General features: G+C 44.7%; 108 protein-coding genes, 1 rRNA gene and 1 riboswitch (1 of these 110 running past the window's edge). Of the genes, 50 read left to right on the forward strand and 59 right to left on the reverse strand.

From position 1 onward, the window contains the following. Positions 1 to 483: ribosomal RNA gene (locus MSG38_RS07520) — 16S ribosomal RNA — on the reverse strand; the annotation flags it as partial. A 579-nt stretch (positions 484 to 1,062) separates the two neighbouring features. Continuing rightward, the gene (locus tag MSG38_RS07525; RefSeq protein ID WP_060981114.1) at positions 1,063 to 1,587 is read right to left on the reverse strand and encodes a DUF3087 family protein; all 525 of its coding nucleotides are present in this window, start codon (positions 1,585 to 1,587) and stop codon (positions 1,063 to 1,065) included. Between the two features lie 255 nt (positions 1,588 to 1,842). Here MSG38_RS07525 and trmY point away from each other — a divergent pair, with 255 nt between their 5' ends. Beyond that, positions 1,843 to 2,442 (forward strand): tRNA (pseudouridine(54)-N(1))-methyltransferase TrmY, encoded by a 600-nt coding sequence (gene trmY, locus MSG38_RS07530; RefSeq protein ID WP_248401493.1) that lies wholly within the window; start codon positions 1,843 to 1,845, stop codon positions 2,440 to 2,442. 105 nt (positions 2,443 to 2,547) lie between these two features. Here trmY and MSG38_RS07535 read toward each other — a convergent pair whose 3' ends face one another. Continuing rightward, complete coding sequence (locus MSG38_RS07535; RefSeq protein WP_048613875.1) at positions 2,548 to 2,850, reverse strand: hypothetical protein; 303 nt, start codon at positions 2,848 to 2,850, stop codon at positions 2,548 to 2,550. A gap of 382 nt (positions 2,851 to 3,232) precedes the next feature. Between MSG38_RS07535 and MSG38_RS07540 the strand changes: the two genes are divergently transcribed. After that, the gene (locus MSG38_RS07540; protein ID WP_248401494.1) at positions 3,233 to 4,435 is read left to right on the forward strand and encodes a hypothetical protein; all 1,203 of its coding nucleotides are present in this window, start codon (positions 3,233 to 3,235) and stop codon (positions 4,433 to 4,435) included. A gap of 106 nt (positions 4,436 to 4,541) precedes the next feature. On the opposite strand, the gene MSG38_RS07545 is transcribed toward MSG38_RS07540, so the two are convergent. Beyond that, complete coding sequence (locus MSG38_RS07545) at positions 4,542 to 5,642, reverse strand: permease (protein WP_048613118.1); 1,101 nt, start codon at positions 5,640 to 5,642, stop codon at positions 4,542 to 4,544. A gap of 233 nt (positions 5,643 to 5,875) precedes the next feature. Between MSG38_RS07545 and MSG38_RS07550 the strand changes: the two genes are divergently transcribed. Together MSG38_RS07550 and sigZ are read left to right on the forward strand one after the other, a co-directional pair. Continuing rightward, on the forward strand, positions 5,876 to 6,172 hold the full coding sequence (locus tag MSG38_RS07550) for a metalloregulator ArsR/SmtB family transcription factor (RefSeq protein WP_004733042.1): 297 nt from the start codon (positions 5,876 to 5,878) through the stop codon (positions 6,170 to 6,172). Continuing rightward, positions 6,156 to 6,755: an RNA polymerase sigma factor SigZ gene (sigZ, locus tag MSG38_RS07555; protein WP_248401495.1), complete on the forward strand. Its 600-nt coding sequence runs from the start codon at positions 6,156 to 6,158 to the stop codon at positions 6,753 to 6,755. Before MSG38_RS07550 ends, sigZ begins: the two co-directional genes overlap by 17 nt. Before the next feature lie 100 nt (positions 6,756 to 6,855). On the opposite strand, the gene MSG38_RS07560 is transcribed toward sigZ, so the two are convergent. Beyond that, positions 6,856 to 7,470 carry a YitT family protein gene (locus MSG38_RS07560; protein WP_017065874.1) on the reverse strand — a complete coding sequence of 205 codons (615 nt, stop codon included), beginning with the start codon at positions 7,468 to 7,470 and terminating at the stop codon, positions 6,856 to 6,858. Between the two features lie 460 nt (positions 7,471 to 7,930). After that, positions 7,931 to 8,080, reverse strand: coding sequence for a hypothetical protein (locus tag MSG38_RS24030; protein WP_193841067.1), 150 nt, complete (start codon positions 8,078 to 8,080; stop codon positions 7,931 to 7,933). Positions 8,081 to 8,109: 29 nt separating this feature from the next. Between MSG38_RS24030 and MSG38_RS07570 the strand changes: the two genes are divergently transcribed. From MSG38_RS07570 to MSG38_RS07580, 3 genes are all read left to right on the forward strand, one after another. Continuing rightward, positions 8,110 to 9,321 (forward strand): MFS transporter, encoded by a 1,212-nt coding sequence (locus tag MSG38_RS07570; RefSeq protein ID WP_048611602.1) that lies wholly within the window; start codon positions 8,110 to 8,112, stop codon positions 9,319 to 9,321. A 224-nt stretch (positions 9,322 to 9,545) separates the two neighbouring features. Continuing rightward, positions 9,546 to 10,271, forward strand: a complete 726-nt coding sequence (locus MSG38_RS07575; RefSeq protein WP_193841066.1) for a sulfite exporter TauE/SafE family protein — start codon at positions 9,546 to 9,548, stop codon at positions 10,269 to 10,271. 79 nt (positions 10,272 to 10,350) lie between these two features. After that, positions 10,351 to 10,713 (forward strand): MmcQ/YjbR family DNA-binding protein, encoded by a 363-nt coding sequence (locus tag MSG38_RS07580; protein WP_017631586.1) that lies wholly within the window; start codon positions 10,351 to 10,353, stop codon positions 10,711 to 10,713. Between the two features lie 28 nt (positions 10,714 to 10,741). Here MSG38_RS07580 and MSG38_RS07585 read toward each other — a convergent pair whose 3' ends face one another. Then, on the reverse strand, positions 10,742 to 11,485 hold the full coding sequence (locus tag MSG38_RS07585; protein ID WP_248401496.1) for a phosphatase PAP2 family protein: 744 nt from the start codon (positions 11,483 to 11,485) through the stop codon (positions 10,742 to 10,744). A gap of 373 nt (positions 11,486 to 11,858) precedes the next feature. After that, positions 11,859 to 12,009: riboswitch (FMN riboswitch) on the forward strand. 348 nt (positions 12,010 to 12,357) lie between these two features. Between MSG38_RS07585 and ribB the strand changes: the two genes are divergently transcribed. Both ribB and MSG38_RS07595 read left to right on the forward strand, forming a co-directional pair. Continuing rightward, positions 12,358 to 13,014: a 3,4-dihydroxy-2-butanone-4-phosphate synthase gene (gene ribB / locus MSG38_RS07590; RefSeq protein ID WP_017054827.1), complete on the forward strand. Its 657-nt coding sequence runs from the start codon at positions 12,358 to 12,360 to the stop codon at positions 13,012 to 13,014. Between the two features lie 350 nt (positions 13,015 to 13,364). Then, entirely contained in the window at positions 13,365 to 14,213 is an 849-nt protein-coding gene (locus tag MSG38_RS07595; protein ID WP_048611609.1) for a hypothetical protein, read from the forward strand. A gap of 124 nt (positions 14,214 to 14,337) precedes the next feature. Here MSG38_RS07595 and MSG38_RS07600 read toward each other — a convergent pair whose 3' ends face one another. Next, a complete protein-coding gene (locus MSG38_RS07600) occupies positions 14,338 to 15,234 on the reverse strand; it encodes a LysR family transcriptional regulator (protein WP_248401498.1) in 897 nt (298 codons plus the stop codon). Positions 15,235 to 15,396: 162 nt separating this feature from the next. Between MSG38_RS07600 and MSG38_RS07605 the strand changes: the two genes are divergently transcribed. After that, complete coding sequence (locus tag MSG38_RS07605) at positions 15,397 to 16,035, forward strand: NAD(P)-dependent oxidoreductase (RefSeq protein WP_248401500.1); 639 nt, start codon at positions 15,397 to 15,399, stop codon at positions 16,033 to 16,035. A 73-nt stretch (positions 16,036 to 16,108) separates the two neighbouring features. Here the strand turns inward: MSG38_RS07605 and MSG38_RS07610 are convergent, their stop codons facing one another. Both MSG38_RS07610 and MSG38_RS07615 read right to left on the reverse strand, forming a co-directional pair. Beyond that, positions 16,109 to 16,762 carry a cupin domain-containing protein gene (locus MSG38_RS07610; protein ID WP_248401502.1) on the reverse strand — a complete coding sequence of 218 codons (654 nt, stop codon included), beginning with the start codon at positions 16,760 to 16,762 and terminating at the stop codon, positions 16,109 to 16,111. Between the two features lie 131 nt (positions 16,763 to 16,893). After that, positions 16,894 to 17,661: an SDR family oxidoreductase gene (locus MSG38_RS07615; RefSeq protein WP_248401504.1), complete on the reverse strand. Its 768-nt coding sequence runs from the start codon at positions 17,659 to 17,661 to the stop codon at positions 16,894 to 16,896. A 105-nt stretch (positions 17,662 to 17,766) separates the two neighbouring features. Between MSG38_RS07615 and MSG38_RS07620 the strand changes: the two genes are divergently transcribed. Then, positions 17,767 to 18,105, forward strand: a complete 339-nt coding sequence (locus tag MSG38_RS07620; RefSeq protein ID WP_248401505.1) for a helix-turn-helix domain-containing protein — start codon at positions 17,767 to 17,769, stop codon at positions 18,103 to 18,105. A gap of 41 nt (positions 18,106 to 18,146) precedes the next feature. On the opposite strand, the gene MSG38_RS07625 is transcribed toward MSG38_RS07620, so the two are convergent. Then, positions 18,147 to 19,052: a LysR family transcriptional regulator gene (locus MSG38_RS07625; protein ID WP_102398150.1), complete on the reverse strand. Its 906-nt coding sequence runs from the start codon at positions 19,050 to 19,052 to the stop codon at positions 18,147 to 18,149. Between the two features lie 209 nt (positions 19,053 to 19,261). Between MSG38_RS07625 and MSG38_RS07630 the strand changes: the two genes are divergently transcribed. Next, positions 19,262 to 19,981, forward strand: coding sequence for an SDR family oxidoreductase (locus tag MSG38_RS07630; protein ID WP_008216572.1), 720 nt, complete (start codon positions 19,262 to 19,264; stop codon positions 19,979 to 19,981). 106 nt (positions 19,982 to 20,087) lie between these two features. Here the strand turns inward: MSG38_RS07630 and MSG38_RS07635 are convergent, their stop codons facing one another. Next, complete coding sequence (locus MSG38_RS07635) at positions 20,088 to 21,899, reverse strand: choice-of-anchor I family protein (RefSeq protein WP_248401507.1); 1,812 nt, start codon at positions 21,897 to 21,899, stop codon at positions 20,088 to 20,090. A gap of 202 nt (positions 21,900 to 22,101) precedes the next feature. Further along, entirely contained in the window at positions 22,102 to 22,755 is a 654-nt protein-coding gene (gene ompW, locus MSG38_RS07640) for an outer membrane protein OmpW (RefSeq protein ID WP_248401509.1), read from the reverse strand. 399 nt (positions 22,756 to 23,154) lie between these two features. Here ompW and glgC point away from each other — a divergent pair, with 399 nt between their 5' ends. Then, positions 23,155 to 24,375 (forward strand): glucose-1-phosphate adenylyltransferase, encoded by a 1,221-nt coding sequence (glgC, locus tag MSG38_RS07645; RefSeq protein WP_050620051.1) that lies wholly within the window; start codon positions 23,155 to 23,157, stop codon positions 24,373 to 24,375. Positions 24,376 to 24,493: 118 nt separating this feature from the next. On the opposite strand, the gene MSG38_RS07650 is transcribed toward glgC, so the two are convergent. Continuing rightward, on the reverse strand, positions 24,494 to 25,924 hold the full coding sequence (locus MSG38_RS07650) for a Na+/H+ antiporter NhaC family protein (protein ID WP_248401511.1): 1,431 nt from the start codon (positions 25,922 to 25,924) through the stop codon (positions 24,494 to 24,496). Between the two features lie 414 nt (positions 25,925 to 26,338). Beyond that, the gene (locus MSG38_RS07655; protein WP_248401512.1) at positions 26,339 to 26,923 is read right to left on the reverse strand and encodes a hypothetical protein; all 585 of its coding nucleotides are present in this window, start codon (positions 26,921 to 26,923) and stop codon (positions 26,339 to 26,341) included. A gap of 293 nt (positions 26,924 to 27,216) precedes the next feature. Here MSG38_RS07655 and MSG38_RS07660 point away from each other — a divergent pair, with 293 nt between their 5' ends. From MSG38_RS07660 to MSG38_RS07690, 7 genes are all read left to right on the forward strand, one after another. After that, positions 27,217 to 27,564 (forward strand): hypothetical protein, encoded by a 348-nt coding sequence (locus MSG38_RS07660; protein ID WP_248401514.1) that lies wholly within the window; start codon positions 27,217 to 27,219, stop codon positions 27,562 to 27,564. 42 nt (positions 27,565 to 27,606) lie between these two features. After that, positions 27,607 to 28,077, forward strand: a complete 471-nt coding sequence (locus tag MSG38_RS07665; protein ID WP_048611633.1) for a hypothetical protein — start codon at positions 27,607 to 27,609, stop codon at positions 28,075 to 28,077. Between the two features lie 2 nt (positions 28,078 to 28,079). Continuing rightward, positions 28,080 to 28,574, forward strand: a complete 495-nt coding sequence (locus MSG38_RS07670; protein ID WP_048613835.1) for a hypothetical protein — start codon at positions 28,080 to 28,082, stop codon at positions 28,572 to 28,574. A gap of 60 nt (positions 28,575 to 28,634) precedes the next feature. Continuing rightward, positions 28,635 to 29,042: a hypothetical protein gene (locus MSG38_RS07675; RefSeq protein ID WP_048611636.1), complete on the forward strand. Its 408-nt coding sequence runs from the start codon at positions 28,635 to 28,637 to the stop codon at positions 29,040 to 29,042. Between the two features lies 1 nt (position 29,043). Then, positions 29,044 to 29,511 carry a hypothetical protein gene (locus MSG38_RS07680; RefSeq protein ID WP_248401516.1) on the forward strand — a complete coding sequence of 156 codons (468 nt, stop codon included), beginning with the start codon at positions 29,044 to 29,046 and terminating at the stop codon, positions 29,509 to 29,511. Positions 29,512 to 29,849: 338 nt separating this feature from the next. Continuing rightward, positions 29,850 to 30,206: a ribosome-associated translation inhibitor RaiA gene (raiA, locus tag MSG38_RS07685; RefSeq protein ID WP_052880378.1), complete on the forward strand. Its 357-nt coding sequence runs from the start codon at positions 29,850 to 29,852 to the stop codon at positions 30,204 to 30,206. Positions 30,207 to 30,445: 239 nt separating this feature from the next. Next, the gene (locus tag MSG38_RS07690) at positions 30,446 to 30,601 is read left to right on the forward strand and encodes a DUF3012 domain-containing protein (protein ID WP_017061679.1); all 156 of its coding nucleotides are present in this window, start codon (positions 30,446 to 30,448) and stop codon (positions 30,599 to 30,601) included. A 161-nt stretch (positions 30,602 to 30,762) separates the two neighbouring features. On the opposite strand, the gene dgcA is transcribed toward MSG38_RS07690, so the two are convergent. The 5 genes from dgcA to MSG38_RS07715 form a co-directional block, all read right to left on the reverse strand. Next, a complete protein-coding gene (gene dgcA / locus MSG38_RS07695; protein ID WP_248401518.1) occupies positions 30,763 to 31,749 on the reverse strand; it encodes an N-acetyl-D-Glu racemase DgcA in 987 nt (328 codons plus the stop codon). Between the two features lie 57 nt (positions 31,750 to 31,806). Next, positions 31,807 to 32,814, reverse strand: coding sequence for an N-acetyltransferase DgcN (gene dgcN / locus MSG38_RS07700; protein ID WP_248401520.1), 1,008 nt, complete (start codon positions 32,812 to 32,814; stop codon positions 31,807 to 31,809). Between the two features lie 91 nt (positions 32,815 to 32,905). Further along, positions 32,906 to 33,796 (reverse strand): LysR family transcriptional regulator, encoded by an 891-nt coding sequence (locus MSG38_RS07705; protein ID WP_248401522.1) that lies wholly within the window; start codon positions 33,794 to 33,796, stop codon positions 32,906 to 32,908. A 95-nt stretch (positions 33,797 to 33,891) separates the two neighbouring features. After that, positions 33,892 to 34,728 (reverse strand): SGNH/GDSL hydrolase family protein, encoded by an 837-nt coding sequence (locus MSG38_RS07710; RefSeq protein ID WP_248401524.1) that lies wholly within the window; start codon positions 34,726 to 34,728, stop codon positions 33,892 to 33,894. Positions 34,729 to 34,844: 116 nt separating this feature from the next. After that, positions 34,845 to 35,351, reverse strand: coding sequence for an RNA methyltransferase (locus MSG38_RS07715; RefSeq protein ID WP_248401525.1), 507 nt, complete (start codon positions 35,349 to 35,351; stop codon positions 34,845 to 34,847). Positions 35,352 to 35,626: 275 nt separating this feature from the next. Here MSG38_RS07715 and MSG38_RS07720 point away from each other — a divergent pair, with 275 nt between their 5' ends. Together MSG38_RS07720 and MSG38_RS07725 are read left to right on the forward strand one after the other, a co-directional pair. After that, entirely contained in the window at positions 35,627 to 37,288 is a 1,662-nt protein-coding gene (locus MSG38_RS07720; protein ID WP_248401526.1) for a methyl-accepting chemotaxis protein, read from the forward strand. A 229-nt stretch (positions 37,289 to 37,517) separates the two neighbouring features. Continuing rightward, positions 37,518 to 37,736, forward strand: coding sequence for a hypothetical protein (locus MSG38_RS07725; protein WP_086969339.1), 219 nt, complete (start codon positions 37,518 to 37,520; stop codon positions 37,734 to 37,736). A gap of 5 nt (positions 37,737 to 37,741) precedes the next feature. Here the strand turns inward: MSG38_RS07725 and MSG38_RS07730 are convergent, their stop codons facing one another. Both MSG38_RS07730 and MSG38_RS07735 read right to left on the reverse strand, forming a co-directional pair. Then, the gene (locus tag MSG38_RS07730; protein WP_248401527.1) at positions 37,742 to 38,419 is read right to left on the reverse strand and encodes an endonuclease; all 678 of its coding nucleotides are present in this window, start codon (positions 38,417 to 38,419) and stop codon (positions 37,742 to 37,744) included. Between the two features lie 3 nt (positions 38,420 to 38,422). Then, the gene (locus tag MSG38_RS07735; protein ID WP_048611669.1) at positions 38,423 to 39,292 is read right to left on the reverse strand and encodes a LysR family transcriptional regulator; all 870 of its coding nucleotides are present in this window, start codon (positions 39,290 to 39,292) and stop codon (positions 38,423 to 38,425) included. A 209-nt stretch (positions 39,293 to 39,501) separates the two neighbouring features. Between MSG38_RS07735 and MSG38_RS07740 the strand changes: the two genes are divergently transcribed. Next, entirely contained in the window at positions 39,502 to 39,849 is a 348-nt protein-coding gene (locus MSG38_RS07740) for a DUF3316 domain-containing protein (RefSeq protein ID WP_048613063.1), read from the forward strand. A 175-nt stretch (positions 39,850 to 40,024) separates the two neighbouring features. On the opposite strand, the gene MSG38_RS07745 is transcribed toward MSG38_RS07740, so the two are convergent. Continuing rightward, entirely contained in the window at positions 40,025 to 41,662 is a 1,638-nt protein-coding gene (locus MSG38_RS07745) for a methyl-accepting chemotaxis protein (protein ID WP_050643733.1), read from the reverse strand. A gap of 259 nt (positions 41,663 to 41,921) precedes the next feature. Here MSG38_RS07745 and MSG38_RS07750 point away from each other — a divergent pair, with 259 nt between their 5' ends. Beyond that, the gene (locus tag MSG38_RS07750; protein WP_248401528.1) at positions 41,922 to 42,347 is read left to right on the forward strand and encodes a DUF3010 family protein; all 426 of its coding nucleotides are present in this window, start codon (positions 41,922 to 41,924) and stop codon (positions 42,345 to 42,347) included. A gap of 104 nt (positions 42,348 to 42,451) precedes the next feature. Here MSG38_RS07750 and MSG38_RS07755 read toward each other — a convergent pair whose 3' ends face one another. Continuing rightward, positions 42,452 to 43,351 carry a DMT family transporter gene (locus MSG38_RS07755; protein WP_248401530.1) on the reverse strand — a complete coding sequence of 300 codons (900 nt, stop codon included), beginning with the start codon at positions 43,349 to 43,351 and terminating at the stop codon, positions 42,452 to 42,454. 124 nt (positions 43,352 to 43,475) lie between these two features. On the opposite strand from MSG38_RS07755, the gene MSG38_RS07760 reads away from it, so the two are divergent. The 4 genes from MSG38_RS07760 to MSG38_RS07775 all read left to right on the forward strand — a co-directional run bounded on the left by MSG38_RS07760 (position 43,476) and on the right by MSG38_RS07775 (position 48,824). Further along, entirely contained in the window at positions 43,476 to 44,903 is a 1,428-nt protein-coding gene (locus MSG38_RS07760) for a PLP-dependent aminotransferase family protein (protein ID WP_248401531.1), read from the forward strand. 119 nt (positions 44,904 to 45,022) lie between these two features. Beyond that, the gene (locus MSG38_RS07765; RefSeq protein ID WP_248401532.1) at positions 45,023 to 46,027 is read left to right on the forward strand and encodes a LacI family DNA-binding transcriptional regulator; all 1,005 of its coding nucleotides are present in this window, start codon (positions 45,023 to 45,025) and stop codon (positions 46,025 to 46,027) included. Positions 46,028 to 46,172: 145 nt separating this feature from the next. Continuing rightward, on the forward strand, positions 46,173 to 47,636 hold the full coding sequence (gene nhaC / locus MSG38_RS07770; RefSeq protein ID WP_248401533.1) for a Na+/H+ antiporter NhaC: 1,464 nt from the start codon (positions 46,173 to 46,175) through the stop codon (positions 47,634 to 47,636). 12 nt (positions 47,637 to 47,648) lie between these two features. Continuing rightward, positions 47,649 to 48,824, forward strand: a complete 1,176-nt coding sequence (locus MSG38_RS07775; protein WP_248401535.1) for a MalY/PatB family protein — start codon at positions 47,649 to 47,651, stop codon at positions 48,822 to 48,824. 111 nt (positions 48,825 to 48,935) lie between these two features. On the opposite strand, the gene MSG38_RS07780 is transcribed toward MSG38_RS07775, so the two are convergent. The 3 genes from MSG38_RS07780 to MSG38_RS07790 all read right to left on the reverse strand — a co-directional run bounded on the left by MSG38_RS07780 (position 48,936) and on the right by MSG38_RS07790 (position 51,526). After that, positions 48,936 to 49,484: a carboxymuconolactone decarboxylase family protein gene (locus MSG38_RS07780; protein WP_050651355.1), complete on the reverse strand. Its 549-nt coding sequence runs from the start codon at positions 49,482 to 49,484 to the stop codon at positions 48,936 to 48,938. A 236-nt stretch (positions 49,485 to 49,720) separates the two neighbouring features. After that, positions 49,721 to 50,290, reverse strand: a complete 570-nt coding sequence (locus tag MSG38_RS07785) for an N-acetyltransferase (protein ID WP_248401537.1) — start codon at positions 50,288 to 50,290, stop codon at positions 49,721 to 49,723. Then, positions 50,291 to 51,526, reverse strand: coding sequence for a MerR family transcriptional regulator (locus tag MSG38_RS07790; protein ID WP_248366317.1), 1,236 nt, complete (start codon positions 51,524 to 51,526; stop codon positions 50,291 to 50,293). Between the two features lie 680 nt (positions 51,527 to 52,206). Here MSG38_RS07790 and MSG38_RS07795 point away from each other — a divergent pair. Both MSG38_RS07795 and MSG38_RS07800 read left to right on the forward strand, forming a co-directional pair. Next, positions 52,207 to 52,980, forward strand: a complete 774-nt coding sequence (locus MSG38_RS07795) for an EAL domain-containing protein (RefSeq protein WP_248401539.1) — start codon at positions 52,207 to 52,209, stop codon at positions 52,978 to 52,980. A gap of 253 nt (positions 52,981 to 53,233) precedes the next feature. Further along, entirely contained in the window at positions 53,234 to 53,653 is a 420-nt protein-coding gene (locus MSG38_RS07800; protein WP_240326200.1) for an AraC family transcriptional regulator, read from the forward strand. Positions 53,654 to 53,724: 71 nt separating this feature from the next. Here MSG38_RS07800 and yidZ read toward each other — a convergent pair whose 3' ends face one another. Together yidZ and MSG38_RS07810 are read right to left on the reverse strand one after the other, a co-directional pair. Beyond that, positions 53,725 to 54,711: an HTH-type transcriptional regulator YidZ gene (yidZ, locus tag MSG38_RS07805; protein ID WP_248401541.1), complete on the reverse strand. Its 987-nt coding sequence runs from the start codon at positions 54,709 to 54,711 to the stop codon at positions 53,725 to 53,727. Continuing rightward, positions 54,686 to 55,888: an MFS transporter gene (locus MSG38_RS07810; protein WP_248401545.1), complete on the reverse strand. Its 1,203-nt coding sequence runs from the start codon at positions 55,886 to 55,888 to the stop codon at positions 54,686 to 54,688. Before MSG38_RS07810 ends, yidZ begins: the two co-directional genes overlap by 26 nt. 436 nt (positions 55,889 to 56,324) lie before the next feature. Here MSG38_RS07810 and MSG38_RS07815 point away from each other — a divergent pair, with 436 nt between their 5' ends. Then, positions 56,325 to 57,488, forward strand: a complete 1,164-nt coding sequence (locus tag MSG38_RS07815) for an aromatic amino acid transport family protein (RefSeq protein WP_248401724.1) — start codon at positions 56,325 to 56,327, stop codon at positions 57,486 to 57,488. Positions 57,489 to 57,640: 152 nt separating this feature from the next. On the opposite strand, the gene MSG38_RS07820 is transcribed toward MSG38_RS07815, so the two are convergent. After that, on the reverse strand, positions 57,641 to 58,078 hold the full coding sequence (locus MSG38_RS07820; RefSeq protein WP_017092224.1) for a MarR family transcriptional regulator: 438 nt from the start codon (positions 58,076 to 58,078) through the stop codon (positions 57,641 to 57,643). A 128-nt stretch (positions 58,079 to 58,206) separates the two neighbouring features. Between MSG38_RS07820 and MSG38_RS07825 the strand changes: the two genes are divergently transcribed. Beyond that, entirely contained in the window at positions 58,207 to 58,629 is a 423-nt protein-coding gene (locus tag MSG38_RS07825; RefSeq protein WP_050651346.1) for an organic hydroperoxide resistance protein, read from the forward strand. 110 nt (positions 58,630 to 58,739) lie between these two features. On the opposite strand, the gene MSG38_RS07830 is transcribed toward MSG38_RS07825, so the two are convergent. Continuing rightward, positions 58,740 to 60,719: a methyl-accepting chemotaxis protein gene (locus MSG38_RS07830; RefSeq protein WP_248401546.1), complete on the reverse strand. Its 1,980-nt coding sequence runs from the start codon at positions 60,717 to 60,719 to the stop codon at positions 58,740 to 58,742. Positions 60,720 to 61,213: 494 nt separating this feature from the next. Here MSG38_RS07830 and MSG38_RS07835 point away from each other — a divergent pair, with 494 nt between their 5' ends. Together MSG38_RS07835 and MSG38_RS07840 are read left to right on the forward strand one after the other, a co-directional pair. Continuing rightward, positions 61,214 to 61,387 (forward strand): hypothetical protein, encoded by a 174-nt coding sequence (locus MSG38_RS07835; protein ID WP_017061661.1) that lies wholly within the window; start codon positions 61,214 to 61,216, stop codon positions 61,385 to 61,387. Between the two features lie 138 nt (positions 61,388 to 61,525). Continuing rightward, the gene (locus MSG38_RS07840) at positions 61,526 to 62,110 is read left to right on the forward strand and encodes a TetR/AcrR family transcriptional regulator (RefSeq protein ID WP_017087226.1); all 585 of its coding nucleotides are present in this window, start codon (positions 61,526 to 61,528) and stop codon (positions 62,108 to 62,110) included. Positions 62,111 to 62,235: 125 nt separating this feature from the next. Here MSG38_RS07840 and MSG38_RS07845 read toward each other — a convergent pair whose 3' ends face one another. After that, entirely contained in the window at positions 62,236 to 64,101 is a 1,866-nt protein-coding gene (locus MSG38_RS07845; RefSeq protein WP_248401547.1) for a fructose-specific PTS transporter subunit EIIC, read from the reverse strand. A 345-nt stretch (positions 64,102 to 64,446) separates the two neighbouring features. On the opposite strand from MSG38_RS07845, the gene MSG38_RS07850 reads away from it, so the two are divergent. Both MSG38_RS07850 and MSG38_RS07855 read left to right on the forward strand, forming a co-directional pair. Continuing rightward, the gene (locus MSG38_RS07850) at positions 64,447 to 64,749 is read left to right on the forward strand and encodes a fructose PTS transporter subunit IIB (RefSeq protein WP_055319098.1); all 303 of its coding nucleotides are present in this window, start codon (positions 64,447 to 64,449) and stop codon (positions 64,747 to 64,749) included. Positions 64,750 to 64,756: 7 nt separating this feature from the next. Beyond that, positions 64,757 to 65,530: a PTS sugar transporter subunit IIA gene (locus MSG38_RS07855; RefSeq protein ID WP_123300056.1), complete on the forward strand. Its 774-nt coding sequence runs from the start codon at positions 64,757 to 64,759 to the stop codon at positions 65,528 to 65,530. A gap of 155 nt (positions 65,531 to 65,685) precedes the next feature. Here the strand turns inward: MSG38_RS07855 and MSG38_RS07860 are convergent, their stop codons facing one another. Together MSG38_RS07860 and MSG38_RS07865 are read right to left on the reverse strand one after the other, a co-directional pair. Then, on the reverse strand, positions 65,686 to 67,464 hold the full coding sequence (locus MSG38_RS07860) for a transporter (RefSeq protein ID WP_086969299.1): 1,779 nt from the start codon (positions 67,462 to 67,464) through the stop codon (positions 65,686 to 65,688). Positions 67,465 to 68,027: 563 nt separating this feature from the next. Continuing rightward, the gene (locus MSG38_RS07865) at positions 68,028 to 68,867 is read right to left on the reverse strand and encodes an AraC family transcriptional regulator (RefSeq protein ID WP_050712571.1); all 840 of its coding nucleotides are present in this window, start codon (positions 68,865 to 68,867) and stop codon (positions 68,028 to 68,030) included. A 378-nt stretch (positions 68,868 to 69,245) separates the two neighbouring features. Between MSG38_RS07865 and MSG38_RS07870 the strand changes: the two genes are divergently transcribed. The 4 genes from MSG38_RS07870 to MSG38_RS07885 all read left to right on the forward strand — a co-directional run bounded on the left by MSG38_RS07870 (position 69,246) and on the right by MSG38_RS07885 (position 74,614). After that, positions 69,246 to 71,150: a fructose-specific PTS transporter subunit EIIC gene (locus tag MSG38_RS07870; protein ID WP_248401549.1), complete on the forward strand. Its 1,905-nt coding sequence runs from the start codon at positions 69,246 to 69,248 to the stop codon at positions 71,148 to 71,150. 110 nt (positions 71,151 to 71,260) lie between these two features. Then, entirely contained in the window at positions 71,261 to 72,478 is a 1,218-nt protein-coding gene (gene manA / locus MSG38_RS07875) for a mannose-6-phosphate isomerase, class I (protein WP_059018338.1), read from the forward strand. A 266-nt stretch (positions 72,479 to 72,744) separates the two neighbouring features. After that, on the forward strand, positions 72,745 to 73,185 hold the full coding sequence (locus MSG38_RS07880) for a PTS sugar transporter subunit IIA (RefSeq protein ID WP_248401551.1): 441 nt from the start codon (positions 72,745 to 72,747) through the stop codon (positions 73,183 to 73,185). 13 nt (positions 73,186 to 73,198) lie between these two features. Continuing rightward, positions 73,199 to 74,614: a fructose-specific PTS transporter subunit EIIC gene (locus MSG38_RS07885; RefSeq protein WP_248401553.1), complete on the forward strand. Its 1,416-nt coding sequence runs from the start codon at positions 73,199 to 73,201 to the stop codon at positions 74,612 to 74,614. Positions 74,615 to 75,093: 479 nt separating this feature from the next. Here MSG38_RS07885 and MSG38_RS07890 read toward each other — a convergent pair whose 3' ends face one another. Further along, on the reverse strand, positions 75,094 to 75,870 hold the full coding sequence (locus MSG38_RS07890) for a transporter substrate-binding domain-containing protein (RefSeq protein WP_050632469.1): 777 nt from the start codon (positions 75,868 to 75,870) through the stop codon (positions 75,094 to 75,096). Positions 75,871 to 75,994: 124 nt separating this feature from the next. Between MSG38_RS07890 and MSG38_RS07895 the strand changes: the two genes are divergently transcribed. Beyond that, a complete protein-coding gene (locus tag MSG38_RS07895) occupies positions 75,995 to 76,735 on the forward strand; it encodes an amino acid ABC transporter permease (RefSeq protein ID WP_248401555.1) in 741 nt (246 codons plus the stop codon). A 147-nt stretch (positions 76,736 to 76,882) separates the two neighbouring features. Here MSG38_RS07895 and ugpC read toward each other — a convergent pair whose 3' ends face one another. From ugpC to MSG38_RS07935, 8 genes are all read right to left on the reverse strand, one after another. Continuing rightward, a complete protein-coding gene (gene ugpC, locus MSG38_RS07900) occupies positions 76,883 to 78,013 on the reverse strand; it encodes a sn-glycerol-3-phosphate ABC transporter ATP-binding protein UgpC (RefSeq protein WP_050651338.1) in 1,131 nt (376 codons plus the stop codon). A gap of 56 nt (positions 78,014 to 78,069) precedes the next feature. Beyond that, entirely contained in the window at positions 78,070 to 78,804 is a 735-nt protein-coding gene (locus MSG38_RS07905; protein ID WP_065605892.1) for an HAD family hydrolase, read from the reverse strand. Continuing rightward, positions 78,794 to 80,263: a CehA/McbA family metallohydrolase gene (locus tag MSG38_RS07910; protein WP_248401557.1), complete on the reverse strand. Its 1,470-nt coding sequence runs from the start codon at positions 80,261 to 80,263 to the stop codon at positions 78,794 to 78,796. The genes MSG38_RS07905 and MSG38_RS07910 overlap by 11 nt, the downstream gene beginning before the upstream one ends. A 121-nt stretch (positions 80,264 to 80,384) precedes the next feature. After that, positions 80,385 to 81,665 (reverse strand): extracellular solute-binding protein, encoded by a 1,281-nt coding sequence (locus MSG38_RS07915; protein WP_048613018.1) that lies wholly within the window; start codon positions 81,663 to 81,665, stop codon positions 80,385 to 80,387. A gap of 6 nt (positions 81,666 to 81,671) precedes the next feature. Further along, on the reverse strand, positions 81,672 to 82,619 hold the full coding sequence (locus MSG38_RS07920; protein WP_248401558.1) for a carbohydrate ABC transporter permease: 948 nt from the start codon (positions 82,617 to 82,619) through the stop codon (positions 81,672 to 81,674). Between the two features lie 23 nt (positions 82,620 to 82,642). Then, positions 82,643 to 83,527 (reverse strand): sugar ABC transporter permease, encoded by an 885-nt coding sequence (locus tag MSG38_RS07925; RefSeq protein WP_248401559.1) that lies wholly within the window; start codon positions 83,525 to 83,527, stop codon positions 82,643 to 82,645. Between the two features lie 102 nt (positions 83,528 to 83,629). After that, positions 83,630 to 84,514 (reverse strand): LysR substrate-binding domain-containing protein, encoded by an 885-nt coding sequence (locus MSG38_RS07930; protein ID WP_248401560.1) that lies wholly within the window; start codon positions 84,512 to 84,514, stop codon positions 83,630 to 83,632. A gap of 172 nt (positions 84,515 to 84,686) precedes the next feature. Then, a complete protein-coding gene (locus tag MSG38_RS07935) occupies positions 84,687 to 86,312 on the reverse strand; it encodes an ABC transporter substrate-binding protein (RefSeq protein WP_248401561.1) in 1,626 nt (541 codons plus the stop codon). Positions 86,313 to 86,485: 173 nt separating this feature from the next. Here MSG38_RS07935 and mpaA point away from each other — a divergent pair, with 173 nt between their 5' ends. Continuing rightward, positions 86,486 to 87,193, forward strand: a complete 708-nt coding sequence (mpaA, locus tag MSG38_RS07940; RefSeq protein ID WP_248401562.1) for a murein tripeptide amidase MpaA — start codon at positions 86,486 to 86,488, stop codon at positions 87,191 to 87,193. Positions 87,194 to 87,284: 91 nt separating this feature from the next. Further along, positions 87,285 to 88,163 (forward strand): DMT family transporter, encoded by an 879-nt coding sequence (locus tag MSG38_RS07945; protein WP_248401563.1) that lies wholly within the window; start codon positions 87,285 to 87,287, stop codon positions 88,161 to 88,163. Between the two features lie 173 nt (positions 88,164 to 88,336). Here MSG38_RS07945 and eat read toward each other — a convergent pair whose 3' ends face one another. Genes eat through MSG38_RS07960 form a run of 3 tightly spaced genes read right to left on the reverse strand, consistent with a single transcriptional unit; the run spans position 88,337 to position 92,033 of the window. Next, entirely contained in the window at positions 88,337 to 89,734 is a 1,398-nt protein-coding gene (eat, locus tag MSG38_RS07950; protein ID WP_048613005.1) for an ethanolamine permease, read from the reverse strand. Between the two features lie 24 nt (positions 89,735 to 89,758). Next, positions 89,759 to 90,628 (reverse strand): ethanolamine ammonia-lyase subunit EutC, encoded by an 870-nt coding sequence (gene eutC, locus MSG38_RS07955; RefSeq protein WP_248401564.1) that lies wholly within the window; start codon positions 90,626 to 90,628, stop codon positions 89,759 to 89,761. After that, complete coding sequence (locus MSG38_RS07960; RefSeq protein ID WP_248401725.1) at positions 90,621 to 92,033, reverse strand: ethanolamine ammonia-lyase subunit EutB; 1,413 nt, start codon at positions 92,031 to 92,033, stop codon at positions 90,621 to 90,623. The genes eutC and MSG38_RS07960 overlap by 8 nt, the downstream gene beginning before the upstream one ends. Before the next feature lie 200 nt (positions 92,034 to 92,233). On the opposite strand from MSG38_RS07960, the gene MSG38_RS07965 reads away from it, so the two are divergent. Further along, positions 92,234 to 93,154 carry a helix-turn-helix domain-containing protein gene (locus tag MSG38_RS07965; protein ID WP_248401726.1) on the forward strand — a complete coding sequence of 307 codons (921 nt, stop codon included), beginning with the start codon at positions 92,234 to 92,236 and terminating at the stop codon, positions 93,152 to 93,154. A gap of 102 nt (positions 93,155 to 93,256) precedes the next feature. Here MSG38_RS07965 and folM read toward each other — a convergent pair whose 3' ends face one another. The 8 genes from folM to MSG38_RS08005 all read right to left on the reverse strand — a co-directional run bounded on the left by folM (position 93,257) and on the right by MSG38_RS08005 (position 102,420). Further along, entirely contained in the window at positions 93,257 to 93,973 is a 717-nt protein-coding gene (gene folM / locus MSG38_RS07970; protein WP_248401565.1) for a dihydromonapterin reductase, read from the reverse strand. Beyond that, positions 93,970 to 94,608: a GTP cyclohydrolase I FolE gene (gene folE / locus MSG38_RS07975; protein WP_248366275.1), complete on the reverse strand. Its 639-nt coding sequence runs from the start codon at positions 94,606 to 94,608 to the stop codon at positions 93,970 to 93,972. The genes folM and folE overlap by 4 nt, the downstream gene beginning before the upstream one ends. Positions 94,609 to 94,626: 18 nt before the next feature. After that, positions 94,627 to 94,998: a dihydroneopterin triphosphate 2'-epimerase gene (folX, locus tag MSG38_RS07980; protein WP_017067658.1), complete on the reverse strand. Its 372-nt coding sequence runs from the start codon at positions 94,996 to 94,998 to the stop codon at positions 94,627 to 94,629. Positions 94,999 to 95,095: 97 nt separating this feature from the next. Continuing rightward, on the reverse strand, positions 95,096 to 95,593 hold the full coding sequence (gene folK, locus MSG38_RS07985) for a 2-amino-4-hydroxy-6-hydroxymethyldihydropteridine diphosphokinase (RefSeq protein ID WP_248366274.1): 498 nt from the start codon (positions 95,591 to 95,593) through the stop codon (positions 95,096 to 95,098). A gap of 295 nt (positions 95,594 to 95,888) precedes the next feature. Further along, the gene (locus tag MSG38_RS07990; protein ID WP_248366273.1) at positions 95,889 to 96,770 is read right to left on the reverse strand and encodes a DUF4238 domain-containing protein; all 882 of its coding nucleotides are present in this window, start codon (positions 96,768 to 96,770) and stop codon (positions 95,889 to 95,891) included. A gap of 383 nt (positions 96,771 to 97,153) precedes the next feature. Then, on the reverse strand, positions 97,154 to 99,451 hold the full coding sequence (pflB, locus tag MSG38_RS07995; protein ID WP_248401566.1) for a formate C-acetyltransferase: 2,298 nt from the start codon (positions 99,449 to 99,451) through the stop codon (positions 97,154 to 97,156). A gap of 232 nt (positions 99,452 to 99,683) precedes the next feature. After that, positions 99,684 to 100,028, reverse strand: a complete 345-nt coding sequence (locus tag MSG38_RS08000; RefSeq protein ID WP_017069768.1) for a multidrug efflux SMR transporter — start codon at positions 100,026 to 100,028, stop codon at positions 99,684 to 99,686. A 220-nt stretch (positions 100,029 to 100,248) separates the two neighbouring features. Beyond that, positions 100,249 to 102,420 carry a metallophosphoesterase gene (locus tag MSG38_RS08005; RefSeq protein ID WP_248401567.1) on the reverse strand — a complete coding sequence of 724 codons (2,172 nt, stop codon included), beginning with the start codon at positions 102,418 to 102,420 and terminating at the stop codon, positions 100,249 to 100,251. A 509-nt stretch (positions 102,421 to 102,929) separates the two neighbouring features. Here MSG38_RS08005 and MSG38_RS08010 point away from each other — a divergent pair. Then, entirely contained in the window at positions 102,930 to 104,078 is a 1,149-nt protein-coding gene (locus tag MSG38_RS08010; RefSeq protein WP_017076927.1) for an S-(hydroxymethyl)glutathione dehydrogenase/class III alcohol dehydrogenase, read from the forward strand. Positions 104,079 to 104,397: 319 nt separating this feature from the next. After that, positions 104,398 to 105,237: an S-formylglutathione hydrolase gene (gene fghA, locus MSG38_RS08015; protein ID WP_012601125.1), complete on the forward strand. Its 840-nt coding sequence runs from the start codon at positions 104,398 to 104,400 to the stop codon at positions 105,235 to 105,237. A gap of 77 nt (positions 105,238 to 105,314) precedes the next feature. Here fghA and MSG38_RS08020 read toward each other — a convergent pair whose 3' ends face one another. Beyond that, the gene (locus MSG38_RS08020; protein WP_052880422.1) at positions 105,315 to 106,397 is read right to left on the reverse strand and encodes a pyridoxal phosphate-dependent aminotransferase; all 1,083 of its coding nucleotides are present in this window, start codon (positions 106,395 to 106,397) and stop codon (positions 105,315 to 105,317) included. A gap of 306 nt (positions 106,398 to 106,703) precedes the next feature. Between MSG38_RS08020 and MSG38_RS08025 the strand changes: the two genes are divergently transcribed. Together MSG38_RS08025 and MSG38_RS08030 are read left to right on the forward strand one after the other, a co-directional pair. After that, entirely contained in the window at positions 106,704 to 107,105 is a 402-nt protein-coding gene (locus MSG38_RS08025; RefSeq protein ID WP_017061631.1) for a hypothetical protein, read from the forward strand. Positions 107,106 to 107,330: 225 nt separating this feature from the next. After that, the gene (locus MSG38_RS08030; RefSeq protein WP_052880423.1) at positions 107,331 to 108,068 is read left to right on the forward strand and encodes an NUDIX domain-containing protein; all 738 of its coding nucleotides are present in this window, start codon (positions 107,331 to 107,333) and stop codon (positions 108,066 to 108,068) included. Positions 108,069 to 108,194: 126 nt separating this feature from the next. Here MSG38_RS08030 and MSG38_RS08035 read toward each other — a convergent pair whose 3' ends face one another. Continuing rightward, positions 108,195 to 109,715 carry an aldehyde dehydrogenase family protein gene (locus tag MSG38_RS08035; protein ID WP_248366268.1) on the reverse strand — a complete coding sequence of 507 codons (1,521 nt, stop codon included), beginning with the start codon at positions 109,713 to 109,715 and terminating at the stop codon, positions 108,195 to 108,197. A 327-nt stretch (positions 109,716 to 110,042) separates the two neighbouring features. On the opposite strand from MSG38_RS08035, the gene MSG38_RS08040 reads away from it, so the two are divergent. Next, positions 110,043 to 111,830 carry a sigma-54-dependent Fis family transcriptional regulator gene (locus tag MSG38_RS08040; RefSeq protein WP_248366266.1) on the forward strand — a complete coding sequence of 596 codons (1,788 nt, stop codon included), beginning with the start codon at positions 110,043 to 110,045 and terminating at the stop codon, positions 111,828 to 111,830. Positions 111,831 to 111,848: 18 nt separating this feature from the next. Here MSG38_RS08040 and MSG38_RS08045 read toward each other — a convergent pair whose 3' ends face one another. Continuing rightward, complete coding sequence (locus tag MSG38_RS08045) at positions 111,849 to 112,700, reverse strand: LysR family transcriptional regulator (protein ID WP_248366263.1); 852 nt, start codon at positions 112,698 to 112,700, stop codon at positions 111,849 to 111,851. Between the two features lie 117 nt (positions 112,701 to 112,817). Between MSG38_RS08045 and MSG38_RS08050 the strand changes: the two genes are divergently transcribed. Further along, on the forward strand, positions 112,818 to 113,465 hold the full coding sequence (locus MSG38_RS08050; protein WP_248366260.1) for a glutathione S-transferase family protein: 648 nt from the start codon (positions 112,818 to 112,820) through the stop codon (positions 113,463 to 113,465). Between the two features lie 82 nt (positions 113,466 to 113,547). Here MSG38_RS08050 and MSG38_RS08055 read toward each other — a convergent pair whose 3' ends face one another. Both MSG38_RS08055 and MSG38_RS08060 read right to left on the reverse strand, forming a co-directional pair. After that, the gene (locus MSG38_RS08055) at positions 113,548 to 114,486 is read right to left on the reverse strand and encodes a LysR family transcriptional regulator (RefSeq protein WP_248401568.1); all 939 of its coding nucleotides are present in this window, start codon (positions 114,484 to 114,486) and stop codon (positions 113,548 to 113,550) included. Positions 114,487 to 114,590: 104 nt separating this feature from the next. Then, positions 114,591 to 115,343, reverse strand: partial view of a DUF1214 domain-containing protein gene (locus MSG38_RS08060; RefSeq protein WP_248401569.1) — the 3' portion only. 738 nt of this gene lie beyond the right edge of the window; 753 of the gene's 1,491 nt are visible here — the last part of the coding sequence; its start codon lies beyond the right edge, outside the window; the stop codon is at positions 114,591 to 114,593.

Here is a 115,343-nt window from a genome sequence, read left to right on the forward strand (position 1 = left end):
AGCGCTATTAACGCTACCCCCTTCCTCACAACTGAAAGTACTTTACAACCCGAAGGCCTTCTTCATACACGCGGCATGGCTGCATCAGGCTTTCGCCCATTGTGCAATATTCCCCACTGCTGCCTCCCGTAGGAGTCTGGACCGTGTCTCAGTTCCAGTGTGGCTGATCATCCTCTCAGACCAGCTAGGGATCGTCGCCTTGGTGAGCCATTACCTCACCAACTAGCTAATCCCACCTAGGCATATCTTGACGCGAGAGGCCCGAAGGTCCCCCTCTTTGGCCCGTAGGCATTATGCGGTATTAGCCATCGTTTCCAATGGTTATCCCCCACATCAAGGCAATTTCCTAGGCATTACTCACCCGTCCGCCGCTCGACGCCCATTAACGCACCCGAAGGATTGTTAGTGTCGTTTCCGCTCGACTTGCATGTGTTAGGCCTGCCGCCAGCGTTCAATCTGAGCCATGATCAAACTCTTCAATTTAAAGTTTTGATTACCTAAATTAATAGGTGTGACTCAACGAATACTGACTTCAAAACTAATATTCATGTAAACATGAACATGTAATTTTAAAGCTATTACCATTCCAACAGAATGGTAATGAATTGACTGTGCCGAATAACTACAAGTAGTTAAACGTATTGGTCACTCAGTTCATTGAAATCAATTTTGATTCCGAAGAATCTGTTTTATCTAACGATAAAACGTTTTGATATTCATCAACGAGTGCCCACACAGATTGATAGGTTTAAATTGTTAAAGAGCTTTGCTTATCGAAACTTTCTTTTTACAAAGAAACCCTTGAAAGCGGACGTGAATTCTAGCGATTTAATCTTAAGTGTCAAACACTTTTTAAAATTAATTTGTTTCGAACTTTCCGTCTTACTGATTACCGCTGAAGCCTTGTGGCGTCTGCCGTGTCAGTGAGGCGGCATTATAGAGATCATCGAAAACATGGCAACCCCTTTTTTGATAAAAATTCAAAAAAGTTGCTTAAGTGTCTACTTTTACGTCAAAAGCTTCTTTTACCGGTCAAAGCTCATACAATTACAAGCATATCACTTAAAATTTCGCGACTAGGTCTTTCGAAAATTCCTCTATATCTAGATCAATACTCCATTTATCACTCAGTTCTACGATGTTATCTAGCGACTGTTGAACCGTTTTTATCGTCAATGTGTTGTTGTCTAGGTCGTATACCTGTTTTTGCGTGGTGTAGTAGAAGTAAAGGATGGTCAGCGCGTCTCGGTCGCCTTGCTCAGCTTTGGGTTGAATACGCTTTAGCTTACGATAGATTTGATTATGGATTTGCTTAAGGTTCCATACATAAAGTGCTTCTTTGAAGTAATCATGCCCTTTTACACGGCTCGCGATAAATACATTCAATGCGACTGATAAGATCACACCTAATACGTTCAAGTGGAAATTACCTGTCGATTCGCCTGCGATTGATTGTCCTGAACCGAATAGGTCAATCAGTATGGTTCCGAATACAATGGCGAACACAGCGAGTGACCCAACTAACGACACCAGCAACAGGTTCATCTTCTTTCTATATTCTTCTTTATTAATCTTCTGTAACTTCATCGACTACTTCCTTCTGCAAGCCACCTAATAATTTGCGCATACTATCTATGTAAACATTGGTTCGCTTCAACCCTTACCGTCTTGTAATGTGGTCATTCTCTATTTAATACTCAAAGTTCGCGGGTTGGTGCTAAGCGCAACTCCATTTGACTTCATTAATAGAAAAGAGTTACATACCGCCACAATTTTGGTTATTCATCAATTCATGTTGATAAAGTCCGTTTCGCTTTATCACATACTGACAAGGTACATTCCATGCGTTCATTTGTATTACGCGCTCGCGCAGCCCCTACAGAGAGCAAACTTATCTTAGAAGGTGTTGGGCAAGACGCTCATACTGAGATTCTGGCTCATACTCTTATGAACACGATCTTCGTTGCTCAATCTCATCGTGAGAATGTCACCGTGCACCTTGTATTAGAAAGTACTAAAGACTTCTCACGTACGATCACTTTCAATTCAAATGAAATCACCAACATTGGCGGCTTTCATGAATCGGCATTGTTATCAGCGGTAGTAAGAGCAGTTGACGCTTCTCAAGGTATGACCAAAGAGCAGATTCGTCAGGTTGAACCGGGGATCGTCGTTCGCACTATGAGCTTTGAAAAATTAGTGAAAGAACTGGCTGAAGACCACCAGCTATACATGATGGATAAGAAGGGTGACTTTATCCGTGATGCAGAGATTGCTGAAAACCCATGTTTCCTTCTGACTGACCACATCCCAATGCCGAAGAAAAGCTACAACAGTTTAAAGCGCTTAGGAACAGAAAAGATCAGCTTAGGCCCGAACATGCTGTTTGCTTCTCAGTGTGTTGTGTTGATCAATAATGAGCTGGATATTCGCGGTTTCTAGCCCGATGAGACACACCCATAATTAGCAAAGCCCGGTTATTCGCCGGGCTTTTGATTTTTGGGTTACCGATATTTGCTTTGCTCAACTTATTGCAAACTTGCCTCGTCACATCAGGTCTCGCATTAACGTCTCATACTGCTCAGACACCAACACAACCAAATGATTAAGTTCTTTTGCATCTTCCTCTGCCAGTAAAAGTTGCCAATCCGTCTGTTGACCACTTTCATCTCGCCCAAGCACTTTGATATTCCCTTGTTCGAGCTCAAACGATAAATGACTAAAATCCGTATCGTGATGTTCATGAGACTCTAAAATTTCAAACTCTAGATTCCCTGTTGGCTTTACCTGAATGTGTGCATGAAAATGCTGCTGATTCTGTAACTCATACTCCCTGTGTATTGCAAACATACTCCCTCCTATCAACCTTAATCTAAGCTCGAAAGCGATCTGTTATAAATTACCGGCTCCTTAGGTCGTAACCCTTAGACAGCAAGTATCTATACAAAGTGTAGGCATTAGATTTTAGCGCTAGGGCAAAATCAGCCTGCTGTTTGATACTAGACAAAATAACGACGAGTATTGTGACACTTAGATTGATATTTCTTGACGGTCGTAACCTATCTCAACATCTCCAAAAAACCACAAAGCATGCAATTTATAAAACTTGCGCCTCGTTCCATTTCTGCCCGTTGTTGGTCTGACCTTTACCAATTAATGGAGATTCCGCTCCAAGCTTATGATTCTACAGTTATACTTCCGATAATTTCGGTGAATTATTTTAAGGGAATATATGTCAATTTTTACCGTATTCTTCTGTGGTACAGGATCAAACTCAGAAGACAACAATCATAAAAACTACGTTTCAGGTGAGTTGATTTCTACGTTAGCGAAGAATACGACTGGCAGAGACATGATTGACTACATCCAAGTGGATGGCGTTGGCAGTGGGAATCAAAACGAATGGTTGAAGCAAGGCAAAGATGACACGTACTCCGGAGTTAAAGGAACGTTGCTAGGCAAAGGTATCGACAGCAACATGCGCCATGTGCTGAATATCTTGCGGGGAAGCCAACAAGATAAGAATGACTACATGAAGCGAGCCAAAGGGCTGCTTAGTGAATCTCGCCCAGAAAAGTCCGCTTGGCCTTTCGCAACCAACCAAAAATATCAGGATTGGTTGAAAGACTCACAAGCACTGGCAGCCGATCTCAAACAAGGTATCGCGGCTCGCCAGCAGAACATAGCGATTGAACGCCAAACTAAGCCCATTAGCCAAGTTAACATCGTAGGCTGGAGTCGTGGTGGTGTGAGTTGCTTTGAATTGGCGAACCGAATGCTCAAAGATCCCAAGCTTAGCCATATTCCCGTCAACATCTTTGCGTGTGACCCTGTGCCCGGCGGGATGAACGCATTCAAGGATTACAAATTACTGGGCAAAAACGTCAAACAAATCGTATGTGTTTTTGCTGAAGACGAACGTTCATTGGCTTTCAAAGCGAGAATGCCTCGCTTATCCCCTTCTACTCAATATTACACCACCTACATGCCCGGCCGACACGGCACTTTGGTAGGGAATGCGAATACTTCCGGCGGAAGCAAAGGCGCGGGATTACTTACCGGCCCAGGACTGGTGACAAGAGATTTCATGGAAAAGGTATTAACCGGTTGGGGCACGCAGCTTAAACCAAGTACGACATTGAACTTCTCTCGACAACGCATTATCGAACTGTACGAGCAAATGCGCAGTCATGAAGCGTATTTCAATAAAATGCACGGTATGACTTACACGGCTAAGAACCGACTACTATGGACGAGCAAAGATAGAATCGGCCAGCAGAGAGAACGTCGTTATGGTATTCCGATGTATCGTTTTCAGTTTCCCGGCATAACCAACAACTACGGCGATGCAATTAATCGGCACCACTGCGATGTGTTAGCTACCAACGCTTTCGCTGCACACGGTACTTCTGCCACGCTACCAAACCCAGTCTGATATTCCTATTTGATAAGCAGTTAAACAAAAAAAGAGCTCAACTAAGTGAGCTCTTTTTATTAACTATCTCTTGGTATCTGGGGAGTTATCCTAGAATCAAGCCTGATTAACCAAAGATGAAGCTGTATAGGAAGCCTGCACCCATCGCCATGCTTAGGATAACGAATAGGAATGCTGCAATCATTTGGTTCTTGAAGATTGATTTAAGCAGGATAACTTCCGTCAAACTTGCACCTGCACTACCAATGATCAATGCCATAACTGAACCCAACGCCATGCCTTTCTGTACTAGAGCTGCACTTAGTGGGATTACCGCTTCAGCACGAATGTACAGTGGAATACCAATCACGGCAGCTACTGGAATCGCATACCACATACCTTCACCAGCGTACTGTGCAATAAGGTCTGTAGGAATGAAGCCGTAGATGAATGAACCAATCGCGATACCCATCATTAGGTAAGGGAAAACTTGTTTAAAGTCTTTCCAAGTTGAGAACCAAATTCTCATCCAACGGCTAGGTTCTTTCTTCTCTACGATTTCAGCTGTTGCGCTTCCATCCGCTGAACAACATGAAACCGTGACTTGTGGCTCTTCTTTTTTAGAATCGCAGCAAGATGTCTCTTTCGCCATTACGGGTGCAGGTTCGCCGCATGCACTTGTACCACATGAAGACTCCGCTTTAGCCGGTGCTGCTTTCTTAGGAGCAGAGTCACCACAGCTAGTGCCACAGCTTGAAGCTGAACCTGTTGATTCATACGCTTCAGGTTTTACGTAACGCTCAAAGCCAAGCTTCTCAAGTGCATAACCAGCCACTACAGACACCGTCATTGCTACAAGGAAGTAGAACACCGCGACTTGCCAGCCGAACGTAATCACGAACAAACCAATGATCACCGGGTTCAATAGTGGGCTACCAAATAGGAACACCATCATTGGACCGAAACCCGCTCTTGCACGCAGCAATCCTTTTAGGAAAGGAATGGTCGAACATGAACAGAAAGGTGTAATTGCGCCCAATAGTGCTGCAACCACATAGCCCTTACCATTACGTGAGCTCAGGATAGATTGAATCTTTTCTGGTGTAAGGAACTCTTGAAGAATCCCAACAATGTAGCTGATCGCTAAGAAAAGGATAATTAGCTCTACTGCTAAGAAAGCGAACATATCAAGTGCGTCTTTTAGCATTGTTAACATTTCATTGCTCATAATTAACTCCAAACTGGATTGAAGGTCGGGCTCTATGAGAAAAGTAACCAACCCTTAATTTCGAATATTCTCGAATTATAGAAATAAACAGCTCCAGATCAAGCTTTATTTCGACAAAAATCGAAATGATTTTCGAAAACACAATTTTTCAATGACTTACACAGACACCGTTTTTAAATTTGAATTCGATATACATTTCGACTAACATCGAAATTAAATCTTGAGGAGTTAATATGAACTTAGAAGTCGTTGCGAAAGCACTTAAAGAGTTGGGGCACCCTATTCGCCTAACCATTTATAAGAGTGTCGTTAAAGCTGGCTACCAAGGCATTGCAGTTGGCGGCCTACAAGAAGAGCTAGGCATTCCCGGTTCTACCTTGTCTCACCACATATCAAGCTTGGCGTCTGCGGGCCTAATCAGCCAAAGACGAGAAGGAAGAACTCTATTCTGCGTGGCGGAGTATGAATGCCTAGAAGGTGTGATTGATTTCTTACAAGACGAGTGTTGCGTAAATGAACAGTGCAACTGATGCACATTTGAACGGGGCACCTTTGAAGCTCGAACAAGTCTGGGCCGAGTATCAGCAAGCATTAAAGTCATTCCTGCATTCAAAGGTCAACAACTCTGCGGATGTAGACGACTTGCTCCAAGATATCTTGATTAAGACCTATCAGAACTTAGACAAGGTACAAGATGCGAGCAGTGTTAAGGCTTGGCTGTTCCAGTTAGCCAACAACACCATTATCGACTTCTACCGTAAGCATGCACGCCAACAACGCGATAGCCAAATTGATGCTGAAGATCTGTGGTTTACCGATTTAGACCACGACTCTGAATTTAAGCAGATGCTTTCATTGTGTATTGAACCTTTTATTCAGGCATTGCCAGAACAAAGTTCATCGCTACTGCTTGCGGTCGACATCAAAGGTCAAAGCCAGAAAGAGATCGCAGAAGCGCAGAATGTCAGTTACTCAACGGTTAAATCCCGCGTGCAAAAAAGCCGTGCTGATCTTAAGAACCTGTTTGAAGAGTGTTGTAACTTGTCCCTGGATCAACAAGGCAATGTGATTGATTGCGAGCTAAAGCCGAACGCCAACTGCGGCAAGTGTTAATCGTTACATCGAATCCGTTATTTCAATAGAACAAAGCCAGCAATTGATGCTGGCTTTGTTGTTTTCATAATCTGCGAATCGAGTGCTTGGGCGAACCGAACTATGCTGCTTCCGCTTTTACCACAGGTTGATAGCGCCCCGGTTTATGATTCATTGCTAGAATCAAGTTGGTGACTATCGCACCAAGCACAGACAGAAGAACCAATGACACATCAACAATGAACAGAGAAAGCACAACAATCGTGCAGTCTAATGCCATCTGAACCTTACCTGCTCGAATTCCAAAACGTTCTTGTAAGAACAATGCCAGAATGTTGAAGCCACCTAAGCTCATCTTGTGACGGAAAATCACCAACATGCCGGTACCAATCAAGCCACCACCAAGTAAAGCTGCATACAATGCATGAATTTCGGCAATTTGAATCACGTGATACAAGTGATCCACAGCGAACGAAACAATCGAAACAGCGATAAACGTATTGATGGTGAAGCGCCAGCCCATACGAGCAACCGACAAAATATAGAAAGGTAAGTTAAGTGCGAAGAACACTTGGCCAAAGCTCAAATCTGTTACTTTGGTAATGAAGATCGCTAGACCAGCCGTGCCTCCGGTGAGCAAACCGACTTGGTTGAAAAAGATAACGCCGAGTGAAACCAGTGCGCTACCTAAGATCAGTGCCAGTAAGTTTTCGCGAAGGTTATGATCTTTATCCATGTGAATGACTCTCCCTGAATCTTTTAACATCGCGTTTCAGTAGTCTTGAAACGATTTATGTCCAAATTTACGATGTTTGACAGATAAGTCGAGTGAACGAGCAATGTTGCTTAGTGATTAGTTTGTATATTAGTTTTTACATCTTTGTGAAAACCGCTATTAAACATATAGTTATAAACCTAAATTTGGGCTTTCATTCTTAATTAGATAGTTGTTTGTATTAACCAACGAGCTTCAAGTTTTCTTATTTATTGAACACGTTTTGTCCCAATTCCAATCAAGCGATAATCTATGCATAAAACGCATAGACTACATCACAAATGGTCATTTGATACATAACCTACTCATCACTATGATGCGCGACTTCTTACAACATTGAGCGCATGTCAACACCGTATGTTTTCACAATCTCTTTTTGCCCAACTGGCCAGAATGACGCTATTTCTCGTCATTAGTTTGGTTATTGTGCATCACAGTCAGCCATTGATTGATCTCCTGGCTCAGCATGCCGTGAGCAGTGGCTGCCACCAGCAGTCAGCGCATGAGCATTCTGGGCACGAACATCACCATGAGATGACTGACCAACACATGTCAGCGCAAGACCACTCACATCACCACCATTAATTTAAGAGTATTAGAATGAGTATTTTCCGTTTTCCTTTACTGGTATGGCTTGGGATAGGCACACTTATTATCAGTCTAGGGATCAGACAATCATTCGGCATTTTCATGATGCCAATTTCAGAGCATTTCGGTACAGGTCGCGAGTTTTTCAGCTTTGCGATTGCGCTACAAAACCTATTATTCGGCGTGTTCCAACCTTTTGTTGGTATGGCCGCTGACAAATGGGGAGCAAGACGCATCATTATCGCAGGTGCATGTGCTTACGGTTTGGGTTTACTTCTTACCTCAATTTCTACCGAATCGAGCATGCTTTACGTTTCATTGGGTGCACTCGTTGGCCTTGGCTTAAGTGCGACAAGTTATGTGATCGTGCTTGGCGCAGTGGCGAAAGTTGTGCCAGCAGAACACGCGGCTAAAGCGTTTGGATTAACCACGGCTGCAGGTTCATTTGGTATGTTCGCTGTGATTCCGGGCGCACAATACATGCTGAACGAGTTTGATTGGCAAAGTGCGATGCAAGTGTTTGGCGTACTGTGTTGTTTGATGATCTCTTTTGCGCTGTTCATGCGAGCGCCTAAAGCAGCCTCAAACAAACAAGCGCAAGCTGAAGAGAACCAAACACTGAAAGAAGCACTGTCTGAAGCGTTTGCTCACAAAGGTTACTGGTTGATTCACGCGGGCTTCTTCGTGTGCGGTTTCCACGTAATGTTTATCGCAACGCACTTACCGAGCTATTTAGCAGATAAAGACCTGCCAGCGAGCAGCGCTGCGATGGCACTGGCTTACGTTGGCATCTTCAACATCTTCGGGTCTTACTTCTGGGGTGTGATGGGCGACAAGTTCAGCAAACGCCACGTTATGTCTGCACTGTACTTAGTGCGTACTGTGGTTATAGGTGCGTTTGTTACTCTGCCTGTGACTGAGTCAACTGCGGCTATCTTCGGTGCGGCCATTGGATTCTGTTGGTTAGGTACGGTTCCGCTAACGTCTGGTTTAGTTCGTCAGATCTTCGGTGCCCGTTACCTATCAACGTTGTACGGCTTGGTGTTCTTTACTCACCAAGTGGGTAGCTTCTTAGGCGCTTGGGTTGGTGGTCGTATTTACGATTACTACGGTTCTTACGAGCCAATCTGGTGGTCAACGGTGGTACTGGCATTTGCAGCAGCACTTATCCATTTACCAATCAATGACAAGCCGATTGAGCGACTGAAATTGGCAATGGCTTAACGTTTTATGCTGACTCCCCCACTAGCGTAAACAACAAGTCGTTCCAATAAAGCGAGTGAGTATTGAAAGGAAGCATCCTGAGATACTCACTCGCTTTTTTGTTGGTCGCGATAATAGAAATTATAACTAGCGAAACTGGCATAAACCTCACTGAATAATAAGACTATTGTTTTGGTTTTCATTTATAGTATCCACCCGCTCCTTTAAAACTAATCCGCAGGCTTATGGAATACATAGATCAGACTGTCCTTATCGCAATGGCACTCATTTTTGTCGGCTCGTTTGTGCAAACCGCAATCGGCTTTGGTTTGGCCATTGTTGCAGCCCCACTGCTGTTTTTGGTCTCTCCAGATTATGTACCTGCGCCTATCTGTTTAATCGGTCTGTTTATCTCGTTATTCAACGCTTTTAAACATCGAGCAAATATCTCTATTGGTGGATTAAAAATCGCATTGCTGGGCCGTATTCCGGGGTCACTGGCAGGTGGTGCTTTGTTGGTGATGGTTTCAACGAGCGTGTTGTCACTATGGTTGGGCTTATTGGTAGTATTTGCCGTGATTGTTAGCCTACTGCCCTTTAGACTCGAACCAACCCCAACCAAGATGGGTATTGCGGGGTTCTTCTCTGGGTTCTTTGGCACCAGTTCGGGTATTGGTGGTCCTCCGATGGCACTACTACTGCAACACCAAGATGCCAATCAGCTTCGTGGTAACCTTTCTGCGTTTTTCGTGTTTAGTTCGATCATCTCGTTACTGGTACAGATCCCGATTGGCTTCTTCACCATGCACCATTTGATCATTACCATCCCTTTGCTGCCTGCGGCTTGGTTGGGTTACAAAGTGGCATTGATGACGACACAAAGCATCCCTAAAGAGAAGATACGCATTGGTTCATTACTGCTATGTTCTATCAGTGGCTTTACAGCAATCTGGCAGGGGTTAGCTGGCTAGTTATTAGCGATAAAAACGGGAAGAAAAAATCTTCGAAAACCAACACAGATCAAACACCCAATAGATAAAAGGACGCTCTATGACTTACGACGAATTCAATGCATTCTGCGAGTCACTGCCTGCAACCAGTTATGTGATGCAGTGGAATAACTCTCACGTTTGGAAAGTGGGTGGCAAGGTGTTTGCGATTGGTGGTTGGGGACCGAAAGATGAGCCTGCTTTTATCTTCAAGGCGTCCGATCAGAATTTCGACTTTCTCAAAGAAGAGCCAGGCTATAAACCCGCACCCTACTTTGCTTCTCGTGGCATGAAGTGGATTCAGCTTTTTGAGAGCACACCAGAAAGGGATGAGGAACTAAGATACTACCTAACTGAGTCACACCGAATTGTGTCCTTAGGTCTAACCAAAAAGAAACAAGCAGAACTCGGGCTCAATCAGTAGCCAGAATCTCTGCTTGTTAATTATAGATTTATGCTCGTCTTAAAAACTTAGGCAATAAAGGTTCTATCTTTTGCGTTGGAATCAGTGGCACCAATAAATAAATTAAACCCGCAAAGGCGATAGACGCCGCCAAATCTTCAGGTCGATGCATGCCAAGCCAAACACGGCTATAGGCGACACCACCAGCCCAAACCAACAAACCGCCGACTAGATAAAAGCGTTTCGCCTCTAGGAACAATCCGCCAAAGAATGCCAAACACACACCGACAAAGATCATGTGTCCAGATGGGAAAGAGTAGTCCGTTTCGCCAAGCCAATGACGCGTTCGCCACTCGCTGACCTTATCTTGCACAGATTCAATCGCGGCATTTTTTTCTACCAAAGGCAGCTCATAAAATAGCTCTGGCATTTCAACCACTTCCTGCGTTACCAAATACTCAGAATAAGGACGCGGGCTCTCTGTTGAATGCTTTAAGAAGGTCTTCGCTGCAAAGCTAAGCACCAACAACAGGCCGAGTTGCAAACAAAGGCTGACTAACTTAGCTTTAGAAAACTTCATCGTGAGCAAGACTAAAGACAAAACAGCGAGCGTCACCAAGAATCCTTGATTGCCTGCCGAGTAAGTCACGAACGTCATAAAAGCACCGTAGAAAGGCAGAACCGCGCTTCCAAGGTCGAAGTCAGATCCAAAGATCAAAAAAGGCACTAGAGAATACAAGCTTAAAACGAGCAGTAATAAGCCTTTGGATTTGTTAGAGAACAGAGAAGTCATGGCTAAGATCTTTGAGATAAAGTGGTCGGATGCTATCGCAGCTTAGCATCGCCAATATCAATTTTATGTCAAAACGGTCAGTAAGCCGTCATGGTGTAACAATAATCGATTAAAGGGCCTCTTAAGTATTGAGCTGATGAACTGTCACGCCATCACCAATAATCCAGACCATCCACTTGTGTACATATAGACATCAAAACCCACTAAACATAGCCTGCGCCCGACTAAACACCACACGCTAAGGTCTGCCGATAAAGTGAACACTTACCGGATTATAAGGCCAGAATCTGAAAAACTTTGCTGTCAGTCCTTTAAATCCACTATCGAAAGGATTACCATCTGGTCTGCTTTCAAAGCAAAACAAATTATTAATTTTTATTCTCAGGGCGGGGCGAAATTCCCCACCGGCGGTATGTCCTTAGCAAAATCTAAAGATAAGCCCGCGAGCGCTCGATTCGTCGAGGTCAGCAGATCTGGTGAGATGCCAGAGCCGACGGTTATAGTCCGGATGAGAGAGAATGGAAACACACTCGTTTAAGTTGGAAAGGCGCACCTATCTATTGGGTTGATGCCTCCAACTCAGACGGGTGCATTTCGTTTTGGATAAAACCATAATGAGCTAATACCAATCACAGTAAATAAATGATCAGAGATAGCGCAGGAAAAACGCTTGAGAACAAGGCAAAATTTTTCGATAAGTAGTTATTCTACAGTCAAAAATTTCTAACGCCGTTATCAAGGGTTTTAACCAGCTAGAATGACCAGTTGTTTACTACGATTGGTACAAGCTACTTGTAATGAGTAGGCTTTGTTGTGCTCGGTTGAGATCCCTCATACAGCCCTGATTCTGGTGATATTTTAGGAGTTTAACCATGAATCAGTCTTCACTACTTGCCGAATTTGGCGAACCAATCACTCGCGTTGAAAACGCACTGCAAGCTCTGCGCGAAGGTCGTGGCGTACTTCTACTTGACGATGAAGATCGTGAAAACGAAGGCGACATTATCTACTCAGTAGAACACCTAACCAATGCTCAAATGGCGCTTATGATCCGCGAATGCAGCGGCATTGTGTGCTTGTGTCTAACCGACGAGCAAGCAAACCAACTTGAACTTCCACCTATGGTTGTTGATAACAACAGCGCAAACCAAACTGCGTTTACCGTCACTATCGAAGCAAAAGTTGGCGTAACAACCGGTGTTTCTGCCGCTGACCGTGTAACAACGATCAAGACAGCTGCCAACCCAACAGCTAAGCCTACTGACCTAGCTCGCCCTGGCCACGTATTCCCATTACGTGCGCGTAAAGGTGGTGTACTTGCTCGCCGTGGTCACACAGAAGGTACTGTGGATCTTATGCAAATGGCTGGTCTTCAATCGGCAGGCGTATTATGTGAAGTAACCAACCCAGACGGCACAATGGCAAAAGCGCCAGAGATCGTTGCTTTCGGTAAACTACACAACATGCCAGTACTGACCATTGAAGATATGGTGATGTACCGCACTGAGTTCGACCTTAAGCTTGCGTAACGTTTAGTTTAGTCCGCAATGCTAAACACTTAGCACTTAAGCTAACGAAGCTCAGAAATGAATATTGAAAGGCCTCACTCTTACTGCTTTTTCTAGTTAAAAGCATATAAAGGGTGAGGCCTTCTTCATTTCCTACTCTGAAATCTAAGTTCCATCTCCCCACCGACGACTAACCTCTCAAAAAATCCTGCAAAACATGAGAAACATTCACTCGAATGGTGAAGTCATACACCATCATTGATCATCCATAATTACAGAGAAATCATAAGCAACTGAAATATAACACTTATTTATTTTGGCACGGTGTCTGCACTACCACTAAGTAGGTATACAAATATTAGGAGTTGAATATGTTTGTAGTTATTTCAGTGGGTTTATCCCTATTAGTACTTGCGGCCCTGTTTCATTTCTCAAGGAAGAGACAAACAGCGCTATCACACAGGTTTGAAACCTTAGTTCTGCTTAGAGAATTATTGTTGTTATCACGCAAACATCGCGCGGCAACGCATTACGCTCTGGCTTATCGATTATCTAGTGAGTCGATTCGTAAAGTGAACGAGATTTACGACAACATACTTGAGGTATCTGAGCTACTTCAATCTCATGTCTCGTTCGATAGTCGCCCTATGTACCGCATCTATCACCTTAAGCTCATTGCCATGCACAGTGACTGGCAAAACCGCAGCTTGGTGCGTAACCAATCGATTCATGGCAAAACAATTCGCCATAGCATGTTCTTGATGGATGAAGTGATGATCATCTGGCTGATTCAGTCTGAGCGAGAAGACATGAGCCGTGAGTATCACATGAATTGGCAACAGATCTTAGACTGCATGGAAATCCTGACCAAGTTACGCATGTGTATACCTGATATGGAGAAGCCTGAGGAGTATGCGAGATTCAAATTCTACGCATCTCAAACACACCGTAAACTCAACCAATTATCGATTATCTGTCCTATCAGCAGTGGGTCACCCATTTGCACACGTGCGATGCATGCACTCACCGAGATCGCATCAAGCACTGAAGCCACCCAACCAGCAGATAGCATGTACGAATTAACCAGTGATATTTCTAGCGTCGTATCGCAAGTTTACGACCAAGTATTATCCGACATTACTAGAAGCTTGTATCAGCCTTTACCAGACGTAAACGAAAAGGTGATAAATACCCGATTATCCGTGCATCATTACATGTAAAGACTTCGTGAGAGGAGAGCGTGCTGGAACTCTGAATTATTGAGTTCAAATCCGATATCACCTTTGATATCGGATTTTTGTATTTATGGGTTGTAGATTTATGCGGGTAAGCATTTATGCCACTTCAAACATCGCCAGACTTGATATCGCTAGACCAAGCTTCTGCTGCAAAATCAATGAACTGACGAACAACTGGCAGCTGATAACTACGAGACAAATACACCGCCCAAAGCACACTACTCGGTGAAACAAAATCATCCAAAACTCGTGTCAATTTACCATCCGATATCAATGGATTCGCTAAGTCACAAGGTAAGCGAACAATCCCTTTTCCATGCTGTGCGGCGCGAGTTAATACTCCAACATCGTTAGCCTTAATGGTGCCAGACACCTCAACCGAATAGTGCTGGTTATCCTTAACGAAATCCCACTTAGAAACACTCAAATGGCGAAAGCAGTTATGCTGTCGAAGTGCTTCGACCGTTTGAGGTTCACCATGTTTGTCTAGGTAGACTTGAGAGGCACACACCACTGAATCAATTTCCATTAGCTTTCGAGCAATCAAGCTATCGTCAGGTTGATCAGTATAGCGAAGGGCAATATCGATTCTTTCATCTACCAGCTGCGCAAAACGGTCTGAGGCAAACAACTCGACCGTGATATTAGGATGACGCTCAGTAAACTGTTCAACCACATCCAACAACATGTTTTGAGTTAAGCCAATCGGCGCTGCAATTCGAATTACCCCTGAAAGATCGTCGGTTTGATTAAGTGCAGTGACTTCTAGCTCTGCGGTTTCATGGAGAATTTTTTCGCAACGTTGCAACGCAATCTCTCCTGCCGCAGTCAAACTTACCTTACGAGTGGTCCTGTGCAGTAGCCTTTGTTTTAGCCACCCTTCGATCTCTTGAACATGACGTGAAACCTGCAACCGGCTCATATCTAAGTGCTCTGCTGCTTGAGTGAAGCTGGCACAATTCGCAACTTCGACAAAGCTACGCATTGCCGTCAACCTATCCATCACGCTCTCCTTGAACTACTTGCTAGCTAATCAAATCTTATTAGATCACCATATAGATACAATCTACATCATTTTACGATATTTATCGCAATCTAGTGAGCTATTAGACTGCAATGGCTGTCGAGAAAACGACTCAATAAATTAGATAATTGGAGAGACATTATGAAAATTGCAGTATTAGGCGCATCTGGTTGGATTGGTAGTCACATTGCTCAAGAAGCTCAATCTCGTGGTCACGACGTGGTTGCAGTCGTAAGAGATGCAAGCCGTGTAGAAATAAACAATGTTGAGGTTCGTTCATTTGATTTACAAGATGAAGCAGCAAGCCTTGCAACCGCACTATCCGGCGTTGATGCAGTAATCACTTCGATTGGCGGACGTGCTTTGGGTAATCACGACATCGTAAAAAATACTGCGACTAAATTGTTAGCCGCATTACCAAGCCTTGGTATCGAGCGCCTACTTTGGGTTGGCGGTGCAGGTTCATTAGAAGTGGCGCCAAACGTACCGTTAGTGACCGTTCCTGACTTCCCAGCAGATTACAAAAACGAAGCGCTAGCACAAGGTGAAGCTCTTGAAGTGTTCAAACAGTCTAACAGCAAGGTTAACTGGACGTTCATTAGCCCAGCGGCAGAAATCTTCCCGGGCGAGAAACTGTCGACCTACCGCACAGGTGGTGATCAACTGCTCACCGACGAAGATGGCAACAGCAAAATATCAGTCAGCGATTACGCGATTGCGATGATTGATGAGCTCGAATCTGGTAAGTTCCCACGCCAACGTATTGGTGTTGCTTACTAGTCAATTCATAAAAACTAAAAAAGCCGCTTGTTCAAAACAATGCGGCTTTCTCATCTTTATATTGAGCATTCCTTTAATCCAATGGCAAGTGACCTGTTTTCACTAGGATGACTGTCTCTTCTTCCACATAAGGGAAATGCTCACTCATGTGAGGGCTGCGCATCCATGTGTGTTTCGGGTACTCGCCGTGTTCATCTTTGAAAGTTCCAGACAATACAAAGATCTCTTCACCACCAAAGTGACGATGTGGCTGAAAGCGTTCTCCGACAGGCCACTTCACTAAAGCGACATGTTCGTGCTCAAACTCGTGCAGTGGCATGACTTGTAAGCCACCAATGCCCGTAAGCCATTCTGTTTCTAGTGTATTAATACGGACTTGAGTTAAGTCTCTCGCATCAAACTGATTAAGCTTAACCAAGATCGTGCAGCCGTCTTTACTCGATGGCGAGTGCGCGCTGCCCGGCGGATTACGGATATAAGTGCCCGCTGGGAAATCTCCGGTTTCATCGGAAAAGACACCCTCTAAAACGAAGATCTCTTCACCTTGTGGATGCGGGTGCTCAGAAAACGAAGATTCAGGATCGTACTTCACCACACTGGTCGTGTGACCTGATTCTTTCTCTTCTCTTTCTAACGGCTTGCGCCATACCCCTTTGGCAGGGCTCCCGACCCAATCTAGTGGTTCGGTTTCTATAACCAGTCTCTTTGAAAAGTCCATGTTGAACATAGTGGCGACCTTACTCTTGTTATCGTTTTAATTATTATTGTCTTTCTAGCTTCTATTCTACGCGAATACTCATCAAGGAGGCCATCTCGTTGCTATTTACCTACGCGACAGCCACCTAAAGAGAATCCTGATTAATTGCGACCAGCGATTACACCACCATCAACATCCCAAATTGCGCCTGTTACCCAATCGGCACTATCTGATAGTAAGAAAGAGATGCTGTTTGCGATGTCTTTCGGCAAACCTACGCGACCAATAGGGTGGAATGCGTTGAAGCCTTCTAGCGCTTGATCTACTTCTTCCGGCTTAATGAAAGATTCGTAAATCGGTGTTTTAACTACTGCTGGAGAAACCGCATTCACGCGAATGTTGTGGTCCGCCAGTTCCATCGCCATGTGCTGTGTTAATGCGTGCAAGCCAGCTTTTGCCATTGAGTACGCAGACGATGGTGTCGCTTTGATTGCTTGCTTACCCCACATAGAACCAACGTTAACCACACTGCCGCCGCCGTTCTTGATCATCAACTTGCTAATCGCTTGAGTGATGAAGAAAGTCGCTTTATTAAGCTGCATGTATTGGTCGTAATCAGATTCTTGGTGCTCAATAAACGCTTTAGGGTTGAAGTAGCCAGCCGCATTAACAAGGTAACCAATACCCTCTTCGATAGACTCTAGATGCGCGATAAGATTCGATACACTTACATCATCATAAAGGTTAGCTTGCCAACCAGAAGCGTGGCCTAATGATTGAAGTTCTGACACCGCTTTATCTAACTTAGTTGGGTTATTGCCGACAACCAACACATGGATGTTTTGAGCGACTAACTGCTTCGCTGTTTCAAAGCCCATGCCGCTTGTGCCACCGATTACTACTGCAATACCATTTTTAGTGAAGTTCATTTTGTTATCTCCTAAGTCATGTGAACGTGGTAATCTTAGGCTTTGAACTAACACTATGAATAGTAAGTACAAATCGGTTAGGTAGGTACTTATTGGTACATCTTTATGAAAAATCAGGAAAACTTTTTTTCAAGAAAATCAGCACCAGAGCGTTCCGCTCGTATGGTCGAAACCATCTACGGCTGTAAATGGTCGCTAACGGTTTACCAATTACTGGCAAGTGGCATTAATCGCCCCGGTGAAATGGTGCGCTCGGTCGAAGGATTATCGACCAAGGTACTGAATGAATGTTTGAAGCGAAATGTGGAGTTCGGGATTCTATATAAGCAAATGTTCAACGAACTCCCACCAAGAGTTGAGTATCAAGTGACACCCTTTGGTGAGAAGTTTTTACTGATTCTGGATCAGCTGGAAAGCCTACAAAACGAAATCGACGAGATGTAAGCCCAAACCAGTCAAACGAATAGCAGACACAGCAAGCACGTTTAACTCACTGGCATTTGCTCAAAGCGACCTTTTACGAAATCAATGAAGGTTCGAATTCGACTTGGTTGATAGCGGTCTCGATGGTAGATCGCTGAAAAGTCCACTTTAGGTACTACCCACTCATCAAACACCTGCTCTAGTTGTCCGTCATTGAGTTCTTGTAAGCAATAGATAGTGGGAACTCGAATAATCCCGTTACCCGACTTCGCACCCTGCACCAACACTCGGCCATTTTTACATTGCAGCCTGCCCGTCACATGCACATCGACCGTTTTCTTGGTGTCGTCCAACGCTTGAAAGCTCCACTTACGCACCGAGCCTGTTAAGCAATCATGATGGATAAGATCCTTAGGGTGATTAGGTTTTCCTTTACGAACGAAATACTCAGGGCTCGCCAGTGTTCCCATCTCAATGTCCAATAGCTTCCTTGCGATAAAGCCCGCGTCTTCTAAGCTTCCCATGCGAAAAGCGATATCGAAAGCATCTTCAATCAGATCCACTCGGTTGCTACTGAAATCAAGGCTAATGCTGATGTCTGGGTAGAGCTGCATGAACTCATTGACCAGATCAGCGATGATCACCTCACCCAAATAACCGCCAACACAGTTTACTTTTATGTCGCCGCGCACTTCTTCGACATCGTCCACAGCAGCAATCAAGGCTTGGTCTATATTATCTAAGGCTTGTTCGCATCTCGCGTAAAGATCTTGCCCTGCGTGAGTCAGCCTCAAGGTTCGTGTGGTGCGGATAAACAGCGTCACGCCCATCTGCTTTTCTAAACTACTCACTTGGCGTGACACGTGGGAGCGAGACACATCAAGCTCCTCCGCCGCTTTAGTGAAGTTACCTAAACGAGCGATCAGCACGAAAGAACGAATATCAGACAGGTTAATTTGATTGAGCATGGCCGCCAGCTTACTAGTGAGGTTATGAGATACACGCTTTATTGTTGCACCACAGCAACAGTGTTTCAAGTAAAGCGCTATATATCAACAATGCTATTTTCCTTAATATACCTCCATCGCAACGAAGCAAGGCAACAAGCACTTGATTCGAATGCACTTAAACAATACGTCGTAGCCAACCGACGCAATAAAAGTACAGAGGAAACAAAATGAAAAAACTAATCGTAATTACAGGTGCAAGCTCTGGCATTGGTGAAGCAATCGCTCGTCGTCTAAGCGATGAAGGTCACCCTCTGCTACTTTTAGCTCGTCGTATTGACCGCCTTGAAGCGCTGAACCTACCAAACTCACTGTCAGTAAAAGTAGACGTAACAGACAAAGCATCTTTTGATGCAGCAATCGCACAAGGTGAAGAGAAATTCGGCCCTGTAGATGCGCTTATCAACAACGCTGGTGCAATGCTTCTTGGTCAAATCGATACTCAAGACGCACAAGAGTGGAAGACAATGTTCGATGTGAACGTGATTGGTCTTCTAAACGGCATGCAGTCTGTACTTGCTCCGATGATGGAACGCAACACAGGTACTATCATCAACATCAGCTCTATCGCGGGTAAGAAAACATTCCCAAGCCACGCAGCTTACTGTGGTACTAAGTTCGCGGTACACGCTATTTCTGAGAACGTTCGTGAAGAAGTGGCGGCTTCAAATGTTCGTGTTACCACTATCGCACCGGGTGCTGTAGAAACAGAACTTCTGTCTCACACAACATCTCAAGAGATCAAAGACGGTTACGATTCTTGGAAAGAAGACATGGGCGGCGTATTGGCAGCTGACGACATTGCTCGCGCTGTATCATTCGCTTACCAACAACCACAGAACGTATGTATCCGTGAGATTGCTCTAGCACCAACTAAGCAACAGCCATAGGTCTTTGCTATCGCTACTAAATAAGCGATGAACTAAAAAGCGCCACTACTTAACAAGTCGTGGCGCCTTTGTTTTGATTCGAGCTAATTGCTAATAATAAGCTTGATTAAAACTCAACGCGGTAAACTGATGTGCTACCACTTACTTCATTGCCGACAGCGATAAAGTGGTTACCTGAACGTGTGAAATACTTGATTGATTCAGGGCCTAAATCCCCCGCTTTCGAGTTGTAAGTATCGTTGTCGCAATCACCGTCTTCATCAACCTTAGTGCACACTGGTTGTGTAAAATCTCGGTTGTTCAAGTAGCTGATGAAAGTTGCGTTTTTAGGCTGTGTTACGTCGTAAACCATGATGCCACCTTGGCGCTCAAGACCAATAAAGGCATAGTACTTACCGTTAATCTCAGCCACTTCGATAGCCTCAGGTTCTACCCCTTTATCATCACTGCGATCGTCACCACTTTGGTTGTTATCATTGGTGCTGTTGAAGTTTGCAGGATCTTGCTCAAGTACGATTCGAGCGAAATCATCGCCGCTATCAAACACTAATTCGCCTGACTCATCCCAGATAGAGAAAGAACGGCTGCCGAATGCTTGAACCTTTTGGTCAGCAGCGAGTGTCCCTTGTGGCTTAATCACTTTAAGACGTGCAAGTTGCTTGTTGTCTTTCAACGCTCCAGCCAATGGGTGGTTAGCGTCAACATCTAACTTCTTGCCGCGTACTTCATCGACATAAGCAATACAAAAGTCTTTTTCTGTAGTGTAGTTTTCGGTGCCTTGATAATCGTCACCGTCCCACTCAAAACCTTTCTCATCACACATTTCTTGCGTGGTCTTGATGCCATACTCACGACCATCACCTTCGTTCGCAGTCACAATGTAGGTGTTGCCCTCAACACTGTAGCTAGTGATGCTATCTGGCATGTAAAGGCCTTCTAACATTGCGTAGCTTTGTAGATTACCGATATTTTTGTCTTTGTTTGACGCATCTAGCTTAGCGTTATCCCAAAGCTTTCCGCCTAGTCCAAGAATCGCATCCACTTGTGCACTCGCCACATCAATCGCGGCCAACGCGTTGTTTTCTTGCAGGGCTACGTAGAGCTTTCCGTTATCAGCAAACGTTAGGTATTCCGGTTCAAGATCTTGAGCAACGGTTGCATTCGGCGCAGAGATTCGAACCTTGTCGCTCAGCTCTGCATGACGAGGCTGACCTTGATTAAATGCCTTGAAATCAATTTGAGTGACTGTCGCTTGCAACGGACCATTGGTTAAATCAACCAGCGTTACTGTACCTTCAGGATCAATGCTGTAATCCGCATTCGGCTCACCTTCATTTGCAGAGGCAATGTAGCGACCATCTTTCGAGAAGCTCACCATGTCCGGTAGTGCACCAGCCGTATAAGTAGTGATCAGCTCTAATGTGTCTGAACGATAAAGTGCAATGATGCCGTTTTTTTGCTTGTCGGCATTTTCAATCGCGACGGCCACTAACCCTTGATGAGTCGACACACTGTTCGCTGCACCAATATCAATACCAGAAGCTGCAGCCGCTGATTGAAGATCAATAGAACCCGAAGAGGTTGGTTCGCTAGCCGAGTTCATTGATAACACATCAACCTTCTGAGCTTGAGCGTTAACCACATAAAGCTTGTCGGTACATGAATCGTAGCTGACGATTTCGGCTGCAGAAGTATCAAACGGGGCGTCAGCAATAGCACGGCCAACTAGGCTGATTCCCGTTACCTCAGTATTGGAAGCGCTTGGCTGTTCGATGGATTGACATTGAAGGCTAAAAGCATCAAGTGACGTTTGAGATGGCGTAGCTGTCGTTGGTGATGTTGATTGAGAACAGCCTACTAGAGCAGAACTTACCGCGATAGGCAGTAATAGTGTCAGCTTATTAAATTTACGATTCATATATCCTCCATGATTTGAATCGCGATCATAGAAGACTTTGATGACACTTATCTTTCTCTTTTATTAACAATAAATGATGACAATAGGTTTCTTTCACTCATAACAACAGAGAGTTAAGGCGAGCACTCTATTAACAAGTAAGCAAAAAAAAGCGCCCAAGCTGGCTGATGCTTGAGCGCCTTTAGTAAACTGAATAGGGAGATTAGAAGTTGTAACCACCACCGATCATGAATACCCATGGGTCGATATCAACATCTGTTGAGTATTGTGTTGTTGTTCCACCCACTGTTTGTTTGTACTTAGCTGTTGTACCAATATCTGCATACCAAACTGACGCATTTAAGAACCAATCTTCATTGATCATGTAATCAATACCGATGTTAGCCGCCAAGCCCCAAGAATCGTCAAGAGATAGGTCACTTAAGCCTGCACTTTTACCCGTGCCATTCAAACTTTCATCGAAAAATACCGTGTAGTTGATACCCGCACCCACATAAGGACGGAAGTCGCTGTTCGCTTGGCCGAAGTAGTATTGAACCATAAACGTTGGCGGAAGGTGTTTAGTGTCAGCAACTTTACCTAAGCCATTAACAGAAATATTGTGTGAGAATGGGCTCGCTGCAAGTACTTCAAAACTGATGTTGTCAGTAAACATGTAGCCAAAAGTCAGGCCAAGTTGAGTATCTGAATCTACTGAAAACTCAAGGTCTGAGTTGTCTAGAACCGCACCACTGCTATCGTTTGGAGAAACTGTTGCTGCACCTGCACGGATGATGAAATCACCTTCTTTATGAGCAAGAACGTTGGTTGACATAAGAGCCGCAATAACCGCAATACCACATACTGTTTTTTTCATTATAATTTCCTTTTGGGGGCTTAATCTTTATTGGTGAATGAGTAATCATTTCTTATTTTGCGTGCAAGGTAGCATAGAATAACCCTACTTTATTGATGGAAATCAATTTGTGAAAAGTTGTGATTATTTGTGTAAATTTATATCGACCCGATCACTTTATTCCTTCATTTTATTGACAGTTTTGTAATGCAACTTTTCCGTGCGTCATTTTGTTAATTCAATCCGTCACTTTGCCCGTAACTCTTCGGATCAAAATAGAGCAAGCCAATATCTCGAACGCTTCATTTTGGTGCAGAGCAACAAGAATCAATCTCGCCTCGTATAATATTCAATGAGTTACATTTGGCTTAGTGCTTGCAAGTCTATGTTCATAATCATAAATACATTGAGGTTCTGATCATGCAAGACACTCTAACAATCGTTCTGGCCGGCGGTGTTGGCTCTCGGCTTTCCCCTCTCACTGATAACCGTGCAAAACCTGCGGTACCCTTTGGTGGCAAATATCGAATCATCGATTTCACTCTCGCGAACTGCTTGCACTCCGGGCTACGCCAAATTTTGGTGCTGACTCAGTACAAGTCTCACTCTTTGCAAAAACATTTGAGAGATGGTTGGTCGGTGCTTAACCCCGAGCTCGGCGAATACATCACCAATGTTCCCCCACAAATGCGAACCGGTGATAGCTGGTACAGCGGTACTGCCGATGCGATTTATCAAAACTTGTATCTGCTTTCTCGTAGTGAAGCCAAGCATGTGGTGGTGTTATCCGGTGACCATATCTATCGCATGGATTACGCGCCAATGCTTAAGCAGCACAAAAAGAACGAGGCCGACCTAACCGTGGCGTGCATGGAGGTTTCGATTGACGAAGCCAAAGAGTTTGGTGTGATGGAGATAGATGAATCTCTAGAGATCAATAACTTTACCGAGAAGCCACGTTACCCTGCATGTGTACCTGGTAGGCCAACTCGAAGCATGGCTTCAATGGGTATTTACGTCTTTGATAAAGAGGTACTAACACAAGCGCTACTGGCGGACGCCGAAGATCCGAACTCAAGCCACGATTTTGGTAAAGACATTATTCCTAAGTTGGTCGGCAACAACAGCGTTTACGCGTATAAGTTTGGTGATGAAGAAGGCCGAGTGACCCAAGATGCGTACTGGAGAGATGTGGGTACTATCGACTCTTATTACCAGTCCAACATGGACTTGTTAAAGCCAGCCTCTCCTATCGATTTATACCAACCGGATTGGGCGATTCGCACCTATGACCAACAACTGCCACCAGCGCGAACCATCGCTTCTGTAGAGGGGAACCAAGGGATATTCATCAACTCGATGATCGCGAATGGGGTAGTGATTGAAGGTGGTTCGGCGCAAAACTCTATCTTCTTCCCTAAAGTGAAAGTCAGTAATGCCGCGATTGTGATTGATAGTATTCTGTTTGAAGATGTTGAGATTGGAAAAAATTGCCACATACAAAACTGCATCATCGATAAGAACGTTAAAGTACCAGATGGAACCCAGATCGGTGTTGATAGCCTTGCCGATGCGAAACGCTTCCACATATCAAAACAAGGCGTGATTGTGGTGCCCTCTTCTTATCAGTTTGAAGAGTGATACTCCCTCTAGCGTAGCTTCTTATTAAACGACAAAAGGCAGCGAATTCGCTGCCTTATTATTTACTCACACGGCTTCAGTTAAGCTTAACTGTCCATGCATTCGATTAAACAGAACCTTAGAAAGGCCCTAGCTCGATCATTTGAGCAATCACAACGGAAACCAAAGCACCCACCGACCAGAACAAAAACAGCGGTAAGAAGAAACGAACCCACTTGGTGTAAGGTACTTTTGCTATAGCCAATACCGCCAACAAGCCACCATTGGTTGGGTAAATATAGTTAGAGATACCATCACCCAATTGAGAAGCCAGTGCCGCCACTTGACGAGTCACTTCACCAATATCAGCCAACGGAATAATGATTGGCATGGTGATCACCGCTTGGCCGCTGCCAGACGGAATGAACAGGTTGATCGCAGCCTGCGAGAAGTAGATCCCTGCTGCTGCCACAAGTTTAGAGCTACCAGAAATGATCTGTGCAAGATAGAAGATAATAGAATCAACAATCTTCGCATCTTCCATAATGGTCAACACTGAACGAGCGAAAAAGATGATCAGTACCGCGACCAATACGTCGCTAACACCTTTGGTCCAGTATTCACAAATCTTGTTGGGAGATAAACCCGCCACCAAACCCGGAATGATCGCCATCGCCACGAATGCACCTGCAATCTCAGTGAAGCCGAAACCCATCGTCAACGTGCCGAAGATCATGTACGCGAACACGCCCAAGAACGCGATGCCCGCAAGCTTTTCACGTGTGGTCAGTGTTTTCGCTTCAACGTTAGATTCGTAGTGGTAACCCGTACCGTGCAACAAGCCTTTGGTCGGGTCTTGCTTAACTTTACGTGCGTAGTTAAGTACATACCAAGCACCCGTTAGCAACATGAACATACCAACAATAAAGCGGTACCACATGCCCGAATACATAGGCAGTTCAGCAATAGTGTGTGCGATACCCGTAAAGAATGGGTTAGCCAAAGCGGCAGCGAAACCGGCACAACTTGCCAGTAAAACAACACCAAGTGCCGTAATCGCGTCATAGCCAAGCTTGATACAGATCGGGATCATCAAAGAGATAAAGATGACATCAAGTTCACGCATACCGGTGAAGGTAACGTTGAAGAAGATCGCCGTCATGATCACAGGTGCAATCACGTACAAGCCCTGCTTCTTTAGCTTAGTGGTTAGCGCAACTACGGATGCGTCTAACAGACCCATATGCTTGATAATGCCAAAAGCACCACCCACAAATACCACAACGCCCATCACGCCAGAAGCGGATTTGAAGCCTTTAAAAAATGATTCGAAAAAAGTGGCTAATGTTGTTGGGTTGCTGGTCAATTGTGTGTAGCTGTCTGGGTCGATAACCGTGCGGCCATTCATGACCACTCGCTCGAATTCACCAGCAGGGATGAAGTAAGTTGCGATTGCAGCAACGATCACCATGATAACCAAAGATAGAAACGGGTGGTTTACTTCTTTCTCTGTCGGCGCTGTGTTACCAGCTTGAGATGTAGGTACGGATGTGGATACCGTAGTCGTCATATAGACTCCTTATTTGTCAGCAACTAAGGTTCACTTAGCCGCCGAGAGGGATTTTTGGAAAAACGAAACCCTTCACGCTGAACTAAGTTCGCGCTAATTTAGGCTGTTTCAAAAAGGCCTTTGATAGATGGTGCTCTCAAATGTACATAGTGAAGTAGTGAGTACTACTCTCTTTGCGTCCGAGCAAAATGCAGATGTTCAGCCAAGTCAGGCTAAACTGAATGAGGTCATTACAAGCAGGTAAACAGAAAAGTCTGTTTTGGTAATGCGTTTTTTATCAATTACAAAGACAAGCGGCGCATATTAGCACAACGAGTCATGAATTGTCAGAAAAGTGTGAGTTTCGTCATGTTTTGGTGAGCAACAAAAAAGCGCCCACTAATAAGCAAGGCGCTTTTCTGCAATCGAATCGAGTTACTTAGGTGCTAATTCGTAGTTTTCTTGCATCTCATGAGGGGCAATCCCGTACTCATAATCCGCTAAGTAGCCATCCTTATAGACCTTCATTCCCTTCTCATCCCAGCTCACTTTGATCATCGCCGTGTTGCCATCTTCACTGCCTAACAGCTCCAGCATTTCTGCATCAATCTTAATGGCTTTGATGGTTTTAATACGCTTAAACGGCTTAAATTCAGTGGTCGAGGTTGGCAAAGAACCGTAGCTGCTGATCCACGTCTCTTTAGGTACTAGCCATTGGTTGAAAACATCATCAACAATCGCTTTCGGCATGCTTGCGATAACAACAGAATCTGTCATTACGTTGTTTGTCTCTAGGCTGTAACCGCCCTTTCCATCCGAAACATAAGTAGGAAAATCAATGCCAATTTCAGACTCAGCTGGTAAACGGCCTAAGGTGACCGACTTCTTAACGTACAGTTCTGCCGTTTCAAATTGCTGCATGATCTCAGGGACCTTCTGAAATTCAACTGGGGCAGCAAAGGCATTGAAAGCGAAAGAAAGGGAAGCTGCAATTGCAGCGAATTTAACAGGCATTTTCATGATAACGGATCCAAATAGAAGATGGCTGTTAGAGTATCCCGTACTAACAAATACCTCAATAAACTACAGCGTCTTATATTGGTAATTGTGATATTGAGTGACGAAATCATAAATAGTTACTTTGCCCTTTTCTCCTTAGCTCTACCCTCCTAGTTTCGCTGTTCGGCAGTTCCAACCTAAAAAAACTTAGTCATTTTTACCGTACTGTCAGCCTTATGTCAGTGGCGCAAAATGGTAAGTCCTATCGTTGAACAAACCTAAAATGAGACTTCGATCATCATTTTGAGGTTCTCATGAAGGCTATTTACATCATTGCTGTCGCGTTGCTGCTGAGCAGTTCCTTAGCAAACGCAAATGTGCACAAGTGGAAAAATACCGAATTTCAGACCTACTCCGACAAAACACAGGTCAGGTTCTTATTGGTAAACCGTTACACCAAACAAGCGGATTACTACCTGCGAATTGATGACAAAGAGTTTCCAAACAAGATCCAATTGGATGCAAACCAAGAGATAGAGCTGGATATCAATGTTAAGACGCCAGCTGCTCAAATAACCAAGAAGAAGATTTGTACGCGCATGGTGACGGATTCCCCGAACAGCTACGAAGTATGCACAAACCTTAAATTCAAGCGGTATTAACGGTATTCAAACTGTATTAACGACATTCAAGCGGTATCAATTATGCGTAGAACAATCAAAGCATTACTTAGCGTTTTATTTGCTGTCGCTTCATTGGCCATTGCTTCACTGACAAGCCCGGCATTGGCAAACCCAATACCGAGTGTGTCTAACCCTTCAGGTACCGACCGAGTTCGAACCTCTGAAGGGGCTTCGTGTGAGCAAGCGATTTCCACAGGTAAAACCGTTCAGTTCGGAACCTATGGATCAACCGGCAATGAAGATAGCGACAGCTATTACAACAATTATTACTACCAAAATCAGGATGAGGCAGGCGTATACGCGGCTGTGACATTCCAATTTGGTGGTGAGGATCGAGTTGACTGTCGTCGACTCTACGAGTTCGAGCTCCGTGAGCGAGAACGTTTAGAAGAGCTAGCTCAAGCGGAACATGAGCTAAAGCTATTACAAATCGAAGCAGAGAAATATCGCCTGCTGAAGATGAAACAAAGCAATACCACTTTTTCGGAGTAAAAATGCTTAATAGAAAACCACTACTTGGCCTAGCTGCCATGTCTGTATTTTCCACTGGTTCGGCGTTTGCCATACCACCTGACCATCAAGATGACAAAACAGGTGATGTTGTATTCTCAGCATCTGTCGAGTCTCAATGTGGGATAGAAGCAACAGAAGACCAAGCCGACTTGGCTTTTGGCGAAAGTTACAATGAATCTCACGCGACTGTAAAGTTAGTCAGCAACAGAAACGGAATCAAAGTTCGAGCAGAAGAGATCAAAATCGAATCGTTTAACGGCCAAATTCAAAAAGGCGATGTGTTTTTCCAGTCAACGGGGACAACAGAGCTAGACCAATCTGCAGTTAGTTGGGAATCGGGTGTAGACATCACTCGGGATCAAATTCGTGAAGATAACAATATGAATCTTTTCGCTCGTGTTGCGGTTGATGAAAGCAATCTCGATGCTAGTGATGATTACGAAGTAAAAACAAAATGGAAGATTGAGTGTAACTAACCCATCATCTCTCCCACGGTAAGCCCTTTAATCATGAGGGCTTACTGACCCAGAGGCACTATGAAAACTCTAGTTTTATTCTTGGCGATATTGTTTATCGCGCCCTATGCCGTGAGCACCGGGTTTGATAGGAAAGAAGTCGAACATTTCAATCAAATGTGCGTCGATGGCTCAGACAACCACCAGCGCCGAATCTTTGATGCGTTGTCGAATTCTGAATACATCGATTGGTCGAGCATCGAGTTAATCGACACCGAAAGTCGCGTTAACTACACCGAGACTACCGTCGAAATTAAGCAAACTGAGCGTGTCACGTGCGATCTTATTGTCGAATACAAATATCATCATGCCGATATTGTACTGAGCTCAAGCTATCAGGTATCTCTCAAAGATAAGCAAACCATCAGTAATGTGGCTGTTACTGAACAAGCGGTCACGGACTTTATTGTCCGCGTTATGGTGAACTAACATGCTACGATTTATTGTCGCGTTCACTTTAATCAGCTTATCCAGCTGTACATTGGCATCCAATAATCACTCTACATTAAGCTTTAAAAAGCATGTGAGAGAACGCTGCGGTTTAGAAGTGATCAATAACCAAGGTGAGATGAGTTTTGGTCGAGAATACGATGGCAGAGCCATCACGCTCAAGCTGGAGTCCAATCGCAAAGATTCTCGATTATTGCTCAAACTGCAACATATTGACCTAGGCTCTATTGATGAGTCTCGCATTTCAGAACTTGCGCGATTCAAAGTCGAAACCCCGGTTCGCTATGAAGGAGACATTAATTATTGGCGTCAGGGCGTCGAATTTCCTGTCGATCAACTGGCATCCAATAAAGAAGTCGATATTCGAGCACGTATTACCATACCCGAGTCCCAACTCACGGCTGGAGAGTTTCACTTCAATATGGAGTGGGCAGTTGAGTGTCTATAAATTAGTAACTTAAGCTGAGTTTTTAATCAAAGAAGAAAAAAGTGAGTGGGCTGGAAAGAAAATCAATGGAGTGACAAGTTCGGAATTATAAAACCGATAAAGAGAGATTCACTGGGAATTCGCTGTAGGTTAGCGCAAATTATCAAGGATGGAGTTTTTTTGAACATGTCTTTAAAACACGAAACATAATATGCGATCAGTTCATCGGACTTTCAAGGGAGTAACAAGAGAATATTTGATAACACTGAAGTCAATCACACATGTGCTAATTCTCAGTTGGTTAATCTATCCGATGTTTGCTACGTTTAAATGACACAGTCATTGGAAAGGTATGATTTATGAAAATAAATGTTCAAACACATCATGTATCAATTAACGACGAGTCACGCAAAGACATCGAAGGTAAATTCGAGAAGATATCTAACCATTTCCCATCACTGATTAGCTGCGACATCATCATTACTAAAGAGCACGGTCAACATCAGGTTGAAGTATTCACTAACTACGAAGGTGTACGAGTAAACGCAAAAGCTACAGATGACGTTATGTACCCAGCTATCGCTGCAGCACTTAAGAAACTTGAAGCGGGCCTAAGTAACCGTAAGGGACAATTGAAAGCCGACCTACACGAGAAACCAACAAGCACGAAGCCAGAGATTGCTTCGGACATCATCCAAGAGATGAAATTGGTATAAATCGATAAGTAGTTATAGCGAAATAACTAATACACACTTATTAAGAATTTCAAAGCCAGCACATGTTGCTGGCTTTTTCGATCTTACAGCCAAGCCCCCCTTCCTTCTTTACCGCCTTTAGAATTCAGCTCAACCCCACATCATTTTTAACGCCCTTAAGTTCTTAGCAGCTATAACAATCACTTGTGGTATTTGATACAGTTATAAGCAGAAATTTAGACTACAACGGAATGTTTATTATGAAGAAAATCGCGTTGATACTTTTCCTTGCCACTCAACTAATGGCTTGTACAGAAGTGGGCAGTGAAGCTTGGTGTGCCGATATGAAAGAAAAGCCTAAAGGCGACTGGACGGCTAATGAAGCGGGCGATTTTGCTAAACACTGTATTTTCTAGGCACGTTGTATTTAGCAATTCAGTACACCCCACTCAATGAAGCAAGTGAGCAGTTGCAGTATGGTTTACTTATCTCTGTAAAACGGTACAAACAAAAAATCGCATAAGTTAACGCTTATGCGATTTTTGTATGGAGAGACTCCTAGCTAATTTGTTAGGAGCTAAAGAATAATCATCCCATCTCGATAAGTCAGAGCTGGAGAAACATCTTGGCCAAGTAATACCGGGCCATCGAGGTCGACGACTTCAGATTGAACCGCAATAGGCAGAGCTGCACGCATCGCCAGCGATGTACCAAGCATACAACCCGACATCAGAGTAAACCCGAGCCTTTGGGCTTCTTTTGCAAGTACCAATGCTTCAGTCAGGCCGCCCGTTTTATCGAGTTTGATGTTGACCATTTCATACTTACCCAACAACGATGAGAGCTGTGAGGTAGTATGACAACTTTCATCAGCACACAGTGGTATCGGGTGCTTGATGTGCGCCAGTGAGGCATCGTGCTGTTGGGGTAACGGCTGTTCGATCATCGCAATATCAAACTCAGTTAGTTGATTAAACAACTCTTCGAGATTCAATCCTGTCCATGCTTCATTCGCATCCAATACAATTTGAACATCTGCCGCGGCTTCTCGTACCGCGCGAACACGCTCTACCACTTGTTCGCCATCAAGCTTCACTTTCAGAAGTTTCGCACCATTCGCGACATAGTCTCGAGCCTGAGTCGCCATGCTTTCTGGCGCACCAATCGATACAGTCATTGCAGTCACGATTTGAGCAGGCAACTCAAACAAGCTATTTGGGAAAATCTGGTCATTCTGCTGCGCTTCAAAATCCCAAAGCGCACAATCGACCGCATTTCGCGCTGCCCCTCCGGTCAATAAAGACTGAAGATGATCTCTTAGCTCTGCCGGATCGGTAACACCTCGTTCAAACATGGCTTCAAGTGCGCTAGACGCTTGTTGAATTTGCGCTAACACAGACTCCGATGACTCGCCGTATCGTGGGTAAGGCGTGCATTCGCCCTGAGCTCGTTTGCCATCATGTTCAATGTAAACACGAACAACGTGACACTCAGTACGACTGCCACGAGAGATGCGAAAAGGCGTTTGCATCGCGATAGTAATGGGTTCTGCTGTAATCTTCATAATTTCACTCGGTTGATGTTCGCTTTAACAAATGGAAACGTAGAAATGATGAAGTCGTTAAAGTGAATGTCGCAAATGATCAGTAATGTGTTGTACACCAAAGCGCACTGGATCTGTCACCGGCACTTGATAGAGTGTGGTCCATTCTTGGCACAATGTCTCAGCCTCTTCAATGCTAATCGCCGACGTGTTCAAGCAGATACCCACCAGCTTCGCGTCTGGATTGGTCAACCGCGCTGCTTGCAAGTTAGCTTCAATGGTCTGTTCTATGCTTGGTAATTGAGCATGAGGAAGGTTGCGAATATGTGGTCGCCCAACTTCATGACACAGCACTAAGGCATCAGCTTGCGCGCCATGCAACAAACCCAAGCTCACGCCTGCAAAAGAAGGGTTGAACAAAGAACCCTGCCCTTCAATGATGTCCCAATCGTGGTCGGTAAAATCAGGGCTAATCGCTTCAACTGCGCCAGAAATAAAATCCGCAACCACAGCATCAATCGAAATACCGCTGCCTTCAATCAAGATACCGGTCTGCCCTGTCGCTTTGAATTGAGCGGATGTACCTGACTCTTTAAGCGACTTTTCGATAGCTAAAGCTGAAAACATTTTGCCGACTGAGCAATCTGTTCCGACAGTAAGCAGGCGCTTACCTTGACGAGGCTTACCGTTACCAACATTAAGAACACCGTCAAAATGGCGTACATCATGAAGCTTAGTCAATCCTTGTTGCTGCATGTCAGCAAGCGGTGAAAATTCACTCAATCGTTGGTGCATGCCAGATGCAATCTCAAATCCCATTTCTGCAGCGGCCATAATGGTTGACTGCCAAGAATCAGGAATTACACCACCCGGATTTGCGGTGCCAATCACCAGCGTCTTCGCACCCTGTGCTTGCGCCTCTTGCAAGGTCATGTCCGTTAAGCCCAGTGAAACGGTATCACCCGTTAAACGCAATTGACCCAGGCAGATCTCTGGTCGCCATTGGTGAATACCACGAGCTGTTTTTGCAGCGAGTGGGTCAGTAACATCCCCAAGAAAAAGAAGATAAGGTTGAGCGATCGACATGAGTATTCCTAATTAATAAGTCCTTGTATGGATTTACTTTAATTAGGAATTAGATATCTGCCGAATACCTATTTATGGCGAGCCTATAACCTTAAGTTATAGGGTGAGTATGGCTCTTCAATGAAGCGATAAATTGCTTAACGGAAATCGACTGAGGGGTGTGCTCTGCGCAAAGCATCGATACCGAAAATTGGATGTCTGGTTGAAGTGGCGACACACAAACCGAGTCGTCATTTTGATATTGCTCTGCCGTCCACGGATCAACAATCGCAAAACCTGCTTGGTGCTTCACCAGTTCTGCCGCTGCGCTATACCCACGTACAGATATCGGATGGTGGTAATGCTCATCTCGCGCAATAAGGCTTTGATGTAACAGCAGGCCTAATGGATCACGGCTATCAAGCCCGATGATTGGCAGCGGATAATTGATCAGATCATCAAGGGTTAATTCAGTAGGTAACTGATCAACCGTATTGGAAGGAACCAAAACCTTAAGTGATTCAGTTAATAGCGTTTCACTTAATATCGCAGGCGGTGCTTCATCGCCAAAAGCAATCGCAATATCTAGTTCATGCTTGAGTAAACCTTCACACAACTCATCACGGTTGGCTGTCAGTAACTCAAAAGAGAGTTCTTGCTCGCGAGACATTTGAGCGATAACCGGAGTCAGCAATTTAGTCGCCAGAATAGGTGGCGCGCCAATGCGTAAATGCTGATGGCCTTGCTTGACTTTGTTGGTCAAAGAACGAAATTGACCCAGTTGCTGATAAACCTTTTCCGCTTCTGGCAGCAAGGTTTTCGCTTCAACCGTTGGTACCAATCGCCCTTTAACTCGTTCGAATAAACCAAACCCAAGCTGTTGCTCGGAGTGCGCCAGAATACGGGTCACGTTTGGTTGCGACACATGCAGATTGCGCGCAGCCCCAGATACGGTTCCGGTCTGCATAATGGCGTAGAAGACTTCCAACTGTCTTAGGTTCACATTGATGTCCTTATGGTTCACGAAATAGATCTAGGGCTTGGCCTTTCTTGTATTAGCTAAGGTGTTTGTCGGTCTAGCTAGCTTTTTGCGTGAGTTTATTTTAATAACTCTTCTATCGTTGGTTGAAGTACCTCTGCCCAAACTTGGTAAGCTTTAGCATTCAAATGTAGGTCATCACACGAGTACTCATTCGACAGAAGCTGATTAGGTGACAATACTGAATTCACATCTAAGAACGCAATGCCTTGCTGGGAACAGTACTCGCTTAGCTTGCGATTGAGCAGTTCAACCGACGGATTCAAACCTTGCAGTTTAGAGCCAACATAAAGCGTTGATTGCACCAAGATTCGAATATCATTTTCTTGCCACACCTTAAGCATATCAATGTAGTTCTGGTAGATATGGTCGACATCATAACCCTGAGCTAAATCGTTTATCCCTGCCATAAAGCACACCAGCTTTGGCTTCACATTCAACGTGGTATCCATACGGCGTAACATGCCCGTTGTTGTATCGCCCGCTAAGCCGCGATTGACCATCGAGATATCTCGGAAAATATCCGTCCACGGTGCCCACTCGGTGATCGAATCACCAAACATCACTAAGTCTGCATTTGGAGAAAAATGGCGGTGATTATCTGATGTCATGATGTACCGGCTCATACTGTGGCCTCGTTGCTGAATCTCAGACTGAAGAGCGACTGCCTTGAGGGTTTCGCTATCTGGTGTAGTGCTATCGAATTGAGCCAACAACCCTTCGATATGAGGCTTAAAAGGGCTAAGACGAGTGCTCAATTGATGATGTTCTTTAAGGGAAGATAACCTCTCTAGTAATGCATACAGAGAGCGGTTTTGACCAACTTCTTGGAATAACTGATAGAGATCGAGGACAGGGTGTTGCTGTAACGCGGCAAGTAATTTCTTGTCTTCCATGGTGTTATCTAACCCTTCAATTATCTGATGATGAACTCAAGATAATATCCGATTGCTTACGGGATAGATAACACTAGAAGCAGATCGTTACTTTTACTAGAAGTAAATAGTTGCTTTTATTTGATTAATAGATGATTACGATTATCGCGGCTCTTTTTAATCAGCTCGTTGCTCTCATCCATTTCATCTGACTTAGCAAGGCGATCATAAAGCAGCACGTTAACTGTCGCAGCCAAGTTCATGCAACCAACCGTTGGTACGTACACGACGTGATCTGCTCTGTCGGCGACATCTTGAGAAATAGAACCGTCTTCAGGGCCAAAGATATAGATAGCATTTTCTGGATGTTTAAAACGCGGCAGTGGTGTTGCACCTTCAGCGAGTTCTACACAAACAATTTTCGTTTCTGAATCAAGGTTATCCAAAAACGACTCGACACCCGTTAGTGGGATAGTACGCGCAGCACTCTTGGTATCGGTGTGAAATTTAGCGGCTTTTTCGTAGCGTTGCCCTGTGTATTTAACTTCGTCGACTTGGTAACAACCAGCCGCGCGCATAACAGCACCAACGTTTGTCGGGCTCTTTGGATTAGTTAAACCAATAGTCACATGGCTTTTGTTCATGAATCTTTCTCACTTAACGAATAGACATAGCAGGGTGCTACAAAACGTCGCATTCTACCAAAGCAGCGGCAAATTCAAAAGCATCGTAACAAACCACTCTTTTTGTCATTAAGCCCCTAGTTGCAAGGCTTCTAACATCAAAAATCTAACCGCCATCATGTTTATAAAACAAAAACATTTCTGGATAACAATTCAACAACAAGTCCATTTACATTTTAAAACCACATTAATAATGTGTTGAAAATTGCACGAGATAATCACACAGGAAGCGTGACATGACCCTAACCATCAAGAACCGCCTTTATATTCTCTCTTTCATTCCGTTGCTACTAATGGCAATCGGCATGATGAGCGTGACGTATATGAAGAGCACCGAGCTAACCGCACAGCAAGTTGAATCGACGCGTAGCAATATGATGGCGATGAAAGAAAAGGAACTCAAAGCGTATCTACAAATGGCCTACTCTTCGATCAGCCCATTTTTGGATAGAGGTGCAACATTAGAAGAAGCTTTACCAACATTAAGAACATTAGAATATGGCGAGTCTGGCTATATTTTTGGTTATGACTCGAAAGGTGTGCGAGTCGTTGTCGGGCAAAATAACGATGGTATTGGTAAAAACTACTACGACCTGCAAGACAAAAAAGGCAACTACCTTATTCGTGACCTGATCAAGAACTCAAAGCTTGGTGAATTCACCACCTACTACTTTCCAAAACTTGGTCAGTCTGAAGCCCTACCGAAACTGAGCTACTCGATATTCGTTCCCCAGTGGGACTTGATGCTGGGCACAGGCTTCTATACTGACGACATCGATGCAGTAATCGCAGAGATGAAAGAGAGCTCAAATGCCGCGTTACAAAGCTCATTGACAGCCATCGCAATTTTCTGTGGTTTGATTGCCCTAGTAGTTGCTGTGTTTGCCGTTGCCGTCAACCGCACTATCATGCAACCACTCGAGCAGTTTGACCGTTCAATCAGCGCATTTGCGAGTGGCGAAGCCGATTTAACCGCTCGAATGGAAACATTTAAAGCACCCGAGTTCACAAAACTCAGCGAGAACTTCAATGCCTTTGTAGCAAGCCTGCAAACCATCATTCGCAGCGTAAGTGATGTCGGGCAACAAGTCGTAGCCGAGACATCTAGCATGTCTTCTCGCGCTGCGCAGGTCGACGAGATTGCTACAGGGCAACGTGAAGAGACAGAACAAGTTGCAACAGCGATGACTGAGATGACCACAACGGCGCAAGAGATCTCTAGCAACGCTAGCCAAGCGGCGGATTCAGCGAAGCTTGCAGAGGGCAATGCCAAAGAAGCGCAACAGATCGTAAACGCAGCTGCAGACTCGGTAGCAGGCCTAGCGAGCGAAGTATCAGAAGCGAACACCGTGGTGTCTCGTTTAGAAGGCGATGTACAGAATATTTCCTCTTCGTTGGCGGTCATCCAAGACATTGCCGAGCAAACTAACCTACTCGCGTTGAATGCCGCGATTGAAGCTGCACGTGCAGGCGAACAAGGGCGTGGGTTTGCTGTGGTTGCCGATGAGGTTCGTAAACTGGCAAGCCGTACTCAAGAAAGCACTGGCGACATTCACAAGATGATAGAGCAACTTAAAGCTGCCTCAGATGCTGCTGTGAAAGCAATGGATTCAAGTCAAAACCGAAGTGCGCAAACCGTGGAAGAAGCGAATGCCGCAGCCGAAGCACTGGCGAAGATCCAAGCGTCGATTGATACCATCATGGACATGAACTCGCTTATTGCTACAGCCACTGAACAGCAAAATATTGTCGGCCAAGAGATATCTCAACGCATCGTGGTAATTTCTGACCAAAGCTCACAATCGGCCGAACTCGCGAATCAAAACCGTACAGGTAGCCAAAACCTCAACTGTCGTGCAAATGAGCTGTACCACTTAGTAGATCGTTTCACCGTCTAATACATTTTCGGTTTAGTAAGCCGTAATCAAACGCGACTTAACCCTAAAACACGTCGGGCTTCAGAATCTCTATTCTGAAGCCCGAACTTTTTGAGTTATTCAATTTTATAACCAACAGAAAAGTCCCCTCTCCCTCGCTATTCATCATAAATTTTAAGTACCTATTTTCAGAAGTTGGTTAAGCTTATTGAGTTGGTCTAAATCATCGATTCGAGTAGAGGGACGTTGGATGTTTAATTCAGATAAGAAGAAGGTTCGCGATTTATTGATAGCCACTCGCTTTGGCGTATCGGCTTCGGAGATGAAAACCATTATTGGTGTAGAGCAGAACAAAGCGATGAAGTGTATTGTTCAGCTCAAGCAAGAAGGCGAAGACATTCGAACACTTGGCGAAGGCAGCAACCCAGAAGAGTTGGTTTTATATTCCATCGGAGAAATTGAACCATAAGCTCGCTAAGTTTTAGTTCGAGCTTCTAGACAGGAGTCGTTAAGAGGGCAATCTTGACACTTGGGTTTAGGGTTACAAAACTGCTGACCATGTTCGACTAACAAACCATGATAGTAGCCGTACCTTTTGGTATCCAGAGGGATTACGCTTTCCATCAAGGCTCGAAATTTTTCATACGATTTAGGTACATCGAGTCCATTACGAGTGAATATCCTTCTTGCGTAGGCATCAATCACAAAAGACGGTTTACCTATCGCATAAACCAGAATCGCGTCAGCCGTTTCACCACCAATTCCTTTGACTTCCAGTAGCTCTTTTCGCAGCTGATCTTTGTCCTGCTCACGAACCTCGGAAATATCGTATCTGTATTTCGAAAACCACTCAGTCACCGCCTTCAACTTAATGGCTTTTTGATTGTAGTAGCCACTCGAACGAATCTTTTGGGCGAGATCATCAAGATCCATCTGAGCGACTGACCTTGGGCCGCACTTATCGCCTAAGTTGATGAGTGCTTTCTCTGCATTCTTCCAGTTAGTGTTCTGAACCAGAATAGCGCCTAAAACTATCTCGTAAGGGTCTTCCCTTTGCCACCAATCAAAATCGCCATAGTGCTGCTCAAGAGTATTAAATACACCGAGTATCAGGTCACTTTGGTTAGTAAGATCCTGGCGGCCGACAGTCATAAACTAATCCAATTGCTCAGAAAGGAAGTCCACCAGCAGACGAACCTTTGAAGATAAGTTGCGGTTCTGAGGATAAAGCGCCCATATCCCTTCCTTGTCGTCTCGATAATCGGACAGCACCTCAACCAACTCACCAGAATCAAGGTCTTCACTCACGTAGTATTCAGGTAACTGCACCAAGCCAATGCTCTGCTTAGCGGCGTCTAACAAGGCTAAACCACTGTTGCACTTAATGCGTCCGTTAACACGAACTGAGCGAGGTCGGCCATTTTCTTTGAAACGCCAATGTTCAAATCCACCGACTAAACATTGGTGATTATTTAATTCAGACAATGTGTGCGGCTCGCCATAACGTTCAATGTATTCGGGGCTTGCACATACATAAAGTTGGCGTTGAGAGAGCTTCTTTGCCACAAGGCTTGAGTCTTCTAATCGGCCAAGACGAATCGCCACATCAACACCCGAATCGATAAGATCGAGTTTTTGATTAGTCAGCATCAGCTCAAGCTCTACTTGCGGGTGAAGCTTTAAGAATTGATGCAGTATTGGGGCGAGTTGGCGCTCACCATAGGTCACAGGCGCAGTGACTTTCAGTAAGCCTTTTGGCGTGGATTGCATCTGCGTGACCGCAAGCTCAGCAATTTCTAAGCCCTCGACCAGTAACTTACATTGTTGGTAATAGAGTTGCCCGGCTTCTGTAAGAGAAACCTTACGTGTCGTTCGATTGAGCAATTTCACTGCGAGTCGTTCTTCGAGGTTTGCTACTCTACGACTGATTTGAGCCACCGACGTAGCGAGTTTCTGCGCCGCACCAGTAAAGCTTTCACGCTCTGCCACTGCAACAAACTCACTTACCCCTTCCCAATTGGCCATGCCTTTACCTTATGCTGAACTTTGGTTACCCATACAGTGTATTGAAGTTAGATATCAGTGTCACCTTGCTTGATATGCGCTGTGCATTAATCTTCGGCATCTATAGTCATTCCCTTACAGAAACATATTTTTGTCCTAACATTAATCTCATCCCCTATTGCTAGGGTGAGAATCTCTAAAACACTAGTACAACAAGGTAAGGTATCCCTATGAAGAAATTAATCATACTTGCATCAACTCTTGTACTCAGCACCACAGCGTTTGCAGCAACTAAAACAACGATTCAAGAAACAACGCTAAAATCTGATACATTTGTTACTGAAGCGGAAGCATACGATGCAGGCACCAACCTTATGGATGAGTTAAGCGCAAAAACACCTTTTGAGCTTTCAAGAGAACTGCCACAGTTCCAACAGACAACCAAATACGATTCGTTCAAGATTGATGACGCGAACATGGAAGTGAAAAAAATCACTAACATGAACGGCGATATCCATTACCAAGCGAACGTAAAAGTTGACTACCGTTACACATACAAAGACGGTCGTAGCAGCTAAAACTGAATGATTGATTTGGTCTAAAAACCGATCACATAGTCAAAAGACTGATCACCTAGCCAAAAAGAAAGCCCGCACTCATAGAGTACGGGCTTTTTTGTCGTTCAACGCTGATTAATGGGACTCAATACGAGCAACCATTATCAGCTCATATTCGTCTGTCTAATTTTGAAAATTACACTTCAAACTGAGACACAAGGCTATCAAGCGCTTCACACTGTTCGGCCAATGCCATGCATGCATTTTCTGCGCTGCTTGCCATCTCAACCATTTGCATAGTGCTTTCTGCGATGCGTTGAACATTCTTATTCACTTCTTCAGACACTTGAGACTGTTGCGAAGCCGCCGTAGCGATTTGTGTGTTCATGTCATTCATCTTACCGATTGAGTTTCGAATCTCACTCAATGAAGACGCTGCAGTTCCTGCTTGAACAATGGTTTTCTCGCCACTCACTTTGCTTTCAGTCATTACACCAACCGCGTGTTTAGCACCCACTTCTAAGCGTTCAATCATTGATTGGATTTCGCCAGTGCTGTCTTGAGTTTTACTCGCAAGCGCACGAACTTCATCAGCCACAACCGCAAAGCCACGACCTTGTTCACCCGCTCGTGCCGCTTCAATTGCCGCATTCAAAGCAAGTAGGTTGGTTTGTTCTGCAATGCCTTTGATCACGCCAAGGATTGAGGCGATGTTCTTCACGTCTGTGTCCAGTTCTTGAACCACACCACCCGCGTTCTCGATATCTTGCGCCAGGCGTTCAATCGAGGTCACGGTTAAACCAAGCGTGGTATCAGCCGATTCCACTTCATGGTTTGCAACGTTACTTGCGGTTGCCGCGTCTAATGCATTACCACTCACCACTTCACTGGTAGCTTGCATCTCATGAACCGCCGCAGCTACCACTTCACTTTCTCGCTGCTGATTTGAAGAGAACTCAGCAACACTCTGGGTTAACGATTTAATATTTTCCATTTCAGCGCGTACCGCATTCGAAGTAAAAATAACTTGTTCGACGGTGACATGGATCTTGCCAACAAACTGGTTGAAGGCAGAACTTAAACGAGCAATCTCATCATTACCTTCGACCTTCATACGTTGAGATAAGTTACCGTCTCCCGATGCGATCTCATTCATTGCTTTCTCTACGTTCTGGATTGGCTGAACGATAAAGCGATTTGATAACCACATCGCGAAAAGTGCAGCGAAAACAGCAACCGCCATACCCACTTCAATGATCAACTTACTCGATTCAATAGAGTCATCCGCTTGCTGGCGAAGCTCTTTCTGTTTCAGTTCGATCAGAGTTCGAATATCGCGCAGTTGCGTACGAATGATCGCAAACTCAGCATCGAGCGCTGTCGAGTAATCAATATTGTATTGGTCTGCGTTTGCCGGATCAGCGAACATTGGCTCGTGCAGTGCCACCCACTTGCTCATCGCGTTAACAAGCTTTGATAACTCGCCACGTGAAGATGGATCCAACACGCCCGCTTGATACAAGGTTTCGACACTTTGAAAACGAGGAACCGCTTTGTAAGCGTTGTCTTTAAATTCAAACTTTTGATACTCGATCGCTGCTTGGTCTTTGGCAAGTAACAGGCCTTGTGCCGAAGCGATAATCTGGTAGATATCTCGGTAGCCATCTTCTAGGTTATCTAGCACTGGCTGAACCACGTTATTGAGCTCGTTATTAATCGCAGCTTGAGCATTTGATCTGATAACGTTGAGCACAGTAACGGTAGAAAAAACAATCACAATCACCAACAGCGGGATCGCGATTTTACTCTTAATCGAAAGATTATTGATATTCATTGGGATTAATAACCACACTTAAAATAGGGATGCGCGCGCAATATACAGCACACATATGAAATCCCGCTAAGCTTTTGTGAGCCTCATCTCATAGCAAACGATACCGTAAATTAGTGTGATGATTTTTCAATCAAAAGTTAACTTTCGGCGACTAAAATACACTCTGATTTAGACTTATTTGCTGCTGATACGCGCAAATACTGGAGAAGTGTTAGAAATAACACCATAATGTAGGGCTCTAAAATAAGTAGGTAAGAACATGAAAATTTGTGGTGTTGAAATCAAAGGTAACGATGCAGTCATCTGTCTTCTTTCTCTATCAGATGGTGTATTTAACATTCCTGATTGCCGAGTTTCTAAAGTTTCAATTAGCGACGCAAACGACACACAGAATATGAAAGACTTTCAATTCTCTTTTGCAAAGTTAATGGAAGATTACCAAGTAGACAAAGTTGTGATTCGTCAACGCCAAACTAAAGGCAAATTTGCTGGCGGTGGCTTTGGTTTCAAACTAGAAGCAGCAATTCAACTGATCGACGGCCTAGACGTAGCCGTTGTATCGCCTGCTGACATCAAAGAGAGCCTTAAGCGTAACCCTCTAATGATGAAGTTCAAAGAAACTGGCCTTAAGCAATACCAAGAAGCACCGTTTACAACGGCATACGCTTGCTTGATGAAGCGCTAATCAAAAGTCGCTAGCCAATATTTGATACAGAAAGAGCCTGAATATTCAGGCTCTTTTTTGTTTCTAATAATCAGCTTTAAGTAGAGTGAGTTTTGGTATACAAACTACCGCTCTAACACTGTTCGTCTGCGAGCCTTAATCCATTCTGGCTTCCTCACCACCAAATAAACCGCAGCGGCAGACAAGGCGAAGCCCATCGCGCCATAGATGTCGAACGACTCACCGAAAATAAGCCAAGCTTGAATTGCTGTCGTCGGTGGCACGAGATAGAACACCGATGCCACACTTGAAGATGCGCCATGCTCTACCATGTAAAGCAGCAATAATATGGCAACACAAGACAAAACAACCACCAGCCAGATTAGAGTTAACGTAAATTCTACAGTCCAGTTCACTTGCATCGTTTCGTAACGCATTGCGAACGGCAGAAACAGCGCAGCAGAAGCCAAGTATTGCACCATCGCACCGCCGACCATATCGATCCCCTGACAAAAGCGCTTCTGATACAGAGTCCCGCAGGTAATGCCAACCAAAGAAACCAAACACAATAACGTTGCCAAGCCTTTTTGGTCGTCTGACTGCCATTCAATATTGCCCATCAACACCAAACTGATACCCGCAAAGCCGAGCGCTAACCCCAACCACTGTGCAAAATTAAAACGCTGCGAAGTACAGCTGATCATAATCAAGGCGGTAAGAATCGGTTGTAAGCCAACAAGTAGAGAGCTCAACCCGGCGGGCATACCCATATCAATCGCCAGATAGGTGCCACCAAGGTAGAAACCATGAATCAAGATGCCGACTACACTAGCGTGGAAGAATGCTCGACCACGAGGAATACGACGCTTAAGGATTGCAATCAAAACCAAGAACAGCGCCACGTTGGCTACCATCCTCAATGAAAGTAATGTTGCGGGTTCCGCGTATTCCACACCAAGACGCGCGCCGACAAAACCTGACGACCACAATATTACAAACACAAACGGAATCATTTTAATCAGCATTACAAACCTCTGGTCAACTCTTCATCAATGCTGTTACCTTAGTTGGGTACAGATAACTAATAAAGATACAGATATAACACTTTTAATGGTTACAGATTGAGAATGAGTAACGAGGGAGAAAAACGTGGAAGCAGAACTCAGCGGCAATAAATACCTTGCTACCGAACAACATATTAAGGCTCAGATCGATAAGGGACTCTTTCATCCAGACGATCGCCTTCCCTCAATCCGTCAACTAAGCGAACAGCTTGGCGTGAGTAAAAATACCGTTATTCGCGCCTACCAAGAACTGGAAGCGACAGGCTGGGTTTATTCAGTACCTAAATCTGGCTATCGCGTGAAAACACCGAACACCACCAGCTGGGATGCATCAAGCCAACCTCAAAAAGTCGATCTGTTGTCTGTCACCAAATCGGTACTCTCTCGTCCAAAAGGTCGTCTGAAACTATTGGCAGGCTCGGCACACCCGAACATCAACAACCCTGCGATTCGAAGCTTGTATGCCGAAATCGGTCGCCACAGTCGATTACAAACTCAATTGCCCGGTTATTACCAACTGCCTCCCGGCGACGAGAAATTAGTAAAGCAATTGTTAAAGATCACCTATGATCTTGGTGTACCTGCGGGATCGAAAGAGATTGCGATTACTCATGGTGCTCAACAGGCAATCAGTTTAGCACTACGTGCGCTCACCAAGCCCGGTGACATCGTGGCGGTCGAGTCGCCCTGTTATTTCGGTAATCTACTTTTACTTGAATCACTTGGCTTGCAAGCCCTTGAAATACCAAGCAGCGTCAGCCACGGAATCGACATTCCTTCGCTACAAAGTGCACTGGATCAATGGGAAGTGAAAACCTTACTGCTAACGCCAAACTTTACCAATCCAACGGGTTCACGGATGCCATTGGCGAATCGAAAGGCATTACTGGAGATAACCGGATCTTTGCCGATTATCGAAGACGATGTGTTCGGTAGCTTGGCATTCGACACACCAATCGCGAGCCTCAAAGAGCTTGATGACCAAGATAGAGTCATCTACGTCAACTCACTGTCTAAAACATTAGACTCACGCTTGCGAATCGGTTGGTTACTGTCTGGGCGCTACCAACCTTTGGTCGAAAAGTACCTTTTATGCGACAACATGGGCAGCTCAAACCTAATGCAATCGGCGGTGGGGCAATTCCTCACGACCGGCAAATACCGCAGTCACTTATCCAAAATGAAGCGGCTCTACCAAACCAATCAAAAGCAATTCCAAAGCCTGTTAATACAAGCACTAGATAGCCACCCACACCTTGTCGGGCAATACCACCTATCAAAACCGGAAGGCTCTTTTTTAAACTGGATAACATTGCCTGAGTCGGTCGATAGCTACGCAGTCTATCAAGACTGTTTAAAGCATAAGCTCGGGATCTTACCAGGAACAGTATTTGGCACCAACGACCAATATAAACATTGCCTGCGCTTCACTGTCGCCAATATTGAAGAGAGCAAAGAGTGGAAAGAAGGGGTTGTGACACTAGCGAAGATAATCGCTAAACACGTACGTTAGATATTTCCAATATTCGACTAATATTCTCAGTCCAGAGTTAATAGCTTTGACCTTACTAACATATTAAACATTAGAGATTCGCTACACTCGCAGCCTTTCTATGCTTGGCAGAATTAAACGTGGCAACAATAAAAGATGTAGCAGCACTTGCAGGGGTTTCAACAGCAACGGTTTCTCGTGTATTAAACCGAACCTGCTACGTTGAACCTATCACGCTAGAGCGCGTAGAACGTGCAGTAAAAGAGCTCAATTACCACAAAGATGCTCGCGCAACAGCCTTGGCAAGTAGAAGCAGCAATACGCTTGGATTATTGACGGGCAACCTTGCCGACCCATTTTTTGCGCTGGTCGCGAAGAGTGTCGAGGAAGTGGCTAGAACCAATGGCTATCAATTGGTCGTGGTAAGTGGCGGACACAATGCTCAGCGAGAAAAAGAAGGCCTCGACTTTCTTATCAGCCAAGGTTGTGAAGCTATGGTCATTCATTCAAAGATGCTCGATGACACCACATTGCTGCGTTACTCCGCTCAATTACCTGCAATGGTTTTACTCAACCGCACGATTGCTCAAATATCGAATCGCTCCGTATGGATAGATAATAAACTCGGAGCTCAAATATCAGTACAACACCTCATCGAGATGGGTCATCGAAAAATCGCCTATGTCTCGAGCGACCTTCCAATCCAAGACAGAACAGACCGTTTACAAGGCTACCAAGAAGCTATGAAAGCGGCCAATATCGAAATACAACCTAACTGGATCATCAACCAAAACTTTAGTGAATCAGGTGGTGAAGCGGCAGGTGACATATTGGTAAACCAATGCCCAGAGGTCACAGCCGCAGTCACCTTCAATGATGTCATGGCTGCAGGCTTAATGACGAGCTTGCAAGATCAAGGCATCTCGGTTCCCAACGATATTTCAGTCATCGGCTTTGATGATGTTTTGCTCGCTCGCTACCTTTACCCTCGGCTAACCACCATGCACAACCCTATCGACGAGATGTCAACTTATGCAGCTAACCTTGCCATAAAACTTAAAGCAGCAGGATACGCGCCTCCTAAGCAACATAAGTTCGAAGCGACACTGGTTGAAAGGCAAACGGTTAAGTCAATCAAGCACTAAAATGAGACAAAATGTGACCAAAATCTCATGTACACACCTCATGTAACCGCTTACATGAAAACAGCATTGAAGTCGCACTTCCGATTTCAGAGCACGCTTATTATCCATTCCGAACAAACCCTACATTCACCTGAGGACAACAAATATGAATAACTCAAAGCCTCTACCATCGTTCGGATTAGCATTAGCACCTATAGCCGTTATGTTTGCGCTGCTTGCTATTGGATACGGTGTTTTAGGACTTCGCATTGAAGTTCTGCTACTCATTTCTGCGACTTTCACTGCATGTATTGCTTGGAAGATGGGCTACAACTGGGATGACATCATCAACGCCATTGTTGAGAAACTCGCAAAAGCGATGCCTGTTATCTTGATATTAGTTTCGGTGGGCGGTCTTATCGCAAGCTGGATGATCAGTGGCACCATCCCTTACATGGTTTACTGGGGGCTTAAAGTCATCAGTGCTGAATACATACTCATTGCTGCCTTTTTTGTTACTTCTGTTGTCTCTGTATGTACTGGTACATCTTGGGGATCTGCGGGTACCGTTGGTGTTGCACTTATGGGCGTTGCGGCGGGTTTAGATGTGTCACTGGCTGCAGCTGCCGGCGCTGTTGTCTCTGGTGCATACTTTGGCGACAAGATCTCCCCTCTTTCTGATTCAACAAACTTTGCGCCTGTCGTTTCAGGCACCACATTGTACGAACATATTCAGCACATGCTTTACACAACGCTGCCTGGTTTTGTGATTGCTTCTGTTGTCTTTTTCTTCGCTGGCCAAAGTGCAGATATCGCGAACGTAGGTGAACCAGAAAAGGTCACTCAAATTCTTGCGGGACTGGATAGCCTATACAACTTCAATATCCTTTTGATCATCCCACCAGTAATGATCCTTTGGGGTGCGTTAACCAAAAAGCCTGTTCTGCCACTGATGTTAGGTGCGTCTGCCCTAGCGATTGTATTAGGTATGGTTCTACAAGGTTTCTCTCTTCAACAAGGTTTCCAAGCTTATGTCGACGGCTTCAATGTCGCTCTGTTTGAAGCGAAAGGTACAGCGATTGATGGACTAATTCCTGATGTGTCCAAGCTGCTAAACCGTGGTGGTTTGTTCTCAATGATGAGCACCATCCTACTGGTTTTCTGTGCGTTCTCTTTTGCAGGTGTTCTAAGCCTAACCGGTGCATTAAATGTGGTACTAGGTCGTTTCTTGCATATGATTCACTCAACAGGACAACTTATCGCATCAACTGTGATCGCGACGATTACAGTAGTTTTCACGACATCTGACGGCAAACTAGCCCTTCTTATTCCAGGTGAATTATTCCAAAACGCTTACCGTAAAATGGGGCTAGACACTAAAAACCTATCTAGAACCATCGAAGATGCAGGCACAATCATCGAACCACTGGTTCCTTGGACTGCTGCAGGTATTTACATGGCGAGTACGCTAGGTGTTGCAACGCTAGATTACCTACCTTGGGCAATCCAATGTTACACCGGTGTCGTTTTCGCTCTGATTTATGGCTTCACTGGGTTTGGTATTGCACGTGCAAAGCCTGAACAATCAGAAGACTCCGTAGAAACTTCTCTAGCTCACAGCACTAAGTAAGGCTCACATCCTATGAATTCTTTCGACAATACGATTAACCGCCGAAACACAGGATCGGTAAAGTGGGACTTTATGGAGCAGAAGCTTGGCTTAGAAGGCACCGACTTGCTACCTATGTGGGTGTCTGATTATGATTTTCAAGCACCTCAACAAGTATTAGAACGGTTAGCTCAAGATATTTCGCATGGTATTTTTGGTTACTCAGAACGTCAAGATGACTACTACCAAGCCGCGATCGATTGGTTTAAAAACCAACATCAAACACAAATCAAACGAGATTGGATTACAACGGTGCATGGCGTTTTGCCCGGTATTGCTATGGCGTTGCAAATGCTCACGCAAGTGAATGATCAAATCGTAATTCAAAGCCCGGGCTACGGTTCATTCCGTAAGATCATCGAACTAAATGATCGTAAGGTGTTGAACAATCCATTGATTGAATCAGAAGGTCATTACCAGCTTGATTTCGCACACTTGGAAGACTGCTTTGCGAGTGGCGCCAAAGTGTTGATTTTCTGCAACCCACACAACCCAACAGGCAGAGCATGGAGCGAGCAAGAAATAATGCAAGTTGCCAAGCTTTGCCAAAAATACGATGTGTGGCTAATCAGTGATGAAATTTGGAGTGACCTAGCACTCACACCGAATACATTCCATTCAACATTGAAACTACCAAGTTCGCTAACCAACAAACTTATTGTGGCGACTGCGGCCAGTAAGACTTTTGGCTTGTCATCATTGAGAATCTCTAACTTCATCATTCCCAATGCAGAATTGAAGGAGCAGTTTGTTCGCCGTTTAGATGCTCATGGTATGGATTGCTTCAACAACCTATCGATGTCAGCGGCAACCACTGCTTATCAAGAATGTGAGACTTGGTTAGAGGGCTTAAAGCAATACCTGCAAGACAACATAGAAACGCTAAACGGATTCTTAAAAACAGAGTTGCCTCATATTCGTTTCACAAAACCCGAAGCGACTTACCTTGCATGGCTTGATTGCCGAGCCATGAAACTAAGTGATACTGAGCTTGAGCAAAAACTCATTGCAGCCGGAATTGTACCGAGTATGGGGAGTGCCTTTGGCGAGGAAGGTTCAGGGTTTATTCGTTTGAACCTAGGGTGTCCTGCAGAAGTAATAGCAGACGCTTTGGTGCGACTTAAAGTAGCATTTAGTGAAGATAGGTAAGCAATAAGAAAACGTAACCCAATCAAAACAACAAAGCCCCACTCAACTGAGCGGGGCTTTCATAATTCTCATATCTTGAATTGCTTAAATACGATGGTTAGTTAAATGCGATTAACCTTGCCAAGCGAACTGTTCAAATACTTTGTCTACAGGCGTTTTAGCAACGTGGTTTACGTAGTTACTGATCACTTTCTGAGACAGGCCAAGAATCACTTCTAGCACTTGTTGCTGACCGTAGCCCGCTTCGAAAAATGCTGCCATTTCACTTTCAGGTACATTGCCGCGGTTACGTACCATGCTCAGCGTAAAATCATGCAGTGCTTGCAGCTTTTCAGTGGGTAGAGCTGTGCGATTACGCAGTGCTTCGGTGATTGCAGGATCAACCTTCATTGTATGTGCGATACCTGTGTGAGCTGGAACGCAGTAGTGGCACTCGTGTTCAACGTTGATGGTTTGCCAAACAACCGTTAGCTCTTCCGCATCGAAAGATGAGTCGCTAAACGCCTGATGAAGCTGAGTGTAAGCCTTAAGTGTGTTTGGAGATTCAGCCAACACACCAAACAAGCCCGGCACTCTGCCCATCTGCTTTTTAGCGCCTTCAAGAATAGGTTGGCTTTGCTCTGGCGCGGATTCTACTGAGTGAATTTTGAAGTTGCTCATGGCTCTATCCCTATCAATTTACGGTTCTAAAGTTATTCAATCACGGAGCAATTAATGAATGTTCTCCGTTGGTGTGAAAACAATATAGATCAAATAAGAACGATCGTTCAAGTATTATTTTGAACAGTCGTTCAAATTATACATTGAAGCCTGACGGATATCTTTTGTTCATAACAAGAAAGCCCAACAGGCAACACCTGATGGGCTCTCTCTTTTTCTCAATTTTTTGCAAGCGACTACCAATATTCGGGGTGAGACAAAGCTTCAACACAGCTCGACTTGCCACTTGTTACTTTGATTTCACCACCAGTCAACGATTGAGCTAACCAACCGTGAGAGAAACTCAATTCAAAGGGCGCTGGGACTTGCTCAACGGTAATTTGCCCAAAGCCCACTTTTGAATAGTAATCAGGATCACCGTACGTTACTGCAAGCTCAACACCCCGCTCTTTTAGAACCTGCAAACCGAAGTTAATCAGCTTTTGGCCAATACCGCGCTTTTGCACCTGAGTGCTCACCGCGACTGGCGAAAGCAAATATGCCTTGGTTTCATCATCAAATGAAAGCGGCGTAAAGATAATCGCGCCCACAATAGTGCTAACCGTATCCGACTCACTAAAATCGTCTTCAGCAACAAAGCAAAGTAGCTCTGTCGGAGCTGTAGTCGTTAAAAGATCGTAGGCAAGTTTACCCACTGTTTTACCTTCGTTCTCGCCTTCTGAATCCGTAAAGGTTTGAGTGAAAACTTGAGTGATCGTTTCGATTTCGTTTGAATTATATTGCCTAAATTTCATGGTGTTACTCACTTACTTTAATTTCTTGAGCACAAAGAACTGATAATCAAAATCACGTTGATCAGAAACTTTAGAAGGCTGTTGACCCAAACCGTTCTTTGATGTGCTGCTATCGAAAAATTGTTTAACTTCATTGTCGCAATCGACGAGCGCTTTTGAGTTCGGCATCGTTGCTTTAAGCGCTTCTATTCGCTTTTGAAAGGGCTGGTAATACGCAAGCCAACCAGCGACACTCATTGCAAAGTGATCCAAAACTTCATAACCCGCTGCTTTTGCCTGTTTAATACGCTCGGAAACCGTCGTCATGTCTGGGTACTCTTTCTGCCAGAACGCTTTGCTCGATTCGTTAGGTTGTTCGGTATTCCACACCAAATCATTAACGACCAATATGCCGTCATCCCTGAGTAAATTTCGCCACTGCTTTAGCGCCTTTTCAACACCCATGATGTAAGCGCTGCCTTCCGACCAAATTAGGTCAAACGACTTAGCTTCAAACGGCAGATCCATCATGCTCGCGCACACGGTTTGGACGTTGCTTTTTAAGCCAAGAGCCTGTGCTTGCTGAGTCAGAATATCTAAGCTCGGTTGATCATTATCTACCGCCGTTATGTGCACATCCGCTTGATGTTCTACTATGGCTTTCGCTAACACAGAGGTGGCAATGCCTTTACCACAACCGATCTCAAGCACATGTTTGGGAGAAACTGGAACTTGTGCCAGCGCCTCTAGAGTATCTTCCGCGGTTCCTGGCCCTAAACGCTGTAAACCCGCAAAGATCACCTCAAAATCCGCCATGTACTGGTCATGATCGTTCATGTCTTTTGAAAGCCATTTCAGTCGCAGTGCTTGCTTCTCATCAAAGCCTTGCTTAATGAGCCAATCGAGATGCGCATCAGGCGCCACCTTGTCCATCGATTCATGCCAATCTTGCAAACCACTCTCGCCTAACAGGGCCGATAAAAGATCTCTCGAACGCTGTTTCTGAGCGATCTCTTCATCCAATTGTTCGAGTCGGTTTTGTAACAAGGAGCGGTCAACCTTGGCATCCAAACACGCCTGACACTCCTTCAACGTCAGGCCACCCGCTTGTAACTGCTGCAACAACTTCACACGCTGCAAGTCGCGTTCGGAATAACTTCGATAACCATTACTGGTACGTTGATCTTCAATCAAACCCAACTTTCCATAGTACAAAAGCGTTGAACGACTCAGGCCAACGAGCTCCGCTAATTCAGATATGCGATACATGCACTTCTCCCTCATTTCTATTTATAAGATAAACTATGAAGCTGTAGTCAGGTCAACACTTACTAGATTATATTCGCGTATGGAATGTACCCAACAAATTTTTCGGACAATATAATAAACCGCGGCAGTTTAATAATTCTTAGAAATCTACCGGGTTACCTAAATAGAATTCAATTATTGCGCCCCCTTCCAGTGGATTTAACAAAAAATACACACAAATACGATAACGGAACAGCCAACTGTTAAGTGTTAAGTGTTAAGTGTTAAGTGTTACCATTCGGGTAAACGGTTGCTTCAAACGAACGTCTTAAGATCAAGATTCAATTTCAGAACAATTTAACCTCTAAAAAAGAAGCCAAGACCTCAAAAATGTGAAGCTCAGCACTTTATAAATTTACATTTTGAACCAAAATCACATTATGATTTAGATAAATCTAAATTACAGCGTGACATAGATCACCAAAAGTAAACTATCTGTATAACGATCGGTTTATGACAAGAAATACAAACAAGTGTGCAACATACAGGTTCAACTATATAGATACTCGAAAGTCAAATTTATGGCGATTTTCATTAATTACAAAATTGACTCATTTTTTTATAAAATTTACGCAATCAGTAGACAGAAAGCACACCCATATGGATGATAAACCAAAACAATAAAAAGATTGATGTGAATTATGTTAAAGCTAGAATCAAACAATAATAAAATTACTATTTACGACAGTGATGCATTTATCCAATTAGAGTTCTTATTTCAGCCTATTGTTGATTTAAAAACAAAAAAAATAAAACATCTTGAGATCTTGTCCAAGGTTTTGAGCGAATCAGGAGAAACCTACAATAATGAGGAGTTTTTTTCTAATGCTGATGATGAATTTATTAAGCTAGTATCTCTTCATCAATTGAAATACTGTTCTATCAAAAAGATAAGAGTACCTGTAACAATAAATCTAACTTTATCATGCTTAGAGGATCGCTCGTTTTTAAAGCAAGTCACAGAATTAAAACAAGTTAATTTTGGTATAGAAATAACTGAAATAAACTGTGATCTCCGTTCTCTCCGACTTAAGAATAATTTAAAATTTTTAAAGCGACACAATGTTAATTTATTTTTAGATGATTATTTCCATAAAAATGATGCTGCTAATCTAACTCTTGGTTTTATTGATTGGGACTACATAAAAATAGACAAGTCATTTCTATATTACAATTTTGACGATGTGAGATCGTTAGATCACCTTATGAGTGTAATCTCTCCTTATGCTAATAAGCGCCTTATTTTAGAAGGAGTAGAAACAGCTCTTCAACACGAAGCTTTAAGGAATTTCGATGTCTTAGTTCAAGGCTTTTACTACTCTCCACCACAAAGTTGGGATGAGATTAACAAATTACTTCTTCTGAATAAAAACAGTTCATATGATAAAAATAAGAAAATTACAGAGCAACATTAATCAAATGAAAACTGGGAGATTCGTATCTAGATCAAGGCACATTATCAAAATATATGGGTTCTATGGAGCTATATCCTATCCTGGAAATGTTGTCTTGGTAGAGGGTGAAAAGATACTGAATATTCCCGAAAATACGATAGTCAACTTTTCAACAAAAAAAGACCTATCCGACAATTTTTCCATATACCTTATAAAAACAAAGGTTATATGTGATGTGAATTTATACAATCAGATTTCACCTCACATAATTTCAATGCTAAGTATCATAGAAAATAGTGTTGAAGACGCTGACTTTTTATTTAGGTTAATAAACAAAGATGCAGAGAGAGTTTATAAGAAGTCAAAACGAGAAGAAGATAACTACCTATCAAACAAAGTTTACGATTTGATATCCAAAAACCCTCAAAATCATTGGACCGTTAACGAAATCTGTAGGCACCTGTACTTATCAAAAGCAACACTGGTAAGACGAGTCCAACAAGAAAATACGACACTGTCAGAGCTAATTCTTTCAGCAAGAATGCATAGGGCCGTGTGTCTAATGTTCAACAAAAGTTATAGCATAAAGCAAGTTGCCTACCTTACCGGCTTTTCTAGTACGTCATATTTCTGTAAAAAATTTAAGGATACTTACGGAAGCTCTCCTAAACAGTTTATGACTTTAATGCGTTAAACTTATTCGAAGGAAGAAAAGTACGCACTCGTTGTACTAGATATTCTCCCAATTCTAAGCAGATTAAATTTTTATAACACAAAATGTTCGGGAGCATCTACCACTTGAAACTGGTAAAGCTCTCTGAGCGTGTCTTTTAACCATAGAACGATCGGATTGTAGGCATTGCGTTTGTGCCAAATCATAGTGAATGGGATCAGCAGCTTATTGGCATTTTCTTCGTCTAACGGGATGGGTAAGCAGGTAAGATTGGGGTGAAGTTGCTCTGCATAGCGTCGGCAGTAGTTGGGCGCAACCGTCGTCATGTTGTGATTGGATTGAGCCGCCATAAACAGAGACTGCTCGAAGCCTGCAAGCGTAAGGGCAATGTTTCGGTCTAGTTGCAGATCAGTAAGCACTTCATCCAGTGCCCACGTTTCGCTTTTTTCCCACACAATATTGATATGAGGGTATTTGAGGAAAGCCTCAAGGTTCCACTCTTCCTGTAAGGCTGGGTGATCTTTTCTGAGATACACGACTGGCATGTCGTGGAACAGAACCTCGAAATCGATGAAGTATGGCAGCGCGTCTAAGGACTCTTTTGAGCGAGGATGGCTTTCTCGTCCTGAAAAGCCAATATCTGATTCGCCACGTACGATGGAATCTATCGAATCGTAGTCCCAATTACGCATTTTAATCTTCGCATTGGGATAGCGTTGATACACGCTTTGCGTCAGCTCGTTAAGCATGATTAACGACAGTGGGGATTCCGCCTCTAGATTCAATCGCACATCTTTCGGCGCATCGTCACCACGAGTCGTGAGAATTTGGCTACCAATCTGCAGCCAGTCTTGAAGATCTTTCACCATGCTTAGCGCAAGTGGTGTCGGCGTTAAACCTCTTGGTGTTTTCACAAACAAGGGGTCATCGAACCAATCTCGAAGCTTGGTCAGTGATTTACTTACCGTTGAAGGTGTGACATTAAGCTTTTTGGCAGCTTTTGAAACACTCTGCTCTTGCAGCAGCAATTGCAGAGTGAATAACAGATTCAGATCAAGACGAGCTAGTGGCTTCTTCATAATCACTTTTAACTTGGGAAGGACTTACCCATAGTATTAGAGCAATACTGATAACTCCACCAGCAGCCAGTATAAATACCAACATATTCAATGCACTGAACCCGAGCACGCCCATCAACCAGATAAACAGTGCCGACGTACACACCTGAGAAACGCCCAATATCGAGCTCGCGACACCTGCTCGTTGTGAATAACAACTCAATGCTTGGCTCATCGCGACACCAAAACCTAGCGAGAAACCACCACACACAAAAGCAAAGCCTAGCAGGGTTACATAATGCCCTAACCCACCATCAATCGATGCAAGCAGCTGGATAGCCGCTATCACAAAGCACGCTTGAGATGTCAACATCAGGCTTTTCTGCTTAAACACATTCAGTGCAAACGGCGCAGAGAACGACACCAGCATACTGACTAATGCTGTGAGAGCCATGGTGTAAGAGTATTGACCACGGTCGAAGCCAAGCTCGGTCATGATCAGCATTGGAGAAACATTTACGTAAGTCAGAATCGCCGTCACTCCCAAACTGGTAATAATCACTCGGCTGATAAACAAGGGTTCCTTAAAAGTTTCGGTTGAAGATGATTGAGACACAAAAGCCTGTGCTACTTCCGAATCTTTTCTATTCGGCTTAGTTTCTCTTAGTACTAACACCGACAACAAACACACCACTACTCCCATACTCGCCATGGTCGTGAACAGACTCGGCCAAGGGTATACCGTCATGATTAAGTGACCGATCACCGGCGCAAGCACTGGCACGATGCAGGTAATACCATTCATCATCGACAGCACCTTGGCGCGCTTTGGGTCGTCTAACACATCTCGCAAAATGGCGAATGCCACTACATAACATGACCCCGCGCCAACACCTTGGAAAAAGCGCACCGCTAGAAACGGCTCCGCGCTGGTCACAATTCCACCTAACATTGAAGAGATAGCAAAGACAATCGCACCGAAAATCGCGACAGGCTTTCTTCCTACATTGTCGGCAAATTTACCGGCGAACAGCATGGTGGTTGCCATGCCCGCAAGATAGATAGAAAACGCCACATGGAGCTGCGCCTCCGAGGCATTTAAATCAACAGCGATTTGAGGCAAACCAACCAAATACAAATCAATCGCCGTTGGATACAAAAGAACAAGTGCAAAACTACAAAACAGAAAACGATACATAACACCCTCACATAATTGGTGTGAGGATAATAAGAGCGAAACGCCAAACTACCGAGTGGCATCTACGACAACGGATCTTTCCATTTACGACAAACCATCAGTATGTGGCACAGGCGACAGACAAGAATTAACGAAATAAGCAAGGTTTTGATCGTGTTTCGATGAAATTAAGAGGCAGATTTGTCAGTCATAAACTGCAGGTTATTAAGCAGAGAATAATCTGTAAAAGTTATCAGAAAGCTAAAATCAGTCACTCAGTGAATACTTAAATCGACCATACATATACACCAGAAATTCCTGCTTAAATTTTTTAGAAAAATTCAAAATTTATTAGAAATTAACCCCTAACTTTACTGAGTAATTTGTTAGGCTTGGCAACAAATATTTACAATCCAACAAAAAATTAATTGGATACTTTGAGGTTGCTTTCTTGAATATGAAATTATTCGGCAGTTCTTTGATTCTGTCAGGAACTGCATTAGGGGCTGGCATGCTTGCTATTCCCATGGTGTTGGCCCAATTTGGCTTCATGATCAGCTCAGTGCTGATGCTACTTATCTTTATCGGCACCACATACTCTGCACTCCTCCTGGCAGAAGCATGCACTAAAACTAAAGACAACAGTGGCATGAGCAGTGTTGCTTACCTCACTCTGGGCAGCAAAGGTAAACACTTTATCAATGCACTCTTTTACCTGTTGCTAGTATGCATGTTGATCGCTTATATCTTGGGTGTCGGTGACATCATTCATAAGCTACTGCTCGACGTTGGTGTCGATGTATCAGCATCCGTTGCGTATACCATTTTCAGCCTATTGATGGGCGCTATCGTCGTCTCAGGCAAGTCTTATATCGACAAACTGAATCGCGGGCTATTCATCTTGATGGTCGTGATGTTGTTTATCGTTATTGCATCCTTGTTTAGCAACATTCGCCTTGATTACCTGACTCAAACCAGCCAATACACGGCCAACGATGTGGTGCAGTACAGCGCAGTTATCTTTACTAGCTTTGCCTCTATGGTGGTGATCCCGTCACTGGTTATCTACAACCGTGAAGCGACTCAAAAGCAAATCCGCAATATGATTCTGCTTGGATCAGTGATTCCGCTAGTGTGCTACCTCACTTGGTTGTTCGCGATTATCGGTAACCTTGGCACAGACGCGATCAGCCAGTTCCACAATATCTCTGAGTTGATCTCTGCGTTCAGCGGCCAATCTGCTTGGTTGAAAGTGGTGATCGCTCTGTTCTCTGCTTTAGCCTTGGTGACTTCTTTCCTCGGCGTGTCGATGGCGCTTTACGACCAAAACAAAGACGCGGTGACCAACAACAAAGCGTTGGCTTATGCGCTGACCTTCATTTTGCCTTTAGTATTAGCAGAGCTGTTCGCTAGCCAGTTTGTAAGCATGTTGGACTACGCAGGTATGGTGCTGGTGTTCCTAGCTATCTGGGGCCCACTCGCAATGGTGGTTAAGGTTCGTAGACCAGACTTCCCTCACCTAAAAACCGAAGGCAGCTATACAGCAGCCGGTGGCGACACGGCACTAATGGCAACATTCGGTTTTGGTGCGTTGATTTTCGTGTCTTGGTTTATGGGTTAGATCCCAATCGAATGGACTATCTGTTGCTATTTAGAAGACAGCAGATACAAATAGCCCGTTAGCCTTACTCGAATTAGCAATCGTAACTAATTAACAGTAGGACTAACGGGCTTTTTCGTTTTCTTATTACCATTGCCGAAAACTACAAGTACTTACTTGGTCAAATTACCAAGCAATTGCTCACACTGAGCTTTTAGTGATTTAAGCTCATCTTCATTCATCTTAGAAAGACATAGCATTTCTACTGGCACTGTTTGCGCTTGTTCTTTGAGTTCGACCCCGGCAGGTGTCAACGTGATAACTCGAACTCGCTCATCTTCAATACTGCGAGTTCTAAGCACATAACCTTTCACTTCCAAACGCTTGAGTAGTGGCGTCAAGGTGCCTGAATCTAAATGCGTTTTTGCACCTAGCGCTTTGACATTTATCTCTTTCTCTTCCCAAAGCACCATCATCACAATGTATTGCAAGTAAGTAAGATCAAGTGCTTTCAGCAAAGGTTGATACGCTCTACTCATTGCATTCGACGCACTATACAGCGCGAAACACACCTGATTATCCAACTTTAGATAGTCATCTTGGTCACTCATAACCACCTCACCAATAAATTAAATTGCGCACAATATACTTGCGCGCTCAAATTTTATCAATTAAGCTAGCTTTAAAATTAAATTGTGCGCAATTTAGTTGCACACAATCACAATTAAGGACTAAGACAATGACAACATTCTACACAACTTCTGCTACAGCAACGGCGGGTCGTAACGGCCAAGTTTCTACTGATGACAATCTGCTTTCAGTGGCGTTGAGCTACCCTAAAGAAATGGGCGGTACAGGTGAAGCGACCAACCCTGAACAACTGTTTGCTGCGGGCTACTCTGCGTGTTTCTCAAATGCTCTACTTCACGTTGCAAAAGAGATGAAAATCAAAATCGCATCGGCGCCAACGACTGCAACTGTGGGTATCGGACCAAATGAAAACGGTGGCTTTGCTTTAACTGTTGCTCTATCGATTGAACTCGATTTAGAGCAAGAACAAGCTGTGACGCTTGTGAAAACGGCGCACCAAGTTTGCCCTTACTCAAACGCAGTTCGTGGCAACATTGATGTAAAATTGTCGGTTAACGGACAAGCGCTTTAGCCGCTTCATCCCCTTCCCAAAAAAAAGAAAAAGTACCCCGCTAAAAAAATGTCCCGCACTAGGCGGGACATTTCGTTATATCACTATCAACTTTAACTCTAGCTCTTCTCTTAGCTCTTAAACGTACTCGCAATATCTTTCAATGAAGCTGCTAGCTGAGCTTGTTCTTTGGCTGTTGCAGCTATTTGCGTTGCACCTGTCGTAGATTCTGTCGACTTCTGCTCTACTGCCATCACGTTTTTAGCGATGTCTTGAGTCACTACCGCTTGCTCTTCGGTTGCGGTTGCGATCTGCTCAGTCATGCTAAAGATCTCGCTTACCGATGCTGAGATTCCTTGTAAGGTGTGCTCCACCTCTTTTGAATCCTCAACCGCTTTAGACGACATCTTCTGGCTGTTATCAATCACATTAAACGCGGTTTGCACATCAGACTGTAGCGAGCTGATGAAACCTTCAATTTCAGCTGTCGACTGTTGAGTACGCTGTGCTAGCGTGCGAACTTCATCGGCGACGACGGCGAAACCACGGCCTTGCTCACCCGCACGAGCCGCTTCAATTGCCGCGTTCAACGCAAGTAAGTTGGTTTGTTCTGCTACCGACTTAATCACATCAATCACACTGTTAATGTTGTTGCTGCTTTCGTGTAGGTGCGTGATCTTTTCAGCGAGGTCATTAATTTCAGATGCCAGTTTTTCAATCGAGTGATAAGAATCCTGAACTGTACTCAAACCTTCTTGTGACTGCTCATCGACCATTTTAGCGGAGCTTGCTGTCTGCTGTGTTTTCGCCGCGACTTCGTTTACCGTTGCCGACAGCTCTTCTGTCGCCGTTGCAACCAAGCCAATTTGGTCTTGTTGTTGCACTAGCGTGTTCGAATTGTAGTGACAGGTTTGTGAGGTTTCTTCAGCGGCAGAAGCCAAGGTCAAACTCGATTGAGACAAGTTATCGATGACATTCGAAAACTTCTCTAGCGTTTCGTTGAGTGCAGAAGAGATCAGTCCAAGCTCGCTGTTGCCAACGAACTTAGCACGAACTGTTAAGTCGTTGTCATTACGAACCTTAGACAGCATCACTGTAAGATCTTTTACTCTCATCGTCAGGTCGCTGATCGCCTTATAGCTCACGAAGGTCGCGAACAATGTAATCAAGACAAACAGACCAATACTCATCATCATCGCAGACTGCGCCTCTGACATTTTTTTCTCTGTCAGTGCGATAAGTGACTCTGCTAGGTGGTTTTCTGTTTTCTTTAGCTGAACAATACGAGCGGTAGATTGCGAGAACCAGTACACAGGATCAACATCAAAACCGCTCATCTTAGATTCAGCCAAACCACGAAGCTTTTCTACTTCTGCCACCGAACGATCATTCAATTGTTGTTCAAAGAAACGAACGTTCGCTGGGTTGCTCAACACTTCGAAGTTTGAGAAGTAGGTATTTTGCTCAGTCACCAAAGAGATGAATTTAACCAACATGCCTGGGCCAAATTCATTTTTAGAGAAGGTATTATTTAGGACAGCACGCTCGATACCCGCTCGCTCTTTACCTTGTAAAAAGTTGTAATAAGCGATGGTTTCAGTCGTGATGGCAGCATCAGAGCTAAGCTCAGCAATTAACGCCGATACGCTCAGCAGCTTTGCATTAAGTTTGGTGTAGTAACCCAAAGCCTCAGACAGAGGAATCGATTGAGAATCCACTCGATTTCGAATAGAAGAAAGTTGATTAAGGCTTTGGCTGATCTCTGTATTCAAACGGTTGATCTGTGGCAGTTCGATGTTAGCAGACTGCCAGTAATCGTTTCTTTGGTTGCGTCGGTTGTCAGCACTGGTTCTCTGCGAGGCTAATTCACTGACAAACTTGGTTCCTTGAGAACCAATAAAGCCAGCAGTCATGCCTCGCTCTTTTTGTAACTCATGCACTAACTCACTGTATACAACCGAAAGGCGTGTCAGTTGGTTTAATGAAGACATTTCAGTCTTAGTTTCCACGCCCTTGGATATCGCTGAAACACTGAGCCAGAGAAACCCTAAGATCGGTAAAATAAGCAAAGCGATAATTTTTTGCTTAAAAGACATATCGGTTAATTTCATTTTTATTTCCTAGCAGCTAACAAATCTTTTCAGTCATCTAACTCGCACATCCTTAATAAGATACGCCTCAATTGTGACTGTATAATTATTCAACTTGATCAATGTGCATCAATTACCGTGCCACACAGATCGCGATGCGATGAAGGTAACATTTAACCTTACAGAACACATTGATTTACCGATAAAACTGTTAGCTAAGCGACCTAACGATAACAAAAACACGCGCAACAACATTTAATTGACGCAAGCGACTGAAATATGACACATTTTAACTACCCAAAAGGGGTAGTTCTGCACCAATTATGTGCTCAGAGAAAACGATATATTCAGAACTAAATATAGATTCAACGCTCACCAGCGATTGACTCACAACTAGCCAACTCCCTATTCTGCGCTGATTAACTGTCTATTCCTCGTTAACTAAATATGTATAATGCCGAATTATTAAAGTAGAGATTCGCAATAAATATGCGACAAAAACTGAGAGACATTGTATGGATTGTCCCGCTTGCGAAGAACATATCGGTTGGGAATGGGTAGAAGAAGCGGCCATTGAGCCCAATGAGGAATTCGATTGTCCAGAGTGCGAAGCAACATTGATGTACACCATCGATGAAGGCACCTACTACGGCGCTCAGCACAAGACCGTAGAAGTTATTGATGATTAAGAGATTTCCTGATGATCGAGACGTTTTATTAACTCTTTTATGTACTAAGCCTGTGCAAAGCAGCCAAACACACCTTTACTAGAACGGGCGTTCAGCATAAAATATTGAACATATGTTCAGATTAATGAAGTAGATGTTATGGCTAAAACCGCTAAGTTCGATAGACAAGACGTAGTAGATAAAGCAACGAACCTGTATTGGGAAAAGGGCTTTCACGCGACTTCTATGCGTAACCTGCAAGACGTGATTGATATGCGCCCAGGCAGCATCTACGCGACGTTCGGCAGCAAAGAAGGTTTGTTTAAAGAGACACTTGCTCGCTATACCGAACTTGGCATCCTGAATCTGAACCGCTTCCGCAGTGAAACCGAATCGCCTATCAAAGCGTTGGAAAACTTCGTAAAACGCGCCGTTGTCGAATCGAAACAGAGCGCGCCAAATGGCATGTGTATGCTGGCTAAAACGGTCGCTGAACTGACTGATGAACACGCAGAGTTATTAGCAGAAGCAAAGAAATCACTCAAGATCATGGAAGGTGAATTCGCCAAGCTGATTGCAGAATCACAAGAATTGGGTGAGATAAGCAAAGAGCGCGAGCCGACTCAACTCGCTCGTCATGTTCAGGTTCAAATCGCAGGCCTGCGTACCTACGCCAAAACTTGTGACGATATCGATTTACTCAACTCAATGGTTGAAGACGTATTTAAGTACCACCCTTTTTAGTGTCTGACCTGATAGATTGGGCACAATACCAAAAGACTCCACTTTCGCCTTAACAGGTCTGAGCGGAGTCTTTTTAGTTTTGATCTAGTTAACTTTATAGATGATAAACTTTGCGGTTTAAAGAGTTACACCTTTCTCATGATCAACGCCTGAGCATTAAGCATTGCTTCCTTAGTACTGACATCCAAGGTTTTCACGTTCGCAAAGCGTTCAACTTCTTTAATCGCCACATCGTGAGCAAAGATCACCAACCTCGCCCTTTCAATGTCTTTCTGTGTAATGCGATTGCCTATCCCGTTGGCACCTTGTGTTTCGACTTTAATCCGAACCCCAAGATGATGCGCCGCCTTTTCTAAAGACTTCGCTGCTAAGAAAGTGTGGGCAACACCAGATGGACAAGAAGTGATCGCCAATACATCCGCTTGCCCCTCTTCCGTTACCGAACCACCGGTAAACTGATTAGAATTCACTTCACCTTCGACTACGTTCTTCTTCAGAAGAATCACGATCAGGGCTGTCGTTAGAGCACCTGCTAGTGTGCCAACGATATAGCCAATTTTTCCGTCAACCACAGGCAAAACAATCCAGCCACCCCATGGTGCATGATTTACCACATGGAACATAAAGCCAACTACGTTACCGACAATACCACCAGCCACGACAGCAGGCAGTACACGTGCAGGGTCGGCGGCAGCAAATGGAATCGCACCTTCACTGATGCCGATCATTCCCATGATGCCTGCGGCTTTTCCGGCTTCGCGTTCGTCGCGTTTAAACTTCTTCGGCGATATAAAAGTCGCGAGAGCCATGCCGAGTGGTGGCGTACAAATCGCAATGCCGACGCCTCCCATCAACCAAGGCTGGGTGTTCACTTGAGTTTGAGCAAACAACGTAGCAACCTTGTTGATTGGGCCGCCCATATCAAAAGCCGTCATCGCACCTAAAATACTGCCGAGCACCATTTTTCCTGAGCCTGCCATACCCGTGAGCATTTGGTTCATCTCTAGCATCACTTGGGCTATCGGGGAACCAATCACCCACATCACCGCACCACAAGTAACGAAGGTGCCAACCAGTGGATAGATGAAGATAGAGCTTAGCGAGATCATACTATCCGGCAGTTTGATCTTCTTAAGTAGATTCACCACAAAACCAGCGAAGAAACCGACCACTATCGCTCCAAGAAAACCAGTGTTGTATTGATTCACCGCAACCCAAGAACCAATCATACCGGGCGCTAAACCCGGTTTGTCGGCCATTGAGTATGCGATGTAACCGCCTAGAACAGCGGTAAACAGGGTTAAGCCTGCGATACCCATCTGTGCGATGTCTGCCAGAATACCGCTCTCTGGTACTGCGCCGTGACCCGACATCATCACCGACAAAGACAACAACACACCGCCCGCAACCACGAATGGGATCATGTGCGAAGTGCCGTATAAGAGGTGTTCTTTTAGGCGATTGAGAGATTGCGCCCAAGGGCTGAGCGGCTCGACATACACTTCATGATGGCTAGAGGCACAGCTATCGAAGGAATCTGAATTGGCTTCGAGAAATAGCTCTTGAGCTTCCTCAACCGACTCGACTGCCTTTAATTTTGTAACAAAGCCATCTTCGATCAATTTGGTCGAGATCTGAGCCAACACCTCGATATGATGGTCATCATTGTTGTCTGGTGAAGCGAGCATAAAGAACACGTCGGACAGTTCACCGCCATCAGCACCATAATCAATACCAGTTCGACTTATACCTACTGCGACAGCAGGTTTAGCAACGGCGGTACTTTTCGCATGTGGAATCGCAATACCATCATCAAAACCCGTATTACCAATGGCCTCACGCTTCCAGATATCATCAAGGAATTCACTTTTATTCGAGAGCTTACCAGCGCGATCGAGTAACTCAACAAGCTCTTCAAATACTGCCTGTTTTGAGTCTGCTTGTAGCTCCAAACAGATAATCTCGGGCTCGATAATATTAGTGATATCCATGGTCTATTCTGCCTCGCCTGATTTCAGACTGAAGTAATTAGGTTCTTCCGACCTAAATTAAAATTTCGATGTTAATAAGATGAAAAGATTAACGGTGTGAAGGCACTCAATATATAGGACGAAAGGTGCATTAACTGGATTATTGTAACCAAGAACTCAGAGTGTGACTTTCACCTTGGAATAAAAAACGGCAATCCATAAAATCCATAGAACCCATAAACATATCGCCCCTCCTCTATGCGAGCTTTCCATACTGGATTTCCCACGCAAGATGGCTTTTACAAAATAGCTTCTGAAAGGTAGCTTATGTAACGTAACAGGGACGAGAATAAGCCGAGAATAATAATGAGAATTGTAGCGGTAACTGCGTGCCCTACAGGCATTGCGCACACCTATATGGCAGCTGATGCTTTAAATAAGACAGCCCCTAAATTCAACGTTTCAATCAAGGTTGAAACACAAGGCGCTATGGGTATTGAAAACTTACTGACTGCACAGGATATTACTCTCGCAGACAAGGTATTGATCGTCTCTGATATCGACATTGAACAGCCAAACCGCTTCGACCCAGCTAAAACCTTATTCATCCCCATGGAAGAGGTGTTGTTGAGTGTCGATAAAGTCTTTATTAAGCATTGTCGAACCTAGACCTTTCATGAACGAATATCAGATCACCTTCTTCGTTGACGATCCTGCCGCGAACTCACACGTCGCGCAACCACTTAGCCGCTTGGCAAAAAAATTCAAAAGTACCATCCGTATTATCAACATCACTCAAAACCGAACGGCAGATCTCTCCAAATCTGTCGCGATGTTGCAAGTGGGTCTACTTCGTGGCGATTTGTGTCAGATAACCGCAGTCGGTATTGATGCCGAGCTGGCCTGTTTCGTTCTTAAAGACGTCATTGCTGAGCATTACGCCATGGTTGGCTCACAAGTGAACCATGAGTTCTCAAACGATTTAATCCAGCGCATGCCGCAGATATGCCCGCCTTGTGACATCAAATGGCATCACGCTAAGGCGCAAACCCAACTGACCAAATTTGAGTGCTTAAAAGGGCTCGCTCACCTTGTTTACCCAGAGGATCCAGATGAACTGATTCTGGCATTTATTAAGCGAGAAGAACGCTCTTCAACCTGCGTGTCACCGGGTATCGCACTGCCGCATGTGATGTTTGAATCGACTCAAGACCTCTCGATTGCGGTTATCGTCAGTGACGACCCGATTGACTGGGCATCACGTATCGGCGAAGTGCATGTCGCCATTGCTCTTGTTCTACCAACCAAGCCACAGCGTGAGCACATTGTGGCGGCGACCAACCTAACTAGAAACCTCCTTCACGATCAGGTCAACGAACGTCTGCAAAAGACTCGAAGCAGTGTCGACCTGCAAGCCTTGTTGATGTACATCTCGTCACGCCTTATCTAATTCATCTCTTCTGGTCAAACTCAAAGCATCCATTTATCCCCTGTTGTGACACCTATCCAATCGTTATAAGCTCATTTTCTCATACAATAAAAAACGGCTGAGCATTAGAGCTCAGCCGTTTTATGTTTAATTACTTGTTTAACTGGTTAGCTAACTTAAGCTGTTTTTTTCGCTTGTTTCGCATCCTCAACCGAGTCGTCTACAGCTTTCACCAGCAGCAGGCCAACGATGAACACGATACCACCACACAGTACGAACATCATTCTTCCCCAGAATGGGTTCGGTAGAGCAAACATCGCCATCACTGCCACACCAGACACTGCGATCAGTGAACCCAGCATGTGACGTTGTTTGTTATCCAGTTTCTTCTGTGCTGTTGATTCCGAAACCAACGGTGTCGCTAGGTTGTTGAAGAAGGTATCAACATCTTTCTGACGAGACGCTTCCAGTGGTTTGTAGAACAGAGTCGATAGAATGAAGAAGCCAGCAGTAAATGTTAAGTGTGCAATCAGACCTACCGCCACTTTCAAGTCAGACCATTCACGGCCTGTTAGAGGCTCTAGGTTGAACCAGTTTTGTAGCATCTCAGCGGTAATCACGAAACCAACGATGTAAGACACAATCGCACCGACCACTAGCGTACCCCAACCTGCCCAGTCCGGAGTCTTCTTAAGGAAGAAGCCACAGAATGCTGGAATGGTCATTGGGAAGCCAATCAACGCACCCACGTACATCATGGTGTCGAATAGGCTCAAGCCTTTTAACGAGTTGATAAACAGCGCGATAAGGATGATAGCTAGACCGAAGAAGGTAGACATCAACTTAGACACAATCATCAGCTCTTTCTCTGTCGCGTTTGGACGAAGAATCGGTTGGTAGAAGTTGATTACAAAGATACCTGAGTTACGGTTTAAGCCTGAGTCCATAGAAGACATAGTTGCCGCAAACATCGCTGCGATTAGAAGGCCTACCATACCTGCTGGCATGTATTGCTCTACGAAGTAAAGGTAAGCGAAGTCGCCTGCTTTAGAACCTGCATCTGGGTAATGTGCTGCAAGGTCAACGCCTTGTCCTGCTACGAACCAAGGTGGCATAAACCAAATGATTGGACCGATGGTCATCAGAATACACGCTAGCAGAGCGGCTTTCTTCGCGTTCTTAGAGTCTTTTGCCGCTAGGTAACGGTAAGAGTTCAACATGTTATTGGTGATACTGAACTGTTTGAAGAAGATGAAGAATGCCCAGATTCCGAAGATGCTTACGTAGTTCAGGTTGTTACCAGAAACGAAAGATGCGCCTTCTGCTACAGGGAAATCGTTGATGATTTCAGTAACGCCACCACCTTGTACGATAGCCACTGCAGCACACGTTACGGTTACCGCCATGATAATAACCATCTGCATGAAGTCAGACGCGATAACCGCCCAAGAGCCGCCCGTTACCGACATCACCAGAACAACAAGACCAGTCAGAACGATGGTTGTCGTCATGTCGAAGCCAAAGATGCCCGATGCGATGATCGCCAAACCGTTCAGCCAGATACCTGCAGAAACAATACTGTTCGGCATGCCAGACCAAGTAAATACTTGTTCGTTGAAGCTACCAAAACGCATACGAATCGCGTCAATTGGCGTTACCACACGTAGTTGACGGAATTTCGGAGCGAAGTACAGGTAGTTCATCAGGTAACCAAATGCGTTCGCTAAGAAGATAACCGCGACAGCCATACCATCGGCATACGCTTTACCCGCTGCGCCAGTGAAGGTCCAAGCACTGAACTGAGTCATAAACGCAGTCGCGCCAACCATCCACCAAAGCATGTTACCGCCCCCGCGGAAATAGTCACTGGTTGTACTGGTGAACGTTCTAAACATCCAACCTATTGCGATAAGGAAAAGGAAATAAATTCCTACGATCAGAGTATTGAGTTCCATGTATAAGTCTTCTTTATGATGAGTATCTGAAGAGCATATTATCTATAGAATTTTTAATTTGTAGTATTATAAGTCAAGGTTGTGATGGGGCGTATAAACCTGAATATTTGATTTCGAGGTATGAATTACACGTTAGTAAATAAAGAATAAGCCGGATCGAAGTAAACATTTAAAATCAATAACTTATAAAAATTTCAATCAGTAAACCGGACAACAATAACAAGATTTTGTCGTCTCGATAAGTTGTTTTTAATTTACTTAGCATTCATTAAATGCATCGCGTTAATACATCAACTCTCACACGTTTAATTCAATAAATAGGCAACGAAAAATAATAAGCAACTCGCAAAGCGAACCCTTAATGTTATTAATTGGGTTTATTTAGTGAAACGGGATAAATAGAGAACGTGCCTAAAGATAGGTTTGGAAATAAGGTGTAGAAATAAACAGCAGAGGAAAACACAAAGCAAATTGATCACCACAACACAGAGCTCACTGTGGTGATCTAGTCATACAAATTTAGGTCGTATAAGCTCTGGTCAGAAAGGTAATTAGAAGGGATATTAGATTGAACCACGATATTCGGTCGGCGTTCTTCCTGTGCGATTCTTAAACACTCGACAGAAGTAGTTCACATCCTTAAAGCCGCAACGTACTGCCACTTCATTGAGCTTGAAGTTGTACTTTTTTAGCATGAACTTAGCGCGGTCGACTCGAACACGGGTGATGTATTCTGCCAGCGTCATGTGGCCTTGCTGACGGAACATTCGCGACAAGTGATTGGATGAAATGCTAAAGCGTGAGGCAATGCTGTCTCGGGTGATTTGACGGTGGAAATTCTCTTGAATGTAGATACAAATCCCTTGATACACATCCTGCACGCGGCTGTGAGATTTCTCGACAGGCGCATCCAACATCGTCTTGCTGTATTGAAGCAGAGCTTGCAGCAATAACTCATCCATCGGCTGCTTGTTGCTCTCTCTCGCTAACGAGCTAAGCGCCTCCAAGATGTTATCAATCGCAAAACCTGATCGAGTCTGAATACTGTGCTTTTGGATATCGTAAAAGCTCTCTTCACCTTTGCGCTTGCTCACCAAGCTTAAACCAAGCTGACGACGACCAAACAACATGCTCAACACCGAGCAGTCAGTATCCCAGTTAGGTTTATTCCAGCAGTTGGGTGGGATGAAAATCGCGTCTCCGGCTTTGGCAATAACGTTGGTGATCTTGCGATCATGACTCTCCATTTCATTAATGTACTCTCCATCTAGCACCAGCTCTAAACGAGGAAAGTTCACCTGATAGCTGCAAGCGGAGGGCGTGTGAAAATCTCCAGCAAACCAGATGTTGTGAAACGGTTCTCGCTCATTTAACACCGACGAGATTAAGTCATGAAATATCATTATTCGAACTCTTATGGGCAGCAATAAGGCTACGGAAATAGATATACCTGTAACTGAAACATAGCGCTATTGAGCAAAATCACAATTTGAGATCTAGGTTACAAAAATCCAGTCGTAGAAATAAATATCCAGTGCAAAAACCGATGAGGCACGTAATTTCCCAGATAACAAAACACGCCGAACCCCTTATAAATAAAAGCGCCAAAGCACGACAAACCTTGTCAATACAGGGCTAAAAACGCCCGTTCGACCGATCAAAATCACACTCCATTTATAACGCAACAATCATCCAGTAAATGCATTTTTTCTTCACTACAGAAGGCAAGCCGTAGATTCCAGAATACCCCTAACAAAATAAAAACAGAGTAGGGGTTCATTATGATCACGACATTGATCAATCAAGATTTGATTAAGCTTTCGCTTAGCGCTAATTCAAAAGAAGACGTATTTAAAGAGCTGATAGACGTGCTTTACGCACAAGGCAGAATCTCAGACAAAGCACAGTTTCTTGCCGATATTAAGGCTCGTGAAGAACAAGGTAATACCGGATTTGAAGAAGGTATTGCTCTGCCACACGCGAAAAGCAGCGCGGTGATCAAACCCGCGGTTGTTATCGGTGTCCATCAACAGGGTATCGAGTACGGCGCAGATGACGGCCAGCCATCAAAACTATTCTTCATGATTGCCTCTCCTGATGGCGGCGATAATCACCACATCGAAGTACTGGCAGAACTTTCTTCAAAGCTGATTGAAGAAGGCTTTATCGAAAGCTTCATGAATGCTCAATCTGAACAACAAGCATTAGAACTACTGCTTAGCAAACCTGAGCCATCAGAAACGGAAACCAACATTGAGAAACAAGGCTTCATCATTGGCGTGACTGGCTGCCCTGCTGGCGTTGCACACACTTATTTAGCAGCCGAAGCGCTAGAGAAAGGCGCGGCGGCTCTTGGCTACGACATCAAGGTCGAAACCAACGGTTCTATCGGCGTTAAAAACAGCCCGACTCAAGAAGAGATCGAACGCGCAGACGCGATTGTGGTGGCTTGTGACAAACAGGTCGACATGGCTCGCTTTGCCGGAAAACGCGTTATCAGCACCAACGTAAAAGCGCCAATCAAAGACGCGCAAGGCTTAATTCAACAAGCGCTCAATGCACCTAGCTACCAAGCTGAACAGGCGCCGACCAACCAATCTGTTGCTGAGAAAGCCTCGCAAGCGCGTTCAGACCTTTATCGTTACTTGATGAATGGCGTATCTCACATGATCCCATTCGTAGTCACTGGTGGCCTTTTGATAGCACTTGCACTAGCGATTGGTGGTGAGCCGAGTGAATCTGGCATGGCGATTCCTGCTGGCAGTATGTGGAACCAAATCCTCGAAGTGGGTGTAGTTGCCTTCACTCTGATGATCCCAATCTTGGCTGGCTACATTGCTTACGCGATTGCCGACCGCCCTGCCCTAACCCCTGGCTTGATTGGCGGCTGGATTGCTAACAACGGTTCTTTCTATGGCGCTGACGCAGGTACAGGCTTCATTGGTGCAATCATCGCAGGTCTATTAGTGGGTTACTTCGTTAAATGGATTACTTCGTTTAACTACCACAAATTCGTTCAACCGCTTGTGCCTATCATGATCGCTCCGATCACTGGCTCTCTATTCATCGCGGGCCTGTTCATTTTTGTTATCGGCGCACCTATCGCTGGGCTGATGGATGCTCTTACTGCACTGCTAACCAGCATGAGTACAGGTAACGTGGTTCTGCTTGGCATCGTATTGGGTGGCATGGCTGGCTTTGATATGGGCGGCCCGTTCAACAAGGTGGCGTTCCTATTCTCAGTCGGGATGATCGCCAGCGGTCAAACTCAGTTCATGGGTGCAATGGCGTGTGCAATTCCTGTGGCTCCACTGGGTATGGCTATCGCAACCAGACTTGGCCGCAAGTTCGACCTGTTTGAATCTTCTGAAATTGAAGCGGGTAAAGCAGCGGGCGCAATGGGCTTAGTGGGTATCTCTGAGGGTGCGATTCCTTTCGCAGCTCAAGATCCGATGTCGGTTATCCCAGCCAACGTGCTTGGTTCAATGACAGCTGCGGTAATGGCGTTTTCGTTTGGTATCACCAACAGCGTTGCTCACGGTGGCCCTGTTGTGGCTCTGCTCGGCGCAATGAACTACCCAATGCTGGCACTGCTGTGCATGGCATCTGGTGCGGGCGTGACTGCGGTTACTTGTATCGCGCTTAAAAATCTACGCAAAGCCAAGCTAACAGCAGCAGCGGCTTAAGCCATTTCAACTCCAATGGCTTGAGCCCCTCTACCCTACTGTTTTTAGTAGCTAATAGTTTTTTAGGAACGAATAGAGCTCAAGCCATGTTTCCCTTCATGGTGATTTCGATGTCTGATTTTTCTTTAGCGAACGATTCGTTCGTACAACGCTTTTTCTACCCTATGACCAACGTAATTCAAAACTACGCATGGGGCAGCCCTTCTTCGTTCAGCCAACTGTTTGGTATTGATAACCAGTCTGGTGAGCCGCAAGCGGAGATCTGGATGGGCGCTCACCCAAATGGTTGTTCGATGGTGACCGACAACGGTCAGCAAACCACGTTGTCGAACCTTATTTCCAAGAACCTAAACCTATTTCTAAGTGAGAAAGTCGCAAGTCGTTTTGGTGAACTTCCGTATCTGTTTAAGGTATTAGCGGCTGAGAAAGCACTGTCTGTTCAAGTTCATCCAAACAAGCAACAAGCGGAATCTGGATATGCTCTAGAAGAGCAGCAAGGCATTCCGATGACAGCTGGCAACCGCAACTACAAGGATCCCAATCACAAGCCAGAACTTGTGTATGCCCTAACCGACTACACCGCGATGAATGGCTTTAGGTCGATCAACGAGATCCTTGAGCACTTCCATTACCTTGATATTCCAGAGCTAAACTCTATGGTCAACGATCTCGCAGGCGACCAAACGCCTAATGGGTTAGCCAGCTTTTTCGCGAGCTTATTGTCGTTGCAAGGTGAACAAAAAGGCATGGCTCTGACCATGTTACTGATGAAGGCGAAGCTTTCTGATGCCCCTGTGTTCCAGTTGATTTCAGAGTTGGAACAGCAATATCCGGGTGATGTAGGCCTGTTTGCTCCGCTGCTATTGAACGTGATCACGCTAAAACCGGGTCAAGCCATGTATCTGGATGCCGAGACACCGCACGCTTACATTAAAGGTACGGGCTTAGAAGTGATGGCAAATTCAGACAATGTACTCCGCGCAGGGTTGACGCCTAAGTACATGGATATCAATGAATTAGTCTCTTGTACTCAATTCAATGAAAAGCCTGCGGATAGATTGCTGCTCAGCCCGATAGAGCAAGGTGATGTGATGGAATATCAAATTCCAGTCGAAGATTTTAAGTTCTCTATCGTGCAGAATTCTCACCAGAGAAAAATCACCACCGAAGGTGCCGAGATCCTACTGCCACTCGATGAATCCATGGTGCTAACCCACCAATGCGGCGAAACCTGCGTGATAGAGAAAGGCCAATCGGTATTCATTCCTGCTTACGCTGAGAGTTACAAACTGGATTGCGTTGGACGCGTGGCGCGTGCTTACAGCTAGCTCTATCAAGTAAATCTAGCTCTCCCGAGTAGATACAAACACTGATCATGCCCTGCTTTGCGGGGCATTTTTCTTCCTACAGAAAGTTATTTCAACACCGAAATACACCATCAAATATGACTCATCTCACACTGGATGAATGATGCAAATCACACTTAATTTTGCTTGGTACAAATGTACAGTGAAGGGCTTTTATTTGCTATTTCGCGAATCGGGTTAATCCATTAATTTTAATTCAAGAACTTCAATAGTGAATGAGTTAATAAATGATCACACAGCTAACTAACGTCAACTTAATTAATAACAACCTTCAAGCGAATAATAAAAAAGAACTGTTTGAAGAATTGGCAAGCATGTTATTTGAGAACAACCGAATCAGTAATAAAGAAGCCTTCTTGGCAGACATCGAAATTCGTGAATCTCAAAGCATTACCTCGATAGACGGCATCGCTTACCCACACTCAAAAAGCAAGGCGGTAACTGAGCCGGCAATCGCTGTCGGTGTTATGCGTCAAGGTATCGAGTATGGCGATGAAGACGGCATTAACCCAACCGTGTTTTTTATGATTGCCTCACCCGATAACGGTGCAGACCATCATATTTATGTACTACAAGAACTATTTGGAAAATTCAGCGATGAATTTATTCAAGATATCCATAACGCAAAAGACGAACATCAAATCCTTAATATTTTAATTAATTCATAAGGCGTAGAAAATTATGAGCACCCTAACAACTCAAGCTACGAATACCAATAATAAAAACAGTAGTAGCGGCTTTAAAAAAATCCTTAGTACCATGAAAGGCCACCTGCTTTTCGGAACCTCACACATGCTGCCTTTCATCGTAGCCGGTGGTGTTCTGTTGGCGTTAGCCGTAATGGCATCAGGCAAAGGTGCTGTACCAGCAGACGGCTTGCTGGCAGACATCTCTAATATCGGTATCAAAGGCCTTGTTCTTTTCCCAATCATTCTTGGCGGCTTTATTGGTTACTCCATTGCAGATAAACCAGCACTAGCACCTGCGATGATCTCTTCTGGCATCATGGCTGACATGGGCGGCGGCTTCCTTGGCTGTATCGTGGCAGGCTTTATCGCCGGTGGCGTGGTGTTCCAACTTAAGAAGATCCCACTTTCTGCGAACATGACGGCTCTAGGTGCGTACTTCATCTACCCGCTTCTAGGTACGTTAATCTCTGCAGGTATCGTACTGTGGGGCATCGGTGAGCCAATCAAACTGTTCATGTCTTCAATGAACGAGTTCCTAGCTTCAATGGCTGGTGCATCTAAGATGGTTCTGGGCACAATCCTTGGCGGTATGACGGCGTTTGATATGGGCGGCCCTATCAACAAAGTCGCGACCCTATTTGCTCAAACTCAAGTAGACACGCAACCTTGGCTAATGGGCGGCGTAGGCATCGCGATTTGTACACCACCTCTAGGCATGGCTCTGGCGACTTTCCTATTCAAAAACAAGTTCTCTAAACAAGAGCAAGAAGCAGGTAAAGCGGCAGCAATCATGGGTTCTATCGGTATCTCTGAAGGTGCTATCCCGTTCGCAGCGAATGACCCAATGCGCGTTCTTCCTTCAATCGTAGCCGGTGGTATCGTTGGTTGTGTGTTTGGCTTCATGACAGACGTTCTACTGCACGCACCGTGGGGCGGTCTAATCACGGCGCCAGTATCAAGCAACATTCCAATGTACGTCGTCGGTATTGCGCTTGGCTCGCTAACCACTGCCGTTATCGTAGGCTTCTGGAAACCTGTAGCGGTTGAAACAGAAGAAGACATGCTTGAAGCAGCGCCAGTACAAGCTCAAGCCACTCCTGCAGCAGGCGAAGGCGAGTACGACATCGTAGCTGTAACATGTTGCCCTTCTGGTGTTGCACACACCTTCATGGCTGCAAAAGCACTAGAGAAAGCAGGCTTAGCCGCAGGCCTTAAGATTAAGGTAGAAACTCAAGGTCAAAACGGTATTCAGAACCGCATCACTGACCTAGATGTAGCGAACGCAAGACTGGTTATCTTGGCTCACGATATTCAAGTGAAAGACGCTCACCGCTTTGCTAACGCAAACGTGATTGAGTGTTCAACCAAAGAAGCAATGAAGAAAGCCGCGACGTTAGTGGTCGCGTAACCCAAATTAAAGCAAGCTCCTAACTCAAGAGCCCTTCCCCCTAAGGGCTCTATTTTCTTCTCAAATATCGCTTTGATGTTCTTTTCATCAATCTAGAATCAATTTAATCAGTCAGTATAGTTTCTGTTCAAACTGAATTTTCTCTCTATCTTCACCATAAAAATAATTCCGTGACTGAGATGTCAAAACGTTATGTTACTTCGTAATATCACAGATTTACCTTTTAACTCATGTCAGACGAGATATCGCATACCCACTGCTTAGGGCAAGCGCAACAACTGCTGATAATCGTGTTATTTCATTCATCGTTATTCTCCGATTTTTTATCTTTTTCAGAATAAATCGGAGAGCCTGAATAATTTGTTTAGGGTTTTATAGATGAGGTTACGTTTCGGCGCGTGTGGGCTGAAATATCTTAAGTGCTTGTTGATGAAAAAGAGCCGCTAATCGCGGCTCTGGTTGATGAGTGAATCGTGGTGCTACATGCTCTTCAGTCCCCACTTCTCAGCGGTTTGCTTAAAGAAACCTTGCGTCTTTTTCAGTTCAACCCAGTGATTAATGTAGTTAATCCAAACTTGATCATCTTGTGGTAGTAGCATCGCAATTGGAGTTGGTTTACGTGGCTCTTTCACCGGAACAATCGCGAGTTGTTTAAACTTCTCTACTAAGGTTGCAGCCTCTACGTTTGAAGTCACGGAGACATCAGCGCGGCGAGCTAAAAGCTCTTGGAAATCCCGTGCCGGCGCTTCAATCACGATGTGTTGTGCCGATGGGAAGAAGTCCTTCACCATTTTTTCTTGTACTGTGCCGAGCGTGGCGGCAACTTTGATTTCTGCTTTGTCAAAGTCACTCCAATCGGAGAACTTCTCTATGTCTTTCTTTTGCACAACAGGGACAAAAGCCAGATAGAAGTACGGTTGGCTGTACCCAGCGACTTTTGCTCGAGACATGTTGAGCGAAGCGCTGCCAGTCACGTCGTATTTGTTGGCCGTGATGCCATTCACCAAGGTTTTCCAGTCTGTTGCGACGTATTCCACTTTTACGCCTAGGTCTTTAGCCAACTCAGTCGTGACATCGATATCAAAGCCGCGGTAGCTGTTGGTTGCAGGATCCTTCATTGTCATTGGGTTCCAATCCCCCGTAGTACCAACGCGAAGAACTCCCGCACCCAGTATCTCCTGCAAACGACTTTGGGCATGTGCGATTTGTGTAAAAGCAAGCAGGCACATTCCTAATGCGATTAAGCTTTTTTTCATTTTTTATTCCTTTAAAGAATGCTGATTTCTAAGTGATGAATGTAGATATTATTTTTAATTATTAACCATTAAACAGATTTGGTTGTTAACATGGCAATAACAAATGGAGTTTTTGGGAGTAAATGTGAACTATCGTCACTTATCGCTAGTTTCTCTGCTGTTTCTGACAGGATGTTCAGATTATCAATGGGGATGGTATGTACTCGACCCGTCGACGGAGCAGGGACGAACTAATATTCAGTTTTTGATGGCTGGTTTTAGCGAGACTATTCAGGTTTCGTTGTTGAGTATGTTTTTTGCCATGACTCTCGGTCTATTGGTGGCCTTTCCTGCGCTTTCAAGCTCACCAGTACTCAAGGGAATTAATCGACTTTACGTAGAGGTGATTCGTTCTATCCCTGTGCTGGTATTGCTATTGTGGGTGTATTACGGAATGCCGACATTACTCGATGTCTCTTTGAACCACTTCTGGGCAGGGGTAATCGCATTGACCATTGCCGAGAGCGCCTTTATGGCGGAAGTGTTCCGTGGGGGGATTCAAGCGATTAATCGTGGGCAACATGAAGCGGCCGAATCCTTGGGATTGACCTATTGGCAAAAAATGCGATTGGTTATCCTACCGCAGGCATTCCGTCAAATACTGCCGCCCTTGGGCAATCAGTTTATTTATATCCTCAAGATGAGCTCGCTAGTGAGTGTGATTGGTTTGAGTGATTTAACAAGGCGAGCAAATGAGCTGGTGGTGAACGAATATTTACCTTTAGAGATCTATACGTTTCTGGTTTTGGAGTACCTTGTTCTTATTTTGGTGGTATCACAAGCGGTTCGTTGGCTAGAAAAAAGGATTGCGATTCCGAGCCATTAAATGGTTCTAACCCTCAAGATCGTTCAGCTATCTCCAACAAAAAAGCCTCGAGCACAAACCCGAGTTCCTGTTGATACTCCCCCTAAGAAAAATCCCCACTCTCACCTGAGCGGGGATTTCTTTGTTTTGACTATTCGACACATCGACTTATTCAGTTAGAACTTCTTCTGTCTCTAGGTCAAACAAATGACATTGTGAGGTATTGAAATGAAGCATTGTCTCTTGCCCACTTTCCGCCATTCGGTCAGCATCAAAAGGCACGCGAGCCACCAGCTTATCTGCACCGAGTTTAAAGTAGAGATACAGCTCATTACCCATCGACTCAACCACATCAAGCCTGTGCGTTTGAGTATTCACTTCCGCCAGCGGCGCATCGTGATTCGCCAGTTGAATGTGCTCAGGACGAACGCCAAACCATACCCACTCACCCATCTTTTCACGAGCGATAATCTGCTTGTCTTGTGGCAGTGTCCAACGAGTCCCACTTTCAGAGACCACGTTCATCACGCCATCAATCTCATCCAATCTCACCTTGAGAAGATTCATCGCTGGCGAACCAATAAAGCCTGCGACAAACTTGTTTGCTGGGTACTGATAAAGGTTCATTGGCGTATCGACTTGCATAATCTCACCTTGATTCAACACACAGATGCGATCACCAAGGGTCATGGCTTCTACCTGATCGTGTGTCACGTAGATCATGGTGGCGTTCTGCCCTTCTTGCTTCAGGTTATTGTGCAGCTGCGCAATGCTGACACGAGTCGACACACGCAGCTTCGCATCTAAGTTAGACAGCGGCTCATCAAACAAGAATACATCTGGTTTTCGCACCATCGCACGACCTAAAGCCACACGCTGCCTTTGACCGCCAGACATTTCACCCGGCTTGTTGTTCAGCAGATGTTCAATATCCAGAGTCTTGGCTGCATCTTCAATACGTTCATTGATTTCATGCTTTGGCAGCTTCTGTTGTTTAAGGCCAAAAGCCATGTTGTCGTACACCGACATGTGCGGATAAAGCGCGTAGTTCTGAAACACCATCGAGATGCCGCGATCTTTAGGTGGCAATTCGTTTACACGCTTATCGCCAATGTAGACATCGCCTTCTGAGATATCTTCAAGACCTGCGATCATACGAAGTGTCGTAGATTTTGCGCAGCCAGACGGCCCAACAAACACCATGAACTCACCTTCGCGAATATTCAGATCGACACCGTGCACAGCCTTAAAACCATTTGGGTAGGTTTTTTCTACCCCTCTCAGTGTGACTTCAGCCATAACCTGTCCTTAAATCAATTCGTTAAATACTATCTTTGCAATCTGTCGTGGACGTTTTAGCCACGTTCTTGCAGTTGGTTGAGCTCAAAATGGGCGACTGATGCGATAACCAGATCCGCCACTGGCTCTAACTCGCTGTGTTGTGCAGTCCCAGTCAGAACACCGACATTACTTGCACCTGCATTGCGGCCAAATTCCATATCTGAAACCGTGTCACCAAACATGATCACCTCATGAGGCTCAATACCGCATTGTTCACAGAACGCATTGAGCAGTGCTGGCGCAGGTTTAGGTTCGATATCACCATCGGAGTAACCGACATAATCGAACATCTCACTCAAACCCGATTGCTCTAGTGTGTAGATGGTTGAGTCTTTGGTGTCTGCGGTCGCGATGCCTAAAATCATGCCTTGCTGCTTAAACAGGCCAAGCTTTTCAGCCACACCTGGTAGTGCTTCAATCCAGCTTGGATTCTCTTCCACTTCGTCATTGAACGCCGCTTTGGTTACCTTGGTGAACTCAGCGAGCGAGACATTCGGTTGCAGCATGTTGAACCACGCTGTTGCGGTATCTTCCACTGGGTTCGAGGCTAATAGTCCATAGTTATCAACCACATCACCCTCTACACCGATGGCCAAGAGTAACTCAGCAGGTGTGACAGTTTGATTACCTTGGTGCTGGTCACTGTAAGATTTCACACGCTCACAAGCACCACGAGAAACGTTAAGCCACATCTTGTGGAACTCTAACAATGTGCCGTCTTTATCAAATAACATCGCCTTAAACTTCATCACGGCTCATTCGCTCCATTAGTTCTCCCCAAGTACGCACTAGGGGTTGGTTAAATTCTGGTTGTTTGCCGTCGAATACGGCATTGATGCAGCCTTCAAATTCATGCTCGTTAGATGAAGGTTGAGTAGTGTTCATTAATGCTGAAGAAAGCTCCCCACGACGAATATCGACACGACACCAACGATACCCTTCCTCAATATGGATACTTTGTAGCTCATCACTCAAAGCGATTCGATCGACAATCTCACCATCCACCACGCACTCCGCGTAGTAAGGGTTTTCTGAATCAGTGACTGCGATACGATAACTAAGCGCCTGCCCTTGAGAGTCGTTACCCGGCAGCAAGTCACCCAAATTGATATCAAACTTCAAGCCGCAACGACGCTCTAAATACACTTGTCCGTTACGCATACCAGACAAGATGCCTTCGCCACTCAAACCATGGCTGTAAACGAAGGTGGATGGGTCGCCATAGATTGAAGGCTCATCCGATTTAGGATTACGTTCATGGGGCTCAAGGTGTGAATCACTGCCGCCAATCGCCGTAATACGCTGGCCACAATTCCACATTTCATTGAGAACCAGTAGCGCCTCTTCGGTCGCTTTCGGCGAGGTCGACCAAGTTGGGTCACAACACACTTCAAACGTGGACACTTGGCTGAGATCCACTTGATCGTAATGCCAATGCCACGGCTTCATCATCGGGTGATTAATGCCAAGGGAACTGTGTCCACTTTTCGCTAAACTCAATCCCGCTTCCATAGTCGCTTGGCTGCTGTGTTCAAGGTCTCTAAGGTCCAAAGACTTAACCGGACCATGAACATTGAAGTGCCCGAGGTCGGTCGTGACTTCTAACGCCGGTAGAAACAAACACTGTTTTGAAACAGGTAGCTTGGGCTGACAGATGTTGTGCTCAGTGAAGAAGAAGAAATCGAGCCTTTGAGATTCAACAATATCTTTAGCCGCAGCCAAGGTATTGTGACCATCAGAAAGCTGAGTGTGAGCGTGTAAATCACCACGATACCAACGAGAATCAGAACTCAACATATGGCTGTAATCGAGCTCGATATCGTGATCACTTGTCACCGTTGGGGTCAGTTCTAGCTCAACATCGTTATTAACTGACTCATCAGAGCAAAGTACATCGACTTGATACTGCATCGCACGCTCGGTTCGAAACTCACCTTCCAGGTTGTAAAGCTCTAAGAACCACTCACCCGGTGGAATCACACCATCAATCGCGCCTAAGCCAGAGTTTTCCGGTTGGATAGTGAGTGACTTGTGCGCTTTTTCAAACAGCACTTTGCCACGAAATGCTTGGTTGGCATCATACGCCGCTGCGTATAAGAATCCTTTTTTCACCGTCGTGCCGGTAATCACTACGCTCTTAGAGCCTGCTGGCACATCAAAGGGGATACGTACTCTGCCAAACGGCAGCTCTCCTTGAAATTGGGTCATTGTCTTCACCAAATTCGTCCTAATTGAAGGACTGGGTAAAAAGAGGCCCACCCGAATAGATGGGCCTTTGTTAGTTAATCGCTCTTCGTTACTAATAGCCAAGAGCTAACCACTTTACAGATTAAGAACGATTCGCTCGGTCTAGTGCGCGTTGTGCTTTCTTAGCTGCTTGTTTTAGCGCTTGGTCAGCTGGCACGTTTTGGATTTGAATCTGATCCGCTGCCACTTTCAGAGCGTCCATGATCTTACCGTTGGTAGGGTCTAGGAAGTCTTTGGTCGCCGTGTTCGCTTGCTTCAAAGGAATCAGGGCTTGTGGGTTATCTTTAGTGAACGCTTGGTATTCTGGTACTTCAGAAACGCTGTTACGCACTGGGATGTAACCCGTGAACATTGACCATGCCGCCGTGTTCTTCGCATTGGTGTAGAACTCAACGAATTCGAACGCACCTTTTGCTGCTGCTTCGTCTGTGCCTTTTGGCATCACGTAAACCAGCGCACCCGCTTGTGGCGCAGAAGGGTTTGATCCCCAACCTGGCTGTGTGGTTGCTGAAAGCTTAGTGAAGTCCAAATCACCTTGGTCACCCGATGAACCGGTGTAACCCAACGCGTTGTCTTTCATTACGTCATCGATGGTTTTGTACCAGTATTCCCAACCTTGACCGCCGTAGTGAATACGCATGATTTGATCATCGTGGATCCACTTACGGAAGCTGTCCCACACCTCAACCCATTCAGCCGAATCGATTAACACGGTTTTGCCATCATCACTGATGATCTTCGCGCCGTTAGAGAAAGCCGCGTCAATCATGTTGTCTTGGCCCCACATCGGCTCCCAGCCGTAGAAGGTCACGTTGCCTTTGTCATCACGTTGGGTAACTTTCTCCGCAACTTTAGCCACACCTTGCCATGTGTTTAGGTCTTGCTCGGTAAAGCCGTTATCTGCCAATACCTGCTTGTTGTAGTAAAACACTTGAGTCGTACCGTAAGCAGGCAGGCCAATGATGGTGCCGTCGTCTGCCGTCACTTGGTCTTTAAACGCGCCAATGAAATCAGAGAAGTTGAACTCTTCATTCATGAACGGCGTTAGGTCGCGGCTCAAACCACGTCCGTGCATCGCTTCAGCACGACCTGAATCTAGCAGCACAAGTTCAGGTGCCGTTCTAGACGCTAGACCTGCTTGCAGCTTCTGGTAGGTTTCCGTGTAGTTGCCTTGCAATGCTGGCTTCACCACATACTCATCTTGACTCGCGTTAAACTCTTCGATGAGCTTAGTCATCATTTGCTGTGGCTTAGTACCACCGGAATACCAAAAGTTAACTTCGGTTGCGGCAAGAACACTGCTAGAAAACATAGACGCGCTTGCTGCGCCAGCACACACTAGTGCGAGAGTTTTTAATTTCATTTCCGTTTACTCTTTTACGCCGTTATCGGCGATACCTGAAAGAATCGTCTTTTGACAAATGACGAATAGAATTAACAAAGGCAATACTGCAATGGTGCTCGCCGCCATGATTTGCGACCAGTTCAATCCATAGTTACCTTCGGCAATAAAGTAGTGACGAATCCCGGTCGCAATCAGGTTAAGATCCTGAGTGGTGATAACCAAGCTTGGCCACATGTAGCTGTTGTAATTGGTAATAAAAGTGATGAGGAACAGTGTTGCGACTGCTGCTCGGCATTGCGGTAAGATGATTGCCCATAAGATTTTGAGCTCACCTGCACCATCAATTCGTGCCGCTTCAATCAGCGACGGGTGCACCTTGATAAACACTTGGCGTAGATAGAACACACCGAAAACCGACGCCGCGTTCGACGCCACCAATCCCATGTGTGAATCCAACAAACCTAGCCTTGCCAAGGTGATATAAGACGGGATGTAAGTCACTGCGCCCGGCAGCATGTAACAACCCATCACGATAAAATAGAGCACGGTTTTCGAGCGAAATTTCAGCTGCGTTAATGCGTATGCAAACATTGCCGAATTCACAATCACCAACAGCGTAGTAAACAAGGCCACACTAAAACTGTTGAAGATGTACAAGCCAAACGGCGCGCTGTGAAAGGTTTCGACAAAGGTTTCCCAACGGAACTGCTCTGGAATCAAATCCAGCGGGTTAGCAAAAATCTCATCATTGGTTTTCAGCGAACCTGACAGCATCCATAAGAACGGGAACACCATAATGGTTCCGCAGGTTGCCAAGAATAGGTGCTTAGCCAGTGCGATAAACGAACGGCGATCCACTGAGCTTTTCTTTGACACAACCTCTGATTTGGTCGCTTTCGCTTGGGCTGTGACTTTAGATTCAGCCACTCTTTGATTTAAGACTTGATTGGCATCCAATACTTGCGTGGTCATAATTCTGTCCTTTCAAAAATCGACTAGTAGTACACCCAGCGCTTGCCGATGTAGGTATTAATAAGTGCCAACAATCCAGTAATCAGGAATATCACTAACGATGTCGCGGCTGCCGGTCCCATTTCGTAACGCTCAAAGGCTTGTTGGTAGAACAAGTACAACAAGGTACGAGTCTCACCACCTGGCCCGCCCTGCGTTAAGATCTGGAACTGATCGAACGCCTGCATTGCCGTAATAATATTGACCACCACCAAGAAGAACGTGGTTGGTGAAATCAGCGGCAGTGTTATCTTCAAAAAACGCGTTAAGCTGCTGCAACCATCAATCAAAGACGCTTCGTACAGAGACTCAGGGATCTTGTTGAGCGCACTGATGTAAAACAGCATCGTCCAGCCAATCGCCTGCCAAACTGTCACTATAATCACCGCAATCAAGGCTGTGTTTCCATTTTCTAACCATGGAATCGCGCTAAACCCAGCCGACTCCAATAAATGGTTTGCCAAGCCCGACTTCGTCTCGAACACCCAAGACCAAACAATCGACACCGCGACCGTTGGCGTGATCCAAGGAGAGAAGATCACTGCACGATAGAACTGGCTGCCCTTGAAGTTTTTGTTCAGCAACATGGCAAACACAAGCCCAAGAATGATGGTTGGAATCACCACTCCGACCGAGAACCAAAACGTGTTGAGCACCGCTTGAATAAACTCGTAGTCCTCAACCATGTACTCGTAATTTTCTAAACCGATGAACGAATAATCTGGCGAGATGTAATCCCAATCGGTGAAGCTGATATAAATTGAATAACCAAATGGTACGAGCCAAAAAGTAAACAGTGGCACCAACAACGGTGCGGTAAATAGCAGTACCTTTAAGCGGTTTTTCATTGATTGTGAGAAAGCACTCATGGTGACCTCGTCCTTATTTGTATGCGGTTAAACTAAGTGTTTTTTATGACAGGTTAGTAAGAGTGCCCTTCATTTTTTTTATGGCTATCCATAAGAAAATCTTTACTCCAGTTCACCGTCTTCCATCTGGTGATAAAGCCAATCACAGAAGAAATTCACCTTGGCGCTCCGACTGTGTTTAGTAATCAGATAATGGGCAGATTCAGCAGGCATCGAGGATTCGCTTGCCAATACAAGGTCTTCTTTCTTGAGTAATTCAGACACCGCGAGCGACCGCACCAGCAACATTCCAATACCATGTTTAACCGCTTCTAAGGCATGCAGAGAGTTACTCACTTCGAGCAGAACCTTAGGTAATGTCATCTCGAATTGGTTATGCCCAAGCCATTGCAGCCAGTTCTCTCGATAGCCTTTCACCTGAACCGTCGGCAGAGCAGCAAAGTCATGCTTGCTGAGTAATTCTTGATGTTCGGATTTGAATTGTGAGCTGCACACTAACTGCCAATGTTCTTGAAACAGTCGCTCACAATGGGTGTCTTCGCTTTCAACCTTGCCGTTGGTCAGCTCGATATCGACATTCTGACAAGGGTTAGTTGATGGCCAGTCCACCAGCTGAATATCAAGCCTGATAAAAGGGTATTTTTTATAGAAGGAAGGCAGGCGAGGTAACAGCCAGTTATGACAAAAGGTGTGGTTTACGCGCAGGCTCAACACGTCGGTTTCTTTTTCTCCGAACAAGATCTGAGTCTGCAATTTAAGGTGAGCAAGTGAACCTGCCACAATCGGTTGATAATGCTGAGCCGCTGACGTTAGCTTTACGCCTTTAGAGCTGCGTTCAAACAAGGTGGTATCGAGAAAGGTTTCTAAACTTTTGAGCTGTTGGCTAACCGCCGCTTGCGTGACACAAAGCTCTCGGGCAGCCGCGCCAATGGAACCAAGACGAGCAACAGCTTCGAACGCAACAAGAGCGCGTAAAGGGGGTAACATAGCTTCACCTGATTGAAATAAAAGTGAAAAATACTTCAATCAGGTTTCAGTTTTTTGCGGTTAACGTTACAGATTAATGACGAAGGGACGTTGATCAGATATTTATGATCAACGTCCCTTTTCTTCTATTTCATATTATTATGCGAGATGCTAGAACTCGCATCCGGCCTATCTATTCTTTGATGTAGAGGTCTTTAGAATAGATGCGCCCTTCCACGTTGTTCTTTGCAAAGCCACCCACACTTGGTCGCACTAGGCGAGCCTGCATGTAGTAGTAAATCGGCGCGATAGGCATATCTTCAGCCAGTAACTGCTCAGCTTGATCATAGAAGCCTTGGCGATCTTGCTCGTTGGTTGCTGACAGTGCGCTGTCCATTGCAGAGTCGTATTTATCGTTGTTGTAACGCGCAAAGTTACCTGAAGACTCAGAGCGCAATAAGCTCAAGAAGGTCGACGCTTCATTGTAGTCACCACACCAAGAAGCGCGCATCACATCAAAATCACCTTGGCGACGTGACACCAAGTAAGACTTCCACTCTTGGTTTTCCAGCTCAACTTGCGCGCCTAAGTTACCTTTGAGCATGGAAGCGATAGCCACTGCAATCGACTTGTTCGACTCACTGGTGTTGTAGAGCAGTTTGAAATCCAATGGGTTAGCTGCATCGTAGCCCGCTTCTTTTAGTAACTCTTTTGCTTTTTGGTCGCGCTCCTTTTGAGTCCAAGTACTGTATTCAGGTTGTGTCGCATCAAAACCAGCCGTGTACTCATGAGCAAAGGTATAAGCCGGTAGGTTACCCACCTGAGTGACACCATTAGTGATGACATCACGCATCATCGAATAAGACACCGCTTTACGTACTCGCGCGTCATCGAATGGAGGTCGCGTGGTATTAAACGCGTAGTAATAAGTACACAGCAAAGGCACCGCGGTAAACGCATCTTGGTATTTAGTTTTAAGCTGCTGCGCCATGTGTGTCGGCACATCAGACGTAATATCGACCTCGCCCACCGCATAACGGTTAATCGAAGCGTTTTGGTTTTCGAACGGAATGTAAGTCACTTGGGTTAGATTGGTATCTGAACTGTCCCAATAGTTAGGATTCTTCTTCAGTTCAATGCGTTCGTTAACCACCCACTCGTCCAACACAAACGCGCCATTACCGACAAACTGCTTAGGATCACTCCACGGCTTATCGCTATTTTCTAGCGTTGCCTTATGAACGGGCATCATGGAGGTGTGGCCCGTCATCGCAACAAAGTATGGCACTTTGCTATCAAGCTCGAACTTCACCGTGTGTTTGTCGACAGCGGAAATACCGAGCTCTTCAACGGGCTTCTTACCTTCTGCTACGTCAGCAATGTTGTTGATTTTGGTGAGCTTGAGGTACCACACGTTTGGCGAAGCGAGTTTAGGGTCAACCGCACGTCTTAACGCATACACGAAATCATCGGCCGTCACCGGATCGCCATTCGACCATTTCGCGTCTTTACGCAGGTGGAATACAAACGTCTGGTTGTCTTCGGTTTCCCAAGATTCCGCGACACCTGGAGTAATATTGCCATCGCGATCTTGAATCACTAAACCTTCAAAGAGGTCACGTAGAATGTGCATCTCCGGCAGGCCTTCTGCTTTCGCAGGGTCAAGTGTCGCCGCCTCTGCATCGTTAGCACGAACTAAATGTTGGTCTTTTGCCAGCGAAACACCGGCAGGTAAGGTTTCAGCAACGACAGTTACTGATATAAAAGGGGTCAATAAAGATGAAATGAGTAAAGCCGTTGAATGTTTTTTAAAATCCATGTTTGTTTGCTCTCCTAGCCTATCTTTGAAGCAAGTAATAAAATTAACAATGCGACGGTTGACGAGTTTTGACGCTATGGTTTATTTAAAGGGGTTCATCTAATGGACTTAGTTAATGATTAATATAGCCAATAGTGAATACTTGATAATACTTGATCAATCAGGAGATTAAGGTGAGTTTAATTCCAAGAACGGAAAGAGCTGCGTTTTCAATAAAGCCGCTGTCATATGGAAAATCAGTGCTGGGTGCGCCTTTGTTCTATTTCCCCGCGCAAATAGAAAGCGAATCTCGAGGGCTGATTTTAGCAGGCACACACGGAGATGAAACCGCTTCTATTGCAGGGTTATCTTGCGCCCTGAGAAGCTTGCCCGCCGCCAATTTACGACACGATGTGATTCTGTCGATGAACCCAGATGGCAATCAATTAGGCACTCGCGCCAACGCCAACCAAGTCGATCTGAACCGCGCCTTCCCAACGCAAAACTGGACAGAAAACGGCACCGTCTATCGCTGGAGTTCTCACACTCCAGTCAGAGATGTAAAAGTGAAAACCGGGCAAGCCGATCAACTAGAACCTGAAGTGCAATCGCTCATCAACCTCATCGAACAGCGTAAGCCTAAATTCGTCATCTCTTTCCACGAACCACTCGCCATGGTCGACGATCCCGAACAATCAGAACTCGCCATTTGGCTAGGCAAGCAGTTCAACCTGCCGCTCGTTGAAGACGTCGATTACGAAACCCCAGGCTCATTCGGCACATGGTGCCAAGAAAGAAACCTGCCATGCATTACCGTAGAGTTACCGCCCGTTTCTGCGGATTTAACTATAGAGAAGTATTTGGATGCATTTGTGGCGGTGTTGCAGCGTGAGGAAAATTAGTCTGGAGTAGGCTACATATACACATGCGAACAGTAATTCATCCTAATTACTAGTACACTGGCTACTTCTATCATTATTCGAACTTAAATAAATGTACACTGGCTACTTAATTTCATTTTTCACTGTTGCTATATGGGCAGGAAGCTACATTGTTAGCAAGATGGCTGTCGGTGTAATAGAACCTGCTACTCTTGCGTTCTACCGATGCGTGTTTGCATTCTTAGTCTTAACACCTATTTGTCTACCTCAAATCAAGCAGAATATTGATGTCATTAAGAAAAACCACCTCACTTTATTGTATTTAGGCTTTTTCGGGATGGGATTAAGTCAATCAATGACTTACTTCTCTGGTCACTATACATCTCCCATCAATATGTCATTAGTTAACTCTCTAATACCCGCTGTAACCTTGGCAATGAGCATTGTCATACTAAAAACCAGGCTCTCTATTGGTCAATATATTGGGGTGTTAGTATCACTACTCGGCGTCATATATGTACTCATTAAGGGGGACATGAAAGTTTTACAGGGCTTAGAGTTTAATTATGGGGATATCCTGATGATAGTCGGAACATTTTCTTACTCCTTATATAGTATTATTCTCAACAAGAACCCCATAATAATGTCAGGTTGGACACTATTGTATTGCCAACTATTTGTTGCTTCGGTGCTATTATTTCCCCTTATGCTCGTTACTAGTGAATCATATATTCCTTCTACTGAGTCAATCCCACTCATCGTCTATGCCGTATTCTTCCTTTCCATCATTTCAACTTATCTTTGGAAAAAGGCAATCGACATGATTGGCGCGATGAAAACTTCACTATCAATGAATTTCATGCCTGTGATTGCCGCCATGTTGAGTTACATAATCTTGGGTGAAGATATTGAGAGCTACCATGTAATTGGCACTGTCATTATAATTTCGGGGCTTGTCGCTATTAATCTAACTCGCTATAAAAAATCATGACAAGTGTCTGGACAAAAACGTTCCAAGTAAATGCTCCTAAAACGGCACTATTTCTAAATTAATATTTATCGTTAGAGGTGATGGAGATTGGGGTTTACACGCAAGTTACTACAAGTAGTGTAATAAAGGCTCCAGCAAAGCACTAGAGCCTTAAATGCCATTAGAAATTGAATCTAGTTAGTAGCCTCAAGCTCTTTCTCTGCAACCGACAACATCTCAAACTCTTCCTCAGCGGTCGATGCGACCAATTTATTACGGCTATATAAGCCATAATAAGCACCACCAATCACAAAGAGTCCCATAGTCATAAAGAATGCAGATGGGTCAAAGGCATAAACACCCGTCATTGCAATAAGCGACAGCACTAGTGAAGTGCCGGAAGTCAGCATGCCACCCGGTGTTTTGTATGGACGGTGAAGCTCTGGTTGCTTGATACGCAACAATATATGACTAAGCGACATTAATGCATAAGACACTGTCGCCCCCACTACCGCCATCGCCAAGATCAGGTCGCCTTCTCCGGTCAATGACACAGCAAAACCAAACACACCCGGCACCACTAAAGCACGAGCAGGCACTTTGTTTTTGTTTGTAAGCGACAAGCTTTGAGGCAAGTAACCCGCACGAGACAATGCAAACACCAAGCGGCTATAACCGTAGATAATCGAGAAGAATGAAGCAATAAGTCCTGCAAGTCCTAGTATATTAACAGCCGTTGCAACGGTTGGATTACCGGTCAACTTCAAGGCATCGACTAGAGGAACGGCACTATTCGCAATCGCTTCAGAACCCACAGCGCCCGCAAGCAGCAGAACGACTAAGGTAGCGGTGACCAGTAAGAATAGCATTGCGCCGATAATACCTTTGGGTACATCCTTGGCCGGGTTTTTCGCCTCTTCAGCAGCCAGTGGAACCCCTTCTACCGCAAGAAACAGCCACATTGCAAACGGTAGTGCCGCCCATACACCATACCAACCAAAAGGAAGTAGTTCTGTGGCTTGTGCGGTTGCCGGAGCGATATCAAACAGATTACTAGCATCAAACTCACGAACCAATACGCCTGCTGTCATAAGAATTGCTAGTACGGCTAACCCACTGATGACCATCATGACTTTCAGAGCTTCTCCCACCCCTGCCATATGAATACCGATAAAGATGGCATAAAAGATCGCGTAAACAAGAGGACCATCAATACCCATTAGTTCATTCACCGCTGAGCCAATAAAAATGACAATCGCGGCAGGTGCAAGGGCATACTCAATTAAGACGGATAAGCCGGTAAAAAATCCCCCCGTTGGTCCCATTGCTTGTCGAGCAAAGCTATAGCCACCGCCTGCAGCGGGGATAGCCGCAGACATCTCTGCCAAAGAAAGGACAAGGGTGAAGTACATCACCGCCATAGCAATTGCTGCAATAAGAAAGCCTCCCCAACCAGCTTGACCGATACCAAAGTTCCAGCCTGCAAAGTCACCAGAGATCACGTATGAAACGCCTAACCCTGCTAGCAAAATCCACCCAGCGGTGCCCCTTTTAAGTTGTCTTTGCGCCAAATATTCCTGATGTTCTGACATTGTAAATCCCTCTATTTTTATCTTTTATCCAATTAAAAAATTGCCTGTGTGCTTGTCTTCTAACTGCTCACCACCTTCTTCCTCGATACTCGAACGGTCTTTAAGGTTGACTCCAGAAAGCTCTAGCCGACGAGCTTCCTTCAATAGGTATACCGCTCGCTTACACGCATCTTCATAAGCCAACCCCTGTGGGCGAATATTAGAAATGCAGTTTCTATCAGAGTCTTTTGTTCCTCTTCTCGCCTGCCAAGTCAGGTACATACCCATGCTATCTGGAGAGGTCAGTCCCGGGCGTTCACCAATCAAAACCACCACCATCTTGGCTTGTAAGCACTCACAAACATCATCTCCTATTGCCACTCGGCCCTGCCTCACGACAGTAATAGGAGCAACATGCCACGGCACTTCGTCTTCACCTAATAAAGAAAGCAGATGCTCAATGACTGGATTTGCATGGTTTTGAATGGCAATTGAAGACAAGCCATCAGCCACTACTATCGCGAGATCAAACGAGGGAGACTCTGAGTGATGAACGGCTTGCAACTGATTCCAACAGACGTCATCAAGCTCACGACCAAGATCCGGCCTTTGCAAATACATGAATCTATCAGTCGCTTTGCTGTGCACCTTAATGGGTGCCTGAGAAGTGTGTTGAATAACCGAGTTTGATTGAGCGATGAGCTCAACCAATGCATCCACATCTAAAGCACAATGAACGGCATCCATCGCCTGTGCATGGTCGAGTTGAAATGAAAGCAACTCTTTAGTTGGAACGCTATTTCCACTTCGACCCAGTGCAATACGTGCCGATGTAAAACCTTTAAGCTCGTGCCAAGGGTTTTGAGTTACCAACTTAGAAGCAGAATGCTTTGCCATAGAGACCACCTTACCCATGTGCGGGGCCTCCATTAAGTTGTGCTAGAGCGCCAGCAAATGAGCCGGAGAGTCGTTCATTTAGGCGCACATCTTTTACATCATCAAAAATCTGCATCTGAGTTAGCCACTCCTCAAACTCCGGTGCAGGTTTTAAACCCAACACCTTGCGTGCATAAAGTGCATCATGAAACGAGGTTGTTTGATAATTGAGCATGATGTCATCGGAACCCGGAATCCCCATAATGAACGAGCACTCAGCGACACCGAGCAATGTCAGTAAGTTATCCATATCATTTTGATCGGCATAGGCATGGTTGGTATAGCAGATATCACACCCCATCGGCAGGCCAAGCAATTTGCCACAAAAATGGTCCTCAAGCCCTGCTCGAATAATCTGTTTTCCATCAAAGAGATATTCAGGGCCGATAAAGCCGACCACGGTATTAACCAACAATGGATTAAAATGACGCGCTACGGCATAAGCCCGTGTCTCACAAGTTTGTTGGTCCACACCATGAAAAGCATTGGCAGAGAGAGATGTGCCTTGCCCTGTCTCAAAATACATGACGTTACTTCCAACGGTGCCTCGATTCAGCGAAAGCGCCGCTTCGTTTGCTTCTTTAAGGATCGAAAGGTTAATACCAAAGGTGTCGTTTGTACCTTGAGTGCCACCAATAGATTGAAAGACGAGATCCACCGGAGCGCCCATCTCAATCGCTTCAATCGTGTTGGTAACGTGGGTTAATACGCAAGATTGGGTCGGGATCTGGTAGTGTTGAATGACCTCTTCCATCAGATTCATCAACTTAATCGCCTGCGGTACATTATCTGTTGCGGGGTTAATGCCGATCACAGCATCACCATTGCCATACATCAAACCATCAAAAATACTGGCAGCAATGCCATTGAGAGAATCGGTTGGATGATTGGGCTGTAAACGGGTGGATAAACGACTAGGCAAGCCAATGGTGTTACGAAACGCAGTCACTACCCGACATTTTTTGGCAACTTGGATCAAATCCTGATTACGCATGATCTTACTCACTGCAGCCACCATTTCTGGAGTTAAACCAGGACGCAGCTTTGCAAGCGTGAGACTATCGGCTTCATCACTTAGCAGCCAGTTACGAAAGTCTCCCACTGTAAGGTGATCAATCGCTTTAAACGCCTCTCTATCATGGCTATCAATGATCAAACGAGTAACTTCATCACTTTCATAAGGGATCACCGCTTCATTTAAAAACGTCTTTAGGGGCAAGTCTGCCAGTGTCATCTGAGCTACAACACGCTCTGCAGCAGAAGTCGCAGATACACCAGCCAAAACATCTCCTGAACGCTCTGCCGTAGCCTTTGCCATCAGGTCTGCTAACGACTCAAAGTTAAAAACCAGGTGCCCTTGTTGTCGGCGATAGGCTGCTGTCATAAATTCCCTCTTCATAAACTGGTTCAGTTCTTGCTCAATAACCTTTTGTATATATGAGTAATTAAGCGATTTTTGAACCGAATGAATATCAAGAATCGGCAAACATAAAAAAGCATTAATAAACATAAGCTTAAAAATACACTGTACTAATATGGGTCACATGGGTAGGTCATGGAATGATGAGAAAGGATGAAAAATTGATGCGTTATGCACCTAATTTGTGCACATTCAACACATTTGATGCAAATCAGCAGGCAGCCAGCCTCTTTAACTGGCAGCAAGAATATGACCAACTGAGTCAAGGAAGTTTTCTAGGTCAGATCCGTGAACGAAAATTTTCTCACGTGCACCTATTTCGAGAAGACAGCAACCGAAAACTCAAGCAGCAATGTCGTATTAATGAAGGGATTTGGTTAGGGATCAGTGCTAACGATAGACCTTTACACATCAATCACGCACAAGGTAATCCTGATAGTATTTTGATCCGTGAGGCTGGGGCGGATTTTGAGCTACTTACGCCAGAAACCTTTTCTATTTATGGGTTAGTCATAAGCCCTTCACTGGTTGAAATGATTCAGCAACAGCTAGAGATTGAATCGTTAAACAGCAAGAGCCACTTTCTTGGTTGCTCTCAACACTACACCCAACAAATAAAAGCTTACTTGAGCTTACTACTCTCCCCGAGTCAATCTCGCTGGTCTTTTCAAACTCATCAATCCATTGTTCAAGATATGTTGGTCGAATTGTTCGCTCAATCGTCTGATCAAAATACGCAAAAAACCAATGCCTCACAGCGTGAGAACACAATGCGTCGAATTAGGCAGTACCTAGATAACTCGCAGTACCGTAAACCCGTCACCGTGTCTGAACTGTGCGATGCGGTTTATGTCAGCCGCCGTACGCTGCAATACACCTTTGAGTCCTGTTGTGACATATCACCAAAACAATTTATACAAAATGTACGTCTCAACCAGGTACGGCGCATTCTGCAAAATCCGAGCGAACAACGGTGCATCAATGAAATCGCCTTTGACTTTGGTTTTTTTCATCTGGGATATTTTTGCCAAAGCTACAAGCAGTTGTTTGGTGAGTCACCCATGCAAACACGTTCTAATGTCTAAACCCAAAAAGTGTCGAGAGCCAACTTAAAAATTGTAGTTAGACGATATGAAAGACGAATAGATTAGTTGACTATCCTGCCTCAAGCTCACAACGAATGAACTTCACTTCAAGTGCCTGCCGCCATCAAGGTGCAAAGTCCTTCCTGTCATATAATGACTAGCCAAAACAAACTTAATGCCATCTATCACTTCTTCAAAGCCTGCCTCTGTAGGAATCAGTGCTTTTTTCAGAGCTTTGGTTTTGTAGGCCTCGTCGTCATGTTCATTAAATTTGATCATGGCTGGAGAGACAGTATTAACTTTCACCTTGGGAGCCAGCATCGCTGAGAACGACAACGTCAGGTTGTTGAGCGCAGCTTTACTGGCCGCGTAAGCGATGTGTTTTTTACTGCCTTTTTCCGCAACGTAATCACTGATGTGGATGATGTCCGACGTTTTATCGCCAGACATTAGTTGGTCTTTGAGCGTTAAATTAACCAGATAAGGCACGGTAGCGTGAACCGTCATCATCTGGTTCATGATTTGTAATGCGTTTTCACTGGGATTTTCTTTGTTCTCAGGTTGCCAGTCGGAAGCATTATGAATGATGGCTCGGATCACCTTATATTCTTGTCCAACGTAATGAAGAAAACCCTCTAGGCTGCTTTGTTGATAAAAGTCTACCTGTTGCAAGTCGGCTCCACGGTCGCGCAGTAATTGCAGCTGAGGATAGTCGCTTCGGTAAGTGCCAATCACTTTGTATCCGTCAGATAAAAGTTGCTGCGCCAGTGCGAACCCTAAACGCTTCCCCACACCGGTTATTAGAATCGTCTCACTCATCGTAAAAACTCAGCTCTAGTTTGAGGGTTAGTTTTGAAACTGCCACCAAGCGCGGTTGTGGTGGTTTCAGAGTTTGCATCCATAACGCCTCTCGATTTAACGCAGTAGTGAGTTGCTTTAATCGTCACAGCCACATTTTCTGTTTCAACCAGAGCCTGTATCGCGACCAAGATTTGCTGGGTAAGGCGCTCTTGAACCTGCGGACGCTGAGCAAAGAACCGAACAATGCGGTTTATTTTAGATAGCCCGAGAATCTTGGATTCAGGGATATAAGCCACTTGTGCTAAGCCATCGATGGTAATGAAGTGATGTTCGCACGTAGAAGTTAAATCGATATCCGATACCTTAACCATTTCGTCAACTGACATTTTGTTGTCGATAACACTGATTTTTGGGAAGTTATTGTAGTCGAGCCCTGAAAAGATCTCGTGAACGTACATCTTTGCAATGCGATGAGGTGTTTCAGCAAGACTGTCATCGGTTAAATCCAGCCCAAGCGTACTGACAACTTCCGTCAAAAGTCCTTTGATACGGTTGTACTTCTGGTCGGAGTTCATTTCGCTCGATGTCATCGGGGTTTCTAGCCCCTTTTTGAGCAAAGCTTCTCTTACTTTTTCAGCTTCTGTGGTTAGCATTGAGTCGCTCCTTATGAATTAATCTTCAAGTTCTGCTTCATAGCTCAGGGTGAGCGAGACGGAATCGGCGAAACGTAGAGCATGAGGCTTGTCGATTCTCACTTGAGCGTATCGGACCCATGAATGGTCGATACAAATACCGAGTACGTCACTGGTTAACTTTTCTAAAAGCAGAAACCGTCCAGATTCAACATGTTCAATAATTTTTTTGCAGATATTTTTATAGTTAAGTGCGTTCTCCACATCATCAGAGAGGCAAAGGTTGTTTGCGGGGTAATGGATCTCCGCATTTATAACAATGTCTTGCTGCTTAGTTTTTTCTTCTTCGTTGAAGCCGATGAAGGTTCTTAATCTGAGATTTGTGATGGTGATAATCGCATTGTGATTCATAACAGTTTCCGATCCTTAGAAGGTAGAGTGAGTTACGTGCCTGTTAGAGGAAAAGATCAATAAAGCTCAAGCGTTCTGTTTAAAGCAGTTGAAGGGACTAAGTGAAACTGATCTTAAAAGGTATAAGTTCGGTTTTCTGACTCAGCTGATCGAAATTGTTCCAGATATGCTGAAAAGAGATATCTAGAGTGGGATGACGTTCTTGCGCGGCAACATCAACTAACGGTCGAAGCACAAAAGCGTACTCAGTGATTTCACCTCGCGGCAGCTCTACTCCATCGATAGTGCCCACTTCGTTACCGTAAAGAAGGATATCGATATCCATAGTGCGCGAAGCGTATTCTTTAGTTTCACGCTTTCGGTCATTCTCTAATTCGATTTGATGCAGAACCTTAGCCAGTTCAGCGATAGAAAGGTCACATTCAAACCCAACGACTAGGTTTAGGAAGTTGTCTCCTTCAAAACCAACAGGCTCACAATCGTAGAAATTAGAAATGTGTAGAGGTGCAAAGCGGCTATTCAATGCTTTGAGAGATTCTGTGACGTGATGTTCGCGGTTAATGTTGCTTCCAATGCTGACATAGACGGTGGCCATATTGTTTTCTCCCTTTTAACGAACCTCTTACGTTGTAAGTCGCTGGGAAGATCAGCTATGTATCCGTTTGATACCGGGAGGGTAAAAGAGAATCTCCCTACAACTCATATAGAGATCGGTTCTAAGTCGGAAAGGGGGACTTTTAAACTAGAAAGTACCACAGGTAAAAATTTAGCTTATGAAGGTTCTGGACAATTATCCGTCTCGGAGAATCGAACATCAGCAATTAATGAATAGCTTCAGGTATAGCAAATCGGTTATTTCCACGACCAAACCTTATTGCACTGCTCAATCGTTATATGTATGTAAATAACTCCGCCCTCAAATCTGAAGGTTCCACTTCTGAACCCAAAAATAACTTTATTTGCTCAATATAGTCTTTATTTGTACCTACAACATATCGATGACACTGATTATATGTAGCCATTGCTAAGTAAGTTGTAAAAAGCGGATCTAGGTTCATAGCGTGATTTTGAACTGGCGAAAAGGTGATCAACTGATTATTCGATAAAGGCATAATAAACTTAGACTTAAATGCGAACATCTGAGTCAAATCGTCAAAGAGTAGCGGGTTATCTCCCGTTAAAAAGTTGTTCCAACCTCCGTATTCTGGCGAAACATGATGGACTTTCCATGATTCATAGTCACTATCATGTACCCTAAAATCAAACGTTAGTAGAGGCAGCATAAAGCTACGAAAGTAATGCCTGAACCCTGAGTCATTTTCTAATGCGTTTTTGATTTGATCACAATCGCCAATATTGACCCCATTCAGTGTAATTCTGTCTCCAAACCGTGTTAAGTCTAGAGTTTTAATGTACTGCTCTACAAAGGGATCTAACAAAGGCATTCGCCAAAATTGAAACGCTACAAATACCTTTAGAAGATAAATGCCTTCTTTGGATATTAGTTCTTTCTCCGACAGGCCCTTGCGAACTAAATCAAAAAATTGCCCCAATGGTGCTTCAATTGTCCCGTAGAGCTTTTCTAGTGCATCAGTTCGCACACCTCGATGTGTGATTGTATTTCTATGTTTTTCGAATAATATTGTTCGAGGTGTTTGCTTATCTTTCTTGAATGATTCCAACTTTTTATCGAATACTTGAATACGACCAGACTCAGCAATAAAGCCTCGTAAATACAATTGTGGGACATAGTGATGATTAATTGAACTCAAAACTTACCTCATAAATATAACACTTTCTACACCGCGCTAAGCCGCTCTTTGCATAGATATAATGCGGTCTTTCGTTTAAGTATTCAACAGAAAATCAATAACTTAGTGAGGGTGTTAAAAAGTTAGAATGCACTGTGAGTGCATAATTTCTGAACTTGCTGAGTTTGGATAACTTTTTGTAGGGCAAAAGTTCATTAACAGAATGTGTATGAGCTTCTACCCTAAACCATAAAGGGGCAAAAGTAAGTTAGAGGTCCTAGTGACCACCACGCCAGACAGAATCAAAGTAATTCCAATTACCGCCATATTCAACACACAAAAAAGCGCGAGAGACGGATGTCATTCTCGCGCTTTTTTAGAACCGTGGAACTTGAAGTTTACGGTTAGATCTTAGCTGTAAACGTACGGCTAATTACATCCTGTTGCTGCTCACGTGTTAGCGAGTTGAATCGCACAGCGTAACCCGACACTCGGATGGTTAACTGTGGGTATTTTTCTGGATGTTCTACGGCATCCAACAACATGTCACGGTTAAGCACGTTCACGTTAAGATGCTGTCCACCCTCAACACGAATCGATTCTGCACTTTCCTCATGGTGGAAATAACCATCCATTAACGCTGCTAGGTTCACTTTTTGGCTTAAGTCATCTTTACCTAGTGCATTTGGTACGATTGAGAAAGTGTAAGAAATACCATCTTTAGCGTACTCGAACGGCAGTTTGGCAACCGAAGACAGTGAAGCCACCGCACCTTTCTCATCACGACCGTGCATTGGGTTTGCGCCCGGGCCAAATGGCATACCTGCGCGGCGACCATCTGGCGTGTTACCGGTTTTTTTACCATATACAACGTTTGAAGTAATCGTAAGTATAGATTGAGTTGGAACCGCTTCACGGTAGGTATTCATTTTCTGAATTTTCTTCATAAAACGTTCAACCAAATCACAAGCAATATCATCGACACGTGAATCGTTGTTGCCGAATTTTGGATATTCGCCTTCAATCTCAAAGTCGACAGCGATGCCATCTTCGTTGCGTACTGGTGTTACCTTCGCGTATTTGATAGCTGCTAACGAGTCAGCAACAACCGACAGCCCTGCAATACCACAAGCCATTGTGCGATGAACATCGCGATCCATTAATGCCATTAACGATGCTTCATAGCTATAACGGTCATGCGAGTAATGGATCACGTTCAACGCAGTGACGTATTGCGTTGCAAGCCAATCCATCATCTCATCAAAGCGAGGCATTAAGCGGTCAAAATCGAGAACTTCATCTTCGATACGAGCAACTTGAGGGCCAACCTGCATGTTAGATTTTTCATCAACACCACCGTTAATGGTGTAAAGCAGCGCTTTGGCAAGGTTTGCCCGAGCACCAAAGAACTGCATATGTTGGCCAACCACCTGCGGGCTCACACAACACGCAATCGCGTAATCGTCATTATCAAAATCCGCACGCATTAGATCGTCGTTCTCATACTGAAGTGATGAGGTTTCGATAGACACTTTAGCCGCGTATTGTTTAAACGCGATAGGCAGTTGTTCAGACCATAGAACCGTCATGTTCGGCTCTGGCGCAGGGCCCATCGTGTGCAATGTGTGCAAGTAGCGGAAAGTCGTTTTGCTAACAAGTGTACGACCATCAACGCCCATACCTGCCATTGCTTCTGTTGCCCAAATTGGGTCGCCAGAGAACAATGAATCGTATTCAGGAGTGCGTAGGAAACGAACCATACGAAGCTTCATGATGAAATGGTCAATCAACTCTTGCGCTTGTTTTTCATCAATCAGACCAAGTTTAAGGTCACGTTCGATGTAAACATCTAAGAAGGTTGATGTACGGCCTAGCGACATCGCAGCACCATTTTGAGACTTAACCGCAGCTAAGTAGCCAAAATAGGTAAATTGGATTGCTTCTTGCGCAGTACGAGCAGGAGAAGACATATCAATGCCGTACTTCAAACCCATTTCTCGCATTTCATCAAGGGCACGAATTTGATCAGAAAGCTCTTCACGTAAACGCAATGTCTTATCTAAATCACCACCCGTTTCAAGCATCTTCTGAGTCGATTTGAACTGCTCATTTTTGTCTGATTTTAGGAAGTCGATACCGTATAAAGCAAGACGACGGTAGTCGCCAATAATGCGTCCACGACCATAAGCATCTGGCAGACCAGTAATAATGCCAGAACGGCGACATGTTTTAATTTCATCGGTATAAAGATCGAACGCTACTTGGTTATGCGTTTTGCGGTATTCAGTGAAGATCTTTTCGATTTGTGGCTCTAATTCACGACCGTACACTTCGCACGACGTTTTCACCATTCGAATTCCGCCATTAGCGATGATGCCGCGTTTTAGGGGTTTATCGGTTTGTAGACCCACGATTTTTTCGAGGTTTTTTGCAATGTAACCTGCATCGTGTGAGGTGATAGTGGAAACGATATCAGTATCAAAATCGACAGGGGCATGAGTGCGGCTTTCTTCTTTAATACCCTCTAGCACCGATTCCCATAGCTGTGTCGTCGACTCCGACACGTCCGCAAGAAAAGACTCATCGCCTTCATAAGGGGTGTAGTTTCGCTGAATAAAATCACGTGCATTCACGGATGTTTGCCACTCGCCAGCTTGGAATCCCGCCCAAGCTTCCATCATATCGGTTGTCGGAATAGTCATAATGACCTCCTAAGTTATTGATAAACAGACAATATCGATGATTATTTATAATCATTGGTTTCTGCTGGCTATACTAAACCGACCAATCTATGAGTAAAGTGAGCTGTTTTCATAAAATACATGCACAAAATGCATTTGTTAGGATTACTATATTATATTCAATATCTTAAGTTGAAGGTTAACAACTCTAGATTCCAATTAGTTTGTTGTTTCAGAAGTAGGGAGTCGACTCTTAGTGACTCACCGACGTTGAAAACAGGTTGATGATCACCACGCCAGACAGAATCAAAGCGATGCCAATGATCGCGTAGATGTCTAGCTTTTGCCCGTAGACCAACCAAGACAACGCCGCGACCAACACTATCCCTGCCCCACACCAAATCGCATAGGCAACACCCAACGACATGGTTTGAACCGTGAGAGACAACAGATAAAAAGCAAAGCCATAACCGACTAGTACTGCGGCGGTCGCAGGAAGGGAAGTAAATTGCTGCGTTTTAGGCAATAGAGAAGTCGCGACAACTTCAAGCACGATGGCGAGTGACAGCATCACTGGAGGCGGAAGAGATAAAAGCATGTTTGAGTCCACAACATTAAATACGGCGCTCAGAATATTGTAGTTTTATTTCCAATTCATGCGATTTTCAGTAAGCAATTATTATGACGTACCTTAAAAATTCTTAAGTGTGATTGTTCGTTCAATCGAAGAACAGAAATACAAAAAGAGCCCTACAACATCATGTGTAGAGCTCTTTTTTAATCAGCTAATAGGTTAACCCGCTAACAATCTAAATAGCTTAATTTGCTGATGATGAGCCTCTTAGGATATCGCGCTTCACTTCACCTTTCAGATCGGTCAGGGTTTGTTGGTCGATATCAATCAAGAAGTGGTCACTTGCTTGGCCTGTTGCGAATTTTTCAAGAATCACGAACAAGCTACCAAAACGAGAGCGGAACACTTCACCAACGGTATATTGGCCAAGGTCACCCAGTTCTGAATCCACCGTGCCATCGAACTCTGAAAGTTCACGACTCAGCAACTCATATTGGCGCAATTGTGTTTCACCGATATCACGGAATGCCAGTTCGTCTGCATTACGTAAGCGGTAGAAGTCAGTCGCTAGCAACTCACCACTCCATTCTGCAAAATCTTCAAGCACTAGACCTTCTTGAGAGGCAATAGCGTCAGCTTCAACTTTCGCTGCTTCCCAGTCTTGTTGAAATTGTTCGTAGTCGTCTACTCCATTTGCAACACAACCCTCGACTGGATAATTCATTTCATCAGCTAACTGGCAAACCGTGAACTGCGTTTCCAGTTGAGACATGATCATCATCTCTTCGCCGTTCATTTCCATGATCATAGCGCGCATTTCTAGCGGCCAGTCATCCGGAAGGAATCGCAGGCGCGTTAGTTCGCGGATGTGCCAGTCGGTGAGTTCGTAGTAGCTCTCTGAATTCAGAATATCTTTGTTCCAAATCTTAGCTTCTGCATCAGGATCTCCATTCGCAGCTTGAGTAAGGTATTCATGCTCTTCTGCATAGTGACTGAATAGCTCGTTGTAACGTTTAACTTGATCGATGACCACCGTCTCAACTTCAATCTGGTTATCAGGGCGAATGTTCAACAGTTTGTAGGCCGGAATGTAGCCCGCTAGCGATGGTGCTTGGATATTAAATAGAGTGTGCTGTACACCATCAATATTGAAGCTCTTCTTACCCGTATCGTTAAAGTGCATGTGGCCACCAACATGGATATTTAGACCAGTAGCAGCTAATGCGCGGCTGGTATCGTCATCCGGTTCACGAGCCAGTTGATGGCTTCCTTCGCCAAACAGATCTTCAATCTCTTCAGAAGCGCCGTTGTAGAAGTCGGTCATTGGGAAGTGCGAGAAAGACACCAGCGTCTTGTTCTGCTCTTTCGCTGCTTTTACAACATCAGAGATCCAATCAATCACGTGTTCTTTGTGAGTCAGCATCATGTTATAACCAGCGCTGCTTGAACCATCAAACGTGTTTCCATCGACAGAGCTATCAGACGAGTTTTCTTTCGGGCGATAAACGTTCGCGTCGATCGCCAACAACCAAAGCCCTTTCACTGGCTCTACTAAGTAACTGGTATCCGGCACTTCAGAACAGCTTGAGTAACCACTTTCTTTGTAACTGCCACCCGTACCTTCATAACAGATTTCGTACATGCGCTTATCAAAAGCCGCTTCTTCTTTCGCTAAATCATAGCTGTAACTAGCTCGAGCTTGGTCGCTGCTGTAAGGCGTTTCAAAGTAGAGATAATCTTGCTGAGGGTAGAAACCGTGAGTGCCTAGGATACTCATGATCTCTTCATAACCCCATTCACGTACTTCTTCAGTACAGATGGTTGCTAAGTTGTCACCTTCACCGGGAATAGTCGTCCACTCATCGTCATAACCAACACACTCTTCTTTACCGCGGCTATAAATACGCTGCTTCTTGCCACCCTCGCCTAGGTAATCAGATTTACCTGCAGGGATGGTAAATGGACGTACTGGATCGTGGTTGCCCGGTGCTGCAAAAAACTCAAGACCGTACGTGTCGCGGTAGTGATCAAAGATGCTAACCAATCCACGCATATGAATCGGCTGGCCGTCGTCACTAAAGTCACCTGGCAAGGCTACGTATTTAACGCCACGTTCAACCACATCATCAAGCGCCGCTATCATCGCAAAGTAGTTTTCATTAAATAGACGCGTGGAGTTCATCTGAGACTCCATCGTTCTTATCGTAGCGTTTTTGCCACTCATGGAATTCGGTAAGCCAGCGAACGAACCGTCTTGAAAATCACCGTAGACATCATGGAAATGGATATCAGGCATGAACGCCACTTGCACTGCGCTATCTAGATTGCCGCTGTCGTCACTTGGTGAACTTGAATTACAACCAGCTAACGTGGCTGCTATCAAGCCTGACAGTACGGTCAATGTACTCTTTTTCATTTTCTCTTCCCAAAAAGTTAGAACTCAAAATTTGGCGAGGAGACTAGATGAGAAAAATGACACTATTGTTTCTTATATCTTACAAAACGTCGCACAACGAACGCTTATGCGACATTGCTTCAGTCGTTAAAATTCAACAAGTTACCATCCATCTTAAAAGCTGATAGTTCAACAATACGAATCGAAGACTAATATATAAATAGCCATAAAACCCCCACCTAAACATCAGTAAAGGCAATATATTCAGACCGTTTGGATAGGTCGCCTGTCCTCAAACCTGAGTCACTCTAGCTAAGATAGTTGCCAATAAGAAAACTGACCGCTCCATACTTATTATTACAAATAAGTAATAATCATTTTCTATTTGAGGGGATTATCAAAACATGCACTCACACCTATACTAGCTCCAACAAAACGAGAGAGCGGAAACAATTAAGCTCAACTACGCTTAACGGGTTGAATTTAATTGCACAGTTATCCGCTGTACTGACATATATAGGAAACATCCAATGACAATCGAAATTAAACCTGGTCAAACGCATATCAAATCAAAAGCAATGGTTGCATGGGCAGCTGGCGAGCCACTAAAAATGGAAGAAGTTGATGTACAACTTCCTAAAGCTGGTGAGGTTCTAGTTCGCATCGTTGCTACTGGTGTTTGTCACACTGACGCATTCACATTATCAGGTGACGATCCAGAAGGTATCTTCCCTTCAATTCTTGGTCACGAAGGTGGCGGTATCGTTGAGATGATCGGCGAAGGCGTTACAAGTGTTGAGATTGGCGACCACGTTATCCCACTTTACACGGCTGAATGTGGCGAATGTAAGTTCTGTAAATCTGGTAAAACTAACCTATGCCAAGCCGTTCGTGAAACGCAAGGTAAAGGCCTAATGCCAGACGGTACAAGCCGCTTCTCTATTAATGGCGAAACGATTTTCCATTACATGGGCTGCTCGACTTTCTCTGAGTACACTGTACTTCCAGAAATCTCTCTAGCGAAAGTAAGCAAAGAAGCACCACTTGAAGAAGTTTGTCTTCTAGGTTGTGGTGTAACAACAGGTATGGGCGCGGTACTGAACACAGCTAAAGTTGAAAAAGGCGACAACGTTGCTGTATTCGGCCTAGGCGGCATCGGTCTTTCTGCAATCATTGGTGCTCGCATGGCTGGTGCTAACCGCATCATCGGTGTTGATATCAACGAGAGCAAATTCGAGCTAGCAAAACAGCTTGGCGCGACTGACTGCATCAACCCAACTAAATTCGACAAACCAATCCAAGACGTTATCGTTGAGATGACAGACGGTGGTGTTGAGTACTCTTTCGAGTGTATCGGTAACGTAAACGTGATGCGTCAAGCACTTGAGTGCTGTCACAAAGGTTGGGGCGAATCAGTAATCATTGGTGTTGCGGGTGCAGGTCAAGAGATCGCTACTCGTCCATTCCAACTGGTAACTGGTCGTGTATGGCGTGGTTCTGCTTTCGGTGGTGTTAAAGGCCGCTCTGAGCTTCCAGAAATCGTAAACCGTTACATGGCGGGTGAGTTTGGTCTTCAAGAGTTCATCACTCACACAATGGGTCTGCAAGACGTAAACGAAGCATTCGACCTAATGCACAAAGGTGAATCTATCCGTACTGTTCTACATATGGATAAGTAATACCAATCGTAGTAAATAACTGGTCATTCTAGCTTGTTAAAACACTCGATAACGGCGTTAGAAATTTTGATTGTAGAATAACTACTTATCGAAAATTTCTGCCTTGTTCTCAAGCATTTTTCCTGCGCTATTTATGACCATCTACTTACTGTGATTGATATAACTCCCCTTGGTCTCGATACCTCGGTGTCGAGACCACAGTTCTGACTTAAACATCAGAGCGAAACTGTCTTCACCACCTCCTGCCCGGTGGGTGGTGAAACTTTAAATGCTATAGACATGTTACTCCCCAAACCATCAACCTAACGGAGCACAATAGATGACAATCGAAAACATTAGCCAAGCAAAGGTTGCTGGTGGTTGGCACAAACAATACACCCACTTTTCTGCAACGCTTGACTGCAACATGCGTTTTGCGATTTTCTTGCCACCTAACGCAAGCAAAGAAAACCCAGTTCCTGTTTTGTATTGGTTATCAGGCTTAACCTGTACCGATGAAAACTTCATGCAAAAAGCCGGCGCTTTCAAAGCCGCGGCTGAGCAAGGCATCGCGATTGTTGCACCAGACACTAGCCCACGTGGCGAAGGTGTTGCCGACGATGAAAATTACGATCTCGGCCAAGGTGCAGGCTTCTACGTGAATGCTACTCAAGCGCCATGGGACAGCCATTACCACATGTATGATTACGTGGTAACAGAGCTCCCAGCTTTGATTGAATCTTTCTTCCCAGTAACGTCTGTAAAATCGATTTCTGGTCACAGCATGGGCGGACATGGTGCCCTCACGATTGGCATCAAAAACGAAGATAGCTACCGTTCTATCTCGGCATTCAGCCCAATCACTAACCCAATGCAATGCCCTTGGGGACAAAAAGCATTCAACCAATACCTAGGCTTAGATATTGAAGAGTGGAAACACTACGACGCTTCTGAGCTTCTAAAAACCAAAGGCACTAAACTGCCAATGTTGGTCGACCAAGGTGAAGCCGATAACTTCCTGATTGAACAGCTTAAACCTGAGCAATTGGTCGAAGCCGCTAAGGTCACCAATGCCGATTTAGAGCTACGTATGCAGCCAGGTTACGACCACAGCTACTACTTCATCTCTAGCTTTATTGATGAACACATTGAGTTCCACGCAGCTTACTTAAACAAGTAGCCAGATGAATTTAGCCCGCACCTTGTAAACGCAAGGTGCGGGCTTTTTAATGCCTGATGATTTTATAACGGTTGCTTTTATAACTGCTGAATACGCTGCTTTAACGCCTCTAAATCTATATCATTGCCAACAATTCGTAATCGAACATACTCTTCAGTCATCGCGTCGCATGTAATTGCAAAATCGACACCGGAGCACGTCTTAATACCGATATTCTCAAATAGCTTTGAAAGGTTGGTTCCTGTCTTTTTCAGCAACATAATGGGCGTCGATATTGACGTACCAACCACCTCAATATTGTGCTCAGACAACAAGCCGATCATTTGCTGCTTAAAGTATTCAGTTTTGCTGCGGTTCATTTCTAAGAAGTGTTTCGCATTGGGTAAGGTCGCCGATGCGATTTTTATTGAAGGGTAAGTCGGCGTAAACACACTCACCGCAGCTTCGATTGCAGAAGTCAGGTTTTCACTGCTGGCTAAGTAACCGAGTCGAATCCCTGCGAGTCCTAAACCTTTAGAAAAAGTTCGTAAAACAATTAAGTTGTCCAAGACCAAGGTTTGATCGAGCATAGACTGTTCAGGAGTCAGGTATTCGCCATAGGCCTCGTCGACAATCAAAATAGCGCCAGAACGCTCACATAATTTCGCTATCTCGACCAGATAAGCTCGATCGTAGATTCGACCCGTTGGGTTGTTGGGATTGTCGATATACACCAAGGCTGGCTTTTGGCTGCTTATTTTTGAGGCCAACACACCGAACAAATCAGACTCGTTTTGATAATCCAACATGTTGATGGACTGGTACTTCCCGCCCACTAAAGTGAACTCTGATACTGCTTCAACAAACTGAGGGCCAATGCCTATCATGGTGCGATTGTTGTGATCGATAAGTTTATTGAAGATAAGTTCTAGCGCCCCGAGAGAGCCCGTAGTGTAAGTAATACGACAGTCTTCAATTCCAATAAACTGACGAGTTAAATAAGTCAGCTCTGAAAGCTCCCTGTGACAGTAGTATTTATCAATACCGTGAATTATCTCTTTAACCACATGTTCAGGGATTTCTGGTGCGCCAAATGGATTAGAGCCGAGTGAGCAATCGATGCGGAATGAATGATCGACATAAGAATGGTAGTCACCGCTTAACCTTGGGTTTAAATGCATAAGAAAACGCTCAAAAAATATTCATGCGCTATTCTTATCGTACTAAGTTTTATCTATATAGGTCATTTCGCGACAGTTCTTCGCCTTGTTTCGAGAGACTGGTTAAAAACAAAGATTGGTTCAAATAACGAATTCTCTTAAGCCATAATCATGAGTTAAGCACTCGTGTTTCCATTTCGAGTTAACCAAACCGCTTTCTTTGCGCTAGATTAAGCTGAGATAAAATAGGGTAATAACAGAGCTTGCATCTTTACTCTCCCTAGTTACCATAGCCCCATTAACATCCCCCATATTTTGAAGGTTGCTATGAAAGCAATTAAAACTCTTTTCTTCCTGATGGTTTTATTGAGCGGTCTATTTACCGCTTGGCTGTTTATCCCGATTCCAGCGACCATGGACAAGCAAACGCTCGACGTTCCATTAACGGAACCATTCAAGCTTGTTGCGTATCGCAGCAACCCGAATGATGCGAGCAAGCCGCTGACTTACCACTACTATGTAATTTCAGATGTGGTTGGTGTGGACGACATGGACCCGTTCCTGATTACCACGGACCAGTTCGTGAAGCTTGGCGAATTCGACGAGAACACATTCAACCTGACGGTTAACGGCAAGATTGATAGCTACACCAACGATTTGTGGATCAAGAAATCTGATGGCAAGCTTCAACACTGGTACGTGAGTATTAACGCGAACTATATTCGTTAGAGTCGAATCTATATAGACCTCATTTCAAAACTGCGCTTTGGCTTCCAAGCGCAGTTTTTGTTTCTAGCAACACCCTCCACTTATACCGACCCAGTCGACATAAACTGCATTGCCTACTTTTGATTCACTACTGCCCTTACTCTCAAGGTGTTATAAGCTCTTTAGATACGATAAGCTCAGACTATGCTCGACGCCCAATAAATCAAAAACAATAAAGGATCACCCGTGGAATTTACGCTCGACAAATTTAACGGCATCATCATCGACCCAGCAACAATCCCTCACAATGCTGACTCATTCAATGCAGAACTCAGCGAGATCACCGAATTTTCAAAGCAGAATAGCAAAGGCATTATTTGGATTAGCTTACCTATTTCACTCTCGCACCTTATTCCGGTGGCGACTGAGCTTGGCTTTGTGTTTCACAATTGTTTGGAAGACGAAATTACGCTGATCCACAAATCCGAGATTGTGGAGTTTGTGCCTTTCATTCCAACCCACACCTTGGGTGCTGGCGCGTTAATCACTAACGAACACAACCAAGTTCTGATGATTAAAGAGCACGGTATGACAGGCTACAAATTACCGGGCGGCCATATTGAATTGGGTGAAGGCATTGAAGAATCGGTGGTTCGAGAAACCTTAGAAGAGACTGGCATCGAAGCCACGTTCGTGTCTGTGGTCGGCATGGCGACAAGGCACCCATACCAGTTTGGTAAATCAAACCTCTACTTTATTTGTCACCTTATCGCTCAAACTCAAGATATCGCGATTCAAGACACAGATGAAATTGCAGAAGCTAAATGGATTGATGTTGAAGAGTACATTAACAACCCCGACAGCTACCCGTTCAACCGCCAATTAGTCGGTACTCTGATTGGAAAACAAGGGCTAGAACTCACTCAGTTAGAAGGCAACTATGGCCCAGTCCACAAGCCCGAGATCTTCTTTTCGCAAAACTAGAGCGATTCAAATATAAAAACGCCAAGCTCATAAGAACTTGGCGTTTTGCTTTTCATTTTACTTGTATTGTTTAAGCCATCTCGTTGCTAGTGACTTCCTAATACACAGCTCTAGAGCATATCTATTTTAGAAAAAGCCTAACGGGTTCGTATCGTAGCTGATCAGTAGATTCTTGGTATTTTGGTAGTGGTCGAGCATCATCTTGTGTGTCTCACGGCCAATGCCAGATTTCTTGTAACCACCAAACGCGGCGTGTGCTGGGTAAGCGTGGTAGCAGTTCACCCAAATACGTCCCGCTTCAATGTTGCGACCCATGCGATACGCTAGGTTTGCATCACGCGTCCATACACCTGCACCCAAGCCATATTCGGTATCGTTGGCAATCTCTAGCGCTTCAGCTTCGTCTTTAAACGTCGTCACCGCGATAACAGGACCGAAGATCTCCTCTTGGAATACACGCATCTTATTGTGCCCTTCCAACATGGTTGGCTGGATGTAATAACCATTACCGAGATCATCAGACTGCTGGGCAACTTCACCACCAGTCAGCACTTTAGCGCCTTCTTGACGACCTATCTCAAGGTAGCTCAAGATCTTATCAAACTGCTCTTTTGAAGCTTGTGCGCCAACCTGGGTATCAGTATCCAGCGGGTTACCTTGTTTAATAGTTTGAGCACGCTCGACCACCTTGGCGATGAACTTGTCGTATACCGATTCGTGGATCAACACACGTGATGGACAAGTACATACTTCCCCCTGATTAAAGAACGCCAGCAACATACCTTCAACACACTTATCGAGGTATTCATCTTCATGACTAAAGATGTCTGGGAAGTAGATATTTGGAGACTTACCGCCAAGCTCAACCGTTGATGGAATCAAGCTTTCAGCGGCACATTTCAGAATATGGTGGCCAACTTCTGTTGAGCCAGTAAACGCCAACTTCGCTAAGCGATCGCTTGTTGCTAATGCTTGGCCTGCTTCGCTACCAAAACCATTGACGATGTTGACTACGCCTGCTGGTAGAAGATCAGCGATCTTCTCCATCATCACTAAGATCGATGTCGGTGTTTGCTCCGCGGGCTTCATCACCACACAACAGCCCGCCGCTAGCGCAGGTGCCAATTTCCAAGCCGCCATTAAAATCGGGAAGTTCCAAGGAATGATCTGGCCGACTACACCAATTGGTTCAGGGAAGTGGTAGCTTGCGGTGTTTGAATCTAGCTCTGCTGCGCTGCCTTCTTGCGCTCGGATACAGCCCGCAAAGTAACGGAAGTGATCGACAACCAAAGGGATGTCTGCCGCCAGAGTTTCACGAACTGGTTTGCCGTTTTCCCACGTCTCCGCCACCGCGATTTCTTCTAGGTTAGCTTCAATACGGTCGGCAATTTTAAGTAGGATGTTCGAACGCTCTGTCACACTGGTCGCCGCCCAACTTGCACGAGCAGCATGCGCCGCATCAAGTGCCAAGCTAATGTCGGCCTCTGTTGAGCGTGCCACTTGGCAATATACCTGACCATTCACTGGGGAAGTGTTATCAAAATACTCGCCGCTGACAGGCTTCACCCAATCGCCACCGATAAAGTTATCGTATTGCGCTTTAAAGTTCACCACTGCGTTATCACTACCTGGCTGTGCGTAAATCATAGTTAGATCCTTCTTAGATTTGTTATTCGTTATTGAGCGAGAGCTGTCTTATTTTTATGGCGGCTCCTCTTGAGAAAAGAACTCACGACGAGACGCCCATGTTTATACTTTCTGTTTAAAACACTGATACTTCGTGTTTTCTTCACAACAGTAACAACGCAAATCACACGCCAGAACTTCAAAACTTGTTGTTAATAAATTGTAAAACTATGATTACCAAACGTTTACAACCCAAAGTGAGTTGGCATTGAACGGACGTATGGAAACCACTCCAGTGTTCAACTGTTCCAAATTGGTACACCCTCACTGTTACGACATGGAACAGTCATGCACCTTCAACAAGCAAACACCTCAGATTGGCTTTCGTCCTCTTGGCACCGCAGCACAGAAGCGGGTCTAAAACAGAGACGACTTCCCGAAGATATTCGCCTGCCTCAATCGATTCTTAAACAGCGACGACATCAATCTTCTGACTTGATCCACATCGTCGAACGCAATGCGCTGCCTTTGTTTAATCAGATGTTTGCTCGTACCGACAGTCGTTTGATTCTGACGGATATTGAAGGGGTGATTCTGGCGAGTTGGGGACAGGAGCGGTTTAAGGAGAAGCTGACATCAATAGCACTCAGCTCTGGAGCCTGTTGGCAGGAACAACTGAAAGGCACCAACGCGATTGGCACCGCGATTGTTGAAGCCAAGCCAGTATCCATCATTGGCGAACAACACTTCATCCACCAGCATCGATTTATCAGCTGTTCAGCAAGCCCGGTGTTTGATCACCAAGGGCAAATGGTTGGCGTATTGGACATCACCAGTGAGCAGCAGCAACACGACAGTTCGGTGCAATTGCTGGTTCAAAATATGGTTCAGCTTGTTGAGAACCAGCTACTGAGCCACATCCCACAAGGCACCACTCGAATCGATCTTGCGTGTGAGAAATCTTTACTACACAGTGGCTGGCAAGGGATAGTGATAGCGAACGAAGCTGGTGAGGTAGTCGCGCACAATCAGGTCGCCTCTCAGCTGCTGGATCAAACCTCGATCGTCGGCGAATGCATAGATACCCTGTTCAACCGAACCTCATTAGATACGCCTTTTGTGTTTGAGAAACAACGCCTCAAACAAGCAACTGCAAAGCGCACTCGCTCTATTTCGGCATCGTGTGATTTGCACCATGGCGAACAACAAATAGAACACGCTTGGCAGCAAGCCAATAAGGTTATCGACAAAGGGATCAGCTTGTTGATCTTAGGTGAAACAGGGGTTGGTAAGGGCGAATTTGTGAAGGCGCTGCACAAGCAAAGCCAGCGTAAATCATCGCCCTTGGTGGCGGTAAATTGTGGAGCACTACCGAAAGATCTTATCGAATCTGAGCTGTTTGGCTACGCGCCGGGCGCTTTTACTGGCGCAAGCCACAAAGGGTTCCAAGGCAAGATCCGTCAAGCAGACAAGGGCATTCTATTTTTGGATGAGATCGCCGACATGCCGTTAGAGGCTCAGTGTCGATTACTGCATGTTCTGCAAGATAAATCCGTGGTGCCCGTGGGTTCGAACCAAAGCTACCAAGTCGATTGTCAGATCATCGCTGCCACTCATAAAAACCTAGAACAGTTAGTTGCGACAGGAGAGTTCAGACAAGACTTGTACTACCGCCTGAACGGCTTAGCCTTCACCTTGCCAAGCCTACAACACCGACAAGACAAGCACGCCTTAATCGAGCACATTCATAGTAAATACGCCGAAGATGAGCAAACAATCTGCCCTCACTTGATGAGCTTACTGTGCGCTTACGCTTGGCCGGGCAATATTCGCGAATTAGATAATCTACTCAAGGTCGCGGCTTTACTGGCGAGTGATGAACCACAACTCACGCTAGAACATGTGCCAAGCCACCTTGCTCAATATCTCACGTCATTAGCGCAAGACAATCAGCATCAACTGACGACTCCTAATACCATCAAAGGTGCAACGAATAACGATCTAAGAAGTACCGTTGAAGAAACCTTGTTGCAAACGTATCAAGCGAACCAAGGCAACATCAGCAAGACTTCACGAATACTCGGTATCAGCCGCAATACCATTTATCGAAAACTGAAAAGCTTGGGAATCCTGTAGTAGGAAAAGGAATCTAAACTAATCAGAACCCAACTCCACAAGTTGATTGAGCACTTCTTTGTCCAACACTGGATGGTGTTTGCTCGCTAAGATCAACACAATATCGACCGAAGGCAGTGGCGGCATATCTTCAAGTATTTTCAAATCCGGAGTCACGCTGAGCTTACCCATTGCACCAATGGCTAAACCCGCTTTGACGATGGCACGTTGCGCTGAAGCGGTATTGCTACACGCCAATAACTGATAAGGCGTACCCTGCTTGGCCAAACCACTCACTGCCGCTGCGTGATACTTACAATCGGTCTGAAACAAAGCTAATGGGATTGGTTTAGACTGATCGAACGCATAATCAGGGCTGCTTATCCATACTCCGATATCATGAGTGAGCCAGTAACCTTCTTCACTATCGGGCGCTCGGGTGACAATCGCCGCATCAAGCCTGCCATCATCCAACCATTCTCTCAGTGTAATACTGGGCAGGCTGAATACTTGAATTGAACAAGTGGGTTCTGCTTTCTGCAATAGGCGAATCACTTTTGGCAGAATAGTGTCGTTGTAGTCTTCAGGGCAGCCGAGTCGCAGAGGTTGTTTGTCTTCGTAACGCTTTACTTGCTTAAGGGCTGTATTGTGAAGGGCGACTAACTGTTCCGCATGAGAACGCAACGCTAAGCCTGCTTCTGTGAGTATTAAGTTACGCCCTTCTTTTTGGAAAAGAGTCACGTTGAGCTCTTCTTCCAACTTACGCATCTGCGCACTGAATGCCGATTGGGTGCGATTTATCTGTTTCGCTGCACGAGTGAAACTGCTGGTTTCTACGAACGCGAGAAAGCCTCGCAAAGCATCAATATCCATATTGAAATCACCACCCATCGTTTTTATTAATGTATTGCATCAAAATTATCCGTTAGTGCGCCGCAATACAATCCCCTAAGCTCAAATGCATGTCCCTAGGCTCAAAGCTTACTCACCAAACGAAAGGAAGCAACGATGCAGCTTTATATTGGAAACCAGAACTACTCAACTTGGTCACTGCGCGCATGGCTAATATTCGACAACTACAACCTGAATGCAGAAGTCATCAAGCTCAAGCTATTCACCTCTGATTTTTACGACACTCTGGCGAAAGTGACGCCAACGGCCAAAGTTCCAACCCTAGTTGACGGCGACGTTGCGGTGTGGGATTCACTGGCGATTCTGGAATACGTTAACGACGCCCACTTGCACGGTGCAGCATGGCCAAAATCCACCAAAGAGCGCGCTCGTGCAAGAGCCATTTCCGCCGAGATGCACTCTGGTTTTTTTGCCGTCAGAAATGAAATGCCGATGAACTGCCGCGCCAAAAGAAAGCTCACACTGAGTGAAGACGCATTGAAAGACATCGCACGAATTGATGCAATATGGTCAGCACAAATGGAACAATACCCTGAAGGATGGTTGTTTGGTGAATGGTCGATTGCCGATGCGATGTTTGCACCTATGGCCTTACGTGTAGAAACCTATGGTATCGAGCTTTCAGAGAAGGCATCGCAGTATCAACAACATGTGCTTAACAGCCCATCAATACGAAAATGGCTGGCAGAGGCAAGTTTAGAAACCGATGTGGTCGAAGAAGACGAGGCGGGTGAGCCAGTATAAGTCGATAGCGATGAGTCTCGATATAGCATCGAGACTCAATCAAGATTAGGCGGTTAGAGACATTTCACTAGAGAGCATTTTCTCAGAGTATGGTCTTCAACAGCTCATTAAACCTAGACGCTATCCACTGATGCGAAGCGGATGTAAATGTACGTTGATGCTGCAATAAATAAAGGTCTACGTGATATTGCTTGCTATCTACAAAATCATAAATATCGACAAACCGATGATCGAAATCTGACAAAGCATTTAAGGCGTTCATGCCAAAAATCACCGCATCAGAACGAGAAGCGATTTCCATTAATACATGAGTTTGAGTACTTCGAAGCTTTGGGCGTTTATCACTTTCAAGCTCCAATAAGATCTGTTGTAAAGGGGTATTGAATGCTTGCTTGTGGTCTTCTTCAACGTTCATAGCAAGCACTGGGTATTGCATGATCTCATCTAACGTTGATGCCCTTCCAACCAGAGGGTGCTCCTTTCTAACAAACAATTTGGGATAAATGGTCCCTATTTTGGTGGCTTGGTATTTTTGATCTAACGAGCTTGCATAATGAATCACAAAGTCTAACTTACCTTTGTCGAGCAAGTCATAAGGGTTACTTTTCGCAGCCATCTCTATCAAGTTCACATCCGGTGCTTCTTCAAATAATCCCAAGGCTAGATTGGGAAGAATGGTGCTCCCTAGAAAGGTCGGTAAAGAGATCGAAAACGTATCGTTGCACTCTCGAGGATCAAATTGATTGCGCTGAAATAACGCGTTTAGCTGCGGCAGAATGTGTTGCAGTTCTTGGCCTAACTCTAGTGCTTTTGATGTTGGTGTTAGGCCCGTAGATGTTCTGATAAAGAGAGGATCATCAAAGGTTTCTCTCAGCCGTTTTAAGCTGCGACTCATGGCCGACTGTGACACAAATAACGCCTTTGCAGCATTGGTTACGTTGCGTTCTTTAAGCAATGTATCAAAGGCCACCAGCAAATTTAGGTCGACTCGATTCAACTGATATGACATGTCTTTTCGCATAAATCCTCTAGCTATCTTTGAGCAATCACAGTGCTAAGCGCTGAATAACCTTAACATGAAAAGATGCACCCATTTATAGGGTGCATTCAAACTTGCGATACCTTCTATTTCACCTTAACAAAATCACTTGGTTTCCATGAATTATCAAACCACTTTTCTGTCGGCGAATACATGCGGAAGATGATATTAAACCCTTTGCCTTCCGTCGTTTGAACCCAGTTATGTTCCATTCCTTTGGGAGCATTGGGCGAAAAATGGACAGTGATAGAACCATCGCTGTTCTTCTTAATATCTTCACTCAAACCATCAAGACCAGCAGATTTTTGGTCGGTCTCTAGCATGGAGCGAGTCTGGTTATCGTAGATCATAAATGACCAAAACTGCTCTACTGGTGCATTCGGTGGCAAAGTCACCGTGTAGTGCTGACTGCCATCCAACACTTCCTTGTTGGCATCACGTGTCGCCAACAGATAATCCGATCCTTTTCCTACGGTTTTCGTCACCATATCTGGTGTAATCCCGGTTGCCATGAAGTGGAATGTTGCTCGCATATCGGAGTCAATTACGCCATTTGCATCTTTAAATTCATGGCCTGAGACTAACGGAGTGAACCATTGTCTATCATCGTAGCGAAACATCTCTTCTTTAGGGTGGAAATAGCTTGAGCGTACTTCAGCAGTCGCTATTTTTGCAGCTTCCGACAGTATTTGCTGCATACGTGTGTTTGGCACAAACTCTTGCCCTTTTTCTATTCCAATATCTTTAGCCAACGACAACCATTCAGCATCAAAAATATCAGTGGGTTCGTATTGAATGAGTGCATTCACCTCATCGTAGAACGTCTCGTCCATAGCATG

It is taken from the genome of Vibrio sp. 1CM24A (genome assembly GCF_023161725.1).
In the GTDB taxonomy this organism is placed as follows: Bacteria; Pseudomonadota; Gammaproteobacteria; order Enterobacterales; family Vibrionaceae; genus Vibrio; species Vibrio coralliirubri.

Excerpts from the sequence above, each read along its gene's own strand:
- MSG38_RS07525 (WP_060981114.1), bottom strand. The coding sequence starts at position 1,587 with ATGAAGTTACAGAAGATTAATAAAGAAGAATATAGAAAGAAGATGAAC.
- trmY (WP_248401493.1), top strand. The coding sequence starts at position 1,843 with ATGCGTTCATTTGTATTACGCGCTCGCGCAGCCCCTACAGAGAGCAAA.
- MSG38_RS07535 (WP_048613875.1), bottom strand. The coding sequence starts at position 2,850 with ATGTTTGCAATACACAGGGAGTATGAGTTACAGAATCAGCAGCATTTT.
- MSG38_RS07540 (WP_248401494.1), top strand. The coding sequence starts at position 3,233 with ATGTCAATTTTTACCGTATTCTTCTGTGGTACAGGATCAAACTCAGAA.
- MSG38_RS07545 (WP_048613118.1), bottom strand. The coding sequence starts at position 5,642 with ATGAGCAATGAAATGTTAACAATGCTAAAAGACGCACTTGATATGTTC.
- MSG38_RS07550 (WP_004733042.1), top strand. The coding sequence starts at position 5,876 with ATGAACTTAGAAGTCGTTGCGAAAGCACTTAAAGAGTTGGGGCACCCT.
- sigZ (WP_248401495.1), top strand. The coding sequence starts at position 6,156 with ATGAACAGTGCAACTGATGCACATTTGAACGGGGCACCTTTGAAGCTC.
- MSG38_RS07560 (WP_017065874.1), bottom strand. The coding sequence starts at position 7,470 with ATGGATAAAGATCATAACCTTCGCGAAAACTTACTGGCACTGATCTTA.
- MSG38_RS07570 (WP_048611602.1), top strand. The coding sequence starts at position 8,110 with ATGAGTATTTTCCGTTTTCCTTTACTGGTATGGCTTGGGATAGGCACA.
- MSG38_RS07575 (WP_193841066.1), top strand. The coding sequence starts at position 9,546 with ATGGAATACATAGATCAGACTGTCCTTATCGCAATGGCACTCATTTTT.
- MSG38_RS07580 (WP_017631586.1), top strand. The coding sequence starts at position 10,351 with ATGACTTACGACGAATTCAATGCATTCTGCGAGTCACTGCCTGCAACC.
- MSG38_RS07585 (WP_248401496.1), bottom strand. The coding sequence starts at position 11,485 with ATGACTTCTCTGTTCTCTAACAAATCCAAAGGCTTATTACTGCTCGTT.
- ribB (WP_017054827.1), top strand. The coding sequence starts at position 12,358 with ATGAATCAGTCTTCACTACTTGCCGAATTTGGCGAACCAATCACTCGC.
- MSG38_RS07595 (WP_048611609.1), top strand. The coding sequence starts at position 13,365 with ATGTTTGTAGTTATTTCAGTGGGTTTATCCCTATTAGTACTTGCGGCC.
- MSG38_RS07600 (WP_248401498.1), bottom strand. The coding sequence starts at position 15,234 with ATGGATAGGTTGACGGCAATGCGTAGCTTTGTCGAAGTTGCGAATTGT.
- MSG38_RS07605 (WP_248401500.1), top strand. The coding sequence starts at position 15,397 with ATGAAAATTGCAGTATTAGGCGCATCTGGTTGGATTGGTAGTCACATT.
- MSG38_RS07610 (WP_248401502.1), bottom strand. The coding sequence starts at position 16,762 with ATGTTCAACATGGACTTTTCAAAGAGACTGGTTATAGAAACCGAACCA.
- MSG38_RS07615 (WP_248401504.1), bottom strand. The coding sequence starts at position 17,661 with ATGAACTTCACTAAAAATGGTATTGCAGTAGTAATCGGTGGCACAAGC.
- MSG38_RS07620 (WP_248401505.1), top strand. The coding sequence starts at position 17,767 with ATGAAAAATCAGGAAAACTTTTTTTCAAGAAAATCAGCACCAGAGCGT.
- MSG38_RS07625 (WP_102398150.1), bottom strand. The coding sequence starts at position 19,052 with ATGCTCAATCAAATTAACCTGTCTGATATTCGTTCTTTCGTGCTGATC.
- MSG38_RS07630 (WP_008216572.1), top strand. The coding sequence starts at position 19,262 with ATGAAAAAACTAATCGTAATTACAGGTGCAAGCTCTGGCATTGGTGAA.
- MSG38_RS07635 (WP_248401507.1), bottom strand. The coding sequence starts at position 21,899 with ATGAATCGTAAATTTAATAAGCTGACACTATTACTGCCTATCGCGGTA.
- ompW (WP_248401509.1), bottom strand. The coding sequence starts at position 22,755 with ATGAAAAAAACAGTATGTGGTATTGCGGTTATTGCGGCTCTTATGTCA.
- glgC (WP_050620051.1), top strand. The coding sequence starts at position 23,155 with ATGCAAGACACTCTAACAATCGTTCTGGCCGGCGGTGTTGGCTCTCGG.
- MSG38_RS07650 (WP_248401511.1), bottom strand. The coding sequence starts at position 25,924 with ATGACGACTACGGTATCCACATCCGTACCTACATCTCAAGCTGGTAAC.
- MSG38_RS07655 (WP_248401512.1), bottom strand. The coding sequence starts at position 26,923 with ATGAAAATGCCTGTTAAATTCGCTGCAATTGCAGCTTCCCTTTCTTTC.
- MSG38_RS07660 (WP_248401514.1), top strand. The coding sequence starts at position 27,217 with ATGAAGGCTATTTACATCATTGCTGTCGCGTTGCTGCTGAGCAGTTCC.
- MSG38_RS07665 (WP_048611633.1), top strand. The coding sequence starts at position 27,607 with ATGCGTAGAACAATCAAAGCATTACTTAGCGTTTTATTTGCTGTCGCT.
- MSG38_RS07670 (WP_048613835.1), top strand. The coding sequence starts at position 28,080 with ATGCTTAATAGAAAACCACTACTTGGCCTAGCTGCCATGTCTGTATTT.
- MSG38_RS07675 (WP_048611636.1), top strand. The coding sequence starts at position 28,635 with ATGAAAACTCTAGTTTTATTCTTGGCGATATTGTTTATCGCGCCCTAT.
- MSG38_RS07680 (WP_248401516.1), top strand. The coding sequence starts at position 29,044 with ATGCTACGATTTATTGTCGCGTTCACTTTAATCAGCTTATCCAGCTGT.
- raiA (WP_052880378.1), top strand. The coding sequence starts at position 29,850 with ATGAAAATAAATGTTCAAACACATCATGTATCAATTAACGACGAGTCA.
- MSG38_RS07690 (WP_017061679.1), top strand. The coding sequence starts at position 30,446 with ATGAAGAAAATCGCGTTGATACTTTTCCTTGCCACTCAACTAATGGCT.
- dgcA (WP_248401518.1), bottom strand. The coding sequence starts at position 31,749 with ATGAAGATTACAGCAGAACCCATTACTATCGCGATGCAAACGCCTTTT.
- dgcN (WP_248401520.1), bottom strand. The coding sequence starts at position 32,814 with ATGTCGATCGCTCAACCTTATCTTCTTTTTCTTGGGGATGTTACTGAC.
- MSG38_RS07710 (WP_248401524.1), bottom strand. The coding sequence starts at position 34,728 with ATGGAAGACAAGAAATTACTTGCCGCGTTACAGCAACACCCTGTCCTC.
- MSG38_RS07715 (WP_248401525.1), bottom strand. The coding sequence starts at position 35,351 with ATGAACAAAAGCCATGTGACTATTGGTTTAACTAATCCAAAGAGCCCG.
- MSG38_RS07720 (WP_248401526.1), top strand. The coding sequence starts at position 35,627 with ATGACCCTAACCATCAAGAACCGCCTTTATATTCTCTCTTTCATTCCG.
- MSG38_RS07725 (WP_086969339.1), top strand. The coding sequence starts at position 37,518 with ATGTTTAATTCAGATAAGAAGAAGGTTCGCGATTTATTGATAGCCACT.
- MSG38_RS07730 (WP_248401527.1), bottom strand. The coding sequence starts at position 38,419 with ATGACTGTCGGCCGCCAGGATCTTACTAACCAAAGTGACCTGATACTC.
- MSG38_RS07735 (WP_048611669.1), bottom strand. The coding sequence starts at position 39,292 with ATGGCCAATTGGGAAGGGGTAAGTGAGTTTGTTGCAGTGGCAGAGCGT.
- MSG38_RS07740 (WP_048613063.1), top strand. The coding sequence starts at position 39,502 with ATGAAGAAATTAATCATACTTGCATCAACTCTTGTACTCAGCACCACA.
- MSG38_RS07745 (WP_050643733.1), bottom strand. The coding sequence starts at position 41,662 with ATGAATATCAATAATCTTTCGATTAAGAGTAAAATCGCGATCCCGCTG.
- MSG38_RS07750 (WP_248401528.1), top strand. The coding sequence starts at position 41,922 with ATGAAAATTTGTGGTGTTGAAATCAAAGGTAACGATGCAGTCATCTGT.
- MSG38_RS07755 (WP_248401530.1), bottom strand. The coding sequence starts at position 43,351 with ATGCTGATTAAAATGATTCCGTTTGTGTTTGTAATATTGTGGTCGTCA.
- nhaC (WP_248401533.1), top strand. The coding sequence starts at position 46,173 with ATGAATAACTCAAAGCCTCTACCATCGTTCGGATTAGCATTAGCACCT.
- MSG38_RS07775 (WP_248401535.1), top strand. The coding sequence starts at position 47,649 with ATGAATTCTTTCGACAATACGATTAACCGCCGAAACACAGGATCGGTA.
- MSG38_RS07780 (WP_050651355.1), bottom strand. The coding sequence starts at position 49,484 with ATGAGCAACTTCAAAATTCACTCAGTAGAATCCGCGCCAGAGCAAAGC.
- MSG38_RS07790 (WP_248366317.1), bottom strand. The coding sequence starts at position 51,526 with ATGTATCGCATATCTGAATTAGCGGAGCTCGTTGGCCTGAGTCGTTCA.
- MSG38_RS07795 (WP_248401539.1), top strand. The coding sequence starts at position 52,207 with ATGTTAAAGCTAGAATCAAACAATAATAAAATTACTATTTACGACAGT.
- MSG38_RS07800 (WP_240326200.1), top strand. The coding sequence starts at position 53,234 with ATGCTAAGTATCATAGAAAATAGTGTTGAAGACGCTGACTTTTTATTT.
- yidZ (WP_248401541.1), bottom strand. The coding sequence starts at position 54,711 with ATGAAGAAGCCACTAGCTCGTCTTGATCTGAATCTGTTATTCACTCTG.
- MSG38_RS07810 (WP_248401545.1), bottom strand. The coding sequence starts at position 55,888 with ATGTATCGTTTTCTGTTTTGTAGTTTTGCACTTGTTCTTTTGTATCCA.
- MSG38_RS07815 (WP_248401724.1), top strand. The coding sequence starts at position 56,325 with ATGAAATTATTCGGCAGTTCTTTGATTCTGTCAGGAACTGCATTAGGG.
- MSG38_RS07820 (WP_017092224.1), bottom strand. The coding sequence starts at position 58,078 with ATGAGTGACCAAGATGACTATCTAAAGTTGGATAATCAGGTGTGTTTC.
- MSG38_RS07825 (WP_050651346.1), top strand. The coding sequence starts at position 58,207 with ATGACAACATTCTACACAACTTCTGCTACAGCAACGGCGGGTCGTAAC.
- MSG38_RS07830 (WP_248401546.1), bottom strand. The coding sequence starts at position 60,719 with ATGAAATTAACCGATATGTCTTTTAAGCAAAAAATTATCGCTTTGCTT.
- MSG38_RS07835 (WP_017061661.1), top strand. The coding sequence starts at position 61,214 with ATGGATTGTCCCGCTTGCGAAGAACATATCGGTTGGGAATGGGTAGAA.
- MSG38_RS07840 (WP_017087226.1), top strand. The coding sequence starts at position 61,526 with ATGGCTAAAACCGCTAAGTTCGATAGACAAGACGTAGTAGATAAAGCA.
- MSG38_RS07845 (WP_248401547.1), bottom strand. The coding sequence starts at position 64,101 with ATGGATATCACTAATATTATCGAGCCCGAGATTATCTGTTTGGAGCTA.
- MSG38_RS07850 (WP_055319098.1), top strand. The coding sequence starts at position 64,447 with ATGAGAATTGTAGCGGTAACTGCGTGCCCTACAGGCATTGCGCACACC.
- MSG38_RS07855 (WP_123300056.1), top strand. The coding sequence starts at position 64,757 with ATGAACGAATATCAGATCACCTTCTTCGTTGACGATCCTGCCGCGAAC.
- MSG38_RS07860 (WP_086969299.1), bottom strand. The coding sequence starts at position 67,464 with ATGGAACTCAATACTCTGATCGTAGGAATTTATTTCCTTTTCCTTATC.
- MSG38_RS07865 (WP_050712571.1), bottom strand. The coding sequence starts at position 68,867 with ATGATATTTCATGACTTAATCTCGTCGGTGTTAAATGAGCGAGAACCG.
- MSG38_RS07870 (WP_248401549.1), top strand. The coding sequence starts at position 69,246 with ATGATCACGACATTGATCAATCAAGATTTGATTAAGCTTTCGCTTAGC.
- manA (WP_059018338.1), top strand. The coding sequence starts at position 71,261 with ATGTCTGATTTTTCTTTAGCGAACGATTCGTTCGTACAACGCTTTTTC.
- MSG38_RS07880 (WP_248401551.1), top strand. The coding sequence starts at position 72,745 with ATGATCACACAGCTAACTAACGTCAACTTAATTAATAACAACCTTCAA.
- MSG38_RS07885 (WP_248401553.1), top strand. The coding sequence starts at position 73,199 with ATGAGCACCCTAACAACTCAAGCTACGAATACCAATAATAAAAACAGT.
- MSG38_RS07890 (WP_050632469.1), bottom strand. The coding sequence starts at position 75,870 with ATGAAAAAAAGCTTAATCGCATTAGGAATGTGCCTGCTTGCTTTTACA.
- ugpC (WP_050651338.1), bottom strand. The coding sequence starts at position 78,013 with ATGGCTGAAGTCACACTGAGAGGGGTAGAAAAAACCTACCCAAATGGT.
- MSG38_RS07905 (WP_065605892.1), bottom strand. The coding sequence starts at position 78,804 with ATGAAGTTTAAGGCGATGTTATTTGATAAAGACGGCACATTGTTAGAG.
- MSG38_RS07910 (WP_248401557.1), bottom strand. The coding sequence starts at position 80,263 with ATGACCCAATTTCAAGGAGAGCTGCCGTTTGGCAGAGTACGTATCCCC.
- MSG38_RS07915 (WP_048613018.1), bottom strand. The coding sequence starts at position 81,665 with ATGAAATTAAAAACTCTCGCACTAGTGTGTGCTGGCGCAGCAAGCGCG.
- MSG38_RS07920 (WP_248401558.1), bottom strand. The coding sequence starts at position 82,619 with ATGACCACGCAAGTATTGGATGCCAATCAAGTCTTAAATCAAAGAGTG.
- MSG38_RS07925 (WP_248401559.1), bottom strand. The coding sequence starts at position 83,527 with ATGAGTGCTTTCTCACAATCAATGAAAAACCGCTTAAAGGTACTGCTA.
- MSG38_RS07930 (WP_248401560.1), bottom strand. The coding sequence starts at position 84,514 with ATGTTACCCCCTTTACGCGCTCTTGTTGCGTTCGAAGCTGTTGCTCGT.
- MSG38_RS07935 (WP_248401561.1), bottom strand. The coding sequence starts at position 86,312 with ATGGATTTTAAAAAACATTCAACGGCTTTACTCATTTCATCTTTATTG.
- MSG38_RS07945 (WP_248401563.1), top strand. The coding sequence starts at position 87,285 with ATGTACACTGGCTACTTAATTTCATTTTTCACTGTTGCTATATGGGCA.
- eat (WP_048613005.1), bottom strand. The coding sequence starts at position 89,734 with ATGTCAGAACATCAGGAATATTTGGCGCAAAGACAACTTAAAAGGGGC.
- eutC (WP_248401564.1), bottom strand. The coding sequence starts at position 90,628 with ATGGGTAAGGTGGTCTCTATGGCAAAGCATTCTGCTTCTAAGTTGGTA.
- MSG38_RS07960 (WP_248401725.1), bottom strand. The coding sequence starts at position 92,033 with ATGACAGCAGCCTATCGCCGACAACAAGGGCACCTGGTTTTTAACTTT.
- MSG38_RS07965 (WP_248401726.1), top strand. The coding sequence starts at position 92,234 with ATGCGTTATGCACCTAATTTGTGCACATTCAACACATTTGATGCAAAT.
- folM (WP_248401565.1), bottom strand. The coding sequence starts at position 93,973 with ATGAGTGAGACGATTCTAATAACCGGTGTGGGGAAGCGTTTAGGGTTC.
- folE (WP_248366275.1), bottom strand. The coding sequence starts at position 94,608 with ATGCTAACCACAGAAGCTGAAAAAGTAAGAGAAGCTTTGCTCAAAAAG.
- folX (WP_017067658.1), bottom strand. The coding sequence starts at position 94,998 with ATGAATCACAATGCGATTATCACCATCACAAATCTCAGATTAAGAACC.
- folK (WP_248366274.1), bottom strand. The coding sequence starts at position 95,593 with ATGGCCACCGTCTATGTCAGCATTGGAAGCAACATTAACCGCGAACAT.
- pflB (WP_248401566.1), bottom strand. The coding sequence starts at position 99,451 with ATGACTATTCCGACAACCGATATGATGGAAGCTTGGGCGGGATTCCAA.
- MSG38_RS08000 (WP_017069768.1), bottom strand. The coding sequence starts at position 100,028 with ATGCTTTTATCTCTTCCGCCTCCAGTGATGCTGTCACTCGCCATCGTG.
- MSG38_RS08005 (WP_248401567.1), bottom strand. The coding sequence starts at position 102,420 with ATGAAAAAGAGTACATTGACCGTACTGTCAGGCTTGATAGCAGCCACG.
- MSG38_RS08010 (WP_017076927.1), top strand. The coding sequence starts at position 102,930 with ATGACAATCGAAATTAAACCTGGTCAAACGCATATCAAATCAAAAGCA.
- fghA (WP_012601125.1), top strand. The coding sequence starts at position 104,398 with ATGACAATCGAAAACATTAGCCAAGCAAAGGTTGCTGGTGGTTGGCAC.
- MSG38_RS08020 (WP_052880422.1), bottom strand. The coding sequence starts at position 106,397 with ATGCATTTAAACCCAAGGTTAAGCGGTGACTACCATTCTTATGTCGAT.
- MSG38_RS08025 (WP_017061631.1), top strand. The coding sequence starts at position 106,704 with ATGAAAGCAATTAAAACTCTTTTCTTCCTGATGGTTTTATTGAGCGGT.
- MSG38_RS08035 (WP_248366268.1), bottom strand. The coding sequence starts at position 109,715 with ATGATTTACGCACAGCCAGGTAGTGATAACGCAGTGGTGAACTTTAAA.
- MSG38_RS08040 (WP_248366266.1), top strand. The coding sequence starts at position 110,043 with ATGCACCTTCAACAAGCAAACACCTCAGATTGGCTTTCGTCCTCTTGG.
- MSG38_RS08045 (WP_248366263.1), bottom strand. The coding sequence starts at position 112,700 with ATGGGTGGTGATTTCAATATGGATATTGATGCTTTGCGAGGCTTTCTC.
- MSG38_RS08050 (WP_248366260.1), top strand. The coding sequence starts at position 112,818 with ATGCAGCTTTATATTGGAAACCAGAACTACTCAACTTGGTCACTGCGC.
- MSG38_RS08055 (WP_248401568.1), bottom strand. The coding sequence starts at position 114,486 with ATGCGAAAAGACATGTCATATCAGTTGAATCGAGTCGACCTAAATTTG.